Raw genomic sequence first — 115,343 nt, 5'->3', positions numbered from 1 at the left:
TCCGAAACTCAGCGAGAACCACCGCGACGAAAGCGTCAGGCCACAGGACGACTTGTATCGCCACGCAAACGGCACCTGGCTCTCTAGTGCACAGATCCCGGCCGACCAAGGCAGCTACGGCTCCTTCATGGCGCTGCGAGACGATTCGGAGGCCGCTGTCCGAGCCATCATCGAGGCAGCCGCGGAAAACCGCCAAGCGGCCGACGGCTCAGTCGATGGGCGCAAGGAACGCATCGCCAACCTCTACGCCAGCTTCATGAACGAAGAACGCATCGAGGCTAGTGGAGTCGAACCGATCCGCGCCGACCTGGCCGCCATCTACGAAACCACCAACATCGCAGAACTCCTCGTGCTGAGCGGATCGTTTTTCCGCCGAGGCGTTTCCGGGTTCATCCAGGCCGGGGCCAGCTCAGATGCCGGATCCCCGGAACGCAACCTGCTGACCCTGATCCAGGGCGGTTTGGGGCTGCCGGACGAATCCTACTACCGTGAAGAGCAATTCGCGGAGCTCCTGGGCGAATACCAGGAGCACCTGGCCAGGCTGCTGTCCCTGGGAGAACTGACCGATACCGGGACGGCGGCGCGGGACGTTGTTGCGCTGGAATCCGCGTTGGCCTCCCACCACTGGGACCGGGTCAAATGCCGCGACGCCCAGGCGCGCTACAACCTCATGACGGCCGCAGAGCTGCTGGAACACATCCCGTCCCTGGCCGGGTGGCTCGAAGGTGCAGGAATTGAGGAGAAGTACTTCGCCGAGGTCGACGTGTGGCAGCCAAGCTATCTCAAGGGTCTTGAGCAGGTCCTTGGCAGCGAACCCCTCGCTTCCTGGCAGCACTGGCTGGCTGTGCAACTGATCCGCTCCAACGCACCGTACCTCTCCAGCGCATTCGTGAATGAAAACTTCTCCTTCTACTCCGCGAAGCTCGCCGGGGTCCAGGAACTGCGCGAACGCTGGAAGCGCGGGGTGGCATTCACCGAAGGCGCTGTCGGCGAAGACATCGGCCAGCTCTACGTCGCGGAGCACTTCCCGCAACGCAGCAAGGACGAGATGGATGCTCTGGTGGCCAACCTCATTGACGCCTACCGCCAGTCCATCGGCGAGCTTTCCTGGATGAGCCCGGAAACCAAGGACAAGGCACTGGAAAAGCTGTCGATGTTCCGCCCGAAGATCGGCTACCCGAACGAGTGGATCGACTACTCCGGTATTTCGACGGTGGAGGACAATGTCATTTCCAATATCGCCGCGGCCAACGAATTCGAATTCCTGCGCGAACTGAAAAAGATCGATGATGGTGTGGATCGAGAACTGTGGTTCATGTACCCGCAGACGGTGAATGCGTATTACCACCCGCTGCTGAACGAGATTGCTTTCCCTGCTGCCATCCTGCGCTCACCGTTCTTTGACGCCGACCGCGACGCCGCATCCAACTACGGGGCCATCGGTGCGGTCATCGGGCACGAGATCGGGCACGGCTTCGACGACCAGGGCTCGCAGTTCGACGGGACCGGCGAACTGAAGAACTGGTGGACCGACGAGGACCGGGAGGCCTTCGAAAAGCTCACCGGCAAGCTCGTTGACCAGTACGATGCGTTGGTGCCCCCGGAAGCCCCGGAACACCACGTCAACGGCAAGCTCACGCTCGGGGAGAACATCGGCGACCTGGGCGGTCTCGGCATCGCGTACACCGCCTACAAGCTCGACATGGCGGCCCGCGGAATGGACACCGACGACGTCATTGACGGGCTGAACGGGGATCAGCGCTTCTTCTACTCGTGGGCCGAATGCTGGCGCACGCTGTCCCGTCCGGAGACCATGATCACCCGCATCACCACGGACCCGCACTCCCCGGGCGAGTTCCGCTGCAACCAGGTACCCAAGAACATGGATGCGTTCCACGAGGCCTTCGGCACCAAGCCGGGAGACGGCATGTGGCTGGATCCGGAGGATCGCGTCAAGATCTGGTGACCGCCGATGCAGCCGCCGTCCGTTCCCGTCCGGGATGGACGGCGGCAGCATGCTTGGTTCCGGCGGCTATGGACGGGTGAAGTAGTCGCCGATATCGTCGAGCAACGACGTGAACGCAGCCGGAACGGACCCGTGCATGCCCCTGGGGGTTTCGAGGTAGGTGGATCCCGGGACCACCTCATGCAGCTTCCGTGCGGTCGAACGGAAGAACTCCGCGCTTTTGGCTCCCGCCATGAAGCGAGTGTTTTCCGGCAGGATCGAGAATCCGCTAGCGGATTGCGATTCCTCGAGTGCGGCCTTCAGCTCGCCCACCCCGCTGGGCAGCATTGTGCGGGCCAGCTTGCCGGCCTTGGTTCGGGAGGTCCCTGCCAGCAGCGCGGCAAGGATTGGTTGGGGAATCTTCCCCAGGGTGGGTGAAAACATCATGCCGCGTTGCATACGTGCCAGCGCTCTACTGTTTCTCCCTGCCGCCACATCGTCCGAGAAGGCATGCAGCCACGTCGTGTCGATGGAGGCGTCGAAGTTGATGGCCGGGTCGTAGACCGCTAAGCGCGCGGGAACCGGGCCGTCGCCCTTCGCCCCGGGGTCCAGGAAGCTGCGCACTGCATTGAGCACCACGGCGCCGCCCAGGGAGTGCCCAAAGAGGTTTTGCGCCCCGGTGTGTTCGAGCATGAGTGCCACGTCCGCGATCTCGGTGTCCATGGAGTAGTCCGCAGGCTGCTCGGTCGAATTGCCGCGCCCGCGGCGGTCGTATACGTCCACCGTCCAGTTCTCGCCCAACCTGGCTCCGAGGGCCGCGGCAAACGGACGATAGATCAATGCGGTCAAGAACGCCCCGCCGACAACCAGGATCCGACGGTGCCCGGGAGCTTGCGGATCGCCATATGAATACAGAGCCAGCGAGCCGCCATCGGAGGTTCGCAGAATGTTTTCTTCCATGATTCCTCCATCCTATTCGGCGCAGGAAAATGGCATCGGGGTGTTGCTGAACACCTCTCAGCCCGCGCTCAGATTATTCGGACTAGAATTGGCTATTGTGACTGCCGAAAAAACTGCCCCAGTAGCCAGCCCCGCCGAGACCAACGACCAGCGCCAGGTGCGTATGGACAAGCGTGCCGCTTTGTTGGCCCGCGGAGACGAAGCCTATCCAGTGGGCGTCGCGCGCACTCACTCGCTGCATGAAATCCGGGAACAATTCCCCGAGCTGGCTCCAGACACCGCAACGGGCGTGACCGTTGGCATCGTCGGACGCATCGTGTTCATGCGCAATACCGGCAAGCTGTGCTTCGCCACCTTGCAGGAAGGCGGGCCCGAGGGCACCGGCACCCGGCTCCAGGCCATGCTCTCGCTTGCCAACATCGGCGAGGAAAAGCTGGCTGATTGGAAGTCCCTGGTGGACTTGGGCGACCACGTGCTGATCACCGGTGAGGTCATTGCTTCCCGTCGTGGCGAGCTTTCGGTCATGGCCACCGACTGGAAGATGGCATCCAAGGCACTGCGTCCCCTACCTGTCCTGCACGCCGAGCTCAACGAAGAGACCCGCGTTCGCCAGCGTTACGCGGACTTGATCGTGCGTGACGAAGCACGTGAAATGGTCTACAAGCGTGCGGCGATCACCCGCTCGGTGCGCGACACCATGCACTCCCGCGGCTATGTCGAGGTTGAGACCCCAATGTTGCAGCTGGTCCACGGCGGCGCTTCCGCGCGCCCGTTCGAGACCCACCTGAACGCATTTGACCAGCCCATGACCCTGCGCATTGCCCTCGAGCTGTACCTCAAGCGCGCCGTCGTTGGCGGTATTGACCGCGTGTTCGAAATGGGTCGGATCTTCCGCAATGAAGGTGTGGACTCCACGCACTCCCCGGAGTTCACGATGCTCGAATGCTACGAAGCATACGCAGATCAGTTCGTGATGGCCGAGCGCATCCAGGAAATCATCCTCAATGCTGCCGACGCCGTGGGTGCCGGCCGCCAGCTTGAGAGCCCCAAGGGAACCATCGACCTGGACGGGGAATGGGCATGGCTTGGTGTGTACCCGGGTCTCTCCAAGGAAGTGGGCCAGGAAATCACCCCCGAGACTCCTGCGGAAACACTGCGCGAAATTGCCCAGAAGCATGAAGTGAAAGTCGATCCAAAATGGGATGCTGAAAAGCTGGTCATTGAATTGTTTGGGGAAATCGTTGAACCGACTCTCATCAATCCGACTTTCGTCTACGATTACCCGCCGGCTGCCCAGCCGCTGGCCCGCCCGCACCGCAGCAAGCCGGGCGTCATCGAGGCCTGGGACCTGGTCATTGGCGGCATGGAGCGCGGCACTGCCTTCTCCGAACTGATTGACCCAGTGATCCAGCGCGAGCGGTTGACCGAGCAGTCCCGCATGGCAGCGGATGGCGACGACGAGGCCATGCAGCTGGACGAAGATTTCCTGCGTGCGCTGGAATATGGCGCTCCGCCAATGGGCGGTATCGGGCTGGGCATCGACCGCCTCGTCATGCTGTTTGTTGACACCGGGATCCGCGAAACCATTCTCTTTCCGTTGCTCAAGCCGGAGGCCTAAATGCCGTATATCGAGGCGCTTGTCCCGACCATTGTTGTTGCCCTGGTCTTTTGGTTTGCCATCCGTGCTGTATCCAACGTGGATCGCACGGAGCGCGCAGCGGAAGCCCAAGTCGAGGAACAAATTAAATTGGCGGCACAGGCCAAGGACAAGAAAAGCCCGAAAGCTGATAATTAGCCCATTATCTCTATTTCCACTTGCTGAATGACGCTTACTTGTGTTTATGATATGAGTGCGAGCATGGGCCAATACCGTTAATTGGTTCATGCGAATTCCCACCCCAGCAAGGAGACGGTAATGGCACGTCAGGTCCAAATAGCATTGATTGATGATATCGACGGTTCCGAGGCAGTAGAATCCATCGTATTCGGCATCGGCGGACAGCACTATGAAATTGACCTCAATGAGGAAAATGCAGAAGCTTTCCGTGAAGCCTTTAAGCCTTACATCAAGGTTGCCCGCACCTCGAAGCAGTTCACCCCGAAGGAAGCTCCGGCCATCCGCGCCTGGGCCAAGGAGAACAACGTCAAGGTCAACGCCCGCGGCCGTCTGCAGGCCGATGTAATCGCTGCCTACCACGCAGCCCAGGCGAAGAAGTCGCGTTCGAAGTCCAAGTAGCACTTTCGGCACCTGATACTTCCGGCGGGCCCAGCGCCCCCGGCCGCTGTGGGAAATGCGAATAAACGTCGAGGGATCGGCTCCAGTGAAATGGAGCCGGTCCCTCGACGTTGTTTAATCCTGAGTTGAACGCCGAGGGTGAACAATGTTATCCCTTGGGCGAACATGCAACAATTGCCCGAATTTGATGCGTAGCATCGAAATACGTGTTAGCTAGGAGTGTGCCGCATGTTTGAGAGATTTACCGACCGTGCCCGTCGCGTTGTCGTGCTTGCCCAAGAAGAGGCGCGCATGCTCAACCACAACTACATCGGAACCGAGCACGTATTGCTCGGCCTCATCCATGAGGGCGAGGGAGTAGCGGCCAAGGCCCTTGAGTCGCTGAACATCTCTCTCGGCGCCGTGCGTGAGCAGGTCCAAGAGATCATCGGACAGGGCCAGCAGGCTCCGTCCGGTCATATTCCCTTCACCCCCCGGGCCAAGAAGGTGCTCGAGCTCTCGCTGCGCGAGGCGCTCCAGCTAGGCCACAACTACATCGGCACCGAGCACATCCTGCTCGGCCTGATTCGCGAGGGCGAGGGCGTTGCCGCCCAGGTCCTGGTGAAGCTCGGCGCCGATCTGTCCCGCGTGCGCCAGCAGGTCATCCAGCTGCTCTCCGGTTACCAGGGCGGCAAGGAAACCGCAGGTGCCGGCGTCAGCTCCGGCGGCCAGACCGAAGGTACGCCGGCAGGTTCGGCCGTGCTGGACCAGTTCGGCCGCAACCTCACCGCCGCTGCCCGCGAAGGCAAGCTCGACCCGGTCATCGGGCGCGAGTTCGAGATGGAACGCGTCATGCAGGTCCTCTCGCGACGAACCAAGAACAACCCGGTGCTCATCGGCGAGCCCGGCGTCGGCAAGACCGCGGTCGTCGAAGGGCTTGCCCAGGCGATCGTGCGCGGCGACGTCCCGGAAACCATCAAGGACAAGCAGCTCTACACCCTTGACCTCGGTTCCCTGGTGGCCGGTTCCCGCTACCGCGGTGACTTCGAGGAACGCCTGAAGAAGGTCCTCAAGGAGATCCGCACGCGCGGCGACATCATCCTCTTCATTGACGAGATCCACACGCTGGTCGGTGCCGGTGCCGCCGAAGGCGCCATCGATGCGGCCTCGATCCTCAAGCCCATGTTGGCGCGAGGCGAACTGCAGACCATCGGCGCGACCACGCTTGACGAGTACCGCAAGCACATCGAGAAGGACGCGGCCCTCGAGCGCCGCTTCCAGCCGATCCAGGTCAAGGAACCTTCGGTGGAGCACACCACGCAGATCCTGCGTGGGCTGCGCGACCGCTACGAGGCACACCACCGCGTCTCCATCACCGATGGGGCGCTCGTGGCCGCCGCCGAACTGGCGCACCGCTACATCTCCGACCGGTTCCTTCCGGACAAGGCCATCGACTTGATTGATGAGGCCGGTGCACGCCTGCGCATCCGCCGCATGACCGCGCCCCCGGCTCTCAAGGCCATGGACGAGGAAATCTCCACGGTCCGACTGGAGAAGGAAGCAGCCATCGATGCGCAGGACTTCGAGGGTGCCGCCGCCTTGCGCGACAAGGAAGGCAAGCTCCAGGAAGCCCGCGCGGAGAAGGAAAAGGCCTGGAAGAACGGCGAGCTCGACGAGATCGCCGAGGTCGATGCCGACCTGATCGCCGAGGTCCTGGCCAACTCCACCGGCATCCCGGTCATCAAGCTGACCGAGGAGGAATCCACGCGACTGCTGAACATGGAAGATGAGCTGCACAAGCGGGTCATCGGCCAGAACGAGGCCATCAAGGCCATCTCCCAGGCCATCCGCCGCACCCGTGCCGGGCTGAAGGACCCGAACCGCCCCGGCGGCTCGTTCATCTTCGCCGGCCCCACCGGCGTCGGAAAGACCGAGTTGGCGAAGGCCCTCGCGGAGTTCCTCTTCGGTGAGGAAGACGCGCTGATCACGCTGGACATGTCCGAGTACTCGGAGAAGCACACGGTCTCACGGCTCTTCGGTGCCCCTCCGGGCTACGTCGGCTACGAGGAAGGTGGCCAGCTGACCGAGAAGGTCCGTCGCCGCCCGTTCTCCGTGGTGCTCTTTGACGAAGTCGAGAAGGCCCACGCCGACCTGTTCAACTCGTTGCTGCAGATCCTGGAAGACGGCCGTTTGACCGACTCCCAGGGGCGTGTCGTGGACTTCAAGAACACGATCATCATCATGACCACCAACCTTGGCACCCGCGACATCTCCAAGGGCGTCATGACCGGCTTCCAGTCGTCCAGCGATACCAAGACCGGTTACAACCGGATGCAGGCCAAGGTCCAGGAAGAGCTGCGCCAGCACTTCCGTCCCGAGTTCCTGAACCGTGTTGACGACGTTGTGGTCTTCCCGCAGCTGACCCAGGACGAGATCGTGGAAATCGTGGACCTGTTCCTCGGACGCCTGCGCAAGCGCCTGGTGGACCGGAACATGACCATCGAGCTGTCGCAGGCCGCACGCGTCCTGCTGGCAACCCGCGGCTACGATCCGGCCATGGGCGCCCGGCCGCTGCGCCGGACCATGCAGCGCGACATCGAGGACCAGCTTTCGGAGAAGATCCTCTTTGGCGAGCTGGTCGCCGGACAGCACATCAAGGTCGATGTCGACGGTGAGGGCGACGAGGCGACGTTCACCTTCCACGGAGAGGGCGGAACCCCGCAGATCGAGGGCGAACCGGCCCCGGTCGCCATCGAGGGCTAGGCCCGAAGCAAGCAACTGCGCCCCTGGGGCGGCATCCGCAAGGAAGGCCACCCCAGGGGCGTTTTGCATGCGCCGGCAACGGTCCGGGGCTTCAGCTACACAATTGACCTCGGGCCCCGGTGCCGGGCATAGGATACTTAGATGAATTCCTTTACCGTCAGGCGGGCCAAGACCAGCGATGTGAAGAGCATCCGAAACCTGGTCCGGCCGCTGGCCGAGAACCGCGTCCTGCTGGAAAAGGAGGCGGTTGCCTACTACGAGAACCTTCAGGAGTTCTTCGTTGCCGAGGATTCGGAGGGGAATGTCATCGGCTGCGGCGGGCTGCACGTGATGTGGGAAGACATTGCGGAGGTCCGCACCCTGGCCACGGACGCCGGATGGCGCGGCCACGGCGTGGGGCACCGCCTGCTGCAGAAGCTCCTCGCTGAGGCCCGCGAGCTGGGGGTGTCACGGGTGTTCTGCCTGACCTTCGAGGTCGACTTTTTCCTGCGCAACGGGTTCTCCGTCATGGCCGAGCAGTCCGCCGTCGACCCGGAGGTCTACTCCGAGCTTCTGCGCTCCACCGACGAGGGCGTGGCCGAGTTCCTGGACCTGGCCCGGGTCAAGCCAAACACGCTGGGCAACACCCGGATGATCACCCACTTCTGATCCGCGGAACGGGCCCGAACCTTCCGGGTCAGTGCGGCAACCCGATGCCCGCGGCGGATTGCTGGGCCAGGCCGTCGGCCAGCAGGGACCCCAGGGCGCGTTCGCGTTGTTCGGCGCCGGCTTCCAGCGCGTGCAGGCCGACCCACGCCTGGTGGACGGGCTCCGCCTCGCGGGCCGGGTTCAGCCGGCGGGGATGCTGCCCCTCGACCGCGAGGTCGGGGACCCCGAGAAGCTCGGAGCGGTCCACCGGGCCGGCGGAGTGCCGCAGCACCGCCATCATGGCCCCGCGCACCTGCCGGTCGGTGCCGTGCCACGGCTGGCCCTTGGGCTTGTAGTGCGGTTCGGGCCGTCCGGCGGCAATCCAGGCGCAGCTCTCGAGCACCGGGCAGTCCTCGCAGCGCGGGGATCGGGCCGTGCACACCAGTGCACCGAGCTCCATCACTGCAATGTTCCAGCCGTTGGCAAGCGCCGTGCCGTGCGGATCCCCGGGCCCGGAGGCGGGGAGCAGGCGTGCGGCCAGCGCGAGTTCGGCGGCGTTCTGGTTTTGCTCCGGCAGCGCCTTGCCGCTGGCCAAACGGGCGTGGACCCGGCGGATGTTGGTGTCCACCACCACGGTGGGGACCTTGAACGCGAAGCACGCGATGGCCGCGGCGGTGTAGGTGCCGATTCCGGGCAGGGCGAGCAGCTCCGCCTCGGTCCCCGGGACCCGGCCGCCATGCTCGTTGGCGATCACGGTGGCGGCGGCATGCAGGCGCAGGGCCCGGCGCGGGTAGCCCAGCCGGCCCCAGGCCTTGACGGCCTCGGCGACCGGCTCTGCGGCCAGCGCGGCCGGGGTGGGCCAGCGCTCCATCCAGGCCTCCCACACCGGGAGCACCCGAACCACCGGGGTCTGCTGCAGCATGAACTCCGAGACCATCACGGCCCATGGCCCGGCAGACTCCCGGCGCCACGGCAGGTCGCGGGCATGGGCGAGGTACCAGTCGGTGATTTCACGGTGGATCTTCGGCAGGTCGGGGTGGAGCACGGTGAGGAGAAATCCTTTGGCTGGAAGGGGAATGCTGGCGATATCACTCTAGCTGGCGGCGTGGGAGTCGGGATCAAAACGATTGGTTTCGTAGCCTTGAGGCATGGCACAAAAGCAGGTCCGTTCCACCCGCCCCTCCGCACGGGTTTTTCGGCGTCGTCGACTCGCGGTGCTCATTGCCACGCTGGTTCTCATCGGGCTTTTGGCATGGGCCGGATTCGGCATTGCTTCCCTGCTGCGCCCCGCCGAACCGGGTGCCGCCCCGGCGGCAAGCCAGGCAGGAGGAAGCTCCCCGCAGGCTTCCGTTGAACCCACCGCGGAGTCTTCCGCGGGCCCGGCGATGTGCCCCGAGGGGGACGTGGTCGTCACGGCATCCACGGCCCAGGCCACCCACGGTCCGGCCGACAACCCGGTGCTGGTGATGACGATCAAGAACGCGGGGACAACCGAGTGCCTGGTCAACGTGGGCACCAGCCAGCAGGTTTTCTCCGTCACGAGCGGGGCGGACCGGATCTTTTCCACCTCGGACTGCGTGCAGGACCCGATGGACACGGAAATCACCATCAAGCCGGGCGCCAGCGAGACCGCCCGCTTCACCTGGACCCGGGTGCGCAGCGCACCGGGCTGCAAGCTCGTCAACGCGAAGCCGCGGCCGGGCTGGTACGGATTCACCGCGAAACTGGGGGACCTGACCAGCGAGACCGCAAAGTTCGAACTGAAGTAGCGCGACGGCCGGCCGGCTTTCCGGCTTAGAGGAAGCGGTCCAGCAGCGAGGACTCGGCGACGCGCGAGAGCCCCTCGCGCACGGTGCGGGCGCGTTGCTCGCCGATCCCGTCCACCGCCATCAGGTCCTCGATGTTGGCGGCCATCAGCCGCTGCAGGCCGCCGAAGTTGTTGACCAGCCGGTCGGCCACCGCGCGCGGCACCGACTTGATGCCCGCGAGCAAACGGTGTCCCTTGGGCGCCACGACGGCCTCGAGCGAATCGATGCCGGGGCTGATGCCCAGGATGGCGGCGAACTTGCCCAGGTCGATCAGGTCGGTGGAATCAAGGTTCTGCAGCTTCTTCAGCGCCGCGTCGATGTCCAGTTCCTCGCGGCCCAGGTTCGAGTAGTCCTTCAGCAAAAGATCCGAGCCCGGGCCAAGGCCTGCGGAAAGCTCGTCGAGCTGCAGCGCGAGCAGCCGGCCGTCGGCGCCGAGCTCCAGCACGTACTGGGCAATCTCCTCGGAGATGCGGCGCACCATTTCCTGGCGCTGCAGCACCGCTGCGACGTCGCGGACCGTCACGACGGCCTCGATCTCGGCCGCGGACAGCGCGCTGGTGACCTGGTCGAGGCGTGAGCGGTACCGTTCCAGGGTGGCCAGGGCCTGGTTGCCGCGGGCCAGCACCGGTTCGGAGCCCTCGAGCAGGTAGCGGATGCCCTGCACGTACAGGGCGATGATGTGCATCGACTGCGAGACCGAGACGACAGGGAAACCGGTCTGGATGGCCACGCGCTCGGCGGTGCGGTGGCGAGTTCCCGATTCCTGGGTGGGGATCGAGTGGTCCGGGACCAACTGCACCCCGGCGCGCAGGATGTTGGAACCGTCCTTGTCGCAGACGATCGCCCCGTCCATCTTGGCCAGCTCGCGCAGCCGCGTGGGGGAGAAGGCGATGTTGATGTCAAAGCCGCCGGAGCAGATCGAATCGACCACCCGGTCGTGCCCCAGCACGATCAGCGCGCCGGTGCGGCCGCGCAGGATGCGCTCCAACCCGTCGCGCAGCTCCGTTCCGGGTGCAACGCGGGCCAACGTGGCGCGCAGCGCATCTTCGGGGCTCTTCGACATGGGTGGCCATTTCCTTCCAGGGGACTACTACCTATCGTATGGCCACCGCCGGACGCCGACCCGCACTTTGGGGCAGGTCGGGGACACTTCGGTACCCCTTTGTTACCGAAGCGACGCTCAGGCGCCGGTCTTGACGCGTTGTTCGAAGGCGATGTCCAGCGCCTCGAGCACCGAGGAGACCGTGAAGACCCTGATCGAGTCCGGGACGTTCTTCGGCGGCTGCGGGGATGCCGGGACCATGGCGTAGCGGAATCCGAGCCGCTCGGCCTCGATAATCCGCCTGCCGATCTCCGGCACCGGGCGCACCTCCCCGGCCAGCCCGACCTCGCCGAAGGCCACGAACTGGGGCGGCAGCGGGTGGTTGTGCATGGAGGAGGCAAGCGCCAGCGCGGTGGCCAGGTCCGTGGCCGGTTCGCTCAGCTTGACCCCGCCGACGGTGGCCACGTAGGAATCGAGTCCGCCCAGCTCCATCCGGGCCCGCGACTGCAGCACCGCCAGGATCATCTGGGTGCGCGCCGCGTCCAGGCCGCTGGTGGCCCGGCGGGGGATGGCGCTGGTGGCCCGCGAGAGCAGGGTCTGCACCTCCGCAACCAGGGGCCGGCGACCCTCGAGGGTCACGGTGATGCAGGTGCCGGGCACCGGGTCCTTGGTGCGGGTGACGAAGAGCCCCGAGGGGTCGGCCAGGCCCTCGATGCCGCCCTCGGTCAAGTCGAAGCAACCGACCTCGTCGGTGGGGCCATAGCGGTTCTTCAGGGCGCGCAGCAGCCGCAGGCGGGAGTGGCGCTCGCCGTCGAACTGGCACACCACATCCACCAGGTGCTCGAGCGTCCGCGGCCCGGCGATCGAGCCGTCCTTGGTGACGTGGCCGACCAGGATGGTGGTCATGTTCCGCCGCTTGGCCGCGTTGATCAGGGATGCGGCGACCTCCTTGACCTGGGAAATGCCGCCCGCGGTCCCGTCGACCTCGGACGAGGCCAGGGTCTGCACGGAGTCGATGATCAGCAGCTCCGGGTCGATCCTTTCCACCTGGCCCAGCGCGATGCCCAGGTCGGTCTCGGCGGTCAGGTAGAGGGTCTCGGCCATCGCGTTGATGCGTTCGGCGCGGACCTTGACCTGGGCGGCGGATTCCTCGCCGGTGATGTACAGGACCCTGCGGCCGGTGCGTGCGGCGCGCGCCGCGACGTCCAGCAGCAGCGTGGACTTGCCCACCCCCGGCTCCCCGGCCAACAGGATGACGGCCCCGGGCACCAGCCCGCCGCCGAGCACCCGGTCAAGCTCATCCACCCCGGAGGTGCGGTAGGAGGCGGCGGTGGCATCGACCTCGCCGATGGGCTGGGCGGGGACGGCGATGGTGGTGGCCACGGTGGTCTTGGCCGTGACCGCGCCCATTTCCTCCACGGTGCCCCAGGCCTGGCATTCGCCGCAACGGCCCACCCATTTCACGGCGCTCCAGCCGCATTCCGCGCAACGGTATGCGGGTGTGTTCTTGGTGCGGGAATTCTTAGCCATGTGCTTGATGCTAGTGCCCGGCGCCAACGGTTTGGTTTCGCCGCGGCGGGTTTTCGCTACAGGCGCGGCAGCAGCGCCACTGCGTCCTCATGGCTGATGCCGGAGGCCTCGAGCATGTCGACCACCAAGGGGCGCAACAGCAGCACCATGCCCTCGCCCTGCAGCCCGCTGACCTGAAGCGTCTGGGGATCCAACCGGGCTGCGCATTCGGCCAGCTCGCGCTGCGCCCGCCCCACGGCCCGTTGGTACCCGGACTCGTTGGTTTCCAGCACCGCATAGCCGAAGGCGTCCACGGCCTCGGACAACTCACCCAGCAGGCTGGCCACCGCCTCGACCCCGCGGTCGGTCAGTGCGCCGTGGTTGATCACCGTGGTCAGCCGGCGTGCCAGGACCCGGGAGTTGCGCATCGCCAGGTCTGTTTTTTCGGCCGCGATCGACAACCGCTCCAGGTCCGAACGGCGTCGTCGGTGTGCCGGGGCCAGGGTGGCAACCTCGCGTGCCACGTTCAGTGCCGCGGGCAGGGCGTCCATGAGCTTTTGGGTGCCGCGGGCGCGGACCAGCGCGTGGAAGGCCAGGGTGGAATCCGAGGAGCTCACGGCGCGCGCGCACTCCTGGAGAATCCCCGAAAGCTCACTGAGCAGCTTGCCGAGTTCGGCAATGGGTGTGCGGCGCGGGTCCCGCGGAAAGACCATGACGATCAACAGGCCGCACAGCGAGCCGACGACCGCATCGAGCGAACGGCTGAACGGGCCGGCCGCATCGGCGATGGGCAGCAGGACCACGAGCACCGACTGCAGGCCCAGCTGGGTGGTGAAGATGGGACCGGAATCCAGGAAACGGGCGATCGTCAGGGACAGGAAGAGCACCAATCCCGCCTGCCACAGGCCGCTTCCCAACAGGGTGAGCAGCAGGTCGCCGACCGCCACACCCAGGGTGCAGCCGATGGCGACCTCGAGGGATCGGCGCACAGTGGTCGCGGTGCCGAAGCCCAGCACCAGCAGGCCGCTGGTTGCGGCAAAGATCGGCCCGACGTGACCCAGCAATTGCTCGGCAATCCAATAGGCCAGCACCGCGGAGGCAGTCATCTGGATGATCCTGGGGAACGAAGTGCCCGCGCGGCGCATGCCCACGCGGTAGCGGCGCTTGACGAATGTCCATGCTCCGCCCGCCGAAGATCCGATACCCATGGGCAACAGTCTGTCATGTGTTTCGCGCGCGGTGGCAAAGCATGAAACGTGACGCGAAACACCGCTGCGAACCAGACGTGTTCACCCTGCGTTCACCTTCATCGCAACAGCTGGTTACCTCCGGGGCCTAACTTCGTATTGAAGCGATGTGCCGGCGTGCGCATCCTTGGGAACAAACCAGGACGACACGATTCGTCATTGACAGGCATTTGAAAGAGGATAACTCGTGAAGCTTCATCGCATTGGCAGCGCGGCTGCTGTTCTTACCGTCGCCGCCCTGGCCCTGACCGCCTGCGGTTCCGACAGCCCGACCGCCTCGGCCGGCACGGCTGCCTCGACCGGCGGCTCCGCCGCTGCGGTATCCGGCACGTTGACCGGTTCCGGCGCGTCCTCGCAGAAGTCCGCCATGGAAGCCTGGAAGGCCGGCTTCGAAGCCGCCACCCCCGGCACCATGGTCCAGTACTCCCCGGACGGATCCGGCGCGGGCCGCAAGGCCTTCCTGGCCGGCGGCGCACAGTTCGCAGGCTCGGACGCCTACCTGAAGGACGAGGAAATCGAATCCTCGAAGGAAATCTGCGGCCCCGAGGGTGCCTTCAACGTCCCGGCCTACGTTTCCCCGATCGCGGTTGCCTTCAACCTTCCGGGTGTCGAAACCCTGAACCTTGACGCGGCCACCATCGCGAAGATCTTCAAGCTGGAAATCACCAAGTGGAATGATCCGGCCATCGCCGCGACCAATGAAGGCGTGAGCCTTCCGGACACCGCCATCACCGTGGTGCACCGCAACGACGAGTCCGGCACGACCGAGAACTTTGTCGACTACCTCGCGGCCGCCGCCAAGGACGTCTGGACCTACGACGTCTCCGGCGACTGGCCCAAGGATCTCGACAGCGAGAACGCCAAGGGCACCTCCGGCGTCGTGGCCACCACGACCGCCACCGAGGGCGCAATCACCTACGCCGACTTCTCCGCCGTGGGCAAGCTCGGCACCGTGAACGTAAAGGTCGGCGACGACTTCACCGAGATCTCCGCGGAGGCAGCAGCCAAGGGCGTCGAGGCAGCCACCCCGGTCGAAGGCCGCGGTGCACTGGACATGTCCCTGGACCTGAAGCGCGACACCACCGAATCCGGGTCCTACCCGATCATCCTGGTCTCCTACCACGTGTTCTGCTCCAGCTACAAGGACCAGGCAACCGTTGACCTGGTCAAGAGCTTCGGCGAGTACGTGCTCTCCGAGGCCGGCCAGAAGGAAGCCGCAGCCTCCGCCGGAAACGCACCGCTCTCTGCCAAGATGAGCGAAGCGGCAATCAAGTCGATCGACTCCATCAAGGTCGGCTCCTAGCTGTCACACTCCCGCCGGGGAACGTCGAACCATCGATATTCCCCGGCGGGCGCAGTAGCATCGCACTTGCCCCTCTCCACATCCCGGCGCAAGCGGGCCGTCCGATCCCCCTGAACCCGTTTGCACAACATCCAAAGGCTTACCCATATGACTACCAACGCGCTTCGACGCAACGGATCCAAGGGACAGGCCGGAGACAAAATCTTCTCCGGTGCCGCGCTGGGCGCAGGCATCCTTATCCTCGCAACGCTGCTTGCGGTGGCGATCTTCCTGTTCATCCAGGCGCTGCCCACCTTCACCGCCGACCCGACGCTGGTCAGCGGCGGCGAGGGCTTCCTCGCCTACATCTTCCCGATCGTCATCGGCACCGTCATCGCGGCGGCCATAGCCCTGCTGATCGCCACCCCGGTCGGCATTGCCGTGGCGCTGTTCATCTCGCACTACGCCCCGCGCCGGCTGGCCGCCGGGCTCGGCTACGTCATCGACCTGCTGGCCGCGATCCCGTCGGTCATCTACGGAGCCTGGGGCTACCTGGTGCTCGCCCCGGCGCTGGTCCCCAGCTTCCAGTGGCTGGCCGAGAACCTCGGCTTCATCCCGGTCTTCGCCGGCCCCGCCTCGCAGACCGGCAAGACCATCCTCACCGCCGGCATCGTGCTCGCCGTGATGGTCCTTCCGATCATCACCTCGCTGAGCCGCGAGATCTTCCTGCAGACCCCGAAGCTGCATGAGGAAGCCGCGCTCGCACTGGGTGCCACGCGCTGGGAAATGATCACCATGTCGGTGCTGCCCTTCGCGCGCCCCGGCATCATCTCCGCCGTGATGCTCGGCCTGGGCCGCGCCCTGGGTGAGACCATGGCCGTGGCCCTGGTGCTGTCCACCGGCGGGTTGATCCCGTCGCTGATCAAGTCCGGCAACCAGACCATTGCCGCGGAGATCGCCCTGAACTTCCCCGAGGCCTTCGGCCTGCGCCTGGCCGAGCTGATCGCCGCCGGCCTGGTACTGTTCGTGATCACCCTGGTGGTCAACCTCATCGCCCGGGCCATCATCGCCCGCCACAAGGAATTCTCGGGAGCCAACTGATGAGTGCCACAACCACGCGCAAGACCTCGAACGATTCGCGCAACGTGCAGAACCCGCCGCCGGTTGCCCGCAAGCGCAACTCCCTGGCCAAGGGCCACCTGCCACGCTGGGCGGTGCCGGGCATCGCCGCGGCCTCGCTGATCCTGGGGGCCGCGGCCTCCACACTCGGCGGCTTCTCGGTGGCCACCCTGGCCATCTACACAGCCATCGTCTTCGTCATCGCCTCCACCGTCATCACCACGCTGGTGGAGGGCCCGCGCCAGGGCCGCAACGCCCTGGCCACCAATCTGGTCTATGCCGCCTTCCTGCTGGCACTGATCCCGCTGGCTTCGGTGCTGTTCACGGTGCTGCAAAAGGGACTGCCGGGCATCAACACGCACTTCCTGTTCCACTCCATGAACGGGATCACCGGCGCGGTGGACAACGCCAGCGTCGAAGACGGCACCCCGGTGCTCGGCGGGGCCTATCACGCGGTCATCGGCACGCTGCTGATCACCCTGTGGTCGACGGTCATCTCGGTTCCCGTGGGCATGCTGACCGCCATCTACCTGGTCGAATATGGCAAGAACGGGCCGCTGGCCCGCGCCATCACCTTCTTCGTCGACGTGATGACCGGCATCCCCTCGATCGTCGCCGGCCTTTTCGCCACCGCGCTGTTCGCGGTGCTGCTGGGCCCCACCGCCCGGATGGGCATCGTCGCCGCGGTCGCCTTGAGCGTGCTGATGATCCCCACGGTGGTCCGCTCCACCGAGGAAATGCTCAAGATCGTCCCGAACGAGCTGCGCGAGGCCGCCTACGCCCTGGGCGTGCGCAAGTGGCGCACCATCGCCAAGGTCGTCATCCCCACGGCGATCTCCGGCATCGCCTCCGGCGTCACCCTGGCCATCGCCCGCGTCATCGGCGAAACCGCACCGATCCTGGTCACCGCCGGCCTGGCGAACAACATCAACGTGAACGTCTTCGGCAACTGGATGGCCACGCTGCCGACGTTCATCTACTACCAGATCCTCACCCCGACCTCGCCGACCAACGTGGACCCCTCGATCCAGCGTGCCTGGGCCGCGGCCCTGCTGCTGATCATCATGGTCATGGTGCTCAACCTCGGAGCCAGGCTGGTTGCCGGCCTGTTCGCCCCCAAGAAGGGCCGTTGAGCCTTTAGGCTCCGGACCCGACACCAAAAAACTTTCTAAGGAACAACCACCATGTCAAAGCGCATCGACGTCAAAGACCTCAACGTCTACTACTCCAAGTTCCTGGCCGTTGAAGATGTCAACATCGAAATCGAAGCCAAGTCCGTCACCGCGTTCATCGGCCCCTCGGGCTGCGGGAAGTCCACCTTCCTGCGCACCCTGAACCGCATGCACGAGGTCATCCCCGGCGGCCGCGTCGAGGGCGAGGTCCTCCTGGACGGGGACAACCTCTACGAATCCGGCGTCGACCCGGTGACCGTGCGCAGCCAGATCGGCATGGTCTTCCAGCGACCCAACCCGTTCCCGACCATGTCCATCAAGGACAATGTGCTGGCCGGGGTCAAGCTCAACGGCAAGAAGATCTCCAGGTCCGATGCGGACTCGCTGGTGGAGAAGTCGCTGCGCGGGGCCAACCTCTGGAACGAGGTCAAGGACCGCCTGGACAAGCCCGGATCGGGCCTCTCCGGTGGCCAGCAGCAGCGCCTGTGCATCGCCCGCACCATCGCGGTGAAGCCCCAGGTGATCCTGATGGACGAGCCGTGCTCGGCCCTGGACCCGATCTCCACCCTGGCCATCGAGGACCTGATCAACGAGCTCAAGAGCGAGTTCACCGTGGTGATCGTGACCCACAACATGCAGCAGGCCGCACGCGTGAGCGACAAGACCGCGTTCTTCAACATCGCCGGAACCGGCAAGCCCGGCAAGCTGATCGAATACGCGGAAACCGCGACGATCTTCTCCAACCCGGCCGTCAAGGCCACCGAGGACTACGTCTCGGGCCGCTTCGGATAATCCCCGCCCGGGGAAAACACGCAACACCAGAATTCGCCGGCATGACCGAACAGGTCGTGGCGGCGGTACCGGAAGGGGGATCTTCCGGGGATCCCTGGAGGGGGATCGCGACGGCGGAGGAATGTGCGCGAATCTTGCGCATTCCTCCGCCGTCGCCTCGTTTAACATCTGTTCCCGTTTTGCTTGGGGGACGACCGGGGCGGGTGCGCCGCGCCAGCGGGCCTGGCCACCGAGGGTGCTTGCCGTCGGTATGGTGGGGAACCAGCCCACCCCCCACACACACAGAAGGAAACTACGTGAGCGAAGAAACCGCAACGGTGCACCAGAGAAGCAGGGCGGGAGACCTGCACGGATTCGTCGTGAAGGCCATGGCCGCGGTCGGGGCCTCCGGGACGGACGCCGCCTACATGGCGGACCAGCTGATCGCCTCGGAGCTGGCCAACCACCCCTCGCACGGGATGCGCAGGCTTCCCGAGTACGTCGACCGTGCGCTGAAGGGATTCGCGCAGCCCGGGGCGCGGGCCTCGATCGAGCTGGACACCGGCTCCCTGGTGCGCATGAACGGCAACGGCACCTACGGGCACTTTGCGCTGCGCGATGCCACGGCGGTGGCAGTGGCCCGTGCCAAGGCCCACGGGATCGCCGCGGTCGCGGTGCGCAACAGCGAGTATGCGGGGCGGTTTGCCCCGTTCTGCGAGGAGGCGGCCAGCGCCGGGGTGGCGACCCTGCTGTTCGGGAACAACAACGGGGCCGGGCAGGTCGTGGTGCCGCCGGGCGGCACCCGGGCCCGGCTGTCGACCAACCCGATTGCCGCCGGGGTCCCGCGCGCGAGTGCGCCGCATCTGGTCATCGACTTTGCCACCAGCACGGTGGCCGGCGGTCGGCTGGCCGAGGAACGCGACCGCGGCACGGAGCTGTCCGGGCAGTGGGTGACCCCCGAGGGGCTGCTCAAGCCCTTCGGCGGGTTCAAGGGCTTCGGGCTGGCGCTGTTGGTCGAGGCCCTCGGCGGCGCGCTCTCGGGCTCGGAAACCGTCTCGGAGCGGAAGACGGCCGACCACCAGGGGACCCTGGTCGTCGCGATCGACGTGGCGCAGCTGCGCGAGCTGCACGAATTCACCGCGCAGGTCGAGGAGTTCATCGACCACGTGAAGTCCGGCGAGCCGGAAGCCGGCAGCGGACCCATCCGGGTGCCGGGCGAAGGCCCGTCGGTGGGGGACAGCTACCCCGCCGGGCACCCGGTGGAGGTCAATTCCAGGACCTGGTCGGAACTCGGGCGGATCGCCGCGGAGCTGAAGCTGGCAATGCCCGGGGCCATCCAGGGGCACTAATCGCCAAGGGGCCGTTGCCCGCCGTGCCCCGTGCGCTCGCCGGTCAGCTCACCAGCGGGTGCATGGCCAGGTACAGGATCCCGCCCACGACGGCGCACACCAGCGGGGTGGCGACCCAGTGCCGCAGGATGCGGTTCACATGCCGCCAGGTCACGGACTCGAAGCGCTGGTTTGCGCCGGCCCCAACAATCGAGCTGGTGACCGCCTGGGTGGTGGAGATCGGCAGGTGGATCAGCATGGCGCCGAGGAATAGCATGGCCGCGGAGACCGACTGGGCGACCATGCCGCGCAACGGGTCCATGTTGACCAGCCGGTAGGCAAGGGTGTGGGCGATGCGCCAGCCGCCGAAGAGGACACCGGCGGCCAGGCAGCCGGCACCGAGCAGCTGCGGGCCGAGCATGATGGAGCCGGGCTCGGCAGCACCGGCGGTCACCAGGGCCAGGGTCAGGAAGGCGCCGGTGCGCTGGCCGTCCTGCAGCCCGTTGCCCAGGGCCACCGCGCACGCCGCAATGGCCTGGCCGGCACGGGAGACGCCGTTGACGTCGGAGGCCGTGGAATGGCGCACCAGCCAGGTGACAGGGATGACCAGGGCGTAGGAGACGGCGAAGGCGAAGACCGGGGTGAAGACCAACGGCAGCAGCACCCCGCCGGCGAGCATCCGCCAGGCGTCATGCACGCCGTCGTTGCCCAGCAGCGCGGAGGCACCGGAGGCCCCGGCAAGCGCGGCGATCAACGAATGCGTGGAGGACACCGGCAGCCCGCGCCACCAGCACAGCAGCGCCCAGGCGCCGCCCGCAAGCAACGCGGACAGCAGCAGGGCCAGGCCCGGGATCCCGTCCGGGACGTTCAGCTCCACCGCGGAGACCAGATAAACCCCGAAACTGGTTGAAAGCATGGTGCCCGCGAAGGTGAAGAACGCCGCCACCAGGACCGCATAGGTGGGAGTCAGTGCCCGGTTGCGCACCGCGACGGCAACGGAGTTCGAGGCGTCGCGGAAGCCGTTGAGGAACGCGAAGGCACAGGTGCACAACAGCACCACGACCATCATGAAGGATTGTCCGGTAATCACGCCCGGCTCAGGATTCCTTGACCAGGACGCGGCCAAGGTGGTCGGCCACGGCGCGCAGGGATTGCGCAGAGGCCAGGAACTGCTCGGCGACCGAGCGGTGGCGGATGATGGTTCCGGCCTTGCTCAGCTCCCCGATCTCCCCAACCCAGGTTCGGTGGGTCCGGTGAGCCCGCTTGGAGATGCGCACCAGTTCCAGCCACAGGTCCTCGAGGTCGTCCAGGTGCTGGAGCTGGCCCAGGGCCTGGGTGGTGAGTTCGGCCTGCCGCCCGATGAGTTCAAGCTGTTCGGCCGCACGGTGCGAAAGCTGGCGCTTGCCCAGGTGGGAGATGAGGTCGCCGGCGCCGCTGAGCTGTTCGACCGCCTCGTGGAGCAGGCGGGAAAAGGTGTAGACGTCCTCGCGTGGCAACGGGTTGACGTAGCTGGTGCGCAGGTGGGTGAGCACCGCGTAGTGCAGGTCGGTGGTCTTGACCTCGGAGGCGTTGAGCGCCTCGAGATGCAGTTCGCGGTCCTCGTCGGATCCAAGCATTTCGGACAGCACGCCGACGCAGTGGTGGACCTCGGTGGCCAGGTCGCGCAGGAGCTCCAGGCCACGCGTGTCCGAAGGGAACAATCTAAACTTCACGAAGATACCACCGGATGGAAAGGAAAGTGCGGGTCGAAGCCCAGTTTACGCATCGAAGGTTAACAAGCCCGTCCGGGACGGTGTGAAGTGCGTCCCCTGCGAATGCGGGGGAGAAGTTGGCGGTGCCGAACCGGGAGCGCCTCTCGGCGGAAGGCCGCTCGTAGCGGCTGAAAGTTGGAGCCCGGGGCTGCCGCGGTCCGGCACCGTGAGTCCAGTTTTCTAGGAAACAGGCCTTCCTGTCAACATCGGGCGCCCCATATTCGCGCGCAGCGTGAAGGAACCCTCAGTCAAGCTCCCCGGCCCGCCATGAGGCAGCCGCGGATTCCAGGTCCTCGGCGGTCTTCACCAGGGCATGTGCCCGGGTGGTCATCAGCGTGGCACGCTCCGGGTGTGAGAGCTCGGCGGCGTCGGCTTGTTCGGCCTGGCCCAGGGCGATGACCCGGCAGTAGGCGGCGGTGCGTTCCAAGGCGACGTCGAACTCGCCGTCGAAGGCGCCGGTGAGGATCGAGCTGGTCATGGCGCACAGCTCCTCGGCGCCCGGAGGCTCCGCGGCTCCGGCCACGACGCGCTCCACCTGGGCCAGGTGGGCGCCGGCGGCAAAGAAGGAGGCCATGGCCTCGGGGTTGTTGACCGTTGCGGCTCTGATTGCGTACAGGCGCCACAGGGAGCCGGGAAGCGACCGGGCCGGGGCCTTGGACCAGAGCTCGGCAATGACCTCCAGGCCCTCGTCCTCGGCCAGCCGCACGAGGCGCTCGCGGACCAGGGGGTCGTTGTTGAGTTTTCCGGCGTGGACCAGCGCCTGGGCGGAGAGGTGCGCGGCCTCCGAGACTCGTGCCGGATCGGCGCCGCCCTCGAACGGGTCGAAGTCCATGGGCGCAAATGGCTTGGGCTTGTGGTGGCGGAATGTGGTTGCCGGTGGAGTCAATGCTGGATGGCCTTTCATGGGCTAGAGGATACTCTGCCCGGCTGGATACTTGCCCATCGGCGGGCAGGCCGGCCGGTCCGGAGGCAACATGCGTGGTGAGCGCTGCGGCCACTGCCCCGCCCGGGACCAGGCCTGCGCGGCCCGCCAATTGGAATTGGGCCGCTACCTGCCCGAGCCGGGAAGTCGGTGGCCAACGCGGCCATGACGAGGGTGACCACCACAAACCCCCGGGTTCCACGTGCCGGTTGAATCTGTCCAGGATGTCCAGAAGATGCCGGGTTATCCGCTAATATGGGTGATGGCTAAGTGCCGATGCGCCTTTAGCTCAGTTGGTAGAGCACTGGACTTTTAATCCATTGGTCGCGGGTTCGAGCCCCGCAGGGCGCACAGATCGGTCCCCGTTCTCCTTGGGAGAGCGGGGATCTTCTGTTTCCGGATGGCGTGTCCAGCGGTAGCCCGGCCGCGTGATGCCCAGCGCCACGCCAAGGGTGCCGGCGCGTGTTTCCGGCCCGAACTGATGCACGGCACTGCCCCGACCCGCGTCGGCTTGGTTCCCGGGCCCCCTTGTTCCATTCGGCCTTCGACCTGCGGATTGCGCTCGCGGACGGCATCCCCCGCGCGCAACGAAGCCTCCGTCGCCACGCGGCAGGCGATGGCGCCCGGCCCGGGGTGCCCCGGGTGCGTGAAGGGCAGTGCGCCACTGCCGAAATCAATCGACCAAGATTCGGGAATTTCCCTCTTGTGCGACCGCTATTCAGTGTTACTATTTAGTGGTAGTTAGCAGTGCAGAGTAGTTGGGGAGAGGGGGTTCCATGGGCAAGCAAATGACCGAGATGCTCAAGGGCACGCTCGAGGGCATGATCCTCGCGATCCTGGCCGTGCGGCCGGCATACGGCTACGAGATCACGGCCCGGCTGCGCGACGAGGGCTTCTCCGACATCGTCGAGGGCACCGTGTACGCCGTGCTGATCAGGATCGAAAAGCGCGATCTCGTCGACGTCGAAAAGGTCCCGTCCGAAAAGGGGCCACCACGCAAGGTCTACTCGCTGAACGCGCAAGGCGGCGAGTACCTCGAGGAGTTCTGGGGGACCTGGAGCTTCCTTGCGGCACGGATCGCGCAGCTGAAGCAACACATTGAAGACACGCAGGAAAAAGGAGAGTAGACATGGCAGCAAAGTGGATCGAATTGGTCACCGGATCGTTCGAGGACAAGAAGCGCTGGCGCCAGTACAAGGCCCGCAAGGAACAGCTCCCCGCGAGCTATCGAACCGCAGTCGACGGGATCGAACGCTACTTCATGTACGCCGGGTCGATCGTCAAGGGCGATGTCTTCATGCAGATGCTCGAGGACCTCGCCGACCTGATCGAGCGCGCAGCCACCGACGGCACGCCGATCCGGGACATCGTCGGGGAAGACCCTGTTGAGTTCGCCGATGCCTTCATCGCAAACTACGCGGATGGCCAATGGATCAACAAGGAGCGCAAGCGCCTGAATGATGCCATCGACCAGTCCGTTGACGAAGCCTGACCCCATCGGAAACGGGGAAGTCCCCATGGAAACAGACCAAGCCCCCGGGTCCGCGATCCGGGTGCGGGGCATCGAGAAATCCTTCAAGGACCTGCAGGTGCTGCGGGGCGTCGACTTCGACGTGCGGACGGGCAGCGTCTTCGCGCTGCTGGGCTCCAACGGCGCCGGAAAGACCACGCTGGTGCGGATCCTCTCGACGCTGCTGAAGGCCGACGCGGGCACCGCGGTGGTCAACGGCTTCGACGTCGCCGCCCAGCCGAGCCTGGTGCGCGAGTCGATCAGCCTGACCGGCCAGTTCGCCGCGGTCGACGAGGTGCTCACCGGACGGGAGAACCTCGTGCTGATCGCCAGGCTGCGCCACCTGCAGGACCCGGGCGCGATCGCCGAGGCCCTGCTGGCCCGCTTCACGCTCACCGAGGCGGGGAACCGCAAGGCCTCGACGTATTCCGGCGGCATGCGCCGCCGGCTCGACATCGCGATGAGCCTGATCGGCAACCCGCCGGTCATCTTCCTCGACGAGCCCACCACCGGACTGGATCCGCAGGCCCGACTCGAGGTGTGGCAGACGGTCAGGGGCCTTGCCGCCGCCGGCACGACCGTGCTGCCCACGACGCAAGACCTTGACGAGGCCGAGACCCTCGCGGACCGCATCGCGATCCTGCACAAGGGCACCATCATCCAAAACGGCACCCTCGCCGAACTCAAGGCACTGCTCCCGCCCGCCAAGCTCGAATACGTCGAGAAGCAGCCTTCCCTCGAAGACGTTTTCCTGGCCCTCGTGGAAGACGGTGGCGGGATCGACACCGCCACGGGCGGCCGCGCCGACGGCACGGTCCAGGCGGGAAAGGAAATCCAATGACCACCCACGTCCTGGCCGACACCGGCGTCTTGACCGGCCGCTCGCTGCGCCACATCCTGCGCAGCCCCGACACCATCATCACCACCGTGATCACCCCGATCGCCCTGATGCTGCTGTTCGTCTACGTGCTCGGCGGCGCGATCAACACCGGCTCCGGGCAGTCATACGTCAACTACATGCTCCCCGGCATCCTGTTGATCACGATCGCCTCCGGCGTCGCGTACACCGCCTACCGGCTGTTCCTGGACATGCAGGGCGGGATCTTCGAACGCTTCGCATCCATGCCGATCGCCCGCTCGTCCGTGCTCTGGGCCCACGTGTTCACGTCCCTGGCCGCGAACCTTCTCTCCGTTGCGGCGGTCGTCGGCGTCGCGTTGCCCATGGGGTTCCGCACCGGGGCTTCGGTGGGCGCCTGGCTCGCGGTCGCCGGCATCCTGGTCCTGTTCACCCTGACGCTGACCTGGATCGCCGTGATCGCCGGGCTCTCGGCAAGGACGGTCGACGGGGCGAGCGCATTCAGCTACCCGTTGATCTTCCTCCCGTTCATTTCCTCGGCCTTCGTGCCCACCGGTTCGATGCCCGGCCCCGTTGCGTGGTTCGCCGAGAACCAGCCGGTGACCTCCATCGTGAACACCGTCCGGGCCCTGTTCGCCCAGGAGCCGGTCGGCAACGACATCTGGATCGCGCTGGCCTGGCTGCTCGGCATCCTGGCCGTCTCCTACGGGTTCGCGATCGCCAAATACCGCCGCAGGATCCGCTGAGGCGGCGGGGACCGCAGCTACCCCGCCACCGTGAATGTCGCGGGCAAGGCGGCGTTGGTTTGCGAAGACACAGGCCAACGTTGCTTTCGACATGCCAAGCGAGGGGGACGTGGAAGGGGCCCGGTGCGGCAGCGCGGCCGGCCGGGGAAGGGCAGAAATCGGGAAGATCCGCCAGGCCAGGACTCCCGGAAATGGTGCGTTGGTTCCGCGCCCCGCCGGGATCGGCCAAGGGGCAAGGACGCTGTCGCCCCCCGCCTTTCGGGGTCGCAATGTTGCGCAGGACACGGTGGCCCGGATATCGTGGCATCGTCAGGCGGAACGTTTCTGAAGTTCCTGCCGTCGCTCTAAAAATGGGCGAAATCCGGGTTCGTTGCCCGAAGACGAATATGGCCTTATTTCTTTTTGCTGCATTCGAAAGTCACAAAAATGTCTACAGTTTCCGCTGCCGTTTCCCGCGCTCTTTTAACCTGCACCTCCGAGATCTTCGGGGTCATGGGCAACGGCAATGCCCATTTCCTCGACGCCGCCGTGCGCACCGGATTCCGCTTCACCGCCGTGCGCCACGAATCGGCCGCGGTCACCGCCGCCGATGCCTACTTCCGCGTCACCGGAAAGCCGGCCGTCGCCACGACCACCTACGGCGCGGGCTTCAGCAACGCGATCACCCCGCTGGCCGAGGCCGCCAAGGCCCGGATCCCGATGGTGCTGCTCACCGGCGACCAGCCAACCACCGGCGCCCGCCCCTGGGACATCGACCAGAAGGCCGTCAACGATGCCGTGGGAGCCAAGACCTTCGTGGTCGATGCCCGGCGCCCCATGGCCATTGCCCTTGAGGCCGTGGCCCACGCCCTGCGCGAACGCACCGCGGTGGTCATCTCGATTCCCTACGACATCGTCGCCGACGAAGCCGCCGGGGAACAGGCCCCGACCCTGGCGGATTTCACCCTTGATCCCGGCTACCCGTCCGCCGCACCGCAACTGCTCGCCCAGGCCGCCGCGGCCCTGAACGAGGCCAAGCGCCCGCTGGTGCTCTACGGGCGCGGGGCGCGCCTGGCGGGTGCCGCGGATGCGATCACCGCGCTCGCCGATTCCCTGGGTGCGCTGAGTTCCAGCACCGTCCTGGCGCCGAACCTGCTGGCCGGGCGCCATGGCGACCTGGGGATCACCGGCGGCTTTTCCTCGGAAGAAACCGCGGCACTGGTCCACGAGTCCGACGTGGTGCTGGTGCTCGGGGCAGGCCTGAACCAATTCACCACCCGCTTCGGGGAGCTGTTCAACGACGGCGCACAGGTGATCCAGGTCGATGTCGCGCAGACAGCGACCAGCCCGCGGGTGGATGCCTTCATCCGGGCGGACGCCGCTGCGGTTGCGACCGCCCTGCTGCCGTTGGTGGCCCGGCGCGAGGCCGGTGCACGCTGGGCGGACCAGGCGGGGGACCGCCTGGCCCGGACCGGCGAGCACGCCCGGGGGGACGCAACGGCGCCGGACGGGCTGCTCGACCCCCGCGCGGTGGCCCGGGCGCTGGATTCGATCATGCCGGCGGACCGCGTCGTGGTGCAGGACGGCGGGCACTTCATCGGCTGGGGCCCCATGTACTGGAAGGTGCCGGGCCCGCACGCGCTGCACCTGGTGGGCACCGCCTACCAAAGCATCGGCCTGGGCCTGGCCTCCGCGGTGGGTGCCGGGGCCGCCGCGCCGGACTCCACGATCGTGCTGGCCAGCGGGGACGGCGGCTTCCTGATGGGCCTGGCGGACCTGGAATCGGTCATCCGCTCGGTGCGCAGCGGCATCATCGTCATCTACAACGACGCCGGCTACGGAGCCGAGATCCACCAGTACGGCTCGATCGGGCTGCACGAGGGGCCCATGCTGATTCCCGAGGTCGACTTTGCCGCCGTGGCCCGCGGGCTCGGCGCCCAGGCCACCAAGGTCCGCGCCCTCGAAGACCTTTCGGGCCTGCGGGAATGGGTCGCCGCCGGCGCCAACGGGGTGTTCCTGGTGGACTGCCGCATCTCCCCGGAGGTGCGCGCCCCCTACATGGAAGAGGTCCTTCAGGCCAACCGGAGGGCCGCTGACGTGCGCCGCTGAGCCCGCTGCCGGCGGCTCCCCGCGGGCCGCCGGTTTTCACCGGAAGAAAAACCGCTGAGTGGATAAATTATTGACCTACCGTGAAGTAGGTTCCGCACCTAGGGTGGGAGGGTGCATTACCTGATCCGTACGGCCCTGGCCGCCGCAGCAGTGGGCGCATTGGCCCTCGGGGGAACCGTCCCGGCGCAGGCCCGGCCCGTGACCGAAGTGAGGTCGAGCATCGTGCACCCCGACAGTGCGGCCACCGCGCCCGTCCCCGAAGGCTTCGACGCCGTGGGGCCAAGGCTGCGGGTGGCAACCTTCAACGCCTCGCTCAACCGGCCCCAGCCCGGGCAGTTGGCCCTGGAACTCGATTCGTTTGTCGACCCCCAGGCGCAGGCCGTGGCCGAGATCGTCCAGCGCAGCGCCCCGGACGTGCTGTTGCTCAACGAGTTCGACCACGACGCCGAGGGCGCCGCCGCGGAAGGCTTCAGGGACAACTACCTGGCCCGCTCCCAGCGCGGACAGGCACACATCGACTACCCGTACATGTACCTGGCGCCCTCCAACACGGGCATCCCCAGCGGCGCCGACCTCGACGGGGACGGCGTCGTCGGCGGCCCGGCCGACGCGCTGGGCTACGGCGACTTCGAGGGACAGTACGGCATGGTCCTGTATTCGAAGTACCCCATCGACACCGCCAACGTGCGCACCTTCCAGAAGTTCCTGTGGAAGGACATGCCCGATTCCCGGCTGCCGACCCGGCACTACGACGAACTGGTCCGCGGCGTGCTGCGACTGCCCAGCAAGTCCATGTGGGACGTGCCGGTCCAGGTCGGCGGGCAAACGGTCCACGTGATTGCCGCCCACCCCACCCCGCCGGTCTTCGACGGCCCCGAAAAGCGCAACCAGGCACGCAACCACGACGAGATCCGGATGGTCAACGACTACCTCGGCGGCGGCAGCTACATCTACGACGATGCGGGCAAGCGGGGCCCGCTGGCCCCGGGCAGCAACTTCGTGGTGCTCGGGGACCTGAACGCCGATCCGCGCTCCGGAGATTCCAGCCCGGAGGCCATCAGGGCACTGCTGGAAAACCCGCTGCTGGTTGATCCGCTGCCCGCAGTGCCCCAGGCCGCGGGCGACCCGGTGCGGGGGCTTGCCGGGATCACGCGCAACGTGACGGGCACCGCCGACTTCGGGCAGGGAAGCGCCGGGGTGCTGCGCGTGGACTACGTGCTGCCCTCGGCGACGCTGCCGGTGCGCAGCTCGGGGGTCTATTGGCCCGCCGCCGGGCAGGACGGCGCCGACCTGGTATCCGGATGGCCGCCGGCCAGCAGCGACCACCGGCTGGTCTGGGTCGACGTCTCGCTCGGGAACTAGGCGCGGCATCCCGGGCCACGACGAACGGCCGCCACCTCCCCGCGGGGAGGTGGCGGCCGTTCGGCATTCGGGGCGGCCCGCGGGTCAGGAAACCCGGTGGTCGCCACGCTCCGCGTCCGCGGCTTCCGCCTGGACGTCGGCTTCGGGGACCCCGGGAGCGGCCAGGCGCCGGGAGCGGCGCCGGGAGCGGCGCCGGGCCAGGGCGTTGAGCACCCCGATTGCCACCGTGAGCCCCGTGGTGGCGATGAGCTGGGTGCGGCTGGCGGGGTCGAAGAGCGCCAGCACCACGATGCCCGCAAGCATCGCCAGCGCCAGGATCGAGAGGTACGGGAAGAGCGGCATCCGCACCGGCAGGTGGATGGACGGGTCCCGGTCCGCGCGGATGCGCAGGATCAGCTGCGAGAGCGCAATGAATCCCCAGGTGACCAGCAGCGTGGAGCCCACGGCGTTGAGCAGCATCGGCATGACCAAATCCGGGGCCAGGTAGTTCATGGCCACCGCGACCGAACACAGGATCACCGAGGCGGTCACCGCGACGTACGGGGTGTTGCTGCGGTTGCGCACCTGGATAACCCGCGGGGCGATTCCGCGCTCGGAGAGCGAAAGCAACATGCGCGAGGCGGCATAGATGTTCGCGTTCATGGCCGAGAGCAGGGCAATGACCACCACGAGGGCCATGATCGAGTCGATCCAGGGGATGTGCGCGAAGGTGAGCACCGCGACGAACGGCGAGGCGGCAAGCTCCGGCGAATACCAGGGCAGCACCGAGACCATCACCAGGGCCGAGCCCACGTAGAACACCAGCACGCGGAACAGCACGCCACGCACCGCCTTGCGGATGGAGGTGCGCGGGTCGTCGCTCTCGGCCGCGGCAATGGCCACGATCTCGATGCCGCCAAAGGCGAAGATGACCATCAGCAGCCCGGCGCACAGCCCGACCACGCCGTTGGGCAGGAATCCGTCGTGCGCCACCAGGTTGGACAGGCCCGTGGCCGCCACCCCCGGCACCAAACCAAGGATGATCGCCACGCCGGTGCCCAGGAACGCCACGATCGCGGCGACCTTCAGGAAGGAGAACCAATACTCGAACTGGCCGAAACGTGCCACGTTCGCCAGGTTGACGGCGGTCAGCAGCACCACGAACAGCAGCGACCAGGTGCCCTGGGAAACCCCGGGGAACCAGCCCCCGATGATGGCCGCGGCGCCGGTGGCCTCGGCGGCGATGACGATGACCCCCTGGATCCAGTAGAGCCAGCCGATGATCGCCCCGGCGTTGGGACCCATGGCCTTGGCGGCATAGACGGAGAAGGAGCCCGAGGACGGGTTCGCCGCGGCCATCTCGCCGAGCATGTTCATGATCAGGATGACCAGGAAGCCGGCCAGCGCGAAGGCCAGGATGATGCCCGGGCCGGCCACGGCAACGGCTTGCCCGGAGCCGATGAACAGTCCGGCGCCAATGGCGCCGCCCAGGCCCATCATGGTGATTTGGCGGGTGTTCAGGCTCGCGGTCTTGGGAGCCACGGCGCTGCTAGACATGGGCGGGGGCTTCCTGCAGTGCGGAGATGAGGGCGGTGGCGATGGCCTGATTGGCCTCGGCGGACCCGATGGAGATCCGGATGCCTTCCCCGGGGAAGGCGCGCGCCCAGATGCCGGAGGCGCGCAGCGCCGCATCCACGGCCTCGGTGGCGTCCCCGGTGGAAATCCAGATGAAGTTGGCCTGGGATTCGGTGACGTTGATTCCGGCGTCGCGCAACGTGGCCAGCAGGGATTCGCGGGCGGCCACCAGGTCGTCGATGCGCACCTGCAGTTCGCCCTCGTGCTCCAGCGAAAGCACCGCGGCGCGCTGGGCGAGCGCGGTGACGCCGAAGGGGACTGCGGTCTTGCGCAGGTTCGCGGCGACCTCCGGGGGAGCCACGGCGTAGCCGATGCGCAGCCCGGCCAGCCCGTAGGCCTTGGAGAAGGTGTGCAGCACCGCGACATTGGGATAGCGGCGGAAAAAATCCAGGCCGATGGCCGAGCCCGAGTCGGTGTTGAAGTGGACGTAGGCCTCGTCGATGACCACCAGCACGCGGGCCGGGACCTTGGCCATGAAGGCATCGACCGCGGCGGTGTCCACGACGGTGCCGGTGGGGTTGTTCGGGTTGCAGATGAACACCAGCGCGGTGCGTTCGGTGATGGCCTCGGCCATGGCGGGAAGGTCGTGGGCACCGCGCTCGTCCAGCGGCACCGTCACCGGGGTTGCCCCGGCCACGTGGGCGAGGATCGGGTAGGCCTCGAAGGAGCGCCAGGCAAAGACGACCTCGTCGCCCGGGTTGGTGGTGGCGTGGATCAGCTGTCCTGCGACCTCGACCGAGCCGGCGCCCAGGGCAATGGTGTCCGGCTCCACGCCGAGGCGTGCGGCCAGGGCGCCGACCAGCTCGGGGGCTGCGGCGTTGGGGTATTGGTTGATGGCGCCCAGTTCCGCGGCAAGCCCGCCGGTGACCGAATCCAGCGGCGGATAGGGGTTCTCGTTCGAGGAGAGCTTGAACGCCTGCTGACCGGCACCCGGCGTGGCGCCCTGCTTGTAGGCGGGGATCGCGTGCAGGGATGTGCGCTGGACAATGCTCATGGTGGGGGTGCCTTTCGAAAACAAGCTGCTCGCACGTCGCCGGTGACGTGACTCACAAAAGCTACGAAAACAAGCTCCGGCGGGTCAACCGCCCGGCAAAACACCGCACAACATGTACACAAAGTTCACTGCGTGTCGTGAATCACTGGGCATTGTGTCCAATGTTTTTTCTAGCCGCATTCAGCGTACCGCCATTGCGCTGCACGCCGTTTCGCGAACGCCCACCGGGCTCCGGGGCGGGCTCGGGATTCCGGAGTGCTGCATCCCGCGCCAACGGGATGACCCGGTTCTCGAAGTGCGTTGCCAGCACGATGGAGGAGGAGGAACGGCCCATGCCCTCGGTGGAGGAAATCGCATCGAGCACCCGCTGCAGGTCCCCAGTCGAGCGGGCGACGATCTTCACCAGGAAGTCGCTGGAGCCCGAGACGGTGTGCAGCTCGAGGATCTCGGGGATCCGGGCGAGCTTCCCCGCCATGCCGTCGTGGCCCAGGTTCTGCTGGATCCTCAGCGAGCAGAATGCCGTGACCGGGTAACCCATGGCCGCGGCATCGATGTGCGGGGCAATCCGGGTGATCACCCCGGACTCGTGCAGCCGGTTCAGCCGGTTCTGCACGGTGCCGCGGGCCACCCCCAGGCGCTTGGAGCACTCCATGACCCCGATGCCGGGAAAATCGGTGAACAGCTCGATCAGCGACACGTCCAACGAATCGATTCTCATGCGCCCCAGTATGCGATGCGGCTCGCCGTCCGCGCGAATCGGGCGGGCCGGCACCGGTTACGGTGGGGGAATGGATGAGGGAATCTATTCGCGCCCGGCGCCGCAGCGTGAAGGCACCGACCTGGTCGTGGTGCTCCATGGGTACGGTTCGAACCCCGAACGCATGACGGGCTGGTTCGACGAACTTCCGCCGCACGCCACCGGCGTGGCACTGCGCGGCCCGATGGATGTGGGCGGGGGCTGCGGTTGGTTCCTGCTGGACTACTTCCTGGCCAACGACTTTGCCCAGGTCGTCGCCGCCGCGCAGCGGGTCTTCGACTGGCAGGACCGCCACGCCCGTGGCTACCGTTCGATCAGCGTGCTCGGGCATTCCCAGGGCATGGCCATGGCCACCACGCTGCATCGGCTGCGGCCCAAAACCTACAAGGTCCTCGTGGGCCTGAGCGGCTTCGTGCTCTCCAACGAACTGCTGAACCTCACGGACACGGTTCCCGGACCCGGGGCCGCGATCCCGTGCTTCTGGGGGCGGGACCCGCGCGATGTGGTCATCAACCCGGACGCCATCGCCCACACGGACCAATGGCTGGCGAGCAACACGGCGCTGACCGCACGCACCTACCCGGAGATGGGGCACGGGTTCGGGGCGGACGAACGCCGCGACGTGCGCAACTTCCTCAAGCACTATCTGGCACCCTGACCAGGTCGGCGCCTGGCGGGGCGACAAGCAGGATCAACCGGATGGTTGATCCGGGCGGGAACGCTTCCGGGCAGAGTTGGTGGTGGGATGCGGCAAGGCCCCGGCCATTCGGGTCCTGCCGGCACAACCATCGCCTGCCCGGGCACCTGCGACAAGGAAGAACACTCTCATGATGCGCCTGCTGTACACCGTCTTTGCCTTTGGAATCACCGGGGTCCTCTCGGGCCTGTACTACCGGGAGTTGACCAAGGCCAACGACTTCATGGACCGCTCGGCCTCCCAGCTGCCGTTGGTCCACACGCACCTGCTGGTGCTTGGCTTCGTCTTCCTGCTCATCGTGCTGGCGCTGGAGAAGATCCTTGGAATCTCCGCCGCCGCCCCGCGCGCCTTCACCTGGTTCTACTGGCTGTGGACGCTCGGCGTCGCGGTGACCGGAGGGATGATGCTGGTGAAGGGGACGCTCGTGGTGCTGGGCACCGACGCAAGCTCTGCGGCCTTCGCCGGGATCGCCGGCCTGGGACACATTTCCCTGGCCGTTGCCGTGGTCGTGCTGTTCGTGTCCCTGCGGGCGGCGCTGAAGAAGGCCGAGGCCGTCGGCCCGGTTGCGCCGGCGCTCGCCGGTCGCTGAGTAGAAACCCGGCAGTTGCGCCCGTGGAGCGGCACCTTCCTCCCCGGGAGTGTGCCGCGCCATGGCTGGTTCGTGGTGAACCGCGTCGAATGGCCTGAAGCCGGAATGCCGCTAGGCCAGTGCCTTGGCCTTGAGCCCGGCGAATTCGGATTCCGAAATGGTTCCGGAATCCAGCAATGCCTTGGCCTCGGAAATCTGCCGTGCAGGTTCCGGCGGGCCGGCCAACGACCGGAGGTAGTCCTCGGTGCTTGCCACAGCCTCCTGGGCACGTGTTTGCTGGCGCAAGGCCATGCCGCGGCCCCGCACCACCAGATACACCAGCGCGGTCAACACCGGCAGGGCAATGAGAAGCAGGATCCACAGGGCCTTCAGCCAGCCGCTGAGTCCTGCGTCGCGGAAGAGGTCGGAGACAATTTGGAACATCACGACCAGGTATGACAAATACAGGAAAACGACGATTAGCGACCAAAGTGTTTCTGCGAAATTCATGGTGATTCCCTCTCTCGGGAATGGCGAATCCGGGGGTGACGCATCGAATGGACCAAGCATAACCTTAAAACAAGACTTTGAAATGTTTTATGTTTTCGCCAAGCACGCACGATTCCGGCCGGAAAGCGTCCGCTTGGGCCGATTGCGCTTATGCCCAGCGAAAAACATGTGTACAGCGACCGGCCCGGTGCCCATAGAGTGGGAAGCAGGATGAAAAAGAACCCCATTACCTCCACTGTCATTGGCCCGGACGGCAAGCCCAAGCCGGGGGTGCAGGGCGCCATCATGAAGGCCGTCGGCGTGCAGCGCCCGCTGGTCCTGGCCTACCTGCGGCGAATGCGGCGCAAGAATCCGGGCCGCAGCGCGGCGGAACTGGCCAAGCTGGTCGAACGCGACTACCTGCTCACCATCACCGGCTCCGGTGCCGCGGTGGGTGCCACCGCGGCCATCCCCGGAGTGGGGACCGTCGCGGCCCTGGGGTTCTCGGCCGCCGCAACCGTGGCCTTCCTCGAGGCCAGCGCCCTCTACGCCCAGTCACTGGCAGAACTTCACGGCATCACCACCGAGGACCCGGACAAGGCCCGGCTCCTGGTCATGGCGATCCTGCTGGGCGACGAGGGCAGCTCGATGATTTCGGCCCTGACCCACCAGGCCGCAGGCCACGGCGCGGGACCCGTCAAGGGATGGGCGGCAATGTTCGGGACCAACAAACCCTCCAGCCTGGTCTCGACGCTGCAGGGAACCATCCAGCGGACCTTCCTGAAGAAGATGTTCGCCACCCAGGGTGCTTCGATGCTTGGGCGGATGGTCCCCTTTGGCATCGGCGCGGCGGTTGGTGGCTTCGGCAACCGCTTCCTGGGCAAGAAGGTCATCGAGGCCGCGGGCCTGGCCTTCGGCACCCTGCCGACCACCATCCCCGGGCAACTGGTCAGCGAGGGCGAACGGCGCGAGGCCATGGCCGAGGTCGAGGCCGGCATCGAGGCCGAACGCCTGCGGCGCGGAACGAGCCTGGAAGCCGGCGAGACGCCTTAACGCAGCAGCGCGTTGGCCACCGTGAAGATGGCCAGGCCCGCCAGGGAGCCCACGACCGTGCCGTTGATGCGAATGAACTGCAGGTCCCGTCCCACCTGCAACTCGATCTTTTCGCTGGTTTCCCGCCCGTCCCAGCGGGCCACGGTCTCGGTGATCAGCGAGGTGATCTGCCCGCGGTAGTTCTCCACGACGTAGCCCACGGCGTTGCCCACCCACCCGTTGACCTTCGCCGCGAGCTGCGCGTCGTCGCGCAGCCTGGCACCGAGGTCGCGGATCGCCGCAATCATGGATCGGCGCAGTTCCGATTCCGGGTTTTCCATGGAGTCGATCAGGCCGGCCTTGATCGAGGACCAGCTGGTGGCCGCAAGATCACGCAATTGCGCATCCCCCAGCACCGAATGCTTCAAGGCCTCGACCTTGGCGATCATTTCGGCGTCGTCCTGCATGTCGGTGGCGAATTTCTCCAGCCACGCATCGATGCTCAGCCGCATCGGGTGGTGCGGGTTCTCGCGCACGGCACGGACGAATTTGTGCAGCTCGCGGTGAAGCTTCTCGCCCAGCAGGGTGTCGACCATCGCCGGCACCCAGGAAGGGGAACGCTCGGCGACCAGGGACACGATCATGACGCGGTTGCCGTCGACCCACTGCTCGGCGCGTTCGGCCAGCAGGTCCACCGCGGGTTTGTGGTGCCCGTCGGCGACCACGCGCGCCATGATCCGCCCCAGGGTCGAGGACCACTCTGGGGCGAGCATGTGTTTCTTGGCCAGCGACTCCAGCAGGGCCAGCACGTCGCGGTCGTCCAGGACCTCCAGCACCGCCCGGGCCACCGTGGAAACCTCCTGGGAAACCCGGGTGGCCGCCTCGTCCTTGGCGAGCCACGTCCCGACGCTGCGCGAGACATCGAATTGCTGCAGTTTGGCGTCCACGACCTCCCGGGAGAGGAAGTTTTCCTGCACGAACTGGCCCAGGCTTTCGCCGATCTGGTCCTTCTTGCGCGGGATGATCGCGGTGTGCGGGATCTTGAGCCCCATCGGGTGTTTGAACAGGGCGGTGACGGCGAACCAGTCGGCCAATGCGCCAACCATTCCGCCCTCGGCCGCCGCCCGCACGTACTCCAGCCACGGGTAGCTGTGCTGCAGCGCGAAGGCCACGGCGAAGATCACGGCAAAGACCGCCAGCAGGGAGGTGGCCAGGCGTTTCATCTTGCGCAGCGCGACCGCCTTGGCGGCATCGTTTGCTGCGGCAAGGCCGAATCCTGTCGATGTCATGGGTGCGGCTCCCTTGGCCTGGGCGTGCGGGTGGGACAGGGTTCCAACGATAGTTCACTAAGCCACAGGCGCGGGAAGCGGCACGGATGCCGTGCCCGGCGGTAGCGTGAAAGGCATGAGAACCCTCGTCTATGCCCACCGCGGTTCGTCACAGGCCTACGCGGAAAACACGCGCGCAGCCTACATGCAAGCCCTTGCTGACGGGGCGGACGGCATCGAGTGCGACATCCACCTGAGCTCGGACGGCTTCGTGGTGTGCCACCACGACCCCACGGTCGATAGGACCTCGGACTCCAGCGGGCGGGTAGGGGAAAAGACCCTGTCGGAGTTGAAGGCACTGGATTTTTCGTCCTGGAAGAACCCGGCGATCCCGGCGGCCTACGGGGGGCTGCACGAGCAATTGGTGACGCTGGGTGAACTCGTCGGGCTCCTGCAGGATGCCGGCCGTCCCATCGGCCTGGCCGTGGAGATCAAGCATCCAAGCCCCTTCGGCAGGCGGCTGGAGGAGGCGATGTTCGAGGAGCTTTCGGCCCTGGGTTGGGACGCGGAGACCTCCGCGCTGGGCAACATCCAGGTCTCCTTCATGAGCTTCGACCCGGATTCGGTGCGGTACCTGATGGAACGGGTGTCCCCGGACCACGTCTGCCAACTGGTCACCGAGGTCGACGAGGAGTGGATCGATGAGCTGGTCAAGGCCGGGGAAACCGACAGGGCCGGCGTGGCCGCGGTGCTGGCCCGGGCCATGACCGCGGGGGTCGACCTGCTTGGTTCCGGGGTGCCGCAGCTCGCCGGCCCGGGCGTGGCCTACATGCGCAAGTACCCACAACTGACCGATGCCTGGCTGGCCCGCGGGGCGATACTCCGGGTGTGGACCGTCGATGACCCGCAGGACGCCAGCTACCTCGTGAAGCGCGGGGTCGCCCAACTCACCAGCAACGTTCCCGCGGCCATCAAGGAACACCTCGGCCTGAACGGGTGCCCGGGAGCCGAAGCGTAGGCTGGCATTCGTGGAACCACAAACAAGCGCATATTTCTCCGACACCTACCTCTTCGAGACCGAAACCGTCGTCATCGCCGCCGGGCACACCGATGCCGGCGAAGCGTGGATCGCGTTGGGCCCGAACATCTTCCACCCGCGCGGCGGGGGACAGATGGAGGACGCCGGCACGGTCGATGGCCGCGAAGTCACAGTGGCTCGCCAAGGGAACGGCCTGGTGGTCCTGTCCGGCGAGGAACTGCCCGGGCTCGGGACCACGGTGCACGCCGCCGTGGATCCCGGCACCCGCTTGCTGCATGCCGCCCTGCACACCGCCGGCCACTTGGTTGGATTCCTGGGCGAGGAGCGGGGCTGGCGGCACAGCGGGCACAGCCACTTCCCCGGCCAGGCCCGCCTGGACTTCCACCCCGAGTCTGTCGCCGAGGACCTCGGCGACCCGGACACCCGTGCCGCGGTTATCGCGCAGCTCCAGGCGCGGATGCAGGAACTGATCGACACCCGGGCGCCGGTCACCAGCAGCATTGACGCCCACGGGATCCGCACCGTGGCGATCGCCGGGGTCAACGCCGAACCGTGCGGCGGCACCCACGTCAGCGACCTGGGTGCCTTGAAGGGTGCCCGGATCCTGGAGGCCAAGATCAAACGCGGCGCACTGAAGGTGCGCTACGAGGCCACCCACGCCTAAGCCCGGGCCACAGGCAACCGCAGACCACGATGCACGCGGCGGCATCGGCGATGGCTAAGCTTGATGCCGTGCCATCCCTCATGACTCCAGCAACCAAGATCGGTTCATCCATTGCGGTTGCCACGGGCCTTTATGCGATTTCCTACGGCGCGCTGGGCGTTGCCGCAGGGTTGAACCTCTGGCAGGTAATGGCGCTGAGCCTGTTGATGTTCACCGGGGGCTCGCAATTCGCCTTCATCGGGGTGATCGCCGGCGGGGGTTCCCCGGGGGCGGCCTTTGGCGCGGCCACGCTCCTGGGCGTAAGGAATGCCGTCTACGGCATGCAGATCAAGGCCATGCTCAGACCGAACGGACTGAAAAAGCTGCTGGCCGCGCAGGTGACCATCGACGAATCCACGGCCACCGCCGCCGGGCAGAGCGACCCGGCCGAACAGAAACGCGGTTTCTGGGTCGCGGGAATCGGCGTATACGTCTTGTGGAATATCTTTACCGTCGCCGGGGCCCTGCTTGGCGACGCGCTGGGAGACCCCAAGGCCTGGGGCCTTGACGGTGCCGCGGTGGCGGCGTTCCTGGGGCTGCTGTGGCCCCGCCTGAAATCGGCCGAACCGGTTGCCATCGCCACGGTGTGCGCATTGGCCACCGTCCTGGCGATCCCGCTGGTCCCGCCGGGTGTGCCGATCCTGGTGGCGGCCCTCGTCGCGGGAGTCTGGGGCTACTTCGGACGGGGACCGGCAACGGAGGGGCTGGAACCGGATGTCGAGCCGCACCCAACCCGGAGGGACGCCGAATGAGCGAAATGTGGTGGTGGATCCTTGCCGGCTGCGCGGCAGCCTACGGCATCAAGCTCCTGGGCTACCTGGTCCCGGAAAAGATCCTTGAAAACGAGAAGATGACCCGTGCCGCGGGAACCTTGACCATTGGCCTGCTGGCATCGCTGACCATCGTCAACACGGTGGCCAGCGGAACCGCGGTGGCCTTCGACGCGCGGGTGGCGGCCCTGGTTGTCGCCGGCGTCGCGCTGCTGCTGCGCGCCCCGTTCCTCGTGGTGGTCATCGTCGGTGCCGGGGCCGCGGCACTGGCTCGCTATCTGGGCTGGGGCTAGGAATCTTGCCCCCGGACGCTGGCAAAAACCAGCGTCGAATAGGTGTTGCCCGGCTCCAGGGCGATTGACACGAAGCCCGGACGGGCCGTGCCGGTGACGAAGACGTCCGCCGTTGCGACCTTCCGGTCGCATGGAACCGCCAACACGTTGTTGTCTTCCAGTTCCAGGTGCAGCGTCCCGGACCCGGCGCACACGGCCATCAAGGTCAGCCGGGTTCCCTCGTAGCGCCCCAGCGCGGCGGTTGCCTTGACCTTCGCCCGGTCGGCGGACCCCATGCCCATCAGCACGTGGGCCTCGCCGGGAACCAGATCCATCAGGTCTTGCAGTGCCTCGGTCGGGGACGCCCGCGACGAGGCGAGGGGCCCGGCGGCGCAGCCGCCCAGCGCGCAGAGCAGCATCGCGGCCGTGCCGATCCGCACCCATGCCCCCACGTTTACCGTCTCCCAAGTATTTGCCGGTTGGGCTTGAGCCTTGCAGAGCACTTGGCCCTTGGCAAGGAAAACACCAACGGATCTTCTTGTATGTCGTGTTTCCGGCGCCGGCAAGTGACATGTCGGTGCCGCGGTGGCACAGTGGAAGCATGATTGTTGCCTTCTCTGTCGCCCCCAGCACCGACAACACCGACGGGTCGGTCCACGAAGCCGTGGCCGCCGCCGTCAAGGTCGTCCGGGACTCCGGCCTGCCCAACTCCACCTCCTCGATGTTCACGGAACTCGAAGGCGAATGGGACGAGGTAATGGACGTCGTCAAGCGGGCCACCGAAGCCGTTGCCGCCTACGGTTCCCGGGTGTCCCTGGTGCTCAAGGCAGACATCCGCCCCGGCTACACCGGCGAGTTGACCGGAAAGATCGAGCGACTGGAAAAGGCCATCAACTCACAGGAGTAGCAAACATGGAAACCTCAGCAGCCCTGCCCGGCCCGGCCGACGTCGACAAGTACCTGGTGGAAAAATTGCTCGCCCCGGAACCGGAAATGGCGAAGGCGCGGGAACGCGCCCACGCCGCCGGGCTCCCGCACATCGAGGTCAGCGCGGTACAGGGCAAGTTCCTGATGCTGCTGGCCCAGATCGCCGGTGCCAAGCGGGTGCTGGAAATCGGCACCCTGGGCGGGTATTCTACGACCTGGCTGGCCCGCGGGGTCGGCCCCGGCGGGCACGTGACCACCTGCGAGTACGAGCCGTTGCACGCCCGGGTGGCCGCGGACAACCTTGCCGCGTGCGGGGTCGAGGACCGGGTGGACATCCGCATCGGCGCGGCCCTGGACACCCTCGATGCCCTGCTGGCCGAGGGCGGTGAACCCTTTGACTTGATCTTCATCGATGCGGACAAGGAAAACAACGGGCACTACATCGACCTGGCCATCACGCTGGGCCGCACCGGAAGCGTCATCGTGGTGGACAATGTGGTGCGCGAGGGCGCGGTGCTGCGGCCCGGGGATCCGCTCTCCGAGGCCGGGCGGATGGTCAACGGCGTGCGGCAGGGGATCGATGTGCTCGGCTCCAACCCGCGGCTCGACGCCACGGCACTGCAGACCGTCGGGGCCAAGGGCTGGGACGGCTTTGCCCTGGCCGTCATCCGCTAGGAAGCCCGGCAGACAACCGCCCCGGGGCGGGGCTGATTCGGGGTGCCCGCTCCTTTCGTCGCGGCGGCCGCCAAGCGCATAAGCTTGCCCCTGTGACTACCGATCCCTGCACCATCCGACTTGCCGTGCCCGAAGACATTCCCGCAGCCCTCGAAATGAAGCTCGCGTCCTGGGAAGAAGCCTATGGCAGCCAGCGCCCCGCCTCCTTCTTCGCCAACGCCCGCGCCTCCCTGGAGCAACAGGCCGACTGGTGGACCCGCGGCCTGGCCCAGGGCGCCGAGCTGTGGATCGCCGCCAGCACATCAGGTGACATCGTTGGCATCGCCGGCGGCGGCCCCGCGGCGGACGACGACTCGGACACCGGGATCGCCATCGAACTGCAGGTCCTCTACGTCCTGGCCTCGCAACACGGCACCGGACTGGGCGAGCGCCTGATGGCCGCCGCGCTGGGGAACCGCGACGCGGTGCTCTGGGTGCTTGAGCACAACCAGCGTGCCCGCGGGTTCTACGAGAAGCACGGCTTCGTGGCCGACGGCCGCGTCGAGGCATTGGTCGACGACTGGGCCGGACTGAACGAGCTGCGCATGGTCCGCCGCGGTGCCGACCGTGGCTAAGGGCAGGAACAAGGGAGCCCGGAACAACGCGCCGGTGGCGCCCACCACCCTGGCCGCACCGACCGACGGCCCGCTCGAGGGCATCTACCACATCGACACCGGCACCGCGGAACTGGAACGGGACCCGTACTCGCCCACCGGCTGGCTGCTGCGCATCAACGACGTCCCCTCCTCACACGTGGACCTGGCCGACCCCGGTCACCTAGACTTCGAATACATGCGCTGGATCGCGGCCCTGATCCGTTCGCGCTTCGTCCCCTCGCAGATCGAGGCGGCGGGGCACAAGCTGCGGGTCCTGCACCTGGGCGGCGGAGCCTGCTCGATGGCGCGCTGGGCCTCGGACACCTACCCCAACGCCCGCCAGGTCGTCGTCGAACTGGACGGCAAGCTTGCCGCCCTGGTGCGTGCCTGGTTCGACCTGCCGCGCGCACCGCTGCTGCGGATCCGCGTGGGGGAGGCCGGGGAAGTGCTGGCCACGCTCACCGACGCCACCCGCGACCTGCTCATCCGCGACGTCTTCGCCGGGGACCAGACGCCCAGGGACCTGACCACCCTGGCGTTCACCGCGCACGCGGCCCGCGTGCTGGACGCCAACGGGCTGTACATCGTCAATTGCGGGGACACCCCGGCACTGGAAAACGCCAGGCGGGAAGCCGCCACCATCTGTGCGGTCTTCAAGCACGTGGCCATCGTCGCGGACCCGACCATGCTCAAGGGCCGTCGCCACGGAAACGTCATCATCGCCGGATCGAACGCGCCGATCCCCGCAGGTGCCGGCTTCATCCGCGAACTGCTCGGCGGCGGGGTCCCGGCCCAGCACTGGGACGATGCCACGGTGCGCAACTTCGCGCGCCACTCCACCGCGGTCTAGACCGGCCCGCCCCTGGTCTCGCCGGCCGGTGGCCGCGCGCCGCCCGCTATAGGCTTGGGTTCCGCGACCGAACCGCAGCGGAACCGGTTTCGCCGCACGACCCACCCATCTTGAGCAGGAGCCACGCACCGCGATGAATACCCCGGCAACGATTTCCTTCACGCGTGAGGGTGAGGAACGCAGCGCCCGCTGGTCCTCGGCCAACGACGCGGCCGCGCCCCGCAGCATCCAGGTCGTCGACGACGCACTCGGCGCCGACGAGGCCTACCGGCTGGCCGCGGCGGGCACCGGCCTGCTCTTCACCGGGGACTACCACAACGCCCGCCAGCTGCTCGGGGCGATCGCCCGGCGCATCCCCGACGGAACGCGGGCCAAGCCCAAGCGCAACGCCGCGGAACCCACCACCGCCGAGCGCTTCTACAAGTACCGCCAGGCGCGCACCCAGCGCGCGCGGGTGCTGGCAATGCTGCTGGTCCCGGTGGATCCGGGACCCGTGGTCCCGCTGCGCCGCGCCCCCGACGTCTCCGGGGCCTGGCTCAACGCCTTCGGCCCGGTCGACGAACCCACCGTGGTGTCCCTGCAGGAACTGCTCGGGGCCATCGGCGCCCAGCAGTGGCGGGCCACCGGGCTGCACGTTCCGGCCCTGGGCGCGAGGATCCACCCGCACTACGGCACCTTCGCCCCGGTGCGCGGGGAATACCTGGACCTGGTGGCACGCGCGGAACTTCCGGGCACCGCGCTGGCCTTCGACATCGGCACCGGCACCGGGGTGCTGGCAGCGATCCTGGCCCAACGCGGCGTCGGGCAGGTCACCGGCACCGACTCGCAGGCCCGGGCCGTGGCCTGCGCCAACGCGAACCTCGAGGCTCTGGGCCTGTCCGGCAGCGCCACCGCCATCGTGCAGGACATGTACCCGCAGGGCAAAGCGGACGTGGTGGTGTGCAACCCGCCGTGGCTGCCCGGGACCCCGCAGACGCTGCTGGACTACGCGGTCTACGACCCGAAATCGGCCATGCTGCGTGCGTTCCTCAGGGGCCTGCCGGCGCACCTTTCCGAGGGCGGGCAGGGCTGGCTGGTCATTTCCGATCTGGCCGAGCGCCTGGGGTTGCGCACCCGCGAACAATTGCTGGGGTGGATCGAGGAGGCCGGGCTGGTGGTGCGCGGGCGCGATGACACCGTACCGTCGCACGGCCGCGCCGCCGACGCGTCCGACCCGTTCCACGCCGAACGCTCGGCCGAGGTCACCTCGCTGTGGAAGCTCGAGGCCAGGTAGCCGCACGAACGCGCCGGGGAGACAAAAGAAGCGGGCCGCGGGGAGGATTTCCTCCCCGCGGCCCGCTTCCGTGCAGGCGGTGTCCAATGCCGCGGGCTAGGCGCCCATTGCCTGCTCGATGACGCCGATGCCGAAGAACAGCACGAAGGCGGCGGCAACTGCCCACATCAGCGGGTGCACCTCGCGGGCGCGACCCTGGATGGCCCGGATGAACACGAAGGACACGAAGCCGGCCCCGATGCCGTTGGCGATCGAGTAGGTGAAGGGCATCAGCACGAAGGTCAGGAACGCGGGGATGGCCACACCCATGTCGTTCCAGTCGATCTTCGAGACGTGCGAGATCATCATGAAGCCAACGACCACCAGGGCCGGGGCTACGGCCTCGAACGGGACCAGGTGGATCAGCGGGGTCAGGAACATCGCGGCCAGGAACAGCACTCCGGTGACGATGGAAGCCAGGCCGGTGCGGGCGCCCTCGCCGATGCCGGCACCGGACTCCACGTAGATCTGGCTGGAGGAAGCCGAAGCGCCGCCGCCCACCACGGCACCCATGGCGTCGACCAGCAGCACCTTGTCCACGTCAGGGATGTTCCCGTCCTTGTCCACGGAGCCGGCCTCATTGGCCAGGCCCACCATGGTGCCCATGGCGTCGAAGAAGATGGACAGCAGGATCACGAAGGCCAGCAGCAGGGCTGCGGTCACGCCGAGGTTCTGGAAGGCGCCGAAGATGTTGGCCTGCCCGATCAGCGAGAGGTCCGGCAGCGCCCAGTTCGGCATCGAGGGGGCCACCAGCGACCAGCCCTGCGGGTTGGCGGTGGTGCCGTCGAAGGACGGGCCGATCTTGAACACGGCCTCGAGGACGTTTGCCAGGACGGCGGAGACGATGATGCCGATGAGGATGGCGCCCTTGGTCTTGCGCACGACCAGGGCGATGGTCAGCAGCAGGCCGACGATGAACACCAGGATGGGCCAGCCGACCAGCGTGCCCTCGAAGCCCAGGCCGACCGGGACGGTGGTTCCGGCGGCATCCGGGATGCGGCGCACGAAGCCGGCGTTGACCAGCCCGATCAGCGCAATGAACATGCCGATGCCGACCACGATGGCGGACTTGAGGCTCGCGGGCACGGCGTTGAACACCGCGGTGCGGAAGCCGGTGAGCACCAGCACCAGCATGGTCAGGCCCGAAACGATGACAAGGCCCATGACGTCGGGCCAGGTGAGCCCGGGGTTGGTTGCCACGGTCACGGCGATGAAGGCATTGACGCCCAGCCCGGTGGCCATGGCGAAGGGGTGCCGGGCCCAGGCACCCATCAGGATAGTCATGATGCCGGCAACCAGTGCGGTGGCGGCGGCGACCCGGGCCGAACCCAGGGAGTCGCCGTTGGAATCCGCACCGGCAAGGATCAGCGGGTTCAGCACCACGATGTAGCTCATGGCAAAGAAGGTGGCAAAGCCGCCACGGATTTCTCTGGAGTAGTTGGATCCGCGTTCGGAGACCTTGAAGTAACGGTCCAGACGCGAAACTTTCGTCTTTTCGAGGAGGGAGTTTTCCTGTGAGGGCATGGGGGAAGTATAGTTCGGTTTTACGCCGCTAGGCGAAAAAACAAGGGAGAAATGCGCCACGCTCGGCAACAGATAGACCCACGTCACACTGTGGTGAACAATGGAAGCACGGGACCTCGTACGGGGAAGCCCGCGAGGACCCAGACCGTGACGCGTAGGAGTGAAGACGATGAGCGAAAACAACAGGCCCGAGGGTGACGCCGAGGTCATCGAGGGAATCGTTGTCGGTGTCGACGGTTCGGACCAGGGCCTTTGCGCCCTGAAGTGGGCCGCACAGGAAGCCAAGCGGCGCGGAAGCATCCTGAACATCGTGACGGCCTACACGATCCCTGTCTTCGCCGCCTCGTCCATGGATGCAGGCTATGCCACGCTGGACGACCAACTGATCCGCAACGGCGCCGAGGAAGTCGTCCGCCAGGCGCGTGCCACGATCACCGACACGGACATCACGGTGCGTACCTACATCGAGTCCGGCGACCCGGCCGGGGTGCTGCTGGACCTGAGCCGGCAGGCCGAGCTGATCGTGGTCGGCACCCGGGGCCGCGGCGGATTCGTCGGAAGGCTGCTCGGATCGGTTTCCAGTGCACTTCCGGCCCACGCCAAGTGCCCGACCGTCGTGGTGCCGCTGTGCGTTGCCAAACGAGAGGAAGGCGACGTCCAGGTCCAGGACCGCATCGTCGTCGGCGTGGACGGATCGGACCGGGCGCGCCTGGCCGTGCTCGTTGCCGCCGAGCTGGCCGCCACCCGCGGACTGACGCTGCGCGTGGTCTGTGCACTGGCCCCGATCAGCGGCGCCCTGGCCTGGATGCCGGCAACCGTCGACCAGGAAGCCGTCACCGCCGACGTGCGCCACCAGATGGGCATCGGCAAGGCCTGGCTGCAGAGCCTGTTCCCGGGCCTGGAAATCGAGACCGACGTGATCGACGGCGCCCCGGTGGAAATCCTGATCCGTGAATCCCAGACCGCCAGGCTGCTGGTGACCGGCTCACGCGGCCGTGGAGGCTTTGCGGGGATGCTCCTGGGCTCGACCAGCCAGGGTGTGCTGCACCACTCCAAGGGCCCCGTGATGGTGGTTCCCGACGGGGACGACCCGCGGCTGGCTTCCCGCCAGGAGTTCGAGGACAGGGCCAACGGCCTGTAGGCCGATCCCCGTCCAATGAGTGAGGGCGCTGCAACCAACGGTTGCAGCGCCCTCACTCATGGTGGGCTGGCTGGCTTCGTGCCTAGTAGCGTCCCGCGTAGGGATGCAGGTTGTTGACCCAGCTCAACGGGGTCACGGAGATGCCGCTGTTGGGGTTGCGTGCATGCAGGACCTGTCCACCGCCCAGGTAGATGGCGACGTGGTAGAACGAATTGCCGCCGTTGGACGAGGAGAACACAAGGTCACCTCGGCGCAGCTGGCTGATCGGGACCTTGGTCGGGGCCGCGGCGTATTGCTGCGAGGAGCTCCGGGGCAGGCTGATGCCCGACTTGGAATAGGCCGCCTGCGCGAATGACGAGCAGTCGTAGAAGTCCGGGCCGTTGGCGCCGTACCTGTATTGCTTGGAATCGTCGTTGGCGATCATGCGGCCCCAGGCGAAGGCGGCGTTGTAGTTGCGCGACGATTGCGGCGCCGAAGTCTCGGGTTCGGGCTTGGGCTTGACCGATTCCTTCGGGGCCTGCGGAGCGATCGTCGGTGGCTTCGGCGTAGCGCTTGGCTTGGGCTTCGGCTTGGCCGTTTCCCTGGGTGCCTCGGGCTTGGCCGTCTCCTTGGGCTTGGGAGCCGGCTTAGGTGCCTGCGTCGCCTCGGGCTTGGGCTTGGCCGTTTCCTTGGGGGACTCGGGCTTGGGCGTCGGCTTCGGTGCCTGCGTCGTCTCGGGCTTCGGGGCAGGGGCCGACTCGGGGGCCCTGGGCGGAACCGCGACGGTCAGCTGGGGGGCCTTGGGCACCGAGGCCTTGGGGACCAGGGTTTGGCCCTGCGGACGCTCGGTGGGAACCTTCGGCGGGGCGGCAAGCGGCTTGATCTCAGGCGCCTTGCTTTGCTGGGTCTCCAGCGGCTTGGCCTGCGGCGCGTTGTCGATCAGCTCCTGGAGCTTCTTGGCTTCGGCTGCCGCTTCCTTGGCGGCAATGCGCTCGGCTTCCTTGGCCGCGTCGACCTCGTGCAGGAAGGCCAGCTGCCCAATGAGCTGCTCACGGAGCTGTTCCTGTGGCGCGATGGAGTCCTGGTAGCTGGAAAGGGTGGTCGTGGCCTTGGCGGCCGCGGTGCGCTGGGCGGAGGTGGCCTCGTCGGCGGCTTCCGCGGCCGCCGCTGCATAGTCCTGCCACGCCGTCCACAGTGCTGCCGCGTCCTCGGCATTGCTCACGGTCATGGTGCGGTTGGCGCTCAGGGCGTCCATGGTGGAGGCCTTGTACAGGACGTCGTTGTCCTTGCTGTCCTCCAACAGGGTCACCACGCCGGGGTTGACGCCGCCGTTGCGGTACAGGTCCGAGGCCAGGGCCCCGACATCCTTCTTGCTCGAAAGCAGGAACTCGGTGGCCTTCTCTGCCTCGGTCTTGGCTTCGTCGGCCGCTTGGGTGCGTTCGGCCAGGAGCTGGTCCGCGTCCAGCAGGATGTCCTGGGCGTCCAAGGCGGCGGCCTCGGCGGTGATGATGCGCTGGCGGCCGGATTCGATTTCGGATTCAAGTTGATCGACCAGGGCGCTGAGGGCCTCGGGATCTGACTTGGCTGCTTCCAGCTGGGCTTGGGTAGGCAGTGCGGTGCCCACGGTGTTGGGTTGCGCCGCGATGCTGCTTGGTGCGCCCAGCGTTGCCGCTGCGGCGGGGAGCCCGCCCGTAAAGCACGTGGCTGCCAATGCAATTGAGCAGGCGGCGACGCCCAATGTTTCCCTGATTGCCATGCCGTGTTGATCCTTACCGCGGCGATCGGTTTGCAAGTCTCGCAACCAATGCGAGAAATACGGCCTGAACGGTGCGGCCTGATCGCTGCTTCCTATAGCACCCTATGGGATACCTATTCACACTGGCAACAGCAGCCACATCAATAACTTCAATTACAACGGTGTAATTATTCCTTAATTCGATCTTAATATGCAGGCTATTCCGAGACAACGCCCCGCACCGAAGCCGTGTTGTCCAAGGTCAGTGCGGGGTGTCGCCGTGCGCCGCCAAGCGGTTCCGATCAGTAGCGGCCTGCGTACTTGTAGATATTGCGCATGCCCGCATAATTCAACCTGGTTACGGAAATACCGGCCTTGGGGTTGCGGGCATGGGCGATCTTGCCGTTTCCGACGTACATGGCCACATGGTAGAAGGACCGGCCGCGGTTGGACGACCAGAACACCAGGTCACCCTTCTTCAGCTTCGACAGCTTCACCTTCTTGGGCGCCGCCTTGTACTGGGCGCTGGAGGTGCGCTTGAGCTTCTTCCCGCCCTTCGCAAATGCCTTGCCCACGTAGCCGGAGCAATCGAAGTACCGCGGGCCGGTGGCACCATAGCGGTACTTGTACTTGTTGTTCTTGGCGATTTTCTTGGCCCACTTGACGGACTTCTTGATTCGGGCCGTCCGCGTCAGTTTTTTGGTGGGAACCTGGATGGCGGCGGTGGCCACGGAGGCGGTGCCGAGCGCGCCGATGGCCACCTGGGTGCTTTCGAGCGTCTCGGGATCCAGCGCCGGATCATTCACCGGTTCGGCGACGTTGGATTCGGAGTCCTCCAGCGCGGCGATGAGTTCGGCCTCCTCGCGGGATTCGGACTGCCTGGCAAGCCGCGCACTTTCTCGGGCAACCGAGGTCTTGCGCAGCGCCGCGGACGCCTCGACCAGATCCTCATGCTTGGCATTGAGTCGCAGCTCGGCCTGGTCGAAGAGCCCCTGGGCGGTGTGGGCGAGCCTTGCGGACTCCAGCTGTTGGACCTGGGCCTGGCTCCGGCCCAGGGCTGCCAGGGAGGTTCCGGCTAGGGAAGCTGCCGTGGTCCGGTCTTGCGTGGCGGCCTCTTCCGCGGCCACGGCGTTCTCCGTGGCCTCAAGTGTTGCCGCCTCGGCGTCTTGGAGGGCCGCGCGGACGGTGGCCAGCTGCTTCTCAAGGGCCTCTGTGGTCTTCGCGGGGGAGAGCTGGGCGGCTGCCATGGACTTGGTGATGGCGGCCAGCGGGCCCGGATTGAGCTGTTCGGGGGACGCAGCGTGGTGCTGTGCGGTGCGGCCGGCAGTTGGTGCCGGTGCACTGCTGGCGGTCAACGCGCCGGAGGCAATGAGTGCTGCGCTGGTCACGACGACCACGCTTTTGAGGATGGACATGAAGGGGGTTCCTAACTGCCTTGCAGTCCAACCAGGTGGTTGATTCGTGGCCGGGCAACCCGAAGCAGGATGGGCCTGCCGGGGTCAATTAGCGAAAATGGTCACGGGCTGTACTGCATCCCCAAGATGAAGGTGGGAGTGTGCGGGGGTGGCTTATGCAACGAATGCATAACGATAATGCGGGAGCTTTCGGGGTTTGTCGAGCCCCGTTTCGCGAGAAACGGTGATTTTGGGCGATTTCCGAGACCGTTTCGTTACATTTCGGATTGTCGAAACGCCGGGCTGGCCGGGGGCGATGCGCCAAGGGGCCACTGTCGGGGAAAGCCGCAGGAAATTTTCGGGCGAAACCGCCCGTCAGCCCCACCCGAGCTCGTGCAGCCGATCGTCGTCGATGCCGAAGTGGTGGGCGATTTCGTGAACGATCGTGATGCCAACCTCTTCGACCACCTGCTTTTCCGAGGTGCATATTTCCAGGATTGCATCTTTGAAGATCGTGATGCGGTCCGGCATCGCCCCGGCGCCCCATCCCGAGTCGCGCTCGGTCAGTGCCGTCCCCTCGTAGAGGCCAAGTAGTTTGGTGCCCGGGTCCTCGCCCGGCAATGGCTTGTAGGCGTCCTCGATGAAGATGGCGACGTTTTCCATCATCGAAAGCAGGGCCTCCGGGATTTCATCCAGGGCGCGCTCGGCCACAAGCTCAAATTCATCGTCGGTCATTTCGTACCCCATGCCTTGCACTCTACCGAGAGCAACTCCCGGCGGGGCAAGCGGTTTGGTGAGGTGGGACGTGGAAATCAGGGTGACGGGGGTCGCATTTTGGGCTCTCGAACGGTTCGTTTTGCGCGGTGGGAAATTTACCTCTATAGTTGTTTGAGTCCACTGCTGCGGAGAAATCCACGGCAGAGGTTCCTGGCCCCCATCGTCTAGCGGCCTAGGACACTGCCCTTTCACGGCAGCGGCACGGGTTCGAATCCCGTTGGGGGTACGCATGAAATGCGGATTTTGCACGAGCGAAAAGCTCTGGTAGAGTTCTTGTCTTGTGAGCGAGGGAGACTTCGCGAGTAAGGCCCTGTAGCGCAGTTGGTTAGCGCGCCGCCCTGTCACGGCGGAGGTCGCGGGTTCAAGTCCCGTCAGGGTCGCTTTGGTTTTCTGGTTCGCCGGAGGATCTCGGTGATCATCTTGCCTGATGATGCCAGGCTCTGTAGCTCAGTTGGTAGAGCGTTCGACTGAAAATCGAAAGGTCACCGGATCGACGCCGGTCGGAGCCACCATCTAAAACCCTCTTGGAAACAAGGGGGTTTTTGCTTTAACAAGAATCGCGGCCAGCGACGGCGGCTTCCGGCGGGAAGGGCCCCGCATCCGGCCCCAAGGGCGGCGGAGTCCCCGCCCACCTGACAATTCTTGCGATATGCGTCACGTTCAGTTGTAGGCTGGGGACGTACGCCGAGTGCCGTGTGGCGAGCGCAGAGAGGACCGGAATCGTGGATCATGAACTGACGGTGCACAACCTGCCCGAAACGGAAGCCAGCGGAACCACCAGGATCACCGACCTTGCCGTGGCAAAGGTTGCAGCCGCCGCGGCCCGCGCAATTCCGGGGGTGCATTCCCTGGGATTGGGCACCTCGCGGGCCTTGGGCGCCCTGCGCGGTGCGGTGGGATCGCCCCAGGAGCCGGCCCACGGGGTCAGCGTCCAAGTGGGGACCCGGCAAGTTGCCATCGACCTGGTGCTCACGGCGAACTACGGGATCCGCCTGCACGACCTGGCCGCCGCGGTGCGTGAAGCGGTATTCAATGCCGTCCAGGACCTAACCGACTTCGAGGTCATTGAGGTTAATATCGAAATCGGCGATGTCCACATTCCCGTCTCCGTTGCGGGATCCGAGAAACGTCGCGATGCGACGGTGGAGGAACAGGCATGAAACCCACACTGATTGGTGCGCTCCTGGGAGCCATCCTGGCCTGGGCGGCGCTGGCCCACGGCCTGGGCGGGTTCCTGCTCATGGCTCTGTTCATGGCGATCGGCGCCTTGGTTGCCCGGGTCGCCGGCGGACGGGTCGACATGCGTGCGATCCGGGACGCGCTGACCGGTCGACGATCCTCGTCATGAGCCAGCAGCCCCCTGCCACGCTGCGCGATCCGGGGGTTCCCCCGCGCGCGGGCTACACCCGGGTCAGCGCCCAGGCGCTGGCCGGCACGGCGCGTGCGGTGGCGGCCGATGCCTTTGGTGTCGAGCCGTCCCTGGTGAGGGCGTTCCTGCGTGACGACGCCGGCTACCTGGCCTTGTTCATCCAGTTGCCGGTGCCGCTCACGGATGCCGGCGGCATGGCCCGCGGCACGGTGCTTGAACGGGTGCGCGAGAAGCGCGCGGGCATTGGCGAGCAATTCACCGCACTTACCGGTTCCCTGGTCAGCCGAGTGGATGTGCGCGTCACCGGCATCGTGGACCAGACCCAGGGGAGACACTGATGCAGGAGCAGCCAGGGGGCATCCGTGAGCGCGAGTTGACCAGCGGGCGCTCTCCCGCAGCGATCGCCGCGGCCGCGTTGGTCATCCTGGTGTGCCTTTATGCCCTCTTTGAAGCGGCACTCAAGGCCCTGGGGCAGGAGCCCCTGGTGGCCACCCCGGAAACCTGGTGGCTCTGGATTTCCACCCTTCCTGGGAGCCTGCCGCCTGCCGGGCTGGCGGCCATCGGACTGGCCTCGGCCCTGTTTGGCCTGCTGCTTCTGGTGCACGGGCTGCGCCGCGGTAGGCGCGCACGGCACGCCCTGGCCTGTGAGGATGCAATCCTCATTGTCGACGACCAGGTGTTGGCCGCCTCGCTGGCCCGCCGGGCACGGGCGGAAGCCGGCGTCGGCCCGGGGCAGGTGCTGGTCACGGTGAACGGCGAACGCGTCGAGGTGCAGCTCAGCCCGACATCGGGCACCCCGGTCAACCCGGCTGCGGTCGTTGCCGGCCTGGAGGACGAGCTGCGGCTGAACCTGGTGGAACCGGCTCCGCGGGTCTACCTGCGGGTTGCCGAACGCGGGGTGGTCGGGCAATGAACCGGACCCCGAGACTTCTCAACAGGATGGTCCTGTCCTTGTTGGGCCTGCTGCTGCTGGCCGGCGGCCTGAACACGCTGCTGGTCGCGATCTCCGAGGGCTACGCCCGCGGATGGCGGAACGTGGCCTCGGGCCTCGGCGCGTGGTTCGACGCGATGCTGGCCGAGACCACCTTGCCGGGCCAAAAGGACTCCTGGCTGTGGATCGTGGTGGCCGCCTTGCTGATTTGTGCCATCCTGCTGATGCTGTGGTGGATTGCCGTCCAGGGCAGGGGCCGGGGCGGCGACTACCTGTCCACGTACATTCCCGATGAGTCCATGCCCGGCCGGGTGGAAATCTCCCAGAGCACCGTGGAACAGGCGCTGCGCCACTTCCTGGGCCGGCGCGGCGACGTGGTCTCGATCAACGTCAGTGTGTGGGAGTTGGGTCCCGAGGCCGGGCTGCGCATCAAGGTCCAGCCCCGCAAGGGAACCGCCCCGGGGGCGCTGGGCAGGGATGTCGCCACCGCGGCGCGGCTCGCCCAGGCCGCCCTGGGCGTTGGCGGGCCCGTGCTCATCTACCTGGTGGTGGGCACGCGCTCCCGCTTTGCGCGGTCCGAACGCGTCTTGTGACCGGTGGTGTCAGCGCTGGTTGGCGATGACCGCCATGACCAGCACGGCGGTGAACCCCATGAAGGGCAGGCACAGCAGCGCGTGCAGCCACTTGTGCTCCACCAGCACCGCGACGTATTCGCGCAGGAAGGCGCTGGGCAGGTAGTACCTGGCGGTGGGGGCACCCACCACCTCGGCGTCGATCCGCAGCCTGCGGGCCAGCAGGGCCGCGCGCAGCACGTGGTAGTTGTTGGTCACCGCCAACAGCGGGCCGCTGCGGCCCGACTCCGCAAACAGCTCGGAGGAGAGCAACAGGTTTTCCTCGGTGTTCACGGCCTTGCCCTCCACCATGACATCCCCCGGAGCCGCCCCGGCGGCCACCAGGTACTCGCCCATGGCAACTCCCTCGGAGCGCGGCTCGTCGTGTCCCTGCCCGCCGGAGGGAATCAGCAGCGGCCTCGGCGAGGTGTCGCGGTAGATCTGCAGGGCCCTGTCCAGGCGGCTGCGCAGCAGCGGGGGAACCTTGCCGTCGATCAGCCGGGAGCCCAGCACCACGATTCCCTGCGGCGTTTCGCGGAACGGCATGCGCCCGTAGGCGATGGCGTACCCCAGGAACACGACGAACACCACGCCGAAGTAGCTGCACAGGAAAAAGAGCAGCGCCGCCAGCCCGATAGCCAGGGGGTTGAGCGTGAGGACCAGGGCCACCGCCAGGATCGGCAGGGCAATCAGCAGCAGGCCCAGCAGCAGGGAGACCATGTTGCCCAATCGCCTGCCCTCGGAGCGGAACATCACCACGCCGTTGTGGATCAGGGCGGCGGCCAGCGCCAGCACTGCCAACGGGGCCACGGCCAGCAAGGCCAGGAAGACATAGGACGCACCGGGAACCCAGCGTGAAACCAGGTTGCCCGCCTCGAGCAGCAGCAGGTAGCAGGCGGCCACCAGGACCACGCCGTTGCGCAGCATGCGGCGATCCCGGCGGCGCAGATAGAAGTACAGGGCAAAGAGCAGAAGGGCCGGGAGCAAGGTCACCACTTGAGACTATCAACCGGATAGCGGGACCGGGCCCTCACGCTCCGGCACCCGCTCGGGGGCAAGGGGACGCTTCGCGGTGACCCGGGGTCCTTCGGTGATCGCCATGATGCACGCGTGGCAGGGGCGAGCCGTTGAGGGCCCGGCTAGTTGGCCCGGGCGAGCTGGCGGACCGCCAGCCAGCGGTTGGAGAGCCTGCGGTAGGAGGCGGCGGCCCCGGTCATGTCGGATTCGGCCAGCGACTCGATGCCCAGGCGCAGGTCGTGCGGGGAATCATCCGGCCACACCAGGGTGGCGATGCGCCCGTAGTCGAGTTCGACCACCGATTCCTTGTCAAAGAGCTGCAGCCATTCGCTCAGGGCCGCGAGTTCGTCGAGCAGGTCCATCTCCGGTGCGTGGATCGCCAGGGTGGCCGCGGCATAGCGAACGCGGTCCAGGGCCTGGTGCAGCGGGGTGTAGATCCGGCTGGAGAGCAATTCCTCCCCGTCCTCGATGACATCCACCTCGTCGTCCTCGTGCACCAGGATCAACCAGCCGAAGGGGATGCCCCAGGTCGCGGTGCGGGTGTGCAGGTGGGCCAGGTCGTCGGTGAAGCGCTGCCGGTCCACGCGCGCGGCATTGGCCGCCCGGGCGACGCTGGGCACCAGCAGTTCCAGCAGCTGCGGGCGCATGGAGCCGTCGAGCTGTTCCGAGGCCAGGATGGTGCGCGTGGCCAGCTGGTCCGGGCAGTACAGGGTGTTGACGGCACCGTCCCAGGAGGTGGTGACAAGCCTGCGGAACACCTCGGTGTGGTGGTGCGGGAACGGGTCGGAGGCCGGGCGGGTCAGCCGCGCCAGCGCCGCCGCCGCGCTGGCATCCTCCAGTGCCTCGCGGTTCACCCGGCCGGTGGCCACGGCCACCAGCTGGTCGGCATCCGAAAAGGCGCGCAGGGGCTCGAAGACGCGCAGGTAGGAAGTCGGCGGGAGGGCCCGCCGACTTGAACCGCTTGCCTGCGCCATGGCCTAGTCCAGCTCCACGATCACCGGGACGTGGTCCGAGGCGCCCTTGCCCTTGCGCTCCTCGCGGTCGATCTGTGCGTCGACGACGCGTGCGGCCAGTGCGGGGGAGGCCAGGGTGAAGTCGATGCGCATACCCTCGTTCTTCGGGAAGCGCAGCTGCGTGTAGTCCCAGTAGGTGTAGGTCTTGGGGGTGTCGGTGTGCGGGCGGACCACGTCGACGAACCCGGTCTCCAGGAACGCCTCGAAGACGGCACGTTCCGGGGCCGAGACATGGGTGAGGTTGTTCTCGTGGAAGAAGTCGATGTCCCAGACGTCCTCGTCGCGCGGGGCGATGTTGAAATCACCCATCAAGGCGACCTGCGCCTCGGGGTTCTGCCCGAGCCAGCCCGCCGCCTGCCTGTTCAACGTGTCGAGCCAGGAGAGCTTGTAGGGCATGTGCTCGTCGTCCAGGGCGCGGCCGTTGGGCACGTACAGGCTCCAGATGCGCACCCCGCCGCAGGTGGCGCCGATGGCGCGGGCCTCCTGCACGGGGTCCTTGCCCCCCTTGCCGAAGGCCGGCTGGTCCACGAAGGTGCGCTCGACGTCGTCGAGGCCCACGCGGGAGGCGATGGCCACGCCGTTCCACTGGCTGAAGCCGAAATGGGCCACCTCGTAGTCGTTGTTCTCGAACAGTTCCCAGGGGAAGTTCTCGTCCTTGCACTTGGTTTCCTGGATGGCCAGGACGTCGACGTCGCTGCGGCGCAGCCAGTCCTCGACGCGGTCGGCACGGGCACGGAGGGAGTTCACATTCCAAGTAGCAATCTTCACCCTCCCAACCTATCAACTTCGGTGCACGCGGTCAGGTTTGGGAACCGGCAATCGGCGGGACGACCCAACCCTAGCAATTTAGTAGGAAGTCCGAGTATATTTTTGGGTACAGGGCGTGGTGCGCATCACAGGGCGTTGCCGCGTTTTTCGCAAATTCTTGCCGAAGGAGCATCAATCACATGACTCGTGAACTGACCCACTACGTGGGCGGCGCCCACGTCGCCGGAACCTCCGGGCGTTTCTCCGACGTGTACAACCCCTCCACCGGGGCCGTGCAATCGAAGCTTCCGCTGGCCTCGGCCGACGAGGTCCGCGCCGCGATCGCCGTGGCCGAGGCGGCCCAGGTCGAATGGGGACAGGTGAACCCGCAGCGCCGGGCCCGCATCCTGAACAAGTTCGTCGAGCTCGTCTACGCGAACATGGACGAGCTGGCAGCGCTGCTGACCAGCGAGCACGGCAAGACCTTCCCCGACTCCAAGGGTGACATCCAGCGCGGGCTCGAGGTCATCGAGTTCTGCGCCGCGGCCCCGTCCCTGCTCAAGGGCGAATTCTCCGACAGCGCCGGAGCCGGCATCGACGTGCACTCGATGCGCCAGCCCCTGGGCGTGATCGCCGGAATCACCCCGTTCAACTTCCCGGCCATGATCCCGCTGTGGAAGGCCGGCCCGGCCCTGGCCTCGGGCAACTCCTACATCCTCAAGCCCTCCGAGCGCGACCCCTCCGTGCCGCTGCGCCTGGCCGAGCTCTTTACCGAGGCCGGCCTGCCCGACGGGGTGTTCAACGTCGTCAACGGCGACAAGGAGGCGGTGGACACGCTGCTCGAGGACCCGCGCGTGAAGGCCATCGGGTTCACCGGCTCCACCCCGATCGCCCAGAGCATCTATGCCACCGCCGCCGCGCACGGCAAGCGCGCCCAGTGCTTCGGCGGGGCCAAGAACCACCTGGTGATCATGCCGGACGCGGACCTGGAAATGGTTGCCGACGCCCTCATGGGCGCGGGCTTCGGGTCCGCCGGCGAACGCTGCATGGCCATCTCCGTGGCCATCCCGGTCGGCGAGGCCACGGCCGATGCCCTGGTCTCCAAGCTGAAGGAGCGCATCGGGAAGCTGAAGGTCGGCGACGGCATGGACGAGGGCGCCGACTTCGGCCCGGTCGTGGCCCAAAGCGCCAAGGAACGCATCGAAGACTACATCCAGGTCGGCGTGGACGAAGGTGCCTCGCTGCTGATCGACGGCCGCGGGCTGAACGTGGCCGGGCACGAGGACGGCTTCTGGGTCGGTCCCACGCTCTTTGACAACGTCACCGAGGACATGCGGATCTACCGGGAGGAGATCTTCGGGCCGGTGCTCTGCGTGGTGCGCGCCAAGGACTACGAGGAAGCGCTGCGCCTGCCCAGCGAGCACCAATACGGCAACGGCGTGTCCATCTTCACCCGGGACGGGGACACCGCGCGGAACTTCTCCTCGCGCGTGCAGGTCGGCATGGTCGGGGTCAATGTGCCGATCCCGGTGCCGATCGCCTACTACACCTTCGGCGGCTGGAAGGCCTCCGGGTTCGGGGACCTGAGCGAGCACGGGGCCGACGGCTTCCGCTTCTGCACCAAGACCAAGACCGTCACCACCCGCTGGCCCTCGGGCATCCGCCAGGGTGCCAGCTTCGTGATGCCGGAGGGCAGCTAGTCCCATGGCCGAACCCGAAGTCCTCCTTGAGGTGCGCGGCACCCTGGGCGTGATCACGTTGAACCGGCCGCGGGCGGTCAATGCCCTGACGGCCTTGATGGCCGAGGCCATGCTCGAGACCCTCACCGATTGGGCGCAGGACCCGGCGGTGGACCAGGTGCTGGTGCGCGGGGCCGGGGAGCGCGGGCTGTGTGCCGGAGGCGACATTGTGGCGATCCACCGCGACATCGCCTCCGGCGGCACACAGACCGCGGGCTTCTGGGCCACCGAATACCGGCTCAATTCCCTCATCAACGCCTATCCCAAGCCCTACATCGCCTACATGGACGGGCTGGTCCTGGGCGGCGGCGTGGGCATCTCCGCCCACGGGAGCCACCGGCTGGTCACCACCCGGACGCGCAGCGGCATGCCGGAAACCACCATCGGGTTCGTCCCGGATGTCGGGGGCACCTACCTGCTCTCCCGCGCCCCGGGGCAGAGTGGCACCCACGCGGCCCTGACCGGGGAGCACCTGGGCGCCGCCGAGGTGCTCTACCTGGGACTGGCCGATCACCTGATCGACTTCAACCGTGCGGAGGAACTCTTCAGTGCCCTGGAGCAGACCCCTGTCGCTGACCTCCTGCCCGGCTTCATCCTGCCGGCCCCCGCCTCCCAGCTGGAATCCTGGCGCCCCTGGCTCGATGCCGCCTACGGGCACGACGAGGTCGAGGACATTGTTGCCGCACTGGCGGTCCTGGCCGACGCGGGCAACGAGGAAGCCCGGATGTCGGTGGCGACGCTGGCGAAGAAATCGCCGACGGCGTTAAAGCTGACCCTGGCCTCGCTGCGCCGGGCCAGGGAGCTGGCAACCCTCGAAGAGGCCCTGGAACAGGAGTATCGGGTGGGGCTGCGCGCCCTGGCCTCCCGTGATTTCCCCGAGGGCATCCGCGCCCAGGTCATCGACAAGGACTACGCCCCGGCGTGGAACCCGGCCACCCTGGCCGAGGTGGACCGCGAGCTGGTGGAAGCCAGCTTTGCCTCCCTGGGGGAACGCGAACTCAAACTGAACCCACGCGTGCCGAGCGACACGACGACGACCGGAGGAAGAACATGAGCGAGAAGACACCCGCCTCCGCGGGCAAGATAGCATTCCTGGGACTCGGGCACATGGGCGAACCCATGGCGGTGAACCTCATCAAGGCCGGATTCGACGTCGCGGGCTTCGACGTGGTCCCCGCGGCCGTTGACGCGGCCACCGCAGCCGGGGTGCCCTGTGCCGCCAGCGCCTCGGAGGCCGCCACCGGTGCGGCCATCGTGTTGACGATGTTCCCCTCCGGCGACATCCTGCTCGACGCCTACCGCGGCGTCGGGGAGCCCGGCCTGCTCGAGGTCGCCGGGCCCGACACCCTGTTCCTGGACTGCTCCACCATCGACGTGGCCCAGGCCCGCGAGGCAGCGGAAATCGCGCTGGCCGCCGGGCACCGCTCCGCCGACGCGCCGGTCTCCGGCGGAGTGGTCGGAGCCGAGGCCGGGACGCTGACCTTCATGATCGGTGCCGAGGCCCCCGACCTGGAACAGATCACCCCGCTGCTGCAGGTTATGGGCAAGAAACTGGTGCATTGCGGCGGGCACGGGGCCGGCCAGGCCGCGAAGATCTGCAACAACATGCTGCTGGGCATCTCCATGATCGGCGCGGCCGAGGCCTTCGTGCTGGGCGAAAAGCTCGGGCTGACCCACCAGGCGCTCTTCGACGTGATCTCCACGGCCTCGGGCCAATGCTGGTCGGTCACCACCAACTGCCCGGTCCCCGGCCCGGTGCCGGCCTCGCCGGCGAACCGCGACTATGTTCCCGGGTTTGCCGGGGCGTTGATGGCCAAGGACCTGGGCCTGGCGCTGAACGCGCTCGAGCATGCGGGGGTTGCCGCGCAACTGGGCCCGCTGGCCGCGCGGATCTACCGCAGGTTCGCCGACGAGGGCGGGGCCGGACGCGACTTCTCCGGCATCATCACCGACATCAGGGACGGTTCGCAGGGCTAGCCGGGCACGTTCGCCGGCGGGAGCCCCACGGCCCGCATCCGACACGGAAGGGATCCGCGATGACCATCTTCACCTGTGCGACCTGCGCCATCGAGCACCCGGACGCCGCCCTCCCGCCCGAACGCTGCGCGATCTGCGAGGACGAACGCCAGTGGGTCCCGGCAACCGGCCAGGCCTGGACCACCCGCGACGAGCTCGAGGCCGCCGGCCACCGGCTCGTGGTCACCGAACTGGAACCCGGGCTCCACGCCGTCACCGCCACGCCGCGCCTGGGCATCGGGCAGCGCGGGCTGCTGGTGTCCACGCCCGGCGGGAACCTGCTCTTTGAACCGCCCGGCTTCATCGACGCGGCCGGAGCGGCGCGCATCGAGGAACTCGGCGGGGTGGCGGCCATCGCCTCGAGCCACCCGCACCTGACCGGTTCCTCGATCCAGTACAGCCACCGCTTCGGCCATGCCCCGGTCTACGTGGCCAAGGCCGACGAGCAATGGATCCGGAGGCCCGACCCGGCCATCAGGCTCTGGGAGGGAAGCATCGAGCTGCTGCCGGGGCTGGTGATGCACCAATGCGGCGGCCACTTTGCCGGCAGTTCGGTCGTGCACTGGCCGGCCGGCCAGACCGGCGCCGGGGTGCTGGTCACCGGGGACACCATCGCCGTGGGCGGGGACCGGAAATCGGCCAACGCCATGCGCAGCTACGTGAACAACATCCCGCTGCCGGCTGGCACCATCGAGCGGATCCTGGACACCGTGATGCCGCTGGAATTCGAGCGGCTGTACAGCGCCTTCGGGGTCTTGGAATCCGACGCCCACGCCACCGTCGAAGGCACGCTGCATCGCTACATCGCGTGGGTGCGCGGGGAAATGCCCGAATAGGACCGCGCCAACCGAGCGGCACCAATCAACCGTATGGTCGATGTGCACGGGTGCGGGAAAACAGAGGATGGGAGATAAGAAGGGGGAAGTTGCCGCCGGCAAGGTCCCCGCTCCATCCACTGAAAGCGAACCCCACCCGTGTTTCTTGCAATCCGCGACATCCGCTTCGCCAAGGGCCGCTTCGCCCTCATGGGGTCGGTGGTTGCCCTCATCACGCTGCTGCTGGTCATGCTCTCCGGGCTCACCGCGGGGCTGGGCAACCAGTCCACCTCCGCGCTGAAAAACCTCGGCAGCGAAACCCGGCCCGTCGACACCATCGCCTTCGGTGCCGCCAGCGGCAACGACCCCAAGGCATCCTTCACCGAAAGCCAGGTCACTGCCGACCAGGTGCGCGCCTGGGGCAACCGCCCCGGCGTCGCCTCGGCGCAAGCGCTCGGCATCACCCAGACCCGCCTGACCGGATCCGCGGCCGGCTCCGAGACCAGCAGCGGCACCACCAACGTCGCGGTCTTCGGCATCCCGGACGGCAGCGGGCTGGCGCCTCTGCCCCTCGAAGCCGGGAAGGTCGTCATCGGCGACTCGGTCGCCAAGGACCTCTCCCTGGGCATCGGCGACACCATCTCCATGGCCGGGGTTGACCTGGTGGTCGGCGGGATCGCCGCCGACAACTGGTATTCGCACACCTCGGTCCTCTACACGGACCTGGATTCGTGGGCCAAGCTCGCGCACCTGGGCCAGGGCACGCAGGTCGGAACCGTCATCGCCGTCACCAACCAGGACGACGCCACCGTGGACACGGATGGCGCAAATGCCGCAGCGGCCACCGTCAGCACCACCCGCACCGGCTCCTACGCGGCGCTGGGCTCCTACAAGAGCGAGAACGGCTCGCTGCTGATGATGCAGGGCTTCCTCTACGGCATCTCGGCCCTGGTGATCCTGGCCTTCCTCACGGTCTGGACCGTGCAGCGCACCCGCGACATCGCGGTGCTCAAGGCCCTGGGTGGATCGGGAGGCTACGTGCTGAAGGACGCCATCACCCAGGCCAGCATCGTGCTGCTGCTCGGAGCCGGAATCGGCGGCGGCATCGGCATCCTCGGCGGCACCTTCGCCGCCAAGGCCGCACCCTTCCTGCTGACCCCCGCGACCACGCTGCTGCCCATCGCCGGGGTCGTGCTGCTCGGCCTGGCCGGGGCCGCGCTCGCCGTCTCCCGCGTCACCAAGGTCGACGCGCTCATTGCCCTCGGCGGCAACTAGCACCACGCGCGCCCGCCCCGCCCACCAACTTTTCCCCTGAATCTCCCGCGCAAAGGAATCCCATGACCACCCCGGAACCAACCCAGCCTGCCGCAACCACCAACATGCCCCTGCAACTGATCGACCTGACCCTTGAATACCCGGATGGCCAGGGCACCATCAAGGCACTGGACTCGGTGAACCTGGGCGTGGGCGCCGGGCAGATGCTCTCGCTGATCGGCCCCTCGGGCTCCGGCAAGTCCTCGCTGCTGGCCGTCGCCGCAACCCTGATCCGTCCCACCAGCGGGCTGGTCATCATCGACGGCACCACCGCCAGCGACCTGAACGACAAGGAAATGACCACGCTGCGCCGCGAGAAGGTGGGCATCATCTTCCAGCAGCCCAACCTGCTGGCCTCGATGACCGCCCTCGAGCAGCTGATGATCTCCGACCACCTGCGCGGCAAGCCCTTGAAGCCCGCCAAGGCCCGCGCCCTGGAACTGCTTCAGGTCGTGGGGCTGGAAGACAGCGCCACGAAGCGCCCGCACCAGCTCTCCGGTGGACAGCGCCAGCGCGTGAACATTGCCCGTGCCCTCATGGGCTCCCCGAAGGTGCTGCTGGTCGACGAGCCCACCGCGGCGCTGGACCATGCACGCAGCGAATCGATCGTGCGGCTGCTGGCCGAGGTGACCCGCGAATTCTCGGTTGCGACGGTCATGGTCACGCACGACACCGAATTCATCTCGCTCACCGATTCGGTGGCCACCATGCGCGACGGTGTGCTGGGCGCCTCCGAGCTGGTGCCCGCCTAAAAACCGCCTCCAATGCCGACAACCCGGTGCCCCCCGTCGGAATTCGACTGCGGGGCACCGGGCTGTTGATCGTTGCTGCTCGGGGTTACTTGACGTTGACCACGAGGGTCTTGGACCGGGTGGAGCCTGCCGCATTGGCCAGCTCCGCGACGTATCGGTAGGTGCCCGGTGCCTTGTCGGTGAACGAGGTTGAGGCCTTCTGGGCCGCGGGGGTGGCGGCGGCCAGATCCTGCCTGTCGACGGCGATGCCATTCTCATACAGCGTGTACCCGGTGGCGTTGGTGCCCTGCCACAGGTTGGTGTGCACGGTGTAGGAACCCGCGAACTTCTCGCCTTCCAGGCTGATGGCCGGGGCGGCGGGGCTGGCGTCGCGCACCTTCACGACCAGCGTGGCGGTCGTGGTGGTTCCCGCCGCGTTGGCCAGTTCCCCGCGGTAGCGGTAGGTGCCGTTGGGCTTTCCTGTCACCGCGACGACTGCCTGCTGGGACTCGGGGGTGTTGGCAGTGAGCTGTTGTGTGGAGATCGCCACGTCGTTCTCGTACAGCGTGAAGCTGGTGGCGTTGGTGCCCCACGGCAGTTCCATGGTGACCCGGTAGTCGCCGTCGGCCAAGCCGCTGGTGCGGCCGTTGTCATGGGAGAGAGTGGCCTTGGCCGGTGCGCTGGTCGCGTTCCCACCGGGTGCCTGGACCAGTTCGATCCCGCCCAGGGTCGCGGCGGCTTCCAGTGCCGTGGCACCGTTGGCGGCGGTGAACGCCAGGGTGCGTTCGGCCAGCTTGCCGGCGGCCAGGTCCTCGGCGGTGACCGTGTGCGTTGCCGTGGCCTGGACGCTCGCGCCCGCGGCGAGCTCGCCGGCCACGGAATCCTCGCCGGCCAGGGCGGTGAGCCTGACGTTGCCGGTGTTTTTCAGCGTGATGACGTGGGTGACGGTGTCGCCCACCGAGGCGTGGCCGTTGGCGTCGCGGTCCTGCAGCTCGGCCGCCCCCGCCGCGGCCTCGAGCTTGGGTGCGCGTGCCAGCAGGTCGACCTCGTCGCCCGTGATCTCATAGCTGTCGACCACGTCGTAGTTGGCGCCGATGCGCCCGGTGGTCCACTTGGTGAGCGGGGTGAAGAAGCCGTCGGCGAGCTCCGCGGCACTCACCATGTGGCGCGGGGTGGTGCAGGTGTAGGAGGCTCCGGCGGCCAGGCTGCCGTAGCGGCAGTTGCCGGCAGGGCTGGTTTCGCCCACGGGCTTGGCCGCGAACGGGGTGAAGTTGCCCTCGGTGGGCACCACCCACTGGCCGATGTTCGAGGCGCTGGTGACCTTGAAGGAGTATGGCACCGCATCGCCGGCGGCGTACGGGTTGGCGGCGAGGTCGCGGTCGGAGTCGGCGCGGAAGCCATCGATTTCAATGCCGGTGACTTCCTTGCCGGCGATCGTGGCGCGGACGTTGCCCTGGGCCTCGGTGCCGTCGGCGGCGGTGAAGGCGGTTTGCAGCAGGTACTTGCCGTTCGCCGTGGCGGGAACCTTGACCTCGAGTTCGACGGTGCGCGATTCTCCTGCCGGCAGGTCGGCGACCTCGACTGTGTTGGAGTCGAAGAGGTTGCTGGCGGCCAGCTGGAGCGAGCCGCTCAGCGCGGTGTCTTCCTGGTTGGTGATGGTCACCGGCAATGTGTGGGTGGCACCGGCATCGGCGCTGAAATCCTCGGCAGCCTGCGGCGCACAGACGTAGTTGAGCCATTCCTCGTCGAAGGACGCAAACGGCATCGAATCGGTGTAGTTGCCTTCGTAGAGCACGCCGAACCTGCCGTCGGCCAGGGCCGTGGACGAGGAGTAGGCGGAGAAGCCGTGGCGGATGGTGCGCAGGCCCGGCCAGCTGGCGCCGTCATCGCAGGAGACGCGGGCCGAGACGTTTTCCCGTCCGGTCTGCGAGTTGGCGCCGGTGTACAGCAGCTTTCGGGCGTCCCTGCTGCCCGCGGCGGCACCCGGGTGCAGCTGGGTGATGTGGGCGTTGTTGGTGGGATCCGGCAGGTTCGTATCCCGCTTGGCCTCCGAATAGCTTTCACCGCCGTTGGTGGAGATTGCGGCCTTGCGGTAGCCGCCGTTGGACGAGTCGCGGGAGTTGAGCATGACCCGTCCGTCGGAGAGTTCCACGACCTTGTTCTCGTCCATGGAGGTACCAACGAATTCGCCGCGCTGCCAGGTGGCACCATGGTCGTCCGAATACACGGAGTAGGCCTGGATGCTTCGGGAGCCGTCGGCCTGCTGCACATCGCCCGCGTACTGCTGGACCAGGCGGCCCTTGTATTCGCCGCGGGTGAGCTGGATGCCCTCGCCGGAAGTGGCGAACATGCTGCGCACGTCCCCGGCCTCCGGGGTCCGGTCCGCGCCAGGCTTGACCACATCGGTGATCAATCTCGGTTCGCTCCAGGTCAGGCCGGCGTCGGCGGATTCGACGACCGCGGCGCCGATGACCTGTCGGTCGGCGTCGTCATTGCCGAAGGCGCTGCCGTGGAAGCCCTGGTCCTTGGAGTGGACGAAGAAGGCAAAGACCTTCCCGGCTTCGGCATCGAGAACGTAGCTGGGATCGGAGTAGCCGTACTTCGGTCCGCCGTCATCGGCGATGTGGCCCGCGGCGATGGTGGTCAGCGGGCCCCAGGTGGCGCCATTGTCCGTGGATCGGCGCTGGACGATGGTGTTGGGGTTCGGCGCGTCTGCCGCGCTTCCCGGACGTGCGTCCCAGGAAGCGAGCACGACCCCGTCGCCCAGGTGGGCCAGGGCGGGGATGCGGTAGAACCAGTTGTTCTCGGTCCGGTCGGCGGCGAGGTTCTGTTCGCTGAAGCTGCCGGGGGCGCCGGTGGGGTCGGCACCGGGGATGACGGTGGCGCCGAACGCGGCACCGGCCGTGGCGGCTGGGAGGATCATGCTCAGCGCGGCCAGCGAGCCGAGCCAGGCGGCCTTCCGCAGTGCGCTGGGACGGCGGGGGGAATATGTCATGGTGTGCGGATTCCTTTCACACAGAATCATTGGGGGCTGATTCGAGCAGGACATACGACGTAGGATGTCCTACGTAAAGTATGTGAGTGCGATCACCAATTTGTGTGAATGTGACGTTTCTCGGTGCGTCGCGCCAGGTTTCCGCGGCGGCTGGAAGGCCCGGGCCGCGGCCGTTGCACTAGGGGTGGCCGGGTTCCTCCGACGCAAAGTCCCCGGCATCCCGGCGGAACTTGGAGAAGATCCTGATCAAGGTGGAGATGTCCCGGTCCGAAAAACCCGAGTCCGCGAAGACCTTGGCGTTCAGTTCCGTCGTGGCGGCAGCGGCCAGTTCGCGGCCCTGCGGGGACAGGGCAATGAGCGTGGTGCGCTTGTCGGTGGGGTGCTTGGTGCGGGCCACCAGCCCGGCGTGCTCCAGGCGGTCCACGGCGTTGGTCACGGAGGTGGCATGGACCTGGAGCAGGGCGCTGGCCCTGTTCATGGCCAGCGCGCCGTCGCGCGTAAAGCTGAGCAGGGCCAGCATCTCGTAGCGGGCGAAGGTGAGGCCGAAGGGCTTGAGCACCGTTTCGGCGCGCTGCAAAAGGATCTGTTGCGTCCGCATCAGGGCGGTGATCGCCGCCATGGGCTCGGCGACGTCCTGCCACCCGTGGCGTTCCCAATTGCGTTGCGCTTCCAGGATCGGGTCGCGCGATAGTGGCTGGCTCAATTTTCCCTCCGGATAGAACTCGTGCCCCAGCTTATCCAAGCCCACGTGGGGATCAGGATTTCAGGGACGGGAAGTCGTCGTCGCGGTACTCGATGCCCTGGGCCTCCAACCGGCCGGTGCCTTCGTGGCGTGCCACTTCGTTGCGCCGCAGCTCGACCCGGCGGATCTTCCCGGAGATGGTCTTGGGAAGATCGGCGAATTCCAGGCGGCGGATCCGCTTGTAGGGTGCCAGGTTTTCCCGGCAATGGCGCAGGATGCTTGCCGCCAATTCCGCCGAGGGCGCATACCCCTCGGCGGTGACAACGAAGGCCTTGGGGACGGAGAGCCGCAGCGCATCGGGGGACGGGACCACTGCTGCCTCGGCCACCGCGGGATGCTGGATCAGCACCGACTCCAGCTCAAAGGGGCTGAGCCTGTAGTCGCTGGACTTGAATACGTCATCCCCGCGCCCCACATAGGTGATGACGCCCTGTTCGTCCATCTCGGCCATGTCCCCGGTGTGGTAGACGCCGCCGCGGAAGGCGTCCGCGGTCTTTTCCGCATCGGCGTAGTACGACTTCATCAGCCCCAACGGGCGCGGCTCCAGCCGCAGGCAGATCTCCCCCCCGGATCCGGGCTCGCCGGTGGCCGGGTCGATGAGCACCACGTCGTAGCCGGGCATGGGGCGGCCCATGGCGCCGATCTTGATGGGAAGCCCCGGCGGGTTGGCGATCTGCACGGTGGTTTCGGTTTGCCCGAAACCGTCGCGGATCGTTTGCCCCCAGGCGCGGTTGACCTGGTCGATGACTTCCGCGTTCAGCGGCTCCCCGGCCGAGACGAGCTTGGCCGGCGGGTGCTTCAATGCCGTGAGGTCCGCCTGGATCAGCAGGCGCCACACGGTGGGCGGGGCACAGAAGCTCGTGACGGACTCGGCATCCATTTGGGCCATGAGCGCCTTGGCGTCGAAGCGGTCGTAGTTGTACAGGAAGACGGTCGCCTCGGCGATCCAGGGGGCGAAGAAGTTGCTCCACGCGTGCTTGGCCCAGCCCGGGGATGCAACATTCAGGTGCACGTCCCCTGGCTCCAGCCCGATCCAGAACATCGTGCTCAGGTGCCCGACCGGGTAGGAGGTGTGGGTGTGCTCGACCAGCTTGGCCTTGGAGGTGGTGCCGGAGGTGAAATACAGCAGCAGGGTTTCGTCGGCCTTGGTGGGAACCTCGGGAACGAATTCGGTCGGGTGTCCGGCGCTGTCGGTGTAGTCGAGGGCGCCGGTCGGTGCGTTGCCGTCGACGTGGATGACCGTGAAGTCGCCGGTGAGCTTGTCGAATTTTTGGGTGTCCCCGGTTCCGGCCAGTGCCCAGCGTGCCTCGCCGCGATCGACCCGATCCTGCAGGTCCGCGGGGGTCATTTGCGTGGTCGTGGGGATCATGACCATGCCGAGCTTGATGCCGGCGAGCATGATTTCCCAGAGTTCCACGCGGTTCCCCAGCATGACGATCATCTTTTCGCCGCGCTTCATCCCGATCGTGCGCATCCAGTTGGCGACCTGGCCGGAGCGGGCCGAGAGCTCGGCCCAGGTGCGGCGGGTCGAGGAGCCGTCCTTCTCGACAATGACCAGGGCATTGGTCCCGGCTCGGGCGGGATCCTTGGCGACCGCATCGAACCAGTCGAGACCGAAGTTGAACTCGGTGAACTCCGGCCAGCGGAACTCCGCCAAGGCGCCGGCGTAGTCGGTGCGCAGCTCCAGGAGCCGATCGCGGGCCGCACGGAATTCTTCGGTTACGGTCATTGGCGTCCTTTCGTCCGGCCCCCAATTAGTAGGAAGACCTAGTGATTCGGATCACTTGCAAATATACTTTGATATCCAAGGGTTTGGAAGGGCTTGCAAACATCGAGCCAACCATTGCACCGGACAAGGAGTAACCCCTCTCATGCCACTGAGCGAGACCAGCACATCACTCACCGAAACCGGCCACGAGCCGTGTGCCAAGGAGCTGCCATTTCCCGAGGTGGACCTGATGCACATTTGGCAGCTGCTGGAACCGGGCGAACGAACCCGCTTGCAGGGCATCCGTGCCTTCCTGCAGCAACGGGTTCGACCCGAGTCCCTCGACTACTGGAACCGCGAGGAATTCCCGCACCACCTGCTGCGCGAGATGGCCGAATACGGCCTCGGGGGAATCGAACTGGAAGACTGCAGTGCACTGTTCAAGGGACTCGTGTACGTCGAAGCCGCCCGCGCGGATGTTTCACTTTCGGCCCTGATCGGCATCCACAACGAATTGATCGTCGGCATGATCCAGGCATTGGGGTCTCCGGAGCAAAAAAAGACATGGCTGCCGGCGCTGGCCCGTTTCACCGCGCTGGGCGCCTTCGCCCTGACCGAGCCAGACCACGGTTCGGACATCGCCGGGGGACTGTCCACCACCGCCACCCGCGAGGGCGATGAATGGGTCATCAGCGGCGCCAAACGCTGGATCGGTGCGGCCTCCATGGCGGACTTTTCCCTGGTCTGGGCCAGGGACACCACGGACAACGAGATCAAGGCCTTCATCGTCGAATCGGACCGCCCCGGGTTCAGCACCACCAAGATCAGCAACAAGATCGGCCTGCGGATCATGCAGAACGCCGACATCACGCTGGACTCGGTGCGGGTGCCCGAAGGCAACCGGCTTCCGGGGGGCAAGAACTTCGCTGCCGCCAACGAACTGCTGAAGCATTCGCGGGCCTGGGTCGGCTGGCAGGCGGCCGGCGTGCAACTGGGGATCTTCGACATCGCGCGCGACTATGCGCTGGCGCGCACGCAGTTCGGATCGCCCATTGCGGGGTTCCAGCTGGTGCAGCTGCCGCTGGCGGAAATCCTGGGCAACGCCATGGCCAGCCTTTCCCTCATGGCGGACGTGGCCCGGATCCAGGGAACCGGGCAACTCGAAATGGTCCAGGCCGCCATGGCAAAGTCGACCACCACCCGCCTGGCCCGCGAGTCGGCAGCCAAGGGCCGCGCCCTGCTGGGAGGCAACGGCGTCACCAGCGACTACGAGATGGCCAAGCTCTTCGGGGACGTGGAGATCCTCTACACCTATGAAGGAACCTACGAGATCAATTCATTGATCGTTGGCCGGGCCGTCACCGGGCACTCGGCGTTCGTCAACCCACACTGACGAAGGCGGTTGCCGACCCCGGGGTGATCTCGGTCCGTCCGGCATCATGGATCACCGGACCGCCGGCCGCGCGGGCGTTGTTCCGGAATGCCTTGGCATCCAGCCGCTGGATCGACAACGGGCAGCCGGAGGCCCGCCAGGCGTCCAGCTCATCCGGGTTTCCCTCCAGGACCCAGGCGAACAGGGCGTGGGCCGCCTGGGCGGCGGCCTTCCCGGTGCTCATCCCCAGCGAATCGTTCAGCGCAATGCGCACCGTCGTGGAATCCATGGGCGCGCCCGGCGGCAGCGTGGTTCCCGAGACCTGGAGCTTGGCCAGGCGCTTGGGCAGCGAGTCGGCCTGCATCGGGGCAAACCCCATGGCCCGTGCGGACCCGACCTCGGCCATGACATGGCCAGGGAACTCACCGGCAACCTTGGCAAACATCTTGGCGTCCGCCCGGCGGACGCTCTTGGCAAAGGCGCCCTGCGCCCAGGGCCGCCAATACGGATGTCGCGGGTTGGCCAGCAGCGCGCTGACGGAGGCCAGCGCCGCAACGGCAATGCCCTCGTCCTCGGGGCAGGGTTCCTCGCGGTCCACCAGCAGGATGATGGGCTGGACCAGTTCCCCGCTTGGCTCCGGAAATTCTTCTGTCGGAGTTTGGGCGTCGGCGGGGTCGGGGCTCGATGCCGGGTCGTTCACGGTATTTTCCACTGGCTCAATCCTTTGCGAGGTCAAGGGACGGCCTAGCTCTTCCACCACGTGTCGAAGATGGTGACAGGGGTGGTGCGCTTGTGGCGCGAACGCAGGAACTTCGACTCGATGTTCTTCGCCGCTTTCTGGGGGATCTCGCGACCCTCCAGGTAGTCGTCGATGTGATCGTAGGTGATGCCCAGCTCGTCCTCGTCGGTGCGCAGCGGCTGCCCGTCGAGCAGGTCGGCCGTGGGCACCTTTTCCCACAATTGCCTGGGCGAGCCCAGGTGCCGCAGCAACTCGCGGTTCTGCCGCTTGTTCAGTCCGAACAGCGGCAGAAGGTCCGCTCCGCCATCCCCGAACTTGGTGAAGAACCCGGTGACCGATTCGGCACCGTGGTCGGTGCCGATGACCAGCAGGTTGTCCTCGCCGGCGAGGGTGTACTGGGCGATCATGCGCATGCGCGCCTTGATGTTGCCCTTGTTGAAATCGGAGACGGGGGTGCCCACGGCCTTGTGGAAGGCGGACTCGAGGCCATCGACTCCGGCCTTGACGTTGAAGGTCCGCTCCACGTCGGCGGCCACGAAGTCCAGGGCTGCCTGGGCATCGTCCTCGTCGAGCTGGGTGCCGTAGGGAAGTCGCACAGCCACGAACCTGGCATCGGTTCCCGCCGCGCGCAATTCCTCGGCGGCGAGCTGGGCCAGGCGCCCGGCCAGGGTGGAGTCCAGCCCTCCGGAAATGCCCAGCACAAACCCGCTGGTGTGCGTGGCAACGAGGTATTCCTTAAGGAAATCAATGCGTGCACGGACCTCCGCGGCGGGATCGATCCGGGGCTTGACACCCATTTCCTTGATGATGACGGCCTGTAGTTCGCGCATGCCCCAAGCCTATCCCGTCCCCGGGACGAGGCCGCGGGAGCGTTTCCCTAGACGTCGGCGGGAGGCTTGTCCGGGTCCCAGCCGAGGTTCACTGCCATCTTCTTCAGGGAGTCGACGGTCGTGGCGTATTCCTCGGTGCTGATTCCCGAGCTGGACTCTTCACGCATCTCGTCGACGATCTCGGTCAGCCGGTCCAGCGACACCGCTCCGCGCTCGGTGAGCGTGAAGGTGTGCCCTTCCTCGGCGATCCAGCCCGACTCAACCAGCTCGGCCAGATGCTCGGACGGGCTGGTCGGCTCGTCCTCGGCCTGTGCCTCGCCGAAGAACGGGGCGAGGGCAGCGGTGAGCTCCCCGCCGGTGGCCGGTCCCAGCGAGAGGACATTGAGTAATTGCCATTGCCGGCGCGTGACGCCGTGCTCTTCGAGGGAGTTGGCGAACTGCTCGGAAATGAGCGAGTCAACCAATTTAAGCCAGTAACCCAAAGGGCGAGAATCGGTCATGTCCCCACCCTAACCCCGGGACCACCTGCCTGTCTGTAGCAGGACCGCGGCACCGCCGGTCCGGACGGGCCGCGGCGTGGACATCACGGGTCAGGGGGGCATACGGGCATGGCGAACGCCGGAGGGACGAACTCCAAACTAGAATTGGGTCCATGACCAACACTGCTGCCCGCGCACGCCTGCTCGAACTCATCAAGGAACTCGCCGTGGTCCACGGCAAGGTCATCCTTTCCTCCGGCAAGGAGGCCGACTACTACATCGATCTTCGCCGCATCACCCTGCACCACGAGGCCGCGCCGCTGGTCGGCCAGGTCATGCTCGACATGCTCGATGCTGCAGGCATCGACTTCACCAACGCCGGAGGCCTGACCATGGGCGCCGATCCGGTGGGCACCGCACTGATGCACGCCGCCGGACACAACGGACGTGCGATCGACGCGTTCGTGGTGCGCAAGGCACAGAAGTCCTACGGCATGGGCCGCCAGGTCGAGGGACCCTCGGTCGAGGGCCGCAACGTCGTCGTCCTGGAAGACACCTCGACCACCGGCGGCTCCGCACTGGCCGCCGTCGAGGGCGTCCGCAAGGCCGGCGGCAACGTCGTTGCCGTGGCAGTGATCGTTGACCGCGACACCGGTTCCAAGGAGCGCATCGAGGCCGAGGCCGGGGTGCCGTACCTCTTCGCCTTCGGCAAGGACGAGCTGGGGCTCTAAGACCGTCCGGGCCGCCAGGCCAAAGCCACGCGTCCCGCGGGTTTCACCAAGGGTGGAAATCGCGGGACGCGTGTCTTAAGCCCAGGTCAGCACCGGGTTGGACGCCCGGGCGGGGCCGCCGCCCACGAAGGGTGAACCACGGGTGGGCCACGGTGCTGGCGCGCCGCCCGAATCGGCGGCTGATTGCCGGTTTTCTTCTGCTATTCTAGCGATATCCACGGACCTCCCGGCGCATCTACCCGCCGGTTGAAGATAACGGGTGGCGTTTATGATTACCGCTGTTGAGAACTGGAGCCCTAGATGCATTTGACCCCGCGTGAGCACGAAAAACTCATGGTGGTTGTTGCCGCCGATTTGGCGCGCCGCCGCCAGGCCCGCGGACTGCTGCTCAACCACCCCGAGTCCGTCGCCATCATTACCTACGAACTCATTGAAGGTGCCCGGGACGGGCGCACGGTGGCCGATCTGATGAGCTACGGAACCACCATCCTGACCCGTGAGCAGGTCATGGAGGGGGTCGCCGACATGATTCCCGACGTGCAGGTCGAAGCGACCTTCCCCGACGGAACCAAGCTGGTCACCGTCCACAATCCGATTCGCTAGGCATAAGGGAGAGAAGATCATGAAACCGGGAGAATACATCCTGCGTGACGAGCCCGTGCTCTGCAATTCGGAGCTCGAAACCCGAATCCTGAACCTGGTCAACCACGGGGACCGCCCCATCCAGGTCGGATCGCACTACCACTTCGCCGAGGTCAACCCGCAGCTGGACCTGGACCGCGTCGCCGCCCGAGGCTTCCGCCTGGACATTCCCGCCGGCACCGCGGTGCGTTTCGAGCCCGGGGACGCCAAGACCGTCCACCTGGTCGAATTCTCCGGCCGCCGCCACGTCTACGGATTCCAGGACCGGGTGAACGGGCCGCTGGGCGAAACCATCCCCGCGGTCGAAACCGAGGCCATTGGCGGTTCCGCCGGCATCAACCCGGTGACCGAAGCGGAAATTGTTTCCGACTACGACATCGACCTGCCGAACCTGGGCCGCGAATCGGTGGGCTTCCACACCGACTTCGGCGTCGACGAGGTCGACGAATCCCTGCCGCCACACCCCGACGAGGTGCGCCGCGCAACCGAGGAAAGCGAAAAGGCGGAAGCCGAGTCGGCTTCGAAGGACGAGACGAAGGAGGAGGACCAGGCATGAGCTTCGAGATGAGCCGCAAGCACTATGCGGAAATGTACGGGCCTACCACCGGGGACGCCATTCGCCTGGCAGACACCGAGCTGCTGGCCGAGATCGAGCACGACTACACCAACTACGGCGACGAGGTCGTCTTCGGCGGCGGCAAGGTCATTCGCGATGGCATGGGCCAAAACGGCCAGATGACCCGCGACCAGGACATCCCGGACACCGTCATCACCAACGTGGTGGTGCTGGACTACACCGGCATCTACAAGGCCGACGTGGCCCTGCGCGACGGGCACATCTTCAAGATCGGCAAGGCCGGCAACCCGGACATCACCAACGGGGTCAACATCACCATCGGTGCAGCCACCGACATCATTGCCGGTGAACACAAGATCCTCACCGCCGGGGCCATCGACACCCACGTGCACTTCGTGAGCCCACAACAGATCCCCGTGGCGCTGGCCTCCGGCGTCACCACCATGATCGGCGGCGGCGCCGGGCCCTCCGACGCCTCCAAGGCGACCACTGTGACCCCCGGCCCCTGGCACATCGCCCGGATGCTGCAGGCCGTGGAAAACCTGCCGATGAACATCGGCTTCCTGGGCAAGGGCCACGCCAGCGCGCGAGCACCGCTGGCCGAGCAGATCAGGGCCGGAGCCATCGGCCTGAAGATCCACGAGGACTGGGGAGCAACCCATTCCTCGATCGACAACTCCCTGAAGATCGCCGACGAATTCGACGTGCAGATCGCCATCCACGCCGACACGCTGAACGAATGCGGCTTCGTCGAGGACACCATCGAGGCCATCGACGGCCGCGTCATCCACACCTTCCACACCGAGGGCGCCGGCGGCGGGCACGCACCTGACATCATCCGCATGGCGGGCCTGCCCAACGTGCTGCCGGCCTCCACCAACCCCACCCTGCCGTACACGAACAACACGGTGGACGAGCACCTCGACATGCTCATGGTGGCACACCACCTCAACGCCGACATCCCCGAGGACGTGGCCTTTGCCGACTCGCGCATCCGCGCCGAGACCATCGCGGCCGAGGACGTGCTGCACGACATGGGCGTGTTCTCCATGACCTCCTCCGACTCCCAGGCCATGGGACGCGTCGGGGAGACGGTGCTGCGCACCTGGCAGGTCGCCGACGCCATGAAGCGCCAGCGCGGCAAGCTGGAGGGCGACCCGGAGGTCGGGGACAACTTCCGGATCAAGCGCTTCGTGGCGAAGTACACCATCAACCCGGCGATCGCCCACGGCATCGCCGATTCCGTCGGCAGCATCGAGGAAGGCAAATTCGCCGACCTGGTGCTCTGGGATCCGGCCTTCTTCGGCGTGAAACCGGAGATGGTGATCAAGGGCGGGCTGATCGTGCAGTCGCTGATGGGCGACGCGAACGGCTCGATCCCCACCCCGCAGCCGCGCACGCTGCGCGAGAACTTCGGTGCGCTGGGCACAGCGGTGCACCAATCCTCGATCACCTTCCTGTCCCAGGCAGCCATCGAGGAGGGCGTTCCCGAACGCCTGCGGCTGCGCAAGGTCATCCGCCCGGTGTCGGGGATCCGCTCGCTGACCAAGGCAGCCATGAAATTCAACGGGGAAACCCCGGACATCCAGGTCGACCCGCAAACCTACCAGGTCACCGTCGACGGCGTGCTGGCCACCTGTGAGCCCTCCAGCGTGCTGCCCATGGCCCAGCGCTACTTCCTCTTCTAAACCGACGGCGAGAACCACAAGGAGTTTCATGATCATCGAGCAGCTATCGGGGAACAAGAAAGATGTTCCCGCGGCCGAGCTGGCGAAGCTGCACGAGGAAAAAGTCGTGCTGCCCTCCTCGGCACTGGTCAAGCGCATCCAGCGCGTCACCACCGACCACGGGCGGGAGCTGGGCATCCGCCTGGCCCCGGGACCCGACCTTGCCGACGGGGACATCCTGTTCCGCAACGAGCAGGAGATCATCACGATCTCGGTGCTGCCCACCGATGTGTTGGTCATTGCCCCGGGATCCGTCTTCGAGATGGGGCAGGTCGCGCACGCGCTGGGCAACCGGCACCTGCAGGCCCAGTTCTTCGACGCGGATTCCGACTACGGGGCGGCGGTGATGGTGGTGCAGTACGACCACACCGTGGAGGACTTCCTCAAGCACCACCACACGCCGTACCAGCGCCGGGAACGCGTGATGCCGGTGCCGTTCCGCCATGCCGAACACACCCACTAGGCAGGCGGCGGGGCACCTGCTCACGCTGCTGCAACTGACCGACTCGGCGCTGCCCACCGGCGCATTCAGCCACTCGCTGGGCCTGGAAAGCTACCTGTCCACCCGGGCGGTGCACGACGAGGCCAGCTTCACGCTGTGGCTGGAGAAGTTCCTGTCCCAGTCGCTGGCCTACACCGACGGGCTCACCGTGCGCCTGGCCCACGAGGCCGCCGGGGGAGAAAAGCTGGCGCGCCTCGATGCGCTGGTGACCGCCGCGGCGGTGCCGCGGCAGATCCGCGAGGCCGGGGTGAAGATGGGTGCGCGCATGCTGCATGTGGCCACCAGCGTCTTCCCCACGCCCGAACTGGAAGCGTACCGCCTGCAGGTGGAGTCCGGGGCGTGCTCCGGGCATCCGGGCATCGCCTTCGCCCTGGGCGCGAAAGGTGCCGGCGCCCCGTGCGCGGACACCGTGGCCGCCTACCTGTTCTCCACCATCACCTCGCTGACGCAGAACGCGATCCGCGGCATCCCGATCGGGCAGAACGCCGGGCAGCGGGTGCTGCGGGCCATGCATGCCCCGGTGCTGGCGGCCGTGGAAACGATCTTCACCCTGGACGAGGAAGACCTGGGCGCGGCGGCGCCGGGCCTGGAAATAGCGCAGATGCGCCACGAACACTTGCGCGCCCGCATGTTCATGTCCTGACCGGACGGACACGCGGCGCGCGAAACCCACGAAAGTAAGGAAGTGCATGATGGAACCGATTTGCATTGGCATCGGCGGACCCGTGGGAGCGGGCAAGACCCAGCTGATCGAGCGGATCACCCGGCGGCTGAACGACGAGGTGTCGATGGCCGCGATCACCAACGACATCTACACCATCGAGGACGCCAAGATCCTGGCCGCCAACGGCGTGCTGCCGCTGGACCGGATTATCGGCATCGAGACCGGCGGCTGCCCGCACACCGCGATCCGCGAGGACACCTCCATGAACTCGGCGGCCATCGAGGAGCTGAAGGCCAAGCACCCGGACCTGCAGGTCATTTTCGTCGAATCCGGGGGAGACAACCTCTCGGCGACGTTCTCCCCGGAGCTGGTGGACTTCTCCATCTACATCATCGACGTGGCCCAGGGCGAGAAGATCCCGCGCAAGGCCGGCCAGGGCATGATCAAGTCGGATTTGTTCATCATCAACAAGACCGACCTGGCCCCGTATGTGGGTGCCGACCTGTCGGTGATGGAGCGCGATTCCAAGGAGTTCCGCGGGGAGAAGCCGTTCTGCTTCACCAACCTCAAGACCGACGAGGGACTGGACACCGTCATCGACTGGCTCAAGCACGAGGTGCTGATGCTGGATCTGGGCTAGGGCCAATGGCACCGAAAATGGCCGAACAGCCGGCGATCCGGGAGCTGGGCCCCTCGCCCTTTGAAGGAACCAAGATTGTCGGCGAGCTGCGCCTGCAGGTGGGCACGCGCGCCGGCAAGGCCATTGCCACGCGGCAGTACCACCAGGGCGCGCTGCGGATCCTGCGCCCGCACTACCTCGATGACACCGCCCAGGTCTGCTACACCATCGTGAACCCCGGGGGCGGGTACCTGGGCGGGGACAACTACGGCATCGAGGTCTCGGTGGACGAGGACACCTCGCTGCTGCTGACCACCCAGTCGGCGACCAAGGTCTACAAGACCCCGGGGACCTTTGCCCGCCAGGACATGGTGGTGCGCCTGGGGCCGGGCGCGGTGCTCGAATACGTGCCCGACCAGCTCATTGCCTACCGCGGAGCCAGCTACCGGCAGTACACGCGGGTGGACATGCACCAGGACTCCAGCCTGCTGTTCTGCGAGGTGCTCACCCCAGGGTGGAGCCCGGACGGGAAGCCCTTCCGCTACGACGAGGTGCGCCTGCGCACCGAGGTCAGCGTGGGAGGCAAGCTCGCGGTGCTGGACAACCTGCTGGTGCGGCCGGGGGAGGACTCGCTGGACTCACTGCTTTTCCTGCAGGACTTCACGCACGTGGGCATGCTGCTGGCCATCGATGCGAAGATCGGGGCGTCGGATGTCGAACGCATCCGCGAGCTGGCTTACCGCATCGGGGAAGCACAGCGCACGCCGGTGCACCTGGGCATCAGCCAGGTGCCGGGCCCGGGCGTCGCGGTGCGGGCACTGTCGAACTCCACCGAGGCCATCAACGCGGTCCTGATGGCCGTGGTCGACGAGCTTCGCCTCCACCTGAGGGGCCAAAAGCCGCTGAACCTGCGAAAGTACTAGGGCGTGCGCCCCACACGCCAATGCCGGCGGCGCGGCACCCGGACCGAGGGGAGCTTGCGCAGGGAGCCAGCTTCGTGTTCTCCCGCCGCGCGCAAGGTTCGGGCTTGCCGACCGGCCCCTGTACCCGGCACGCCCCCAAGTTTGGTCGTGCCGAGTACACGGGCGATCGTCCTGAGACCGCCGTGGTTCCCGCTTCCGGATGCCAGGCAGCGCCCTGGTATCAAATTCCAATTGAGTAATATACCCAGGGCCTGGACATCCCATGGTGTCGCGGGCCGAGGCTCTCGGTGGCCAGAACCCAAGATCGAGACGCCTGGTTTTCGATCGCTGGCCGCCACCCAACTCCCAAGATAGCTGACGCGGCAAGCGAAAATGCCCAAACTGCCGATTCTCGAACAACCCCGAACAAGGCCGAATTTTCCGAACGGATCGTCACAACGTTCCTAGCGGGGCGGCCGGATGCCTAAGATTGCAGGTAATGCATTGCGCGGGAATCGCGCGACCGTTGCCAAAGAGGACCGAATGACCGACCAGCCCCGTGCAGTGGAAGCCCCTGCGGGCTCGTATGACGAAATTGCGCAGGACCTGCAGCGATTGCGCTTCGCCGCCGGCGACGTAGCCTACGCCGAGATCGTTCGGCGCATTGCCGCCCACCGGGAACGCAACGGCGTGGACGCCGGCAGTGCCCGACCGGCCCGCACCACCGTCTACGACGCCTTCCGGACCGGACGCACGCGGGTCAACCCCCATCTCGTCGGCGAAATTTCCCGCGTCCTTGGGGCCTCCGAAATCGAGGCCGCACAATGGGAGGAGCGGTGCCTTCTGGCCAGAAGGAATCCGCTGCCGGCGCCGGCCGTCATGCCCGAACCGGCCCCGTCGGACCCGCTGCCCGAGGTGGCCGAAACGGCGGCTCCGGCCAATGGCCGAAAACTCATGCTGATTTTGGCATGTATCGTTTTGAACGTCTTGGGGTTCACCCTCGTGGCCAGGTTGGGGCTGCCGCTCTACTTCGACATGGTGGGCACGGCGATAGCCGCAATCGCGCTTGGCCCCTGGGCGGGCGTGGCCGTGGGGTTGTCAACGAACGCCATTGGCCTGGGCATCACCGACTCTTCATCGATTGCCTTCGCGCTGGTCAACGTCGTCGGCGCCCTGGTGTGGGGGTACGGGGCACGCAGCCTCCGGCTGTGCCAAACCTTCCCCAGATACCTGTTGCTCAATGTCCTGGTCGCCCTCAGCTGTTCGGTGGTCGCAACCACGTTGCTGGTCCTGCTGTTCAACGGCGGAACCGGCCACGCCTCGGAGAACACGACCCGGAACCTCGCGGCGATGGGCAATCCCCTGTCCGTGGCCGTCCTGGGATCGAATGTGGTTCATTCGTTGGCCGACAAACTACTGACCGGCTTCATTGTCCTTGGCGCGCTGGGTGCCGTGCGGCGATGGATCGAGGTTCCGTTCTACGACACCCTGAGCGCCGACGTGATGCTCCACTTGAAAGCGGTCGGCAACCCCGTCCGCGGTGCCGGGAACGGTTCCCGTCCAGGGCCCGCCAACCTGTCGGTCCAAGGGTCGGGGTCCGGGCCCCGGCGGGGCTTCTCGAAACAGGTCCCCGATTCGCCGTGAGCCGTCTCCCCGTCCGGGACCTGTCCACCTGGCGGCATGCGGGTTTTAGGCGTGCCCGGCACGATCTCCTGCCCGGTTGATCCCCGCCAGGTCCAGCATCCTGTCGGCGACCCCCGACAGCGCGGCGGTATCGTGCGAGGCGATGAGGACAGCGGCCCCCGCTGCGGCACGGTTCGCCAGCATCCCCAGGACGGCAGCGGTGTTTTCGGAATCGAGCTGGGCCGTGGGTTCGTCGCAGATCAGCACGTCCGGGTCCAGCGCCAGGGCACGGGCCACCATGGCCCGCTGGAGCTGCCCGTCCGAGACCTGGTGCGGGTAGCGGTGTAGGAGCTCCGGATCCAGCTGCGCCAGTTCGGCCAATTCGGCCAGGCGTCCGGAGTGGCGCCGCGGCCGCGGACGCCATGCACCTTCGCGAAAGGCCAGCGGGGCGCAGACCAGGGCATCCAGGCGCATCCGCGGATCGGCCGCTGCGCGCGGTGACTGCAGCACCACTCCCACGGATCGGCGCACCTCCCGCGGCACCGGGGTGCCGCGGGAGAATTCCTGCCCGTTGATGCGCACGGTCCCCGCATCCGCGGGCACCATCAAGGCGGCAATGCGCAGCAGCGTCGATTTGCCGGCACCCGACGGGGCGCAGAGCCCCGTGACTTCCCCCGCGCCCACGGACAGGTCTAGACCGTCAAGCAGCCTCCCCGCAGCCGGGTCGGTCCCGGGGTGCGTGTAGGAGACATCCCTCAGTTCCAGGCTCATGCCGGCGCCCCCAGCAGCACGCCGGTCTCCGGAAGCGCCGGGTTCGCCAGCACCTCGGCGGCGGTGCCGGATTCGACGATCCGCCCGTCCCGGAGGACCGCCACATGGTCGGCGATGCGGCGGGCCAGCTCGAGGTCGTGGGTGACCATGACGACGGTGGTGCCCGCCGCTGCCCGGCCCCGCAGAAGCGTTTCGATGAGGCCAACCGTATCGACATCCAATGCGCTGGTGGGCTCGTCCACCAGCAGGATCCGTGAGCCCACGGCAACGCCCAGCGCAAGGGCCACGCGCTGGGCCTGCCCGCCGGAAAGTTCGTGGGGGTGGCGCCCGGCCAGCGCGCCGTCGACGGCGGCGGCCCCGAGCGCCGCCAAGACCTCGGCCCGGGAGCAGGGCCGCCCGGAGACCCGGAGGGTCTGCCGCATCTGCGCGGCAACCCTGCGCACGGGGTTCAGCGCGGTGCCGGAGGATCCCGGCACCAGGACCGTGTCGGTGCCCCGCGCGGCGGCCAGCCCGGCCGCATCCAGTGCCTGCCCGTTGAGCGCGATGTTTCCCGTGAAACGGGCACCGGCGGGCAGCAGCCCCACCAGGGTCCGCAGCAGCAGGGACTTGCCCGCCCCCGAGGCCCCCAGGATGACATTGATGCGCCCGGCCTCGGCCCGGTAGTCGATTCCCTTGAGCACCAACGTGCTTGCCCGCGGGTCGGTGGTCGAGGGGAGCCGGAGGTCCAGGCCGGAAACCAGGATCGCCGGACTGCCGGGGGCATGGTCCGCGGCGGAGCGGGTGGCTGCAGCGGCCGCGGATGCTGCCGTGCCGGTGCCGGGAACTTGACCGGGGAACCGGGACAGTCGGCGGCGGCGCCTGGACATCCCCGCGGTGTCGATGATCGAAGCGGTGCACCAGCTGACCAGTACCAGCAGCCCGGCGGGGAACACCAGCAGCCACCAGGCCCCGGCCAGCAGCCCGCCGCGGGCATCCTCCAGCAGCAGGCCCAGCGATGCCGATTCGGGAGGCAAGCCGACCCCCAGGAAGGAGAGCGAGCTTTCATGCCAGATGGCATGGGGCAGCTGCAGCACCAGCGCGATGGCGGCCTGCGGCGCAACAGCCGGAACCAGGTGGGTGCACCAGATCGCTGCCGCCGGGGCTCCGGAAGCCCGGGCCAGCTGCACGTAGTCGGCCGTGCGCTCGGCCAGCAACCGCGAGCGCACGATCCGTGCCACCTGCGTCCAGTGGGTCAAGGCAATGGACAGCACGATCGCCCACCACTGCCCGCGCCACAGGGCCACGATGACCACCGCCAGCAACAGGTGCGGCAGGGCGTTGGTGGTGTCCACCAGGCGCATGGCAATGCGGTCGACGATCCCCCCGCGCCAGGCGGCCAGCAGCCCCACGCCCACACCGAGCACCGTGGAGAACACCGAGGCACCCAGCGCCAGCAGCAGGGACATGCGCAGGCCCTGGGCCGACCGGATCCACACGTCCCGGCCCAACTGGTCGGTGCCGAAGAAATGCTCCCCGGAAGGGGCTTGCAGCACCGCGGACAGGTCCACCGCGCGCGGATCCAGGGGTTGCAGCCACGGAACCAGCACGGCGTAGGCGAGGGCAAGCCCCAGCAGCACCAGGGGCAGCGGGCGGGGCCTAGACATCGCCCACCCGCGGATCAAGCAGCAGGTAGCAGGCATCGGCCAACGCGGAGCCGGCAAAGACCGCCGCGCAGGTCAGCGCGGTCACCGCGGCCAGCAACGGGAAGTCGCCGGCGGTCGCCGAGGACACCGTGGCCGAAGCCAGGCCGGGCCAGGAGAACACCGCCTCGATGAGCAGCGCCCCGGTGACCAGCTCGCCGAGCCTGGAACCCACCACCGTCATGAACGGCAGCAACGCCACCGGAAGCACATGGGTGCGCAGCACCGTGAACTCGCCCAGCCCGCGGCCACGCGCGGCCAGCACCGCGTCGGATTCCAGCGCCTCGAGCACCGAGGCCCGCAGGTTCAGCACCAGCCACGGCAGCAGGGTCACCGCCAGCACGCCCACGGGCAGGACCAGGTGCAGGGCGAGGCCCGCGGGCGTGGGGTCGGCCCCGCCCGACGCGGCGCCACCGGCCGGCAGGCCCAGGCCGATCGCAAAGACGGCGATGGCCACCAGGCCCAGGACGAAGGGCGGGATCGCCTGGGCAATGTGCACCAGGCCCAGGGCCACGGCGTCAACAAGGGAGCCCGGGCGCCGGGCCGCACCCACCGCCAGCAGCACCGAGAGCGCAATGGCAACCACGAGCCCGAGCCCCACCAGCAACGCGGTGTAGGGGAGGCGTTCGGAAACCACGTCGGCCATCGGCTGGCCAAAGAGCCGGGAGGTTCCACAGTCCCCGCGCAGGGCGCCGGAGACCCAGCGCCCCCAGATCGCGTACCAGGCGTCGTTGAGCCCCAGCTCGGCAGCCAGCTTTTCGCGCTGGCCCGGGGTCGCGTGTTCATATTGCGTGCCCATGTACAGGGCCAGGGGATTGAAGGGGGCCAGGGATGCGAGCCAGAAGACCGCAGCGGTGATCGCCGCCGTGGCCGGGATCCCCACCAGGGCCCGGCGTCCGAGCAGGGAGAAGGCCTCGCCGGCACTCGAACGGCGCCGTTGCGTGCCCGCCGGCGGGACGTGCGTGCTCATTGCTTCGGGACCCATTGGCCGATCTTGACCCACGGGCCCCACGCGGTGCCGTGGTCGTGGGGTTCGAGCAGCGTCCCGGTGCCGGTCCAGGCCTCGGAGACGGAGGTGCGCTGGATGTAGGTGTGGTCGATGAAAGCGAGCAGGACCATCGAGGGCTCGGTGACGTAGAGGCGCGCCACCTCGCGGTACGCCGCGGCCCGCTTGGCCTCGTCCAGGGTGGTGCGTCCGGTTTCCAGGGCCCGGTCCATGGCCGGGTCGGCGAACCTGCTCGGGTTGTCGTAGTAGGCGCCGGTGGCCGGGTAGGAGGAGTGCAGCATCTTGTACAGCTGGGTGTCCACGTCGTAGGGGGTGTCGCCGCCACCGAGCATGATGGCATCGGTGCCCACCCGCGGCTCGGCCATCTCGAAGGTCGCCGCCTCGACCGGCACGTCGATGCCCAGCTGTTTCATCTGGGCGGAGAACGCCAGGGACAAGTCCCGGCGCAGCTGGTCCCCGGGGTTGTACATCAGCGTGAACGCGGCAGGGGCCCCGTCCTTGGAGCGCATGGAGTCGTCTCCGAGAACCCAGCCGGCCTCGTCCAACAGCTGGGCGGCGCGGGCCGGGTCGTGGGCAAAGACGGCCGCGGGGTCGAAGGCATCCCCGTACTCGGCCGGCACAAAGGTGTGGGCCGGGCGCCCGGTGCCGGCCAGGACCCCGTCGACCAGTCCCTGGCGGTCCACCCCAAGGTTCAGGGCCAGGCGCACCTTCGGGTCGGACGTCAGCGGGTTGTCCGCCGGCAGGGAGAGTCCGCGCCAATCCGCGGAGGTGGCCGTCACCTGCTCGAAGGCGGGGTTGGCCGCGAAGGTTGCCGCCAGGCGCGGGGGCAGCACGGTGCCGTCGAATTCTCCGGCCAGCATGCGCTGGGCCCGGGCGTTGTCATCGGGGGCCGCTTCGTAGGTGACGCGCTTGAGCGCGACCTCGCCGTCGCGGTATTCTGGGTTGGCCACCAGGACCAGGCGCGAGGGGCCGATCGAATCCACCAGGTAGGGTCCGGTGCCCACCGGTTTGCGGTTCAAGGTCGATTCCTCGACCCGTTGTCCGGGCTCGATGGTTTCGGACGGGGCAATGCCGATGAGCATGGCCGTCTTGAAGGAGACCTGGGATTCGCGCAGCGTGAATTCGACGGTGTGTGGGTCCAGGGCCTTGACGTCCACGACGTTTGAGAGCGTGCCGAGGACCGGCGAGGCGCTCGCCGGATCCATGATGGCCTTGTAGCTTGCCACGACATCCGCGGCATCAAAGGTGGTTCCGTCGCTGAACCGGGCATCCTGGCGCAGCGGTACCGTCCACGTGCGCGCATCGGCGGATACGGTTGGTTCGTCCGCTGCCAGCAGGGGCGTGATTTGCGGCAAGTGGTCGGGGGAGCCGGTGAGGGTGTAGAGGGATTCGTTGATCTTGCCCGTGCCATTGTTGTCGAATCCGGCCAGCGGGTTAAGCGTCTCGGGAAGGGCCGCGGTGAGCAGGGCCAGCGAGGGCTGGGCGGGCCCTTCCCTGCCGGACCCGGGCGCTGCGGGCGCGCAACCGGTGCCGACCAATAGAATGGAGGCAAGAATGGCCAGCGTCGTCAGGCGTTGTGGATTGCGCACGTTCGGGGTTTAGGCCTTTCATCCAGGTCACCGGCGGGCAAACAGGATGCGGCAACGCCCCTACTGTACATCTGTCTGGACAGACAGATAAAGGGTTCGGGGAATGAGTCCGGTGAGCTTGGGCACCAGCCCGCAACGAAGGGAAGGAGAGGACCGCATGCCGGAAACGGAACACAGCAAGATCGGGGCGGACGCGGTGGCCGCCTCGGCGCCAAACATGCCTGACTGGATCGACGTCTTTGCCCTGGTTGCGGACGCCACGCGGATGAAGATCCTCATCGCCATGCATGCCGCCCCGGATTCCTCGGTCAGCCAGCTGGCCTCCGCCACGGCACTTGGCGCCAACACCGTCACCCAGGCACTGGCCACCTTGCACAAGGCGGGCGTGGTGAGCGTGCGCGCCGACGGCCGCTACCGCCGCTGGACCCTGACCCACCCCGATGTCCACCGGCTGCTGCACCAGATGCAGGCGCCGCATTCGGAGTTGCACCCCGAGCACCCGCAGCACTGACTGGGAATCTCCCAACGGGCATTCCGACATGCCAACGCCTGGAGCCGGGGCAGCCCGTACGCTGGGGTCCGTGACCACCAAGCAACCATCTTCGTCGCTGCCGGTTCCCTTCCGCTGGCTGTGGGCCGGTGCGGCGACCAGCAACCTCGGCGACGGCATGCTGTTGGCCGCGGGACCCCTGCTGGTCACCACCATCACCCGCGACCCGTTGGCCGTGGCCCTGGCACCCTTCGCCCAGCAGATCCCGTGGGTGCTCTTCGGGCTGCTCGCGGGTGCGGTGGTGGACCGGGTGGACCGGCGCAAGCTCATGATCCTGGTCAACCTCCTGCGGATGCTGGTGATCATCTCCTTGGCCGCCATCATCTTCTCCGGAGCGCTGGGCCTGCCGGTGCTCTACGGATGCCTGTTCCTCCTGGGCACCGCGGAGGCCTTTGCGGACAACGCCTCCACCTCGCTGATCCCCACACTGGTGCCCAGCGCGCAGCTGGGGCTGGCCAACTCGCGGCTCTTTGGCACCATCACCGTGACCAATCAACTGGCCGGACCACCGCTGGGAGCCATGCTCTTCGCGATATCCCACTCGCTTCCATACGCGGGATTTGCCGCGCTGCTGGCCCTGGCCGTGGTGCTCTATTCCAAGGTGGCCGTCCCGCTGCCGGCACCAGGAAGCTCCAGGGCACCGGGCACCTCGATGCTGCTGGAGGTCCGGGAAGGACTCGGCTGGATGCGCAGGCATTTTGCCGTGCGCACCCTGGCGATCCTGATCACCTGCTTCAACGTCACCTTCGGGGCCACATTCGCGATGCTGGTGCTCTATGCGACGGACCAGCTGGCGCTCGGGGAAATCGGCTACGGCCTGTTGATGAGCGCCAGCGCCGTGGGCGGCATCATTGGCTCCCTGCTCTTCCCGTGGCTGGAACGCAGCTTCAGCTACGCCACCTTGCTGCGCACCGGACTGGTCCTGGAAACCGCCACGCACCTGGCCCTGGTGCTCACCCACCAGGCATGGCTGGCGATGGCCATCCTGTTCCTCTTCGGCATCCACGCCCTGGTCTGGGGCTCGGTCTCCTCCACGGTGCGCCAGCGGGCGGTGCCCGATCGATTGCGTGGCCGGATCAACTCGGTGTACATGCTCGGCAGCATCGGCGGCATCGCCGCCGGTTCCCTGCTCGGCGGCGTGCTGGGCCAGGTCTTCAGCTACCGGGCGCCGTTCTGGTTCGGATTCTTCGGCTCGTTCATCATCCTGTTGCTGGTCTGGAAATCGATGACCCACATCGCAACCGCCGGCAGCCACGGGGAAGAAGACCAGGCAAAGCCACCCCAAATGCCTTGACCGGCGATTCCCGCGTGGAAGAGTTGGGAACCGTGAGGCCGAAGGAACGCGGCAGGCAACCAGCAAAGGGGAAATGCACAGTGCTCATCAGCAACGTGAGGCCATGGGGAAACGAAGCGGTGGACCTTGAAGTCACCGACGGACTGATCGGCTCCGTTTCCCCGCACAACCCACGCCTCCCGGTAGCCGGTGGCATCGAGGGCCGTGGGCGGCTGGCACTTCCCGCGTTCTCCGACGTCCATGTGCATCTGGACTCCACGCGAATCGGGCTGCCCTTCCGCGAACACACCGGGGCACCGGGGGTCTGGGGCATGATGCTCAACGACCGCAACAACTGGCGCAAGGCCGAGGCCCCGCTGCCGGAGCGGGTCGCCGAAACCCTGCAACGCATGATTTCGCACGGCACCACCCGGGTGCGCAGCTACGCGCAGATCGATGTCGACTGCAAGCTCGAGAAGTTCGAGGCGGTGCTGGCCGCCAAGGAAAAATTCGCCGCCAGCGCCGACGTGCAGATCATGGCGTTCCCGCAGGCCGGGCTGCTGCGCGAACCCGGAACGGTGGCCTACCTGGAGGAATCCCTGAAACTCGGCGCCACGGTCATGGGCGGCATCGACCCGTGCCAGCTGGACCGGGACCCGGTGCGGCACCTGGACATCGTGTTCGGTCTGGCAGAGAAATACCAGGTGGACGTCGACATCCACCTGCACGAGCCCGGACACCTGGCGCATTTCAGCACCGAACTCATCATGGAACGCACCCGCGCCCTGGGCATGGAGGGACGCGTGACGCTCTCGCACGCGTACGAGCTGGGCAACGTCTCGGAGGCGGCCACCGCAGGGGTCATGGAAGCCATGAGTGCCCTGGACATCTCCTGGGCCACGGTTGCACCGGCGACTTCGGGCAAGCAATTCAACCTCGCGGCCATGACCGAGGCCGGCATCCGGGTGGGGCTCGGCGAGGACGGACAACGCGACTACTGGAGCCCGTACGGGGACTGCGACCTGCTCTCGCGCACCTGGCAGCTTGCCTTCACCCACGGGTTGCGGCAGGACGAATTGATCGAACACGCGGCGGCCATTGCCACCTGGGGCGGCGCGGGCATCATGGACCGGGGCCTGGCCCGGTTGCGCTCGACCAGTGACCGTCCGGGACTGGCGGTCGGGGACCGTGCGGACATCGTGTTGCTTGCGGGAGAGACCGTGACCAGCGCCGTCATGGACCGCGGGACCGACCGCACCGTCATCCATGACGGCCGGGTCGTGGCAGACCAGCTGGAAATGCTCTAGAAGGACCTGATCCTTGACTTCTTGACGGACAGCGGCAGTGCCCGTTGCGGGGCACTGCCGCCTTGGGATCCAGGAGCGGCCTAGTGTTCGTGCGGTCCTGAGGCCGGACCCGCGTGGTGGGCGGCGCGCCCCTCGCGCAGCTCGGACAGGATGTCTGCCACCGAATCGTGCTCCAGGTCCGGGCGGAACGGGAAGGACGCCACATCGCCGGGCTTGGTGATCCCGGTGTGCACCAGGATGGTCAGCAGCCCGGCCTCCATCCCGGCAATGATGTCGGTGTCCATGCGGTCCCCGATCATTGCGGTGGTCTCCGAATGCGCGTCGATCCGGTTGAGGGCCGAGCGGAACATCATCGGGTTCGGCTTGCCCACCACGTAGGGGTCGCGCCCGGTGGCCTGGGTGATCAGTGCAGCCACCGATCCGGTGGCCGGAAGCAACCCTTCCGGGGAGGGGCCGGTGGCATCCGGGTTGGTGGTGATGAAGCGGGCTCCCGCGGCAATCAGCCGGATGGCCTTGGTGATGGCCTCGAAGGAGTAGGTGCGGGTTTCGCCCAGCACCACGTACTCGGGCTCCTGGTCGGTGAGGATGAACCCGGCCTCGTGCAGCGCGGTGGTCAGCCCGGCCTCGCCGATCACGAAGGCGCGTCCGCCCGGACGCTGGCGGCGCAGGAACTCCGCGGTGGCCATGGCCGAGGTCCAGATGTTCGCCTCGGGGACATCGAGCCCGGAGGACAGCAGCCGGGCGCGCAGGTCGCGCGGGGTGTAGATGGAGTTGTTGGTCAGCACCAGGAAGCGCTTGCCGGTGGAGACCCAATGCTCGATCATGTCCGCGGCGCCGTCGATGGCCTGGTTCTCGTGGACCAGCACCCCGTCCATGTCCGTGAGCCAGCATTCAATGTCGTGGACGTTGCGTGGTTCATGCGTTGGCACGAGTGGGTGTTCCTTTCAAGAGACAACCTGCTGTGAACCAGTCTTTCAGGTTCCGCGGCCGTGGGCGGGGATTGCGGAGGCTATAACCAATTGTTCTTCTTGAAAATGGCAAAGAGGCTCACGGCCAGTGCCAGCATCAGCCCGATCGCCGCCGGATAGCCAAAGCTGAATTCCAGTTCCGGCATGTGCTTGAAGTTCATGCCGTAGATTCCGGTGACCAGGCTCGGGGCGAAAATGATCGCCGCCCATGAGGAAATCTTCTTCATCTGTTCGTTCTGGGCCAGGCCGGCCTCGGTGGCCCGCTGCGAGGCCAGGGTCGAGGACAGTGACAGGGCGTTGGTCAGCAGGGCCCGGAAGGAGGTGATGCGCTCGGTGAGCCGGATCGCGTGGTCCTGGACGTCGATGAGCTTGCGGTCAAGTTCCAGTGCGTCTTCCTCGGAGATGTCGCTGAGCCTGAAGTCCCTGCGCAAGCGGGCCAGCACGTCGTCCAGCGGTGCCAGGGCGCGCTGGAATTCGATGACTTCCCGGGACAGTTCGTAGATCCGCCGCGAGACGTGGGAGGTCCCGGAGAACAGCTGGTCCTCGATCTCATCGATGTCGTTGCTCAGTCCGGCAAACACCGGCTCGTATTCGTCAACGACCTGGTCAAGGACCGCGTAGAGGACCGCTGCCGGGCCGATGCCCAGCAGCCCCGGCTCGTCCTCGAGCCGCTGGCGCACCTGGGCCAGCTTGGGCGATTCGGCATGGCGGACGGTGACCACGAAGTCGACCCCGACATAGACGTGCAATTCCCCGAACTCGACCTTTTCGGACTCGTCGATGTAACGGGCCGGGCGCAAGACCACGAAGAGGTGGTCGCCGTAGTGCTCCAGCTTGGGGCGCTGGTGGCCGGAGAGGGTGTCTTCCACCGCCAGCTCGTGCAGGCCGAGCTCCGCGGCGACCTCCTGCATTTCGGCCATATCGGGACGGTAGAGCCCGAGCCAGGCCATGCCGCCGCACTCCTTCATGGATTCGAATGTGGAGCTGAGATCCGGCGGATGGATCACGCGCTTGCCCGAAACGTAAATCGCATTGTCAATGATGGGCATGGATCCTCCTTGCATGCCGGGCCGGGGATTCCCGGCGGGTCAAAAGTGCCTTAGGCCAGTTTGCCATCAACCGGCCGGGTGCGGGAGCGGCGCTCCGGGTGTGCCGCGCAGCACCCGGAATCCGGCGGCAGGGGATTGGCGACTACCCTTAAGACGTGACTTCCGCCGTTGAAACCCCCGCACCAGAGCCCACCGAGTACGATCCGGTCCACGAGGAGCGCCCCGAGGTGGGTGTTGGCCCGTGGGAGGGCGAGCTGCCTTCCGGTGACCACTTCGATGCCGAGTTGCTGGAAACCGGGGACCGGCGCAACGTGGCAGACAAGTACCGCTACTGGTCCATGGAGGCGATCGTCGCGGACCTGGACGAACGTCGCCACGACTTCCACATCGCCATCGAGAACTGGCAGCACGACATGAACATCGGCACGGTCGTGCGCACCGCCAACGCCTTCCTGGCCAAGGAAGTGCACATCATCGGACGCCGCCGCTGGAACAAGCGCGGGGCGATGGTCACCGACCGCTACCAGCACGTGCGCCACCACCCCACCGTCGAGGACTTCGTCGATTGGGCCAAGGAGGAGGGACTGGCGATCATCGGGATCGACATCTTCCCGGATTCCCAAAAGCTGGAAACCTATGAACTGCCGCGCAATTGCGTGCTGGTCTTTGGCCAGGAAGGCCCGGGCCTGAGCGAGGAAGTCCACCAGAGTGCCGAAGCGACACTGTCGATCGAGCAGTTCGGCTCCACCCGTTCAATCAACGCGGCATCGGCTGCCGGCATCGCCATGCATGCGTGGATCAGGCGTCACGTCTTCAACCAGACTGTCTAGCCGAAGGTAGCCGGTTGGCCTGAAAGCCAAACGTATGGCGGATATCCCTTCTTTCCCCGCCGCTGTTCCGTTAACGTGAGTATTGGGCGCTCGGCCCCCGTGCGGTGGGCATGTGCAGTCACGGTTCCCAACGCGGGAACGACGTCGAGTACGCGCGTCGGCGGCAGGCATGGTTTCAACACGGGGAACGGAGAGATCCGCTGGTGAAGAAGCATCACGTCAACCACCCGCTCCCGCTGCCCAAGCCATTCAAGGTGCGCAGGCAACCAGAGGCAGCCAAGGCCGCTGCCGTGGGGATCGCGGTCGTTGCGGCACTTGCGGTTTCCAACACACCGAGCCTTGCGGGTCGCCAGATCGGCGCGGTGCCTGTGGTTTTCGCCCCGCTTCAGGTGGACGAGGCATCTTTTAGCCGGCCGGTCGAGGTCGGGCTGTTCGGCGGGGCCGACGCGATCCGCTGGGAATCGGAAAACATCACCAGCGCCGCGGCCGGCGTCAAAGTCGCAGATGCCTCCGACCCCGAGGCCTTGCCGGGCCTTTCCGGGGCATCGGCCCAACTTGTGGGTCAAAACGTGGGCCCGCTTGGTGTGCTTCCCGCGGGGATCCAGTTGATCCACCCGGTCTCCTCCCGGCACATCACCAGCCCCTATGGTTGGCGGAACAACCCGACCGGGGCCGGCACCCAGATCCACATCGGCCAGGACTATGCCATTGCCTGCGGGTCGCCGGTGTATGCCAGCGCGGACGGAACCGTCATCCAGTCGGCCTGGGCGGGACACTCGGGCATGCGCGTGACGATCGACCATGGGTCCTCGGTGCGCACCGGATACAGCCACAACTCGACACTCGTGGCCAAGGTCGGCGATGTGGTCAAGCAAGGCCAACTGATCGCCCTGAGCGGGACCACCGGAAACTCGACCGGGTGCCATGTGCACTTCGAGGTCATCATCAATGGACGCTGGAACGATCCGCGCAACTTCCTGCCGCTGATTCCCGGCCAACCCAACCCGATGGTCGATTCGCGCAGGACCACCATCGCGGCCGAACCCATCCGCAACCCCGGGGAACCCCGAAGCGAAAGCGAGAACGGGCACGACATCGACGTACCGATGCCAGAACCGACCAAGCCCGCACCATCGACCAAGGCCCCCGAGAAGGAAACGGCGTCGCCGCAGCCAAGTGAGGAGACCAAGCCAAGCGAAGCCACCAAACCGGGCAAGACCCCCACTCCCAACCCGACGCCCGACACATCCCCGGAACCCTCGGCCACGCCAACTCCCGACGCGAGCCCGACGCCGACCCCGACGCCGGAGCCCAGCGAAGAAACAACGCCTCCGCCCAGTTCATCCCCGACCAGCTCGACACCGACCGATTCGACTCCTGTCGAACCGACCGATTCGCCGTCCAGCGCATCCACAGGGTCCCAATCCTCCATGCCGACGACGTCTTCGAGCAGTGCACCGACCGAGTCGGCAAGCACTTTGTCCGATTCGGGATTCGGGGCTCCGAGTACGAAATCCTCGAGCGGCGCAGGGACTACCGGTGACGGAACGGCTGCGACGCTGTCGTCGTCCCCGACCGCAGCCCAACCCTCGTAGTCATTCCACGCCACCCGCATCGAAGAAGCCGGTCTCTGCGGGCAGACGGGTGTCCGCACCCCGGGGCCCGCTGCGGAATTATCGATGAAGTGACGGGCGTTCCCAAACAGGGCAGTAGCTTTTAGGTCTGCGCAGGGAATGATGGGCCCGTCGTGGCAGTGCGCGCGAATAAGAATAGGCCCGTCCAAGCCCGTATCGGCGCCTCTTACGCATCCCTTCCAGTGTGGGAAAGCCGGGCACGGTGAAACCAAATTGGGATCTTGTGGAATGAACTCTTTATTCCTGGGCACGCGTGCGTTACGGTGATGCCTAAGTGTTCAGTTACTTGGGGTGACACGGACAACTCGCTGGTCTCGGCCAGACCACCTCCCTCATTTGGCTGCGCAAAATCTTCATGGTGACTCAACAGGGGGTTGTTACCGATGAAAAAACATCAGGTCAATAGGGGTACTGTGCCGGGCAGAGCCGGTCGTTCGACGAACAAGATCCCACAAATTTCAGCCTTGGGGCTTGCCGTGGCCGCGGCCGTGGCGATGTCGGGGGCGCCCGGCTTGGGCCTGTCCGCGGACCAAATCGCGCCGCAACCCGTACAAGCACCGAACTACGAAGCCGCGGCCTACGTGCAGCCGGTCAGGGTCTCATTGCTCAGCGGCGTGGACGCGATCGCGTGGCAGACGCTGGGAATCACCAGCACCGCCTCAGGGCTCGGCAGCGACGGGGAACCGGCCGGCGCCTTACCTGCTTTTCAGGCGCATTCCGGCTCCGGCCTGGGGGCTGCAGCGCAGCCCAATGCCGCCGGCATTCTGGTTGGCCAGAACGTGGGAGTGCTTGGGGCGCTTCCCGGAAACATCCAACTCATGCACCCGGTGACATCACGGCACATCACCAGCCCGTACGGGTGGCGACACAACCCGACCGGTGCAGGCACGCAGATCCACATCGGCCAGGACTATGCCGTTCCGTGCGGGTCGCCGGTGTATGCATCCGCCGACGGCGTGGTGATCCAGTCGGCCTGGGCCGGGCACTCGGGCATGCGCGTGACCATCGACCACGGGTCCTCCGTGCGCACCGGCTACAGCCACAATTCCCGGCTCATTGCCAAGGTGGGCGACATCGTCAAGCAGGGCCAGCTCATCGCGTTGAGCGGCACCACGGGGAACTCCACGGGTTGCCACGTGCACCTCGAGGTCATCATCAATGGGCGCTGGAATGATCCACGGAACTTCCTGCCTCCGATCTCGGGCCAGCCCAATCCCATGATCGATTCGCGCCGCACCACCATCGCGGCAGAACCGATCCGCAACACCGGGGCACCCCGCTCATCCGAGGGCGGCGCGGCGGACTTCCCGGCGCGTTGGGCCTCGGCACCTCACGCGCACAACCCAAGTCCGGCACCAACCAGGCACCGGGCGCCTGTCGCTGCACCGAAGGCTGAGCCACCGGCAACACACAAGCCGGAAGCAAAGCCGAAGCCTGCGCCGCAGGTGAAGCCGAAGCCACACACCAAGCCTGCACCGACCGCCCAGGCTCCGGCACCTCAGGTGAAGCCGAAGCCGAAGCCGGAATCCACGCCGGCTCCGACCACGCCGGCTCCGACCACGCCGGCTCCGACCACGCCGGCTCCGACCACGCCGGCACCCGAGTCTCCAACGACCCAGGCCCCGGACCCGAAAACGGACGCCCCGACCACCGAGGCACCGGAAACGACCACCCCGCTGCCCGAGGTGAACGAGGTTCCGACGCTGGAGATCCCGCTTCCGGAAACCGAGGCCGATGGGCCCTCGACCGGACCAACGGACGGGGCAACTGCACCGAAGGCCGAAGACGCAGCGCCTCAGGTGGAATCCGAACCGAAGACGTCCACTCCCAAGGACGACGGGACCACCACGGATTCAGCCGAAATCGAACCGGCGAAGAAGGAATCCGACCAGGAAGCCCCCGCGGTCCAGAAGGCGCCCGCCGTCGAACAGCCGCCGGTGAAGCCTGCCGAGGAACCCGAGGCCAAGACGGTCTCCGCTCCGGCGCCCAAGAAGGCCGAGGCTCCGTCTCCGGTCAAGAAGGTCGCAGCAGCGGCACCCAAGAAGGCCGAAGCACCGGCTCCGGTCAAAAAGGTCGCAACACCGGCCCCAAAGACGGTCGCCGCGCCGAAGGCCCCGGTCGAAGCCGTCAAGGCCGCACCCGTGGCCAAGCCGAAGCCCGTGGCACCCAAGGCACCGGTTGCCCCGGTAAAGAAGGTCGCCGCACCGGCTCCGGCCCCCGCGAAGGCCGAAGCAGTCAAGCCCAAGGCCCCGGAGCCCGTGGCCAAGCCTGCCGCCGAAAGCGCAGCCGATGCACCCGCCGACACGGGGGGTGAAGCGGCCGCCGACAAGTGAATCGCATGTCAGGGGCGCCGTGAACCGGCGCCCTTGGCATGTCACCCTCCGGGTCGGTGCGTCATCCCGTGAGCGATCCAGCACACAAGTAGCTAGGATGGAGGTAGCCAACGAGGTCTACTCCCCACACATTCCTTATCTACATAGGAGTCAGTATGCCCATCGCAACCCCGGAACAGTACAACGCCATGATTGATTCTGCGAAGGCCGGCGGCTACGCCTTCCCCGCAGTCAACGTGACGTCGTCGCAGACCCTGAACGCCGCCATCCGCGGCTTCGCCGAGGCCGAATCCGACGGAATCATCCAGGTGTCCACCGGCGGTGCAGCCTACTGGTCCGGTTCCTCGGTCAAGAACATGGTCACCGGCTCGCTGGCCTTCGCCGCCTTTGCCCGCGAAGTGGCCAAGGGCTACGGCGTGAACATCGCCCTGCACACCGACCACTGCCCGGCCGACAAGCTCGATGACTTCGTGTTGCCGCTGCTGGCCGCATCCGAGGCCGAGGTCGCCGCCGGACGCAACCCGTTCTTCAATTCCCACATGTGGGACGGCTCCGCCGAGACCCTTGAAGAGAACCTGCGCATCGCCGCGGAACTGCTGCCGCGCACCGCCGCCGCCAAGCAGATCCTCGAGGTCGAGATCGGCGCCGTCGGCGGCGAGGAAGACGGCGTGGAAAACGCCATCAACGACAAGCTCTACTCCACCGTCGAAGACGCCCTGGCCACCATTGCCGCACTGGGCTCCGGCGAGCAGGGCCGCTATATCACCGCGCTGACCTTCGGCAACGTGCACGGCATCTACAAGCCGGGCAACGTCAAGCTGCGCCCCGAGCTGCTCAAGGACATCCAGGAAAAGGTCGGCGCCAAGATCGGCAAGGCCAACCCGTTCGACCTGGTCTTCCACGGCGGCTCCGGCTCCTCGGCCAAGGAAATTTCCGACGCGGTCTCCTACGGCGTCATCAAGATGAACATCGACACCGACACCCAGTACGCCTTCACCCGCCCGGTCGTTGGACACATGTTCTCCAACTACGACGGCGTGCTGAAGGTCGACGGCGAGGTCGGCAACAAGAAGGCCTACGATCCACGCGTCTGGGGTGCCAAGGCCGAAGAATCCATGGCCGCCCGCATCGTGGAGGCCGCACAGCAGCTCGGCTCCGCCGGAAAGGCGCTGAAGTAACCATGGCCGATCTTGGAGCAAACCTGCTGGGCATCCCCGCAACGCTGTTGCCGGAGGAAACCGAGGTCAACGCGCGGCTGGAGGCCGGAGACGAAGCGGTGGACATCGCCGCCGCCTTCCCGGCCTCCTCGACCGGCTGGGCCCTGTTGGCCAACGAGGCGCACGCCGAGGGCCACGTCGTCGAGTCCTACGCCTACGCCCGGGTGGGCTACCACCGCGGACTCGATGCCCTGCGCAAGGCCGGCTGGCGCGGACAGGGTCCGGTGCCCTGGGCACACGAACCCAACCGCGGCTTCCTGCGTTCGCTCTATGCGCTGCAGCGCGCCGCCGCCGCGATCGGCGAAGCCGAGGAAGTCGAGCGCATTGGCCGCTTCCTGAACGACTCCGACCCGCTCGCTGCCGCGGCGCTCGAAGCCGAGTAAACCCCCTACGGGCCGTGGGCCCGGCTGGCAATTGTTCGTTCCGACCTTGTGGTCCGGCACGAACAATTGCTGCTTAACCGAGGAGCAACAACGAACAATGGCAAACGTGCAGCCCGGTGACGCGCTCGGCGCCTCCTACCGCTTCATCGAGCCCATCGGCTCCGGTGCGGTGGGCGAGGTGTGGCGGGTCGGCGCGCTCTCTGGCGGCGTCGACCTCGCGGCCAAGGTGCTGCGCCCGGAACACGCGCACGACCCCGCCCTGGTGGAACGCTTCGTGAAGGAACGCTCCGTGCTGCTGGGGCTGCGGCACCCTAACATCGTCGCGGTCAGGGATCTCGTGGTCGAGGGCGAGCGGCTCGCGATCCTCATGGACCTGGTGGCCGGCGGGTCGCTGCGCGACCTGCTCGAGGAGCGGCACACCCTGCCCGCCGCGGACGCCCTGGTGCTCTGCGCCGAGGTGCTCGACGCGCTCGCGTACGCGCACACCCGAAACACTGCGCACCGGGACATCAAGCCCGATAACGTGCTGCTGGCCGAGCCCTGGAAACCGGGACTCGCCAGCGCCGTGCGGGTTTCGGACTTCGGCATTGCCTCGGTCGTGCACGAAAGGGCCAGGCACACCACCGGCCTGGTCGGGACCCCCGCCTACATGCCCCCCGAACTGCTCAGCTCCGGCGAGGTGGGGCCCGCCGCGGACCTCTACGCCACCGGGATCATGCTCTACGAGCTGCTGGCCGGACGCACCCCGTTCGCCGGCACCGGCACCGACTTCACCCTCGCCTACCGCCACGTGACCACCATGCCGCCGCGCCTGGCGGTGCCCGAGGCCGTGTGGGAGGCGCTCGAATCCCTGCTGGACAAGGATCCGCGCCAACGGCCCGGCGCCCCCGAGGCCGCGGCGCTGCTGCGCCGCCTCTCCGCCCGGTTCGCCGACCTGTCTGCCCTGCCCGTTGCCACAGGGCCCGAGGCGTTCGAGCCCCTGCAACGTCCGGCGACGGTGCTGCGCGGCGCGGCTGCGCAGCCGGAACCCGGTGCGCAGGCGGGTCCCGGGATCGGTGTCCCCAACTCAGAGATCCCCGATCTGGGACCGGCCGGCCAGCACACCGTGGTGCGCTCGATGCCCCGGCCCGAGCAGCGGCCCCGTCCCCAGTCGGCGCCCGCCCCGCGATCCTCCGGCCGGCGGCCGGCGTGGCTGACCGGCAAGGCCATCGCCCTGATCGCCGCCGGGCTCGTGGCGGCCAGCGCGATTGTCGTCGGGGCCGTGGCCCTGGCCGGGCCCGACGCCCCCGCCGCGGCACCGGCGCCCGATGCCACCGCGAGCCAACAGGACGCCCCGCTGCCCAGCGGGCTGTCGGTCAGCCGCAGCGCCCAATACGACGCGCAGGCGAAGGAAGTGCGGCTGACGATCACCTACGCGGCGCAGAAGGCGCCGCTGGCCGGACCCTTCCTCGAGGTACTCCCGGGCGCCGCAGGCTCCGCAGCATGCCCGCCGGCGACCTGGGAAAAAATCGAGGTCACCCGCAACCAGCCGAGCCTGACGGGCATTTCCGAAGCCTGCGGGTGGAGCCTTTCCGGGATCGCCGTTCCGGCCAAGGGCAGCGTGGAGGCCAGCGCGCGGATCCCCGTGGAACTCACCGGCGAGGACGCGCTGGGGAAATGGCTGCAGGGCGCGGCCGCGGCGACCACCGCCGCGGTGTCGGACCCGGAGGCCGGCGGCTCGGAGTACCCGGTGCAGCGCCTGCGCGACATCCTGGTCACCACCCCGGCGCGCACGGTGAGCCAGACGGCGCTGCCTGTCACCCTGGTGCCGGTGTGGCCCGGCGGGCCGGACGTGCTGAACCCGCTGTACGCCTCCCCGTCCACGGGCAAGGCCTCGGCGATGCTCGCCGCGGTGGCCGGGGGAGAAGAGGGCGTGCGCTTCTCAGACGGCTGCTCCGGTTCCCTGGCGGTCTCCGCCGACGGGCTGGTGGTCACGGCGCTGTCGGTCTCCCCGAGCTGCATCCTGCGGGCGGGGGTCGGCAACTTCACCGACCTGGCCAGCGACCCGTTTTCCATCACCACCCGCGAGTAGCACCCCGCCGTGGCCGCCGTACCGCGGTTCAGGCGCCGGGTGCCGCCTCCGGGCCCATGGACTGGATGAAGGCCGGGACCCCGCCGACGCAGAGGTAGCCGCGGCCCGGGGTCACCGCCACCGGCGCGCGGCGCGGCAGGGTCACGCCCAACAGCTCCCCGTCGTAGTCGACGTCGGGAACCAACAGCACCCCGCAGCGCGACTTGCGCAGCGTCTTGGTCCAGTGCGCATACAGCCCCCGCAGGTCGGCGGAACGGCCCGCGGCGATCACGCACACCTGCGCCGAAGAGGACAAGAGGTTGGCCAGCGACTGGTCCGAATCCTCGAAGCGCTCGGCATCGTCGACCAAAAGCACCACGGGCCCGCGCTCGAGCCGGATCGAGGCCAGCAATGCCGGGAGGTCCTCCGCGCCCACCGCCACCTTGTCCAGGTCCGCGGTCGCCAGCGGGGAGCGCCTGTCGCAGGCGCCCCAGAGCGCCACCGGCTGCCCGTTTGCGGTGGCCGCGGCGCGGATCGACTCGGCCAGGGCCAGCAGCAGCGTCGACTTGCCCGAGCGCGCGGGCCCGGAGATGAGCACATGCTCGCCCTCGTAGACCTCCAGCACGCCCGGGGCCAGGTCCTCCTCGCGCAGCCCGACCGGGAAGCGCCACGGCTCCCCGTCCAGCTGTGCCGGCACGCCGAGTTCGGCCACGGTGAGCTCCTCGGGCAGCCTGCCGATGGCCGCGGGCTTGGGTTCGGCCTCCGGGAAGCGCGCGGCCACGGTGGCCACCGCGGTGGCCAGGTCGGTGGCGGGGGTGGCGATGTGCATCTGCCGCAGCGACCCGGCATCCACGCAGCGCCCGGGCACCGCGGCCGGGATGTTGGACCCGCGCACGCCCAGCGCCGAATAGTCGTAGGGGTCCGCGAGCCGGTAGAGCCACTTCTGGACGGTGACCTCGTCGATGGCCGAGGGCACCGCCTTGGCCCGGGTCGTGGACACGGCGAAGTGCAGGCCCAGTGCCGGGCCGTCGGCGTAGGCCCGGTTCAGCGCGTCCAGCAGCCCCTGCCCGTCGTAGTCCTGGAACTCGTCGCGCAGCGTGGCCAGCCCGTCGATGAGCACCAGCGTCTCGCGGCGCGCGGCGGGATCCGCACGGCGGCGCGCCAACTCGGTGCGCAGGTGGCGCAGGAAGCGGGCCTGCTGTTCCCGGGAGCCGGGGCCGGTGCCCACGTAGGCGCTGGTGTGCGGCAGGGCGGCCAGCGGGGCCAGGGCGCGGGAGCCGGTGTCAAGCACCAGCAGGTCCAGCTCCTTCGGGTCCTTGGCGGCCGCGGCGGCCAGGGCGAGGGATGCCAGCGTGGTGCTGGTGCCCGATCCGGCGATGCCCAGCAACAGCAGGTTGCCGCGGGCCAGGTCCCAGCCGGCCGGGGACTGGCGCTGGGCCTCCGGCTCGTCCTTCAGCGCCACCTCGATGCAGCGTCCGCGCACCGCGCCCACTTCCGGGATCCCGGAGGCCCGGTGGGCCGGGCCGTCGCCGGGGTCCGTTGCGGCGAAGCCGGAAAGCTGGACGCGCTCGCCCAGCGCCACGGGCCAGACCGGGCGCGGCACCCCGAAGCCGGCCGCCTCGTGGGCGGCGGTGATCGCCGCGATGAGTTCGTCCAGGTCGCTGGCGTCGGATTCGGCGCCCGGGGCCGGGGGCCGGGGAGGAAGCGGAAGCCCGAAGTGCCCGATGTCCTCAAGCACCAGCTCGGCGGCATCGGCCCGCGACGCGCGCCCGGTGACCAGCGCGGTCTGCACGGCGGTGATCTCGTCCTGGCCCAGCTTGATGTAGGCCCGACCGGTCTGCGCACGGGTGATGCCCGCGGCCGCCGGCACGCCGATGACGTTGGAGGAATCGTCCCGGCTCTGCACCCGCAGCGCCACCCGGAGGTTGGTGTTGGCCAGGATGTCGTCGTTCACCACGCCGGCGGGGCGCTGGGTCGCCAGGATCATGTGCACGCCCAGGGTCCGGCCCACGGCCGCGACGGAGACCAGCGAGGAGAGCACCTCGGGGAAGTCCTTGGCCAGCATTGCGAACTCGTCGACGACCAGCAGCAGCCGCGGCATGGGTTCGGCCGGGTGGGTGGCCAGGTAGGCGTCGAGGTTGTCGATGTCCTCCCCGGCGGCGGCGAAGATCCGCTGGCGGCGGGCCATCTCCGCCTCCAGCGAGCGCAGGGCGCGGTCGGCCAGCTGCTCGTCGAGGTTGGAGATGGTGCCGATGGTGTGTGGCAGCGCCTCGCAGGCGGCAAACGCGGCGCCGCCCTTGAAGTCGATGAGGATGAAGTTCAGCCGGGTGGCGTCGTTGCGGGCGGCGAGCCCGGCGACCAGCGAGCGCAGGAACTCGCTCTTGCCCGAACCCGTGGTGCCGCCCACCAGCCCGTGCGGCCCATCCTTGACCAAATCCAGGGATATCGGACCGGACTCGGAGGTGCCGATGGGGGCGGAGAAGCCCTTGGCCTTGGCCCACCCGGCGCGGATCGAGGCCGCGTCGGGGGAAGGCATACCCGGCAGCTCGGGCAGGCGCACCAGGGAGGGCAGCGCCGCGCCGGGCACCACCAGTTCCGGGTCGTCGAAGCGGGCCAGGTCCATGGCGCAGCGCTCGGCTGCCTCGATGCCGATGCCGGCCAGCACCACGTCGGAAACGAAAGTGAGCTCGCCGAGGTCGTGCACCGTGGCAGCGGCGTCCGCACCGACCGTGATCACGGTGGTGCAGGAGGCCGGCAGCTGCCGCTCGGAGGCGGCAATCACGATGCCCGCCACCCGCGGTCCCTGCCCCGGCCCGCGGCTCCCGAGCCCGGGGACCGAGCGGCCGTGGCCCAGCAACTCGCGCGCAGGGGCGTCGCGGCCCTCGGTGAGCACCTCGGAGTCCAGCACCAGCAGCGTGGTGCCGCCGGCGGAGTCGTCGAGTCCCTCGCGCAGGGCACGGAGCAGGGATGCGCTGCGCTTGCGGTCATCGGAGAGCCAGCGTTCGGTGGTGCCGGTGCCCAGCCGGCGGGTGTGCGGCAGCCAGGAGGCCCAATCCCATTCCCCGGCGCGCCCGCGGTCGCAGAACACCGCGACGGACAAATCCGCCGGCCCGGCGTGCACGGCGGCTTGGGTGAGCAGGGAGCGGGCAAGGGCCAGGGCGCCGGTACGGTCCCCGACGATGCCCACGACGCCGGCGTCTGTGAGGTCCACCCGCACCGGGGCGGCGGGGATGCGGCTGGCGGCCAGCGCTTCTCGCACCAGGGGATCGGGTACGGGGGAGGAGCGGTCGTCGAGCTTCGGGGCCCAGGGCACGTCGCCGATTCCCGCGTTCAGCGCCAGGAAGCCTTCCGATCCGGCGCGGCGCTGCCACAGCCCGGTGGTGGGCACCGCGGCGATGCGCATGGTGGTGGCGGGGTCGGGGATTTCGGCGTGGCGGCGCGTGGCCTGGGCGGCGGCCGCCTCGGCGATCTCGGCGGCGAAGTCGTCCAGGGCCGCGGTGAACCGCTCGTCCTCTTCCTTGAGGTTCCTGGTGCGGCGGTGCTTCTGCTCGAACCACATGCCCACGGCCATGACCGGGCTCAGTGCGGCGAACATCGCGAAGCGGGCGTCCCCGAGCATCAGGACCATGGCCCCTGCCAGCAGCAGCGGGGCCAGCACCGTGATGTAGCTGAACTTGGAGGCCGGCGGGACGTCCTTGCGCACCGGCGGGGACAGCGGGTCGGGTTCCGGCGGGTTGCCGGGGCGCGGGGGCCGGTTGAAGGGCGCGGTGTGCGCGGGGGTGAGGTTGTGCAGCGACCCGGGTTCCGGGGCCGGGCTTTCGACGAGGTCCGGGCGCAGCAGCACCGTCGTGCCGCCCATGAGCAGGGTGGCGGGCGCGGTGAGCAGCACGCCCTCGGCGTCAACCGGTTCCCCGGCCAGCAACGTGCCGTTGGTCGAGCCGGCGTCGCGTACCCGCACGCCGCCGCCCTCGAGCTGAAGGCTTGCATGGTTCCAGGAGGCGCTTTCGGTTCCCAGCACCAGATCCGCCTGCGGGGAGCGGCCGATCAGCAGCGGGCGGTGGGCCGGCAGCGGGACGATGGCCCCGGCCTCCAGCCCGCCGGAGATAGTGGCGCTCCAGCCGCGCAGCGGTTCCGGGCGCGGGACCGGGGCCAGGGAGATGGTGCTGCCCTCCAGCAGCAGCAACTCGGCAAGCGGGGTGTCGGCGGGCACCGCGGTGGCATCCACGTACAACGTGGAGCCGGGGGCCGGGGCGGCGGCGCCGGCGGACACCAGCAGCTGCGCGAGCGTCGTGGCTGGAGCGAAGCCGCCAAGCTCCCGGTCGAGCCGCTGGCCATCGGTCCGGATCAGCACGCGCACCGCGCGCTCCTTTCGTTGGGGGGGCCTGTGGGTCAGTCTATGGCCGGGCGCGCGAACCAGGAGACCGGCGCACCGCCGGAGGAACCCTGCGGGCGCAGGCCAAGGTCCTGGTCCGAGAGGTGCAGCACCACGGCTTCACCGTCCAGGGCGTCGGGACGGGAGAAATCCAGTGCGCCTCCGGCGATCCCCTCCGCGGGGCCCAGCACGAGGGTTCCGAGGACCTGGGCGACCTTGGCAGGATCGTTGCTGCCGGCGGCGGAGACCGCACGGACCAGGGCCACCACGGCGTCGTGGCTGCGCGAGTCAGCGGCATGCGCGAGGTCGGCAAAGGGCACATCCCCGGTCAGGTTCATGGATTCGGGCTCCTGGGCCAGGACCCGCAGGCCGGCGAGGAAGCCGGACATGGCACGTCCGGAGTCATCCGGGCGCAGGGCCGCGGCGTCCGTGGCGTCCGCGCCGGCGGTGGACAGCCGCCCGGAGGCGGTGCCGCCGGCCTTGGCAAGCTCGGCGGCGAAAGCGGGGCTGGTTGCCCCGGGCGCCAGCACGAGGGGGACGGCGACGTTGGCCGATTGCAGGGCGTGGACCACGGTCGCCTGTTGGGCCGGGCTGCCCGTGAGCAGGATGGCGTCGGCGGGCTTGGCCACCGGGGCCCGTGGCGGGGTGCCGTCGGCCTTCGCCGGTTCGGCCACCCCGGTGCGGCGGGCCACATCCGCGGCCAGCGCCTCCGGATCGGCGCCCGGCTCGAAGGAAATGCTTGCGGAGACGTCCACGGAATCCGGGGCCCCGCCGCCGGCGTCGATGAGCAGCGGGCGCCGGGCGCCGGCCAGGGCCGAGGACAGGGCCTTGGACAGCTGCGCCTGCGTGGGTCCCGTGCGCCACGCCGGCCCGGCGGATTCGATCTTGCCCGCGTCATAGGGAAGCAGCACCGGGACCCCGGCGTCCGCCGCGGCGGAGAGTGCGTCGGGCACCTGCGGGCCGTCGGTGGCCACCACGATCCCGGCGACGTTCTCGGAGACCAGCTTCTCCACGGCCTTGTGTGCTCCCTCGGCAGTGCCCCGGTCATCGGCGGTGGACAGGGTGACGGGCGTGCCCGCCAGGGAGAAGCGGTGCGCGGCAACGGCCGCGCCCTGGGCAGCGTCCTTCCAGGCGGCACCGGACCCGGAGCCGTGCGTCAGCACGACGCCGAGCTTGGTGCCGGCAGGAACGTTGGCGGCGGAGAGCGCCACCGGGACGCCCGCCTCCACCGGATCGCCCTTGGCCGCATCGGCCGGGCGGAACAGGAAGACCGACAGCGCGATGACCGCGGCGACTGCCACGACCACCACGCCTGCCGAAATGAGGTTTCGGCGGGTGGCGAGGGAATTCACTTGGCACTTCCCAGGCGGAAGGAGTACAGCGTCTGCGTCGCAGCGCCCGCCGGTACCTCGAGGTGGAAGGTCGGCAGTGCCGACACCGTCTCGAGCGAGGCCTTGAACTGGGCCTGGCGCAGCAGGATCCCGGCAACGTCCTCGGCCCGGACGTTCGCGTAGCCCTGGGCGTTCTTGGTGGCCAGGGCCAGCTGGTAGTCGGCCGTGTCGGCCTTCGCGGCACTGGTGGCCATGGAGCCGAGCAGACCGGAGCCGTTGACCTTGCGGTCGCCGAGGTCGAGCATGACCTTGGAAAGGCCGGAGGCCAGGAGCTTCGAGGCGCCCTCGACATCCCGCGTCGAGGCCCCGGTGCTCCGCGCGATTTCCTCGAGCGAGGCGGCGGTCTGCCTGCTGACCGCCTCGGACAGGCCGGCATCCTGCTTGGCCAATTCGGCGTGCTGCTTGTCTACCGTGGTCTTGGCGTTGACTTCCACGTCGGCGGCCGTCGAGGACAAGCCGGCGACCGAGCGGTCGAAGGCCTTCACGACTGCGTCGCTGCCCTCGGCTCCCTGGGCGGAGACCACGCGGATCTGGCTGTCGATCAACGCGGTGACTTCGTCGGTCATCGCCGCCTGGGTGTCCTCGAAGGCCTTCGTGATGCCAGACTCGAGCTCGTCCTGCTGCTTCTGCAGGGTCAGGAGCGCCGCACCCATGGAGTTCCGGCTTGCCTTGGCAGCGTTCACGGTTTTGCGCAGTGACTCGATTTCGCCTCGGAGGCTGTCGCTACCCTTCAACGTGCCATCCAGTTCTTTGACCTTGGTGTTGACGGCTTCAAGGCTCTTTGAAAGGCTCGCATTGGCCTCGTCGATCTTGACATACGCGGGACCGTCCAAGACTGGTTTGGAGGCCAACTGTTCAACGTCTTTCCATGCCGCAATTTGGGTCGCTGCATGACGTTCAATTCGCGCGTCCCATGTCGAGGCCTCGTTATCGGCCCAATTTGTCCACTCACGGGCTTGGTCACTGGCTTCGCCGTCCAGGTCATCGGCTAGATTCTGCATCCGTTCGTGCAACGGCTTGGAGTCTGTGGCGAGGGCCTCGAAGGTCTCGGGATCGGTGCCGCTGCACGGAATTGACGTCAGGTATGACCGAAGCTCCTCGATGTCTTCACGCGAGGGAGATTCGTCGGTGAGCGTTTTAGATGACGTGCTTCCAGTGGCGACACCCTTTGGTATCAGAGCACACATTTCAGCGGCAAGCCTGTCATTTTGCTTGGTCATTAAGTCGAGTTCGTCCGTGTGTTCACTCGGTTCGAACACCCATGGATTTTCTAGATCCATCGGAAATTTGTGGTCTTCGACGAGCTTGATTGTGTCCGAGGCGATCGTGTTGATCTTCTCGTTTCTGGTCCGCTCGTCCGCGACCAGTTTGTCAATGGCTGTCTTCAGTTCATCAACCGGGAAGGCAACGTTCTTGACCGTGTCCCGGAGCTCCTGAAGCGCAACCTTGGTCGCCTTGGCTTCTTGTTCCTTGCTGGCATCGCCAGTGGCTGCCGCCTCGTCCAAAGCTTCAACGTCTATGGCCAGCTCGTCGATTCCGTCTGAAAGGATCCGGTGCTGTGCCCGCGCGCCGGTGATGACCTCGGGCTGAAGCGTCGCAACCAGCTTGTCGCCCTGGCCCACCAGCTTCAGCAGGGCGCCGGTCACGGTGATCGACGAAGCATGGAACGCACAGGTCAGGGATGCCTCGGTGCAGTTCTCCGCGTTCGGCTGGGCCGGGCCCACGGTCTTCTGCAGGGCGGTGGCCACCTCGTCGCGGCAGCCGGCGGTCGAGCGGGCGTAGCCGTCCAGCTGGGCGGACATCAGCACCAGGCTGGAGTAGACGGTCGCGGTTTCGCCTGCGGGTGCAACGATTGCGGCGCAGCCGTTGCCCTTGATCGTTGCCTTCGGCACGCCGACCGAGGTGTCGCCCAGCATGGCGTCGACGGTGTTGACGGTCTGCGAGAGCTGCGCGAGGGTCGTGGTCTCGGCGCCGGTGACGGTAGTGTCCAAGTCGGTCTTGAGCGAGCCGAGCTGGTCCTTGAGACCGCTGAGGGTCCCGGCCAGGGAGTCGCTGCTCTCCTTCAGGTGGGCGGCGGTGCTCACGCCCAAGGTCTTCGAGGTGCTCTCGAGGTTGCCGCGCACGTCGGTGATGGTGGAACCCGCGCGGCTGAGCACGTCATTGACCTCTGCGATGAGGTCGATGGTGCGCCGCTGCAGGGCGAGCTCGGATGTGGGGCTGGTGTCGAACGCGGAGGCCAGCACTCCATCCACCGAGAGGTCGGTGGACATGCCGGGCTGCACGGCCACGTCGATGCCCGGGGCGACGAAGTCGGTGACATCGGCGACCAGGCGCAGCGTGGTGCTGGCGCCGGTGGCCGGAGGGGCGAGGAGAGTTGCCCACTGGATGACTGCCTCGCCTTCGGGCGAGGCGCTGATGATGCCGTTGGTCCCGGCCGAGCCGGACCCGGATTCGCCCACGATGTTGCCGGGGGAGACGCCGGGGAGCACCGTGGAGGCGGCTATGGTCATCGGGGCGCCCACGAGCGCCGGTTCGGTGCGGGACTGGCCCGCGACGTCGAAGGTCACGTCCCGCGGGGCGACCGTCAGGTTTTCCACGGTCAATCCGATCTCGATCCGGCCGGTGTAGCCTGCCAGCTCCTCGAGATTGGTGCCGGTCTTCTCCGCGGTGCGGTACTGCGCGCTCACCCGGACTGGCAAGTCGCTGGCGACCTCGCCCGGAACATAGGAGGTGTCCGCGCTGGAGGAATCACCCGTGGTGTCGTCCACCGAGATGGCGGTCCCGTTGACCGCCCAGATCGAACCGTTGGAGGCAAGGCCCACGTTTACCGACTGCAGCACGCGCGAGGGCGTGCCGACAACGTTCGGCGCGTTGGTGCACGCTGCGGTGAAGGCCACTGCAGCCACTGCCAGGATCGCGCCGGCCGCGCGGGCGGGCCTCGGGCCGGACGTTCGTCGTGCTGCGTTCTTCTTGGCTGGGCGTGTGCTGGCCACTTGCTCCCCTTCATGATTCAAATTCCTCTTGAATAATAGGTGGTGCATCGTCCGAATCGATAAACCCGCGCCGTAGCCAAATCCGTTCATTGACAAGTTGAAACGGCGTGTTGCGCCAAGTTGCCCGCATTCGCGCGGATGTTGGAAATAAGTGCCCCGCGTTACTTGGCCGAGCCTTGTCATCTTGTTAGTGTTATTTCGTTCGAGTCTCCGAATAGCGCATCGGCGCGGGGACATCACCAAGATTCTTGGAGGATTTCATGTCGCGTGTCCTATCAACGGAGCAGGCCAAGACGGCCATTCAGCAGATCCAGGCGATCATCAACGGCGGTTTCACCGACCAGATCAGCCAGTTGGATGCCCAAGGACGGGTCTTGTCGGACCCGAACGTGTGGGACGGCCCCCTGGCTTCCCAGTTCCGCGGTTCGACGTGGCCCGAGACGAAGGCCGCGCTGGACAAGGCACGCACCGAGCTTGAGCAGCTTCGAGGCCAACTGAACCAGATCTCGACGAACATCTTCACCGCGGGCGGCGGAAACTAGCCAGCCCCTGGAACGCCCCCGTTGCCGCCACAAGGTGGCGCCGCCCCTGGCGGCGGGGGCGTTTTCCGTCGTTATAAGTAAGCCGAGGCCGCTGAGGTTCCTCGGGTAGTTGTTCGGGAACCTGCTGGTTCCGCAGGCTGATGAGGGAGTTTTTGCGTGGCCGATCTGGGGGTCTTTGACCATGACGTTGTGTTCGACAACGGGACGGCAGACGCCCTGATCTCGGCGTTCAACCTTGCTGCGTTGAGCATCGAGGAGCAGTCTGGCTCCCGCTCGTCTCTGGTGGCTACGGCCGGAACCGAGTTCAAGGGACACTTCTCGCAGCTCTTCGCCGACAACGCACGCGTCGCGTCCGCGGACGCGACCGAGCTCGCGGCACGCCTGCGCGAGGCAGCCACCGGCGCCAAGTCGCTGAAGGAAGAAGCCAACAAGGAAAACGAACGCCGCCGGATGGCCCGCGAATGGAAACAGCGCCGGGACGAACGCCGGGACAACTTCCTGGCCCGGGGATGGGACTGGGTTTTCGGCGAGGAAGATCCGCCCGTCGGGCCCCCGGCGCAGGAAGTGAGCATCGAGGCCTCGGCTCCCGTGACCGGGCTCAGGCAGACACCGGCCCCCGGCGGTGGCTCCAACACCGGCGTATCGGCCGCCCGCCCCGGCGACCTGCGGTCATTCGCCACCGGCTCGGCGAACCTGAACGCCGAACTTGCAGGCCGGCCCGCGGCATTGCGCGGACACCTGGCTGACTTCGCGTCCCGCTGCAGCTACGGCTCCCTGCACGCCAACGGAGTCGTCAACGGCTTCGACAAGTGGCTCGAGGCCAACGACCAGGACGTGGCCTGGGCCCTGACCATCGCCAACGCCTTCGCCGCTGCCGGCGGCGAGGGAAACGTCTCGCGGCTGGCCGACTCGGCACTGATGGCGGCCCTGGCGGCCCAAGGGGTCGGGGCGACCCGCCAGGACATCGCCATCGACGCGGCATTCGCACTCGGCGCCCCTCCGACCACCGGCTATTCGATGGACCCGGTGAACACCTCCACCGGCAACTTCCTGGAAACCGAGGTCGACCTCGGATTCGCGGGAGCCGCGTCGGCGCTGGCGGCCACGCGGACCTACAACTCCCTTGACGAGCGGACCGGGGTCTTTGGCCTTGGCTGGGCCTCGGTGTTCGACACCCGCCTCGAGCTGGAGGACGAAGGCGCCTGGATGGTGCTGTCCGACGGGCGCCACCTGTGGTTCCCCCGCCTCGGCGAGGGCTGGGACCGGGCCGACGGGGAAAATTCCTGGCTGGCCCGGGAAACCCTGAACGATGGGGTACGCACCAAGTACGCGGCGGAATCCGCCGAGGTCCTCGTGGCGCGCGACAACGCAGGTGCCCGCTGGGTGTTCACGACGGCCGGGACGTGGTTGTCCTCGGACACCGGCCAGGGCACCGCGGTGCTGGTGCGCCGGGACGCCGAGGGACGCATCTCCGAACTGGCCCACGAACGCGGCCGCTGGGTGCGCACCGAATTCGCGGGGGACCGGATCGCGGCCCTTGCGGCCTCCGACGGACGCCGCGTGGAGTTCGAGTACGACGGGAACGGGCAGTTGCTCTCCGCCGCAGGGCCGGGCGGGGTGCGCAGCTACCGCTGGAACGATGCGGGCCTGATCGAGGCGGTCACCGACGCCGCCGGCGTCCAAGAGGTGGTCAACACCTACGACGGGCACGGACGGGTGCAGACCCAGGTCTCGGCCTTCGGCCGGGTCACCCGCTTCGCCTACCTGCCCGGCCGCCTTACCGTGGTCTCCGATGCGGACGGGACCCGTTCCAATGCCTGGATCGCCGATGCCAGGGGCCGCTTGGTCGGCGTCATCGACGCGGATGACAACCGGCAGTCCATGAGCTACGACAGGTACGGCAACCTGGTCTCCGCCACCGAGCGCGACGGCTCCCTGACCGTGCACGCCTACGACCGGCGCGGCCGCAAGATCCGCACGCTCACCCCGAGCGGGGCCGACATCACCTACGGCTACGACGAGGCCGACCGCCCGGTGACAGTGGTGACCGAATCCGGCGCCACCGTGCACTACGAATACGCGGACGACTCCTCGCGCAACCCCTCGCTCATCATCGATCCCGAGGGCGGGCGCACGCAACTGCACTGGCGCGAGGGCCTGCTGGAGAAGGTCGTCGACCCGGTCGGGGTAACCCTGGCCTTCGGCTACGACGCGCACGGGGACCTGTCCACCATCACCAACGCGTTCGGGAACACCGCCACCCTGCACCGCGATGCCGCCGGCCGGGTCACCGAGGCGGTGTCCCCGGGCGGGGCCCGGACCACCTACCGGTATGACGCAAGCGGTCGGCGGGGCTCCCGCCGGGACGCGGACGGGGCGCTGTGGAAGTTCGAGTACGCGCCCGGCGGCGCCCTGGCGGTGGTCACCGACCCGCTCGGTGCCCGCACCGAGATGCATTACGGCCCCCACGGCCAGCTGGCCAAATCCGTCGACCCGCTGGGCCGCGCCGTCACGCGCAGCTTCGACGACTTCGGCCTGGTCACTGGCGTCGAGCTGCCCGACGGCGCCCGCTGGGGTTTTGCCCACGACGCGCTCTCGCGCCTGACGCAGGTCACCGACCCGGCCGGGCACCCCTGGTCCCGCGAGTACAACAAGAACGGCGAGCTCACCGCGGTGGTGGACCCGACCGGCGTGCGCCAGCAGATCTCGGCGGACGCGGCCTCCGGAACGGTGACCGTGCAGGACGCCTTCGAGCGCAGCAGCGTGCGCTGCGACGAGTTTGGCCGGCCCGTGGCGACCGAGCGCGCCGACGGCAGCACCGAGCTGGTCACCTATGACGCGTGCGGCCGCCCGGTTGAACTGGTGGATGCCGAGGGCGGGCTGACCCTGCTGCGCCGCGACGCCGCCGGCCGGGTCATCGAGCACCGCTCCCCGGGCGGGGCCGTCACGGGCTTCGAGTACGACGCCGCAGGCCGCCCGGCTGCGAGCATCGACCCGACCGGTGCGCGCACCACCCTGGAATACGACGCCGACTCCCGCGTCGTCGCCCGCGTCTTCCCCGGCGGGGAAACCGAGCGCCTGGGATACGACGCCGTCGGCAGGGTTGCCTCGCGCCATACCCCGGGCCGCGGCACCTCGCGCTTCGAGTACGACCTGGCCGGGAGGATGGTCCGGGCCGTTGATTCCTCGTTCGGGCGGCGCAAGTTCCGCTACGATGCGGCGGGCCAACTCATCGAGGCCGTCAATGGACTGGGCGGGGTGACCCGCTACGAATACGATGCGCGCGGCCGCCTGGTCACCGTCACCGATCCGCTGGGCGCCACCACGCGCCGAGGCTACAACGAAGCCGACCAGGTCGTTGCCGAGACCGACCCGCTGGGCCGGAGCACGACCGCGGGATTCGACCCGGCCGGCCGCCAGCTGTGGCAGTGCGATCCGGACGGGCGGCGCACCGAATGGCGCTACGACGAAGCCGGCCGCCAGGTCTGGCTGGGTGTCGACGGGCAGCAGCTGATGCAGGTCAGCCGCGATGCACGCTCCAGGACCGTGCGGATCTCCGACCTCACCCGGGAAGACGGGGCAGCGGTAGAGCAGTTGCTGCGCTTCAACCGACGCGGGCAGCTCATCCAGCGGCGGCGCAACGGGGCCGGTCCGTCATGGGAATACGACGCGGACGGCAACCGCACCGCGATGGTCGACCCGCTGGGAACGCGCACCGAGTTCGGCCATGATGCCGCCGGGCGCGTGGTTGTCGTCGAGCATCCGGTCTTCGGCCGGATTGCCTACGAGCGGGATGCCGCCGGGCGGATGGTCGGCGCTGTCGCCAGCGACGCGGTCCAAAACTGGGACTACGTTGAGGGTGCATTGGTGCGCCACACGACGACCACCGTCGACGGGGTGACCGAAACCCTCATTCGTCGCGACGCCGACGGACGCATTGCCGCAATCCTGGCCGACGGCACTGAAACCCGCTTCTTCTACGACGCCGCGTGCCAACTGGAACGTTCGGTCCGCGGGGACGGCGTCGTCTCCGAATGGCGCTACGACCTTTCCGGCCGGCTGGTCGCCGAATCCGTTGAAGGACTCGGCGCGGAGCTCGCCTATGACGCCGCAGGCCAGTTGCGTTCCCGCACCGACGCCGCCGGTGCCAGCACCTATTCCTACGACGGCTTGGGCCGCCGGACCGAGGCCGTGGCCCCCGATGGTTCGGTGCAATCCTTCGAATGGTCGCCCGGGGGCTGGCTGGGTGCCGTGGCCACGGAGGATTCCGCCGGGGAAACGTCCCGCAGCGAATTGTGGGTTGACGCCCTTGGCGAGCTGGCAGAGGTTGATGGCGCCGCGGTGTGGTGGGACTCTGCGGAGGTTGCCCCCCGCCTGATGTCCGTGGGCGACCAGTCCGTGGTGGCGCTGCCCGGCGGCGTGACAGTCGTCGGCGGCTCGGTGCTGTCGGCCGGGTGGCGCAGTGCGCACCCGACGCAGGCGGGCAGTCCGTGGGGCACGGCAGCGGATGCGCTTCCGGGGATTCCCCCGGGGTTGGCCGTGGGCGCTTCCGGCGGATTGCAGGTGGCGGGGCTGGACTGGTTTGGTGCCCGCGCATATGACCCGTTGACGCGTGGGTTCCTGTCGGTTGATCCGCTGGATCCGGTGGTGGGTTCGGGCTGGGCCGGAAATCCGTATTCGTTTGCCGGCAACGACCCGTTGCATGCGATTGATCCGCTCGGCTTACGGGCCGTGACCGAGGCGGAGCTGCAGGCGTACCGGGACGGCAACAATGGCGCCCTGGCCGCCGCCGGCGACTGGTGGGCCGAGAACTGGGAGTATGTCGCTGCCACCGCCGCGATTGTCGTTGGCGTCGGGTTGATGTTCACAGGCGTGGGTGGACCGGCTGGACTTGCCTTGATGGCGGGTGCTGGTGCTCTGGTCTCCGGTGGTGTTTCGGTAGCCACGCAAAAAGCCCAGAACGGTTCCGTTGACTGGGGCAAGGTGGGCGTCGATGCTGCCATCGGCGGCGTTTCCGGGTCACTTGGTGCTGGTACCGGCGCACTGGTTGCGTGGAAGTACGGTGGTAGCTTGACCGCCAGGGCGGTTTCTGCGGCGTCTGGCGGCGCGGTTGAAGGAGGGGTTGGCGGGGTTTCCGGCTATGCGATGAGCGATGGTCCGCATACGGTAAGTGGCTTCGCGCAATCAGGCTTTACCGGAGCAACGATCGGCGGCATCACCGGTGGGGTCACCGGTTACAAGCCCAAATGGCTGGACCGAGAGACCACCTCGACCTTCACGGCAGGCCTGTACCGTTCCGGCTACACACACGGGGAAACGACCTTGTACCGTGCTGGCGAAATTGACGGTAGGCACTTTGGAGGATCGTGGTCTACGGACAAGCCTACGAGTATTGCGCAGGTCAGGGAGGAAAAGGCGATCCTTTTGGATTGGCCTACCGGCGGCAGAAGCCCCATCGATCATGCTTTTGAAGCGAAGTTCACGCCAGGCACGACCACATATACAGGCTATGCTGCACCGCAGACAGGGCTTGATGGAACGCATTACAACGGTGGTACAAATCAGACCTACATACCTGAGTCCTGGAAGCGCGGAGAGATTACGGGCACATGGCCGCTCAATTAAATGACAAGTCGTTCAAGGACGTGGCAAGGCAAATGCGCACGTTTGCGCAGTACGTCGACGGAATGCGCCAACCTCGAATAGCACGAATGTACGAGGAAGCCGCGGACCGGCTCGAAAACGGAGTGACGGCGTATCAACTGCACGAGATTTGCAAGGCGGTGTTGAATTCATTCGGCGCGCACCAGGACGGCCTCCTCGTTATCTATGTTCAAAAGCCCGATGGCTCGCCCGATGAGGATGAGACCGACAAGTACTACGCCCTGCTCAAGACACTTCGGGTGTTCGCGCGTCGAAATCTTCGGGAAACAAAACTATCTTGGATTTTCAATGGGTTTCGATGGTGACTAAGTCGTAAACAAGTAAGACGGCCACCGCGAGGGGCCCCAAGCAGAGCACCGTTGCTCAGCGAAGTCCTTCGCGGAACCAGTCGTTCCCCGGACTTACGCCCAATGGTGCGTCTGTTCCTGAATAAGTGATCAGGCCGAGTGGACCCGGGCCTTCAGCCATCTTGGGCAACGCTCGAACGCGGCGCACGATCCCGAGTCCAGAAGTGAAGGTCTGATCGAAGCACGGGCGCTCTTTGGTGACAGAGGCAGTTTCAACGCTCCCGATATTGGCAAGTTTGGCGGGGTCTCAAGATATGACATTCAGGAGTTGGATGAATTTCCAGACGCGAAGTGCGCGATCGTTCTTCGGAACATGCGAAGTCGGAGACGCTGGTTCCTGCCGTCTTGGGTTAGCGGTGCGAGGAGGCGTCAACTCGAAAGCCAGTTGCGGGCGGTGCATCCCCTGCCTGATGTGATTGAGGGGTTTTCGAACTCCCCGAAGAGCACGGTCGACCCGCACGAGCCGACATATTCAGCAAGAAAACAAAGTACTCAGAAGGGCGTCAACATCGTCGGGGAAGCGCGAGATCTACGAGGGGCCCATCCAATCCTTCTCGGGAGGCACCGGGAGCTTGGCCGGTCGGCACGCTTCCACAGGACCAGAAGGGAAAGATTTTTTTCATGAATAATCCGAGGTTTCGTGTCCGGAAGATCTTCATCCCGGATATGCATCGCTCATCTGCGGCCGTCTATGAGTTGGAGGCCACACCGAAGGGTGCTTCCATTCCAGCGTTCCGTTTGAGGTCGCGGTTTCCCGCCGATGCCATGAGCGTGAAGCGGGAACCCGGAAGCACGTTGGGGTCATCGAACCTGATCGACGCGCAGGCTGCGGCCAGGATTGTCGAGGCAGCCGACCGCGCGGCTGGCAGGCGTTGGCCCTTGTGGGCCATGCGTGCCAAGAACGAGGAGCAGGGGCCTTGGCGAGGTTTGGATGGAGATGATGACGAACCCCTATGGCCGGAATCGGACAATGCGGCGCGTGCCGATCTCATGCAGTGCCAATGGGTGGCCGAGTGGTTCAGCCGCCTTGTGGGGGAGTCAAAGGTCTTGGACGTGTATGCGCTCCTTGGCCACGGTCTTGCGGGTCCTGCCATGGGGCGGCTCATCTCGGTGTCGATCGACCAGAATTTGTCGGTTCCGCGCAGATATGCGGTCGCGCTGGACCGAATGGCGCGGCGGGTTGGGGTTGCGGAAAGCGAGGTCTCTTCCTTATGGGCGCTGGTCCCTGCATCGGACGGTGTGAGCACGTGGTCCGGGCTACTTCCCGTCCCGCGGGTGAGGGCGCGCTGGGTGGGCGCTGGTTCCGAACAGATGGTTGAAATCGAATTCACGCCAATTCGTGCCGCGGTTCCGGAATGGACGGTGCTGAAAAGGTGCCCTTCGGGTTGGGCCCCTGGGTCGAACGAGGCCCACAAGCTGATCGGCGAGTTGCTCGATCGGGACTTCGCGAGCAGCATCATCAACGGCATCGCGGACAACCAGTTTGCCCCGATGCATCGGTGGCAGTCTCTATACCCCCAAGACGAACTGAGCTGACTCGACGTGGAAGCCACCGTGGATCGGAGCCAGGGCTGGCCAGGAAGCTGGACCTTGGCTTGAGGGAGGCATCGGACAGTCGTCAGCCTGTGGCTGCTCCCGATGACAAAGAGTTCGCTGCTCCTGGGGCGGCACTTTCGCAATTCGAGAAAGCAGTAGGTGGCCAGTGAGATTCGCCGGGTTCTTCAGGGTTTTCTTCGGTGACGAACCGACTTTCGTGAGCCGGAATTCCTCGGCCCGGGTCCCTTTGAAGCCGTTGCCAAATCGTGACTGGTGGAAACCTGTGCGGTGCCATAGATTGATCCTCAACGTCGTTGTCGCACCACACTTCAATAGGGATCTGACCGCTGGTTTCTTGGTGTTGATTCCTGCTTTCACCGCATTGGCCCTGGGACAGGAACGCACAGATGACAAAGAATCTCCGCACCGCGTTGCTCGCCACCGCTGTGTCCTCCGGGTTGCTGCTCAGCTCGGCCCCCGTGCAAGCGCAGATCCTCGGGGGCGAGGCTGAAACAACGCAAGGTGCGGT

The 115,343-nt window shown here is 67.2% G+C and carries 101 protein-coding genes, 4 tRNA genes and 1 pseudogene (2 of these 106 running past the window's edge); 70 read left to right on the top strand and 36 right to left on the bottom strand.

Annotated elements, in window-relative coordinates:
- Positions 1-1,966, top strand: partial view of a M13 family metallopeptidase gene (locus J2T21_RS08680; RefSeq protein WP_307580488.1) — the 3' portion only. 38 nt of this gene lie to the left of the window's left edge; 1,966 of the gene's 2,004 nt are visible here — the last part of the coding sequence; its start codon lies beyond the left edge, outside the window; its stop codon occupies positions 1,964-1,966.
- A gap of 66 nt (positions 1,967-2,032) precedes the next feature.
- Here J2T21_RS08680 and J2T21_RS08675 read toward each other — a convergent pair whose 3' ends face one another.
- Positions 2,033-2,905, bottom strand: a complete 873-nt coding sequence (locus J2T21_RS08675; RefSeq protein WP_307580486.1) for an alpha/beta fold hydrolase — start codon at positions 2,903-2,905, stop codon at positions 2,033-2,035.
- A gap of 94 nt (positions 2,906-2,999) precedes the next feature.
- On the opposite strand from J2T21_RS08675, the gene lysS reads away from it, so the two are divergent.
- The 5 genes from lysS (at position 3,000) to J2T21_RS08650 (ending at position 8,531) form a co-directional block, all read left to right on the top strand.
- Positions 3,000-4,523: a lysine--tRNA ligase gene (gene lysS / locus J2T21_RS08670; RefSeq protein ID WP_373457907.1), complete on the top strand. Its 1,524-nt coding sequence runs from the start codon at positions 3,000-3,002 to the stop codon at positions 4,521-4,523.
- Positions 4,524-4,700, top strand: coding sequence for a hypothetical protein (locus J2T21_RS08665; protein ID WP_307580484.1), 177 nt, complete (start codon positions 4,524-4,526; stop codon positions 4,698-4,700).
- A gap of 120 nt (positions 4,701-4,820) precedes the next feature.
- Entirely contained in the window at positions 4,821-5,141 is a 321-nt protein-coding gene (locus tag J2T21_RS08660) for a histone-like nucleoid-structuring protein Lsr2 (protein WP_071214548.1), read from the top strand.
- Positions 5,142-5,369: 228 nt separating this feature from the next.
- Positions 5,370-7,883 carry an ATP-dependent Clp protease ATP-binding subunit gene (locus J2T21_RS08655; RefSeq protein ID WP_307580482.1) on the top strand — a complete coding sequence of 838 codons (2,514 nt, stop codon included), beginning with the start codon at positions 5,370-5,372 and terminating at the stop codon, positions 7,881-7,883.
- A gap of 141 nt (positions 7,884-8,024) precedes the next feature.
- Positions 8,025-8,531 (top strand): amino-acid N-acetyltransferase, encoded by a 507-nt coding sequence (locus J2T21_RS08650; RefSeq protein WP_071214550.1) that lies wholly within the window; start codon positions 8,025-8,027, stop codon positions 8,529-8,531.
- Positions 8,532-8,559: 28 nt separating this feature from the next.
- Here the strand turns inward: J2T21_RS08650 and J2T21_RS08645 are convergent, their stop codons facing one another.
- Positions 8,560-9,555 (bottom strand): A/G-specific adenine glycosylase, encoded by a 996-nt coding sequence (locus J2T21_RS08645; RefSeq protein ID WP_307580480.1) that lies wholly within the window; start codon positions 9,553-9,555, stop codon positions 8,560-8,562.
- A gap of 103 nt (positions 9,556-9,658) precedes the next feature.
- On the opposite strand from J2T21_RS08645, the gene J2T21_RS08640 reads away from it, so the two are divergent.
- Positions 9,659-10,279 (top strand): hypothetical protein, encoded by a 621-nt coding sequence (locus tag J2T21_RS08640; protein ID WP_307580478.1) that lies wholly within the window; start codon positions 9,659-9,661, stop codon positions 10,277-10,279.
- A 25-nt stretch (positions 10,280-10,304) separates the two neighbouring features.
- Here J2T21_RS08640 and disA read toward each other — a convergent pair whose 3' ends face one another.
- The 3 genes from disA to J2T21_RS08625 form a co-directional block, all read right to left on the bottom strand.
- Positions 10,305-11,381 carry a DNA integrity scanning diadenylate cyclase DisA gene (disA, locus tag J2T21_RS08635; protein ID WP_307580476.1) on the bottom strand — a complete coding sequence of 359 codons (1,077 nt, stop codon included), beginning with the start codon at positions 11,379-11,381 and terminating at the stop codon, positions 10,305-10,307.
- Between the two features lie 117 nt (positions 11,382-11,498).
- Positions 11,499-12,890, bottom strand: a complete 1,392-nt coding sequence (gene radA, locus J2T21_RS08630) for a DNA repair protein RadA (protein ID WP_307580474.1) — start codon at positions 12,888-12,890, stop codon at positions 11,499-11,501.
- Positions 12,891-12,946: 56 nt separating this feature from the next.
- Positions 12,947-14,077: an FUSC family protein gene (locus J2T21_RS08625; RefSeq protein WP_307580472.1), complete on the bottom strand. Its 1,131-nt coding sequence runs from the start codon at positions 14,075-14,077 to the stop codon at positions 12,947-12,949.
- 226 nt (positions 14,078-14,303) lie between these two features.
- On the opposite strand from J2T21_RS08625, the gene pstS reads away from it, so the two are divergent.
- The 5 genes from pstS to J2T21_RS08600 all read left to right on the top strand — a co-directional run bounded on the left by pstS (position 14,304) and on the right by J2T21_RS08600 (position 19,809).
- Positions 14,304-15,419, top strand: a complete 1,116-nt coding sequence (pstS, locus tag J2T21_RS08620; protein WP_307580470.1) for a phosphate ABC transporter substrate-binding protein PstS — start codon at positions 14,304-14,306, stop codon at positions 15,417-15,419.
- 147 nt (positions 15,420-15,566) lie between these two features.
- A complete protein-coding gene (gene pstC / locus J2T21_RS08615) occupies positions 15,567-16,499 on the top strand; it encodes a phosphate ABC transporter permease subunit PstC (protein ID WP_307580468.1) in 933 nt (310 codons plus the stop codon).
- Positions 16,499-17,650, top strand: a complete 1,152-nt coding sequence (gene pstA, locus J2T21_RS08610) for a phosphate ABC transporter permease PstA (RefSeq protein WP_307580466.1) — start codon at positions 16,499-16,501, stop codon at positions 17,648-17,650. Before pstC ends, pstA begins: the two co-directional genes overlap by 1 nt.
- 51 nt (positions 17,651-17,701) lie before the next feature.
- Positions 17,702-18,481, top strand: coding sequence for a phosphate ABC transporter ATP-binding protein PstB (gene pstB, locus J2T21_RS08605; RefSeq protein ID WP_071214559.1), 780 nt, complete (start codon positions 17,702-17,704; stop codon positions 18,479-18,481).
- Between the two features lie 296 nt (positions 18,482-18,777).
- Entirely contained in the window at positions 18,778-19,809 is a 1,032-nt protein-coding gene (locus J2T21_RS08600; protein WP_307580462.1) for an Ldh family oxidoreductase, read from the top strand.
- A 43-nt stretch (positions 19,810-19,852) separates the two neighbouring features.
- On the opposite strand, the gene J2T21_RS08595 is transcribed toward J2T21_RS08600, so the two are convergent.
- The 3 genes from J2T21_RS08595 to J2T21_RS08585 all read right to left on the bottom strand — a co-directional run bounded on the left by J2T21_RS08595 (position 19,853) and on the right by J2T21_RS08585 (position 22,443).
- Positions 19,853-20,878, bottom strand: a complete 1,026-nt coding sequence (locus tag J2T21_RS08595) for an inorganic phosphate transporter (protein ID WP_307580460.1) — start codon at positions 20,876-20,878, stop codon at positions 19,853-19,855.
- A 7-nt stretch (positions 20,879-20,885) separates the two neighbouring features.
- Positions 20,886-21,500, bottom strand: a complete 615-nt coding sequence (locus tag J2T21_RS08590; protein WP_071214563.1) for a hypothetical protein — start codon at positions 21,498-21,500, stop codon at positions 20,886-20,888.
- A 283-nt stretch (positions 21,501-21,783) separates the two neighbouring features.
- Positions 21,784-22,443 (bottom strand): hypothetical protein, encoded by a 660-nt coding sequence (locus J2T21_RS08585; protein ID WP_307580458.1) that lies wholly within the window; start codon positions 22,441-22,443, stop codon positions 21,784-21,786.
- A gap of 296 nt (positions 22,444-22,739) precedes the next feature.
- Between J2T21_RS08585 and J2T21_RS08580 the strand changes: the two genes are divergently transcribed.
- The 7 genes from J2T21_RS08580 to J2T21_RS08550 all read left to right on the top strand — a co-directional run bounded on the left by J2T21_RS08580 (position 22,740) and on the right by J2T21_RS08550 (position 29,023).
- A tRNA-Lys gene (locus J2T21_RS08580) sits at positions 22,740-22,812 on the top strand.
- Between the two features lie 425 nt (positions 22,813-23,237).
- Positions 23,238-23,588: a PadR family transcriptional regulator gene (locus tag J2T21_RS08575; RefSeq protein ID WP_307580456.1), complete on the top strand. Its 351-nt coding sequence runs from the start codon at positions 23,238-23,240 to the stop codon at positions 23,586-23,588.
- Positions 23,589-23,590: 2 nt separating this feature from the next.
- Entirely contained in the window at positions 23,591-23,953 is a 363-nt protein-coding gene (locus J2T21_RS08570; protein ID WP_307580454.1) for a DUF1048 domain-containing protein, read from the top strand.
- Positions 23,954-23,978: 25 nt separating this feature from the next.
- Positions 23,979-24,812: an ABC transporter ATP-binding protein gene (locus J2T21_RS08565; protein WP_307580452.1), complete on the top strand. Its 834-nt coding sequence runs from the start codon at positions 23,979-23,981 to the stop codon at positions 24,810-24,812.
- A complete protein-coding gene (locus J2T21_RS08560; protein ID WP_307580450.1) occupies positions 24,809-25,573 on the top strand; it encodes an ABC transporter permease in 765 nt (254 codons plus the stop codon). Before J2T21_RS08565 ends, J2T21_RS08560 begins: the two co-directional genes overlap by 4 nt.
- 426 nt (positions 25,574-25,999) lie before the next feature.
- Complete coding sequence (locus J2T21_RS08555) at positions 26,000-27,661, top strand: thiamine pyrophosphate-binding protein (RefSeq protein WP_307580448.1); 1,662 nt, start codon at positions 26,000-26,002, stop codon at positions 27,659-27,661.
- 111 nt (positions 27,662-27,772) lie between these two features.
- On the top strand, positions 27,773-29,023 hold the full coding sequence (locus J2T21_RS08550) for an endonuclease/exonuclease/phosphatase family protein (RefSeq protein WP_307580446.1): 1,251 nt from the start codon (positions 27,773-27,775) through the stop codon (positions 29,021-29,023).
- A gap of 84 nt (positions 29,024-29,107) precedes the next feature.
- On the opposite strand, the gene J2T21_RS08545 is transcribed toward J2T21_RS08550, so the two are convergent.
- From J2T21_RS08545 to J2T21_RS08535, 3 genes are all read right to left on the bottom strand, one after another.
- Positions 29,108-30,559, bottom strand: coding sequence for an amino acid permease (locus tag J2T21_RS08545; RefSeq protein ID WP_307580444.1), 1,452 nt, complete (start codon positions 30,557-30,559; stop codon positions 29,108-29,110).
- Positions 30,552-31,631: a histidinol-phosphate transaminase gene (gene hisC, locus J2T21_RS08540; RefSeq protein WP_307580442.1), complete on the bottom strand. Its 1,080-nt coding sequence runs from the start codon at positions 31,629-31,631 to the stop codon at positions 30,552-30,554. The genes J2T21_RS08545 and hisC overlap by 8 nt, the downstream gene beginning before the upstream one ends.
- Positions 31,632-31,773: 142 nt before the next feature.
- Positions 31,774-32,349, bottom strand: a complete 576-nt coding sequence (locus J2T21_RS08535; protein WP_307580440.1) for an Lrp/AsnC family transcriptional regulator — start codon at positions 32,347-32,349, stop codon at positions 31,774-31,776.
- 70 nt (positions 32,350-32,419) lie between these two features.
- Here J2T21_RS08535 and J2T21_RS08530 point away from each other — a divergent pair, with 70 nt between their 5' ends.
- Together J2T21_RS08530 and J2T21_RS08525 are read left to right on the top strand one after the other, a co-directional pair.
- Entirely contained in the window at positions 32,420-33,046 is a 627-nt protein-coding gene (locus J2T21_RS08530) for an alpha/beta hydrolase (RefSeq protein WP_307580438.1), read from the top strand.
- Between the two features lie 169 nt (positions 33,047-33,215).
- A complete protein-coding gene (locus tag J2T21_RS08525; RefSeq protein ID WP_307580436.1) occupies positions 33,216-33,674 on the top strand; it encodes a DUF2871 family protein in 459 nt (152 codons plus the stop codon).
- A 111-nt stretch (positions 33,675-33,785) separates the two neighbouring features.
- Here the strand turns inward: J2T21_RS08525 and J2T21_RS08520 are convergent, their stop codons facing one another.
- Positions 33,786-34,163 (bottom strand): hypothetical protein, encoded by a 378-nt coding sequence (locus J2T21_RS08520; RefSeq protein WP_307580434.1) that lies wholly within the window; start codon positions 34,161-34,163, stop codon positions 33,786-33,788.
- A gap of 210 nt (positions 34,164-34,373) precedes the next feature.
- Here J2T21_RS08520 and J2T21_RS08515 point away from each other — a divergent pair, with 210 nt between their 5' ends.
- Entirely contained in the window at positions 34,374-35,195 is an 822-nt protein-coding gene (locus J2T21_RS08515; protein WP_307580432.1) for a hypothetical protein, read from the top strand.
- Here the strand turns inward: J2T21_RS08515 and J2T21_RS08510 are convergent.
- Complete coding sequence (locus tag J2T21_RS08510) at positions 35,192-36,463, bottom strand: DUF445 domain-containing protein (protein WP_307580431.1); 1,272 nt, start codon at positions 36,461-36,463, stop codon at positions 35,192-35,194. The two genes, J2T21_RS08515 and J2T21_RS08510, sit on opposite strands and share 4 nt — an antisense overlap.
- A gap of 115 nt (positions 36,464-36,578) precedes the next feature.
- Between J2T21_RS08510 and J2T21_RS08505 the strand changes: the two genes are divergently transcribed.
- From J2T21_RS08505 to J2T21_RS08490, 4 genes are all read left to right on the top strand, one after another.
- Positions 36,579-37,460, top strand: coding sequence for a glycerophosphodiester phosphodiesterase (locus tag J2T21_RS08505; RefSeq protein WP_307580430.1), 882 nt, complete (start codon positions 36,579-36,581; stop codon positions 37,458-37,460).
- A 10-nt stretch (positions 37,461-37,470) separates the two neighbouring features.
- Positions 37,471-38,145: a hypothetical protein gene (locus J2T21_RS08500; RefSeq protein ID WP_071214577.1), complete on the top strand. Its 675-nt coding sequence runs from the start codon at positions 37,471-37,473 to the stop codon at positions 38,143-38,145.
- Between the two features lie 80 nt (positions 38,146-38,225).
- Positions 38,226-38,936, top strand: a complete 711-nt coding sequence (locus J2T21_RS08495; RefSeq protein ID WP_307580499.1) for an AzlC family ABC transporter permease — start codon at positions 38,226-38,228, stop codon at positions 38,934-38,936.
- Positions 38,933-39,247 (top strand): AzlD domain-containing protein, encoded by a 315-nt coding sequence (locus J2T21_RS08490; RefSeq protein WP_307580427.1) that lies wholly within the window; start codon positions 38,933-38,935, stop codon positions 39,245-39,247. Before J2T21_RS08495 ends, J2T21_RS08490 begins: the two co-directional genes overlap by 4 nt.
- Here J2T21_RS08490 and J2T21_RS08485 read toward each other — a convergent pair.
- Complete coding sequence (locus tag J2T21_RS08485; protein WP_307580425.1) at positions 39,244-39,678, bottom strand: hypothetical protein; 435 nt, start codon at positions 39,676-39,678, stop codon at positions 39,244-39,246. The genes J2T21_RS08490 and J2T21_RS08485 overlap by 4 nt on opposite strands.
- Positions 39,679-39,827: 149 nt before the next feature.
- On the opposite strand from J2T21_RS08485, the gene J2T21_RS08480 reads away from it, so the two are divergent.
- The 5 genes from J2T21_RS08480 to J2T21_RS08460 all read left to right on the top strand — a co-directional run bounded on the left by J2T21_RS08480 (position 39,828) and on the right by J2T21_RS08460 (position 43,586).
- Positions 39,828-40,133: a thiamine-binding protein gene (locus J2T21_RS08480; protein WP_071214581.1), complete on the top strand. Its 306-nt coding sequence runs from the start codon at positions 39,828-39,830 to the stop codon at positions 40,131-40,133.
- A 5-nt stretch (positions 40,134-40,138) separates the two neighbouring features.
- Positions 40,139-40,828, top strand: coding sequence for an O-methyltransferase (locus J2T21_RS08475; RefSeq protein WP_307580423.1), 690 nt, complete (start codon positions 40,139-40,141; stop codon positions 40,826-40,828).
- 92 nt (positions 40,829-40,920) lie between these two features.
- Positions 40,921-41,442 carry a GNAT family N-acetyltransferase gene (locus tag J2T21_RS08470; protein WP_307580421.1) on the top strand — a complete coding sequence of 174 codons (522 nt, stop codon included), beginning with the start codon at positions 40,921-40,923 and terminating at the stop codon, positions 41,440-41,442.
- Positions 41,443-41,476: 34 nt separating this feature from the next.
- The gene (locus J2T21_RS08465) at positions 41,477-42,313 is read left to right on the top strand and encodes a spermidine synthase (protein ID WP_307580419.1); all 837 of its coding nucleotides are present in this window, start codon (positions 41,477-41,479) and stop codon (positions 42,311-42,313) included.
- 133 nt (positions 42,314-42,446) lie between these two features.
- Entirely contained in the window at positions 42,447-43,586 is a 1,140-nt protein-coding gene (locus J2T21_RS08460) for a class I SAM-dependent methyltransferase (RefSeq protein ID WP_307580417.1), read from the top strand.
- A gap of 96 nt (positions 43,587-43,682) precedes the next feature.
- Here the strand turns inward: J2T21_RS08460 and J2T21_RS08455 are convergent, their stop codons facing one another.
- Positions 43,683-45,149 (bottom strand): NCS2 family permease, encoded by a 1,467-nt coding sequence (locus J2T21_RS08455; protein WP_071214585.1) that lies wholly within the window; start codon positions 45,147-45,149, stop codon positions 43,683-43,685.
- Positions 45,150-45,318: 169 nt separating this feature from the next.
- On the opposite strand from J2T21_RS08455, the gene J2T21_RS08450 reads away from it, so the two are divergent.
- Positions 45,319-46,290, top strand: a complete 972-nt coding sequence (locus J2T21_RS08450) for a universal stress protein (RefSeq protein WP_307580414.1) — start codon at positions 45,319-45,321, stop codon at positions 46,288-46,290.
- Positions 46,291-46,372: 82 nt separating this feature from the next.
- Here the strand turns inward: J2T21_RS08450 and J2T21_RS08445 are convergent, their stop codons facing one another.
- From J2T21_RS08445 to J2T21_RS08435, 3 genes are all read right to left on the bottom strand, one after another.
- Positions 46,373-48,025 (bottom strand): NlpC/P60 family protein, encoded by a 1,653-nt coding sequence (locus J2T21_RS08445; RefSeq protein ID WP_307580412.1) that lies wholly within the window; start codon positions 48,023-48,025, stop codon positions 46,373-46,375.
- 281 nt (positions 48,026-48,306) lie between these two features.
- A complete protein-coding gene (locus J2T21_RS08440; protein ID WP_307580410.1) occupies positions 48,307-49,419 on the bottom strand; it encodes a C40 family peptidase in 1,113 nt (370 codons plus the stop codon).
- A 354-nt stretch (positions 49,420-49,773) separates the two neighbouring features.
- A complete protein-coding gene (locus tag J2T21_RS08435; RefSeq protein WP_307580408.1) occupies positions 49,774-50,145 on the bottom strand; it encodes a metallopeptidase family protein in 372 nt (123 codons plus the stop codon).
- 183 nt (positions 50,146-50,328) lie between these two features.
- Between J2T21_RS08435 and J2T21_RS08430 the strand changes: the two genes are divergently transcribed.
- The 8 genes from J2T21_RS08430 (at position 50,329) to J2T21_RS08395 (ending at position 53,068) form a co-directional block, all read left to right on the top strand.
- Positions 50,329-50,401, top strand: a tRNA-Glu gene (locus J2T21_RS08430).
- Positions 50,402-50,481: 80 nt separating this feature from the next.
- Positions 50,482-50,555 (top strand) — tRNA-Asp (locus J2T21_RS08425).
- A gap of 56 nt (positions 50,556-50,611) precedes the next feature.
- Positions 50,612-50,687 (top strand) — tRNA-Phe (locus tag J2T21_RS08420).
- Positions 50,688-50,897: 210 nt separating this feature from the next.
- A complete protein-coding gene (locus J2T21_RS08415; protein WP_307580407.1) occupies positions 50,898-51,335 on the top strand; it encodes an Asp23/Gls24 family envelope stress response protein in 438 nt (145 codons plus the stop codon).
- Positions 51,332-51,523, top strand: coding sequence for a hypothetical protein (locus J2T21_RS08410; protein ID WP_307580405.1), 192 nt, complete (start codon positions 51,332-51,334; stop codon positions 51,521-51,523). The genes J2T21_RS08415 and J2T21_RS08410 overlap by 4 nt, the downstream gene beginning before the upstream one ends.
- Complete coding sequence (locus tag J2T21_RS08405; RefSeq protein WP_307580403.1) at positions 51,520-51,882, top strand: hypothetical protein; 363 nt, start codon at positions 51,520-51,522, stop codon at positions 51,880-51,882. Before J2T21_RS08410 ends, J2T21_RS08405 begins: the two co-directional genes overlap by 4 nt.
- Entirely contained in the window at positions 51,882-52,457 is a 576-nt protein-coding gene (locus J2T21_RS08400; RefSeq protein ID WP_307580401.1) for a hypothetical protein, read from the top strand. The genes J2T21_RS08405 and J2T21_RS08400 overlap by 1 nt, the downstream gene beginning before the upstream one ends.
- 26 nt (positions 52,458-52,483) lie before the next feature.
- On the top strand, positions 52,484-53,068 hold the full coding sequence (locus J2T21_RS08395; RefSeq protein WP_083411183.1) for a hypothetical protein: 585 nt from the start codon (positions 52,484-52,486) through the stop codon (positions 53,066-53,068).
- 9 nt (positions 53,069-53,077) lie between these two features.
- Here J2T21_RS08395 and J2T21_RS08390 read toward each other — a convergent pair whose 3' ends face one another.
- From J2T21_RS08390 to J2T21_RS08380, 3 genes are all read right to left on the bottom strand, one after another.
- On the bottom strand, positions 53,078-54,079 hold the full coding sequence (locus tag J2T21_RS08390) for a YdcF family protein (protein WP_307580398.1): 1,002 nt from the start codon (positions 54,077-54,079) through the stop codon (positions 53,078-53,080).
- Positions 54,080-54,225: 146 nt separating this feature from the next.
- Complete coding sequence (locus tag J2T21_RS08385; protein ID WP_307580396.1) at positions 54,226-55,077, bottom strand: hypothetical protein; 852 nt, start codon at positions 55,075-55,077, stop codon at positions 54,226-54,228.
- 3 nt (positions 55,078-55,080) lie between these two features.
- Complete coding sequence (locus J2T21_RS08380; RefSeq protein WP_307580394.1) at positions 55,081-55,884, bottom strand: exodeoxyribonuclease III; 804 nt, start codon at positions 55,882-55,884, stop codon at positions 55,081-55,083.
- Between the two features lie 179 nt (positions 55,885-56,063).
- Here J2T21_RS08380 and J2T21_RS08375 point away from each other — a divergent pair, with 179 nt between their 5' ends.
- From J2T21_RS08375 to J2T21_RS08350, 6 genes are all read left to right on the top strand, one after another.
- Positions 56,064-57,563 (top strand): CoA-acylating methylmalonate-semialdehyde dehydrogenase, encoded by a 1,500-nt coding sequence (locus tag J2T21_RS08375; RefSeq protein ID WP_307580391.1) that lies wholly within the window; start codon positions 56,064-56,066, stop codon positions 57,561-57,563.
- A gap of 4 nt (positions 57,564-57,567) precedes the next feature.
- Complete coding sequence (locus tag J2T21_RS08370) at positions 57,568-58,656, top strand: enoyl-CoA hydratase/isomerase family protein (protein ID WP_307580389.1); 1,089 nt, start codon at positions 57,568-57,570, stop codon at positions 58,654-58,656.
- Positions 58,653-59,579, top strand: coding sequence for a 3-hydroxyisobutyrate dehydrogenase (gene mmsB, locus J2T21_RS08365; protein ID WP_307580387.1), 927 nt, complete (start codon positions 58,653-58,655; stop codon positions 59,577-59,579). The genes J2T21_RS08370 and mmsB overlap by 4 nt, the downstream gene beginning before the upstream one ends.
- A 59-nt stretch (positions 59,580-59,638) precedes the next feature.
- A complete protein-coding gene (locus J2T21_RS08360) occupies positions 59,639-60,454 on the top strand; it encodes a hydrolase (RefSeq protein WP_307580385.1) in 816 nt (271 codons plus the stop codon).
- A 138-nt stretch (positions 60,455-60,592) separates the two neighbouring features.
- The gene (locus J2T21_RS08355) at positions 60,593-61,708 is read left to right on the top strand and encodes an ABC transporter permease (RefSeq protein ID WP_307580383.1); all 1,116 of its coding nucleotides are present in this window, start codon (positions 60,593-60,595) and stop codon (positions 61,706-61,708) included.
- A 62-nt stretch (positions 61,709-61,770) separates the two neighbouring features.
- Entirely contained in the window at positions 61,771-62,499 is a 729-nt protein-coding gene (locus tag J2T21_RS08350) for an ABC transporter ATP-binding protein (RefSeq protein ID WP_307580381.1), read from the top strand.
- Positions 62,500-62,584: 85 nt separating this feature from the next.
- Here J2T21_RS08350 and J2T21_RS08345 read toward each other — a convergent pair whose 3' ends face one another.
- From J2T21_RS08345 to J2T21_RS08335, 3 genes are all read right to left on the bottom strand, one after another.
- Positions 62,585-65,473 (bottom strand): exo-alpha-sialidase, encoded by a 2,889-nt coding sequence (locus J2T21_RS08345; protein WP_307580378.1) that lies wholly within the window; start codon positions 65,471-65,473, stop codon positions 62,585-62,587.
- A gap of 178 nt (positions 65,474-65,651) precedes the next feature.
- Positions 65,652-66,176 carry a MarR family winged helix-turn-helix transcriptional regulator gene (locus J2T21_RS08340; protein ID WP_307580377.1) on the bottom strand — a complete coding sequence of 175 codons (525 nt, stop codon included), beginning with the start codon at positions 66,174-66,176 and terminating at the stop codon, positions 65,652-65,654.
- 52 nt (positions 66,177-66,228) lie between these two features.
- Positions 66,229-67,944 (bottom strand): AMP-binding protein, encoded by a 1,716-nt coding sequence (locus J2T21_RS08335; RefSeq protein WP_307580374.1) that lies wholly within the window; start codon positions 67,942-67,944, stop codon positions 66,229-66,231.
- 229 nt (positions 67,945-68,173) lie between these two features.
- On the opposite strand from J2T21_RS08335, the gene J2T21_RS08330 reads away from it, so the two are divergent.
- Positions 68,174-69,316, top strand: a complete 1,143-nt coding sequence (locus J2T21_RS08330) for an acyl-CoA dehydrogenase family protein (protein ID WP_307580497.1) — start codon at positions 68,174-68,176, stop codon at positions 69,314-69,316.
- Here the strand turns inward: J2T21_RS08330 and J2T21_RS08325 are convergent.
- From J2T21_RS08325 to J2T21_RS08315, 3 genes are read right to left on the bottom strand one after another with little or no spacing between them, the layout of a single operon-like run.
- Complete coding sequence (locus J2T21_RS08325; protein WP_307580371.1) at positions 69,303-70,007, bottom strand: peptidyl-tRNA hydrolase; 705 nt, start codon at positions 70,005-70,007, stop codon at positions 69,303-69,305. The two genes, J2T21_RS08330 and J2T21_RS08325, sit on opposite strands and share 14 nt — an antisense overlap.
- Positions 70,008-70,039: 32 nt before the next feature.
- Positions 70,040-70,864 (bottom strand): ammonia-dependent NAD(+) synthetase, encoded by an 825-nt coding sequence (gene nadE / locus J2T21_RS08320; RefSeq protein ID WP_307580369.1) that lies wholly within the window; start codon positions 70,862-70,864, stop codon positions 70,040-70,042.
- A 47-nt stretch (positions 70,865-70,911) separates the two neighbouring features.
- The gene (locus tag J2T21_RS08315) at positions 70,912-71,364 is read right to left on the bottom strand and encodes a MarR family winged helix-turn-helix transcriptional regulator (protein ID WP_307580367.1); all 453 of its coding nucleotides are present in this window, start codon (positions 71,362-71,364) and stop codon (positions 70,912-70,914) included.
- Between the two features lie 152 nt (positions 71,365-71,516).
- Between J2T21_RS08315 and pyrE the strand changes: the two genes are divergently transcribed.
- The 9 genes and pseudogenes from pyrE (at position 71,517) to J2T21_RS08270 (ending at position 79,351) form a co-directional block, all read left to right on the top strand.
- Entirely contained in the window at positions 71,517-72,074 is a 558-nt protein-coding gene (pyrE, locus tag J2T21_RS08310; RefSeq protein ID WP_071214609.1) for an orotate phosphoribosyltransferase, read from the top strand.
- A 300-nt stretch (positions 72,075-72,374) separates the two neighbouring features.
- A complete protein-coding gene (locus J2T21_RS08305) occupies positions 72,375-72,677 on the top strand; it encodes an urease subunit gamma (protein ID WP_217388921.1) in 303 nt (100 codons plus the stop codon).
- Positions 72,678-72,696: 19 nt separating this feature from the next.
- Positions 72,697-72,999 (top strand): annotated as a pseudogene (locus tag J2T21_RS08300) (urease subunit beta); the annotation flags it as partial.
- A gap of 269 nt (positions 73,000-73,268) precedes the next feature.
- Positions 73,269-74,981: an urease subunit alpha gene (ureC, locus tag J2T21_RS08295; protein WP_307580364.1), complete on the top strand. Its 1,713-nt coding sequence runs from the start codon at positions 73,269-73,271 to the stop codon at positions 74,979-74,981.
- Between the two features lie 28 nt (positions 74,982-75,009).
- The gene (gene ureE, locus J2T21_RS08290) at positions 75,010-75,483 is read left to right on the top strand and encodes an urease accessory protein UreE (protein ID WP_307580362.1); all 474 of its coding nucleotides are present in this window, start codon (positions 75,010-75,012) and stop codon (positions 75,481-75,483) included.
- On the top strand, positions 75,464-76,165 hold the full coding sequence (locus J2T21_RS08285; RefSeq protein WP_307580360.1) for an urease accessory protein UreF: 702 nt from the start codon (positions 75,464-75,466) through the stop codon (positions 76,163-76,165). The genes ureE and J2T21_RS08285 overlap by 20 nt, the downstream gene beginning before the upstream one ends.
- 46 nt (positions 76,166-76,211) lie before the next feature.
- Entirely contained in the window at positions 76,212-76,826 is a 615-nt protein-coding gene (gene ureG, locus J2T21_RS08280; RefSeq protein ID WP_307580358.1) for an urease accessory protein UreG, read from the top strand.
- A gap of 5 nt (positions 76,827-76,831) precedes the next feature.
- Positions 76,832-77,728 carry an urease accessory protein UreD gene (locus J2T21_RS08275; RefSeq protein WP_307580355.1) on the top strand — a complete coding sequence of 299 codons (897 nt, stop codon included), beginning with the start codon at positions 76,832-76,834 and terminating at the stop codon, positions 77,726-77,728.
- A 522-nt stretch (positions 77,729-78,250) separates the two neighbouring features.
- Positions 78,251-79,351, top strand: coding sequence for an ECF transporter S component (locus J2T21_RS08270; RefSeq protein WP_307580353.1), 1,101 nt, complete (start codon positions 78,251-78,253; stop codon positions 79,349-79,351).
- 45 nt (positions 79,352-79,396) lie between these two features.
- Here the strand turns inward: J2T21_RS08270 and J2T21_RS08265 are convergent, their stop codons facing one another.
- From J2T21_RS08265 to J2T21_RS08250, 4 genes are read right to left on the bottom strand one after another with little or no spacing between them, the layout of a single operon-like run.
- A complete protein-coding gene (locus J2T21_RS08265; RefSeq protein ID WP_307580351.1) occupies positions 79,397-80,101 on the bottom strand; it encodes an ABC transporter ATP-binding protein in 705 nt (234 codons plus the stop codon).
- Complete coding sequence (locus J2T21_RS08260) at positions 80,098-81,744, bottom strand: ABC transporter permease subunit (protein ID WP_307580349.1); 1,647 nt, start codon at positions 81,742-81,744, stop codon at positions 80,098-80,100. Before J2T21_RS08260 ends, J2T21_RS08265 begins: the two co-directional genes overlap by 4 nt.
- Positions 81,737-82,750, bottom strand: coding sequence for an ABC transporter permease (locus J2T21_RS08255; RefSeq protein WP_307580348.1), 1,014 nt, complete (start codon positions 82,748-82,750; stop codon positions 81,737-81,739). Before J2T21_RS08255 ends, J2T21_RS08260 begins: the two co-directional genes overlap by 8 nt.
- Positions 82,747-84,375, bottom strand: a complete 1,629-nt coding sequence (locus J2T21_RS08250; protein WP_307580346.1) for an ABC transporter substrate-binding protein — start codon at positions 84,373-84,375, stop codon at positions 82,747-82,749. Before J2T21_RS08250 ends, J2T21_RS08255 begins: the two co-directional genes overlap by 4 nt.
- Positions 84,376-84,532: 157 nt before the next feature.
- On the opposite strand from J2T21_RS08250, the gene J2T21_RS08245 reads away from it, so the two are divergent.
- The 3 genes from J2T21_RS08245 to J2T21_RS08235 all read left to right on the top strand — a co-directional run bounded on the left by J2T21_RS08245 (position 84,533) and on the right by J2T21_RS08235 (position 87,505).
- On the top strand, positions 84,533-84,886 hold the full coding sequence (locus J2T21_RS08245; protein ID WP_307580345.1) for an ArsR/SmtB family transcription factor: 354 nt from the start codon (positions 84,533-84,535) through the stop codon (positions 84,884-84,886).
- Between the two features lie 70 nt (positions 84,887-84,956).
- Positions 84,957-86,219 (top strand): MFS transporter, encoded by a 1,263-nt coding sequence (locus J2T21_RS08240; protein WP_307580342.1) that lies wholly within the window; start codon positions 84,957-84,959, stop codon positions 86,217-86,219.
- Between the two features lie 80 nt (positions 86,220-86,299).
- Positions 86,300-87,505, top strand: a complete 1,206-nt coding sequence (locus tag J2T21_RS08235; RefSeq protein WP_307580340.1) for an amidohydrolase family protein — start codon at positions 86,300-86,302, stop codon at positions 87,503-87,505.
- 80 nt (positions 87,506-87,585) lie between these two features.
- On the opposite strand, the gene J2T21_RS08230 is transcribed toward J2T21_RS08235, so the two are convergent.
- Together J2T21_RS08230 and corA are read right to left on the bottom strand one after the other, a co-directional pair.
- Positions 87,586-88,380 (bottom strand): HAD-IIA family hydrolase, encoded by a 795-nt coding sequence (locus tag J2T21_RS08230; protein WP_307580496.1) that lies wholly within the window; start codon positions 88,378-88,380, stop codon positions 87,586-87,588.
- Between the two features lie 134 nt (positions 88,381-88,514).
- Positions 88,515-89,522, bottom strand: coding sequence for a magnesium/cobalt transporter CorA (gene corA / locus J2T21_RS08225; protein WP_071214638.1), 1,008 nt, complete (start codon positions 89,520-89,522; stop codon positions 88,515-88,517).
- Between the two features lie 155 nt (positions 89,523-89,677).
- On the opposite strand from corA, the gene J2T21_RS08220 reads away from it, so the two are divergent.
- From J2T21_RS08220 to J2T21_RS08195, 6 genes are all read left to right on the top strand, one after another.
- Positions 89,678-90,352: a TrmH family RNA methyltransferase gene (locus J2T21_RS08220; RefSeq protein WP_307580338.1), complete on the top strand. Its 675-nt coding sequence runs from the start codon at positions 89,678-89,680 to the stop codon at positions 90,350-90,352.
- 203 nt (positions 90,353-90,555) lie between these two features.
- Positions 90,556-91,947, top strand: coding sequence for a M23 family metallopeptidase (locus tag J2T21_RS08215; RefSeq protein ID WP_307580336.1), 1,392 nt, complete (start codon positions 90,556-90,558; stop codon positions 91,945-91,947).
- 503 nt (positions 91,948-92,450) lie between these two features.
- A complete protein-coding gene (locus tag J2T21_RS08210; RefSeq protein ID WP_307580334.1) occupies positions 92,451-94,319 on the top strand; it encodes a M23 family metallopeptidase in 1,869 nt (622 codons plus the stop codon).
- A 155-nt stretch (positions 94,320-94,474) separates the two neighbouring features.
- Positions 94,475-95,497, top strand: coding sequence for a class II fructose-bisphosphate aldolase (fbaA, locus tag J2T21_RS08205; RefSeq protein ID WP_307580332.1), 1,023 nt, complete (start codon positions 94,475-94,477; stop codon positions 95,495-95,497).
- A gap of 2 nt (positions 95,498-95,499) precedes the next feature.
- Entirely contained in the window at positions 95,500-95,919 is a 420-nt protein-coding gene (locus J2T21_RS08200; protein WP_307580330.1) for a DUF3151 domain-containing protein, read from the top strand.
- A 97-nt stretch (positions 95,920-96,016) separates the two neighbouring features.
- Positions 96,017-97,990, top strand: coding sequence for a serine/threonine-protein kinase (locus tag J2T21_RS08195; protein ID WP_307580328.1), 1,974 nt, complete (start codon positions 96,017-96,019; stop codon positions 97,988-97,990).
- A 28-nt stretch (positions 97,991-98,018) separates the two neighbouring features.
- Here J2T21_RS08195 and J2T21_RS08190 read toward each other — a convergent pair whose 3' ends face one another.
- From J2T21_RS08190 to J2T21_RS08180, 3 genes are read right to left on the bottom strand one after another with little or no spacing between them, the layout of a single operon-like run.
- Positions 98,019-102,326: an FtsK/SpoIIIE domain-containing protein gene (locus J2T21_RS08190; RefSeq protein WP_307580327.1), complete on the bottom strand. Its 4,308-nt coding sequence runs from the start codon at positions 102,324-102,326 to the stop codon at positions 98,019-98,021.
- 32 nt (positions 102,327-102,358) lie between these two features.
- The gene (locus J2T21_RS08185) at positions 102,359-103,693 is read right to left on the bottom strand and encodes a hypothetical protein (protein ID WP_307580326.1); all 1,335 of its coding nucleotides are present in this window, start codon (positions 103,691-103,693) and stop codon (positions 102,359-102,361) included.
- Positions 103,690-106,725 carry a hypothetical protein gene (locus J2T21_RS08180; RefSeq protein WP_307580325.1) on the bottom strand — a complete coding sequence of 1,012 codons (3,036 nt, stop codon included), beginning with the start codon at positions 106,723-106,725 and terminating at the stop codon, positions 103,690-103,692. Before J2T21_RS08180 ends, J2T21_RS08185 begins: the two co-directional genes overlap by 4 nt.
- A 260-nt stretch (positions 106,726-106,985) precedes the next feature.
- On the opposite strand from J2T21_RS08180, the gene J2T21_RS08175 reads away from it, so the two are divergent.
- The 5 genes from J2T21_RS08175 to J2T21_RS08155 all read left to right on the top strand — a co-directional run.
- Positions 106,986-107,267 carry a pyrophosphorylase gene (locus tag J2T21_RS08175; RefSeq protein WP_071214649.1) on the top strand — a complete coding sequence of 94 codons (282 nt, stop codon included), beginning with the start codon at positions 106,986-106,988 and terminating at the stop codon, positions 107,265-107,267.
- A gap of 156 nt (positions 107,268-107,423) precedes the next feature.
- Complete coding sequence (locus tag J2T21_RS08170) at positions 107,424-112,892, top strand: DUF6531 domain-containing protein (RefSeq protein ID WP_307580324.1); 5,469 nt, start codon at positions 107,424-107,426, stop codon at positions 112,890-112,892.
- Entirely contained in the window at positions 112,877-113,236 is a 360-nt protein-coding gene (locus J2T21_RS08165; RefSeq protein ID WP_307580323.1) for a hypothetical protein, read from the top strand. The genes J2T21_RS08170 and J2T21_RS08165 overlap by 16 nt, the downstream gene beginning before the upstream one ends.
- 663 nt (positions 113,237-113,899) lie before the next feature.
- Positions 113,900-114,814, top strand: coding sequence for a hypothetical protein (locus J2T21_RS08160; protein WP_307580322.1), 915 nt, complete (start codon positions 113,900-113,902; stop codon positions 114,812-114,814).
- Positions 114,815-115,221: 407 nt separating this feature from the next.
- Positions 115,222-115,343: the 5' portion of an LPXTG cell wall anchor domain-containing protein gene (locus J2T21_RS08155; RefSeq protein ID WP_307580321.1), read on the top strand. 1,012 nt of this gene lie beyond the right edge of the window; 122 of the gene's 1,134 nt are visible here — the first part of the coding sequence; it begins with the start codon at positions 115,222-115,224; the stop codon falls past the right edge of the window.

This window comes from Paeniglutamicibacter psychrophenolicus, assembly GCF_030812255.1.
GTDB lineage: Bacteria > Actinomycetota > Actinomycetes > Actinomycetales > Micrococcaceae > Paeniglutamicibacter > Paeniglutamicibacter psychrophenolicus_A.
The sequence above is the reverse complement of the archived record's forward strand: the minus strand, read 5'-3'. Positions and strand labels throughout refer to the sequence as shown.

Coding starts and splice junctions, on each gene's coding strand:
- J2T21_RS08315 (WP_307580367.1), bottom strand. CDS start 71,364: ATGACCGATTCTCGCCCTTTGGGTTACTGGCTTAAATTGGTTGACTCG.
- radA (WP_307580474.1), bottom strand. CDS start 12,890: ATGGCTAAGAATTCCCGCACCAAGAACACACCCGCATACCGTTGCGCG.
- J2T21_RS08555 (WP_307580448.1), top strand. CDS start 26,000: ATGTCTACAGTTTCCGCTGCCGTTTCCCGCGCTCTTTTAACCTGCACC.
- J2T21_RS08285 (WP_307580360.1), top strand. CDS start 75,464: ATGCCGAACACACCCACTAGGCAGGCGGCGGGGCACCTGCTCACGCTG.
- J2T21_RS08625 (WP_307580472.1), bottom strand. CDS start 14,077: ATGGGTATCGGATCTTCGGCGGGCGGAGCATGGACATTCGTCAAGCGC.
- J2T21_RS08455 (WP_071214585.1), bottom strand. CDS start 45,149: ATGCCCTCACAGGAAAACTCCCTCCTCGAAAAGACGAAAGTTTCGCGT.
- ureE (WP_307580362.1), top strand. CDS start 75,010: ATGATCATCGAGCAGCTATCGGGGAACAAGAAAGATGTTCCCGCGGCC.
- mmsB (WP_307580387.1), top strand. CDS start 58,653: ATGAGCGAGAAGACACCCGCCTCCGCGGGCAAGATAGCATTCCTGGGA.
- J2T21_RS08440 (WP_307580410.1), bottom strand. CDS start 49,419: ATGTCCATCCTCAAAAGCGTGGTCGTCGTGACCAGCGCAGCACTCATT.
- J2T21_RS08560 (WP_307580450.1), top strand. CDS start 24,809: ATGACCACCCACGTCCTGGCCGACACCGGCGTCTTGACCGGCCGCTCG.
- J2T21_RS08375 (WP_307580391.1), top strand. CDS start 56,064: ATGACTCGTGAACTGACCCACTACGTGGGCGGCGCCCACGTCGCCGGA.
- J2T21_RS08335 (WP_307580374.1), bottom strand. CDS start 67,944: ATGACCGTAACCGAAGAATTCCGTGCGGCCCGCGATCGGCTCCTGGAG.
- fbaA (WP_307580332.1), top strand. CDS start 94,475: ATGCCCATCGCAACCCCGGAACAGTACAACGCCATGATTGATTCTGCG.
- J2T21_RS08200 (WP_307580330.1), top strand. CDS start 95,500: ATGGCCGATCTTGGAGCAAACCTGCTGGGCATCCCCGCAACGCTGTTG.
- J2T21_RS08165 (WP_307580323.1), top strand. CDS start 112,877: ATGGCCGCTCAATTAAATGACAAGTCGTTCAAGGACGTGGCAAGGCAA.
- J2T21_RS08245 (WP_307580345.1), top strand. CDS start 84,533: ATGCCGGAAACGGAACACAGCAAGATCGGGGCGGACGCGGTGGCCGCC.
- ureG (WP_307580358.1), top strand. CDS start 76,212: ATGATGGAACCGATTTGCATTGGCATCGGCGGACCCGTGGGAGCGGGC.
- J2T21_RS08405 (WP_307580403.1), top strand. CDS start 51,520: ATGAGCCAGCAGCCCCCTGCCACGCTGCGCGATCCGGGGGTTCCCCCG.
- J2T21_RS08655 (WP_307580482.1), top strand. CDS start 5,370: ATGTTTGAGAGATTTACCGACCGTGCCCGTCGCGTTGTCGTGCTTGCC.
- J2T21_RS08490 (WP_307580427.1), top strand. CDS start 38,933: ATGAGCGAAATGTGGTGGTGGATCCTTGCCGGCTGCGCGGCAGCCTAC.
- J2T21_RS08305 (WP_217388921.1), top strand. CDS start 72,375: ATGCATTTGACCCCGCGTGAGCACGAAAAACTCATGGTGGTTGTTGCC.
- ureC (WP_307580364.1), top strand. CDS start 73,269: ATGAGCTTCGAGATGAGCCGCAAGCACTATGCGGAAATGTACGGGCCT.
- J2T21_RS08535 (WP_307580440.1), bottom strand. CDS start 32,349: ATGAGAATCGATTCGTTGGACGTGTCGCTGATCGAGCTGTTCACCGAT.
- J2T21_RS08585 (WP_307580458.1), bottom strand. CDS start 22,443: ATGAAAGGCCATCCAGCATTGACTCCACCGGCAACCACATTCCGCCAC.
- J2T21_RS08175 (WP_071214649.1), top strand. CDS start 106,986: ATGTCGCGTGTCCTATCAACGGAGCAGGCCAAGACGGCCATTCAGCAG.
- corA (WP_071214638.1), bottom strand. CDS start 89,522: ATGCCCATCATTGACAATGCGATTTACGTTTCGGGCAAGCGCGTGATC.
- J2T21_RS08230 (WP_307580496.1), bottom strand. CDS start 88,380: ATGGACGGGGTGCTGGTCCACGAGAACCAGGCCATCGACGGCGCCGCG.
- J2T21_RS08460 (WP_307580417.1), top strand. CDS start 42,447: ATGAATACCCCGGCAACGATTTCCTTCACGCGTGAGGGTGAGGAACGC.
- J2T21_RS08505 (WP_307580430.1), top strand. CDS start 36,579: ATGAGAACCCTCGTCTATGCCCACCGCGGTTCGTCACAGGCCTACGCG.
- J2T21_RS08640 (WP_307580478.1), top strand. CDS start 9,659: ATGGCACAAAAGCAGGTCCGTTCCACCCGCCCCTCCGCACGGGTTTTT.
- J2T21_RS08515 (WP_307580432.1), top strand. CDS start 34,374: ATGAAAAAGAACCCCATTACCTCCACTGTCATTGGCCCGGACGGCAAG.
- J2T21_RS08665 (WP_307580484.1), top strand. CDS start 4,524: ATGCCGTATATCGAGGCGCTTGTCCCGACCATTGTTGTTGCCCTGGTC.
- J2T21_RS08510 (WP_307580431.1), bottom strand. CDS start 36,463: ATGACATCGACAGGATTCGGCCTTGCCGCAGCAAACGATGCCGCCAAG.
- J2T21_RS08675 (WP_307580486.1), bottom strand. CDS start 2,905: ATGGAAGAAAACATTCTGCGAACCTCCGATGGCGGCTCGCTGGCTCTG.
- J2T21_RS08475 (WP_307580423.1), top strand. CDS start 40,139: ATGGAAACCTCAGCAGCCCTGCCCGGCCCGGCCGACGTCGACAAGTAC.
- J2T21_RS08480 (WP_071214581.1), top strand. CDS start 39,828: ATGATTGTTGCCTTCTCTGTCGCCCCCAGCACCGACAACACCGACGGG.
- J2T21_RS08265 (WP_307580351.1), bottom strand. CDS start 80,101: ATGAGCCTGGAACTGAGGGATGTCTCCTACACGCACCCCGGGACCGAC.
- J2T21_RS08530 (WP_307580438.1), top strand. CDS start 32,420: ATGGATGAGGGAATCTATTCGCGCCCGGCGCCGCAGCGTGAAGGCACC.
- J2T21_RS08345 (WP_307580378.1), bottom strand. CDS start 65,473: ATGACATATTCCCCCCGCCGTCCCAGCGCACTGCGGAAGGCCGCCTGG.
- J2T21_RS08565 (WP_307580452.1), top strand. CDS start 23,979: ATGGAAACAGACCAAGCCCCCGGGTCCGCGATCCGGGTGCGGGGCATC.
- pstA (WP_307580466.1), top strand. CDS start 16,499: ATGAGTGCCACAACCACGCGCAAGACCTCGAACGATTCGCGCAACGTG.
- J2T21_RS08160 (WP_307580322.1), top strand. CDS start 113,900: ATGAATAATCCGAGGTTTCGTGTCCGGAAGATCTTCATCCCGGATATG.
- J2T21_RS08255 (WP_307580348.1), bottom strand. CDS start 82,750: ATGAGCACGCACGTCCCGCCGGCGGGCACGCAACGGCGCCGTTCGAGT.
- J2T21_RS08350 (WP_307580381.1), top strand. CDS start 61,771: ATGACCACCCCGGAACCAACCCAGCCTGCCGCAACCACCAACATGCCC.
- J2T21_RS08360 (WP_307580385.1), top strand. CDS start 59,639: ATGACCATCTTCACCTGTGCGACCTGCGCCATCGAGCACCCGGACGCC.
- J2T21_RS08395 (WP_083411183.1), top strand. CDS start 52,484: ATGGTCCTGTCCTTGTTGGGCCTGCTGCTGCTGGCCGGCGGCCTGAAC.
- J2T21_RS08445 (WP_307580412.1), bottom strand. CDS start 48,025: ATGGCAATCAGGGAAACATTGGGCGTCGCCGCCTGCTCAATTGCATTG.
- nadE (WP_307580369.1), bottom strand. CDS start 70,864: ATGCGCGAACTACAGGCCGTCATCATCAAGGAAATGGGTGTCAAGCCC.
- J2T21_RS08650 (WP_071214550.1), top strand. CDS start 8,025: ATGAATTCCTTTACCGTCAGGCGGGCCAAGACCAGCGATGTGAAGAGC.
- pstC (WP_307580468.1), top strand. CDS start 15,567: ATGACTACCAACGCGCTTCGACGCAACGGATCCAAGGGACAGGCCGGA.
- pstB (WP_071214559.1), top strand. CDS start 17,702: ATGTCAAAGCGCATCGACGTCAAAGACCTCAACGTCTACTACTCCAAG.
- J2T21_RS08435 (WP_307580408.1), bottom strand. CDS start 50,145: ATGGGGTACGAAATGACCGACGATGAATTTGAGCTTGTGGCCGAGCGC.
- J2T21_RS08270 (WP_307580353.1), top strand. CDS start 78,251: ATGACCGACCAGCCCCGTGCAGTGGAAGCCCCTGCGGGCTCGTATGAC.
- J2T21_RS08260 (WP_307580349.1), bottom strand. CDS start 81,744: ATGTCTAGGCCCCGCCCGCTGCCCCTGGTGCTGCTGGGGCTTGCCCTC.
- J2T21_RS08275 (WP_307580355.1), top strand. CDS start 76,832: ATGGCACCGAAAATGGCCGAACAGCCGGCGATCCGGGAGCTGGGCCCC.
- J2T21_RS08525 (WP_307580436.1), top strand. CDS start 33,216: ATGATGCGCCTGCTGTACACCGTCTTTGCCTTTGGAATCACCGGGGTC.
- J2T21_RS08495 (WP_307580499.1), top strand. CDS start 38,226: ATGACTCCAGCAACCAAGATCGGTTCATCCATTGCGGTTGCCACGGGC.
- J2T21_RS08400 (WP_307580401.1), top strand. CDS start 51,882: ATGCAGGAGCAGCCAGGGGGCATCCGTGAGCGCGAGTTGACCAGCGGG.
- J2T21_RS08330 (WP_307580497.1), top strand. CDS start 68,174: ATGCACATTTGGCAGCTGCTGGAACCGGGCGAACGAACCCGCTTGCAG.
- J2T21_RS08450 (WP_307580414.1), top strand. CDS start 45,319: ATGAGCGAAAACAACAGGCCCGAGGGTGACGCCGAGGTCATCGAGGGA.
- J2T21_RS08545 (WP_307580444.1), bottom strand. CDS start 30,559: ATGTCTAGCAGCGCCGTGGCTCCCAAGACCGCGAGCCTGAACACCCGC.
- J2T21_RS08570 (WP_307580454.1), top strand. CDS start 23,591: ATGGCAGCAAAGTGGATCGAATTGGTCACCGGATCGTTCGAGGACAAG.
- J2T21_RS08195 (WP_307580328.1), top strand. CDS start 96,017: ATGGCAAACGTGCAGCCCGGTGACGCGCTCGGCGCCTCCTACCGCTTC.
- hisC (WP_307580442.1), bottom strand. CDS start 31,631: ATGAGCATTGTCCAGCGCACATCCCTGCACGCGATCCCCGCCTACAAG.
- disA (WP_307580476.1), bottom strand. CDS start 11,381: ATGTCGAAGAGCCCCGAAGATGCGCTGCGCGCCACGTTGGCCCGCGTT.
- J2T21_RS08370 (WP_307580389.1), top strand. CDS start 57,568: ATGGCCGAACCCGAAGTCCTCCTTGAGGTGCGCGGCACCCTGGGCGTG.
- J2T21_RS08660 (WP_071214548.1), top strand. CDS start 4,821: ATGGCACGTCAGGTCCAAATAGCATTGATTGATGATATCGACGGTTCC.
- J2T21_RS08575 (WP_307580456.1), top strand. CDS start 23,238: ATGGGCAAGCAAATGACCGAGATGCTCAAGGGCACGCTCGAGGGCATG.
- J2T21_RS08385 (WP_307580396.1), bottom strand. CDS start 55,077: ATGGCGCAGGCAAGCGGTTCAAGTCGGCGGGCCCTCCCGCCGACTTCC.
- J2T21_RS08410 (WP_307580405.1), top strand. CDS start 51,332: ATGAAACCCACACTGATTGGTGCGCTCCTGGGAGCCATCCTGGCCTGG.
- J2T21_RS08520 (WP_307580434.1), bottom strand. CDS start 34,163: ATGAATTTCGCAGAAACACTTTGGTCGCTAATCGTCGTTTTCCTGTAT.
- pyrE (WP_071214609.1), top strand. CDS start 71,517: ATGACCAACACTGCTGCCCGCGCACGCCTGCTCGAACTCATCAAGGAA.